Below are 102,553 nucleotides of genomic sequence, written 5' to 3'. Positions count from 1 at the left end.
AACTTTAGCCTTCCAAGCTAATAGCGTGGGTTCGATTCCCATCACCCGCTTCATGTTTCATTGGAAAGTCTCTGTATATACAGGGACTTTTCTTTTATTTATAGAAACAACATCTCATTATAATACCAATCTCCTCTATATTCGTTTGATAAGTGAAAAAATACCTCCGAACTCCTTCATTAAATTCTGCTAAAAGAATCAAAAAATTATAAATACACTCTTTAATTTATTGCGTCACTGTGATAAAGTATACAAAAGCTTGCTTTGCCGGTCATGTTTCTTTATGTTTCGTCTGGTTTGTAACAATGGAAATCATGCAGATACGAATCGATTCAGGTACAACAAACATTCCCAGTCTAACTGTATATTTATGAAAAATTTAGAATAGGTATGAGTTATTCGAGTAATGAAAAGTACGTGAAAAAGGTATCATGCGACAGCATTTGACCATTAATCGAAGCAGAACAAGAAAATGAATAATAAAGCGTGTTTTTGTGCTGTAAATCAGGGTAAATCCCCTTTTTTACTAGTAGAAAAATAAAGATTTTCGTACCATTTTATTGTATGATGTTATGAAGGTGTCAAATTTACGTGTACGAATGGAACGATCAGATGGGAGGATAAGCATGACTGAAACTATGGTAACCGCCAGCAAAAGCCAATCCAACAACCTGCTTCGGCGAGACGTGCGGTTCCTGGGCAATATACTCGGAGAAGTTCTTGTCCATCAAGGAGGCACGGAGCTTCTAGATATCGTTGAGAAGATTCGGGAAACGAGCAAATCGTTGCGTGCAGAGTTCTTGCCAGAACTTTATGCAGAGTTCAAAACGATGATCCAGGAATTAGACTCGGAAAATCGCCATCAGGTGATTCGAGCTTTTGCGATTTATTTTCAATTAGTTAACATTGCTGAACAAAACCATCGGATCCGGCGTAAACGGGATTATGAACGTTCTGCAGGGGACGCTGTGCAGCCAGGATCGATTGAAAAAGCAGTACAAGATCTGAAGGAACGCGGACTGTCTCACACGGAAGTAGAGGATATTCTAGACGAGTTATCGCTGGAATTGGTGATGACAGCTCATCCAACCGAAGCCATGCGTCGGGTTATACTGGACATCCACAAACGGATATCCGAAGATGTCATGTCACTTGATAATCCTACGCTGACGTTGCGTGAACGTGAACAGTTGCGGGAGAAGCTGCTGAACGAAGTCATTACACTATGGCAGACTGATGAGCTTCGTGACCGTAAACCGACTGTGCTTGATGAAGTACGGAACGGAATGTATTACTTTCATGAAACGTTGTTCCATGTACTTCCGGATGTATACCAGGAGCTTGAACGCTGCCTGAATAAATTTTATCCTGACCATGACTGGCATGTGCCGACGTATTTGCGGTTCGGTTCCTGGATCGGTGGAGACCGGGATGGAAATCCTTCGGTAACTTCAGATGTAACATGGCAGACACTGTTGATGCAGCGTAAGCTCGCTTTACGTGAGTATCAACGGATTATGATTGAACTTATGGGACATCTCAGCTTCAGTACGAACATCATCCACGTATCGGATGAGCTGGTACAGTCGATTGAGCAAGACCGTAGTTGTGTAACATTGAAAAAAGTGGATATGTGGCGGAATGAAAAAGAGCCATATCGTATTAAATTGGCATATATGCTTGCCAAGCTGAACAATGTCCTGGATGAGAACAAAGTAGGACAGCCTGATCGCTATGACAGCGCTCAAGGACTGATGGATGATCTGATGATTATCGATCGCAGCCTGCGTCATCACTTTGCAGACTATGTAGCGGATACGACCATTCGCAAAATGATTCGTCAAGTGGAGTTGTTCGGTTTCCATACAGCTGCATTGGATGTGCGTCAGCACAGCAAAGAGCATGAAAATGCGATGTCAGAGATTTTGGCCAAGATGAACATCGTAGAAGATTATGCTCGTTTGACGGAAGATGGCAAAATCGATTTACTGGCTCGTTTGCTGGATGATCCTCGTCCGTTGACTTCCCCTTATCACCAATACACAGAGGGGACCAAAGAGTGTCTGGACGTATTCCGTACGATCAAGCGTGCTCAGAGCGAGTTTGGGGCCGGTTGTATCACAAGCTACCTGATTAGTATGACCCAAGGGGCAAGTGACCTGCTTGAGGTTATGGTATTTGCTAAAGAAGTAGGTTTGTTCCGCAAAGAACATAACGGTGAAGTGGTATCTACGCTTCAAGCGGTTCCATTGTTTGAAACGATTGATGATCTTCATGCCGCTTCGGAAATTATGGAGAAGCTGTTCAACCTTCCGGTATATCGCGCAAGTGTGAGTGGACGGAATGAACTGCATGAAATCATGTTGGGTTACTCGGACAGCAACAAGGATGGCGGAGTGGTTACAGCCAACTGGGAGTTGCGCGTGGCGATGAATGCTATCACTGCTGTTGGTAATAAACACGGCGTTAAGCTGAAGTTCTTCCATGGTAGAGGTGGGGCGCTCGGACGTGGAGGCATGCCTCTCAACCGCAGTATTCTTGCTCAACCACCACACACTATTGGTGGAGGAATCAAGATTACAGAGCAGGGTGAGGTTATCTCTTCCCGTTATTCCCTTCAGGGCATTGCATACCGCAGTCTTGAGCAGGCTACATCGGCTTTGATTACAGCTGCACTAAACGGTCTGGAGCCGCAAGAGTCGGAATCAGAGCGTCAGTGGGACAGCATCATCAAAGATATTTCCGAAGTATCTCTGACGAAATACCAGGATCTCATTTTCCGTGATCCAGACTTCTTTACTTTCTTCAAGGAATCGACACCGCTACCTGAGGTTGGGGAACTGAATATTGGTTCACGTCCATCCAAAAGGAAAAACAGCGACAAGTTCGAGGATCTTAGAGCGATCCCTTGGGTATTTGCCTGGACCCAAAGTCGTTATCTGCTTCCCGCATGGTATGCGGCAGGAACGGGACTTCAAAGTTACTATCAGGATAAAGAAGAAAATCTGGTTGTCCTGAAAGAAATGTATGAAAACTTCCCATTCTTCCGTACACTAATTGATACGGTGCAGATGGCTGTTGCCAAAGCGGATCTAGTCATTGCGAAGGAATACTCGGCTATGACTTCCAATGAGGAAGCACGTGATCGCATCTATGGTCAGATTGAATCGGAATTCAAGCTCACCAAAGAGCTGATTCTGAAAATTACCGGAGAAGCTGAAATTCTGGATGATGTACCGGTGATTCAAGAGTCGATCCGACTTCGTAATCCGTATGTCGATCCTTTGTCCTACATGCAGGTCCAACTACTGAGTGAGCTCAGAGATATGCGTGAGCGTGGCGAGGATGACACAGAGTTACTGCGTGAAGTGTTGCTTACGATTAACGGCATTGCAGCAGGACTTCGGAATACGGGTTGATCGTTAATCTGCTTAACAATATATGAAGTGAATTTTCCAGCCGTATAGATAGTAAAAGCTTAATTCTTTCCTCAGCTTGAGTGAGAGATGAAACGGGACTCCTTCGGGAGTTCCCGTTTTTACTGTTTTTGGCGGATATTTTCCGGCACAGTCTTGATTTTTGACCAAAGTTGATTTACGATTTGATTGGTGAATTACAAGTGTGGACGGGTATCAGAAGGCGGAAGACCCATCAGCATGTCTGGGGGAATAAGGGTGGACAATTTGGAGAACAGGCTTGTTAAGCTGGTACTGAAGGGTGACCAGCGGGCCTTTGCAGAAATCGTTGAATTATACAAGGACAAGCTGTTTCATCTGGCATACCGGATGCTGAACAATCGTCATGAAGCCGAAGACGTTGTACAGGAGACGTTTTTGCGTGTGTTTCGCAATATGGAGAAGTATGATCCGAACCAGAAGTTCTCAACCTGGATATACCGGATTGCAACCAATCTGTGTATTGACCGCTTACGGCGGAAGAAACCTTCTTATTCATTGGATGCAGAACTGAATGATCAGGAAGGGTCTGATGGTTATGCGATGCTTCCAAGCGATGATCGTACACCAGAGAGCGAAGCACTTTTGTCTGAAACACAGACACTAATCCGTGAAGCGATTGACAGTTTGCCGGCCAAGTATAAATCAGTCATGATTTTGAGATATTTACAGGACTTGTCGCTACAGGAAATCAGTGATGTGACAGGTATGCCCGTAACAACGATTAAGACTCGTGTTCATCGTGGGCGTGATTTTTTGCGTAAAAAACTGGAGTATAAGTTGTAAATGTAAAACGTCTTTTATTTGGGCGAATTTATTTGAAACATATCCGAAACGGATACGTATGTAATGTATGCAAGTCTTATGCGTGCTTTTTGGCGATGCAAGGACTAAGTGATCTAAGAAAGGATTGGCTCTCATATGGATTGCAACTCGGCCGTCTCTTTAATGCATGAATGTTTGGATGAGTCGTTGTCCCCGGCCCAGAAGGTTGAACTGAAAAGTCACCTTGTGACCTGTCCGGATTGTCGCATGCGCTTTAAAGAGTTGGAACAGACGGAAATGCTACTCTTTGCCATGAAACACTATTCACCGTCTGCCTCGGATGAGCTGACCAATCGAATTATGAATGCTCTGCCCCAGCCCAAGAGACAGCAAATATGGCTCAAATGGGTCAAAGGACATCCCGCGCTGACGGCGGCAGCCTTCTTTTTGGTCGTGATGCTCTTTAGCGCCTGGAATTTCTGGAATCAGAATAACGAAATGGTCGTTAAGGGAAATAATCTGGACCAGATCGTGATTGAAGGAAACACGGTTATTGTTCCGGAGGGCAAGTCCATTGCTGGCGATCTTACGATAGAGAATGGAACTGCTCAGGTATACGGTGATGTAAATGGCAATCTGACGGTCATCGACGGACAGTTGTATCAGGCCTCAACGGCACATATTTCCGGTCAGGTGAAAAGTATTGATCAAGCGCTGGACTGGTTCTGGTACAAAATAACCAATATGGTAAATGAAGTGGCTTACCGCTAAATCAGGGTAGATTCTTCAATGGTATATACCAAGCAGGGTACCTCCAGATTGCTGGGGTACTCTTTTTTTATCTAATGACTTTGTAATTTATGGGATTTGTGTTGTTTCTGCGCAGTTTGTGACTCCCGTAACTTGCAACCTGAACGTTAACGTTATAACCTAGATACTAAAGAGAACATACTACTACATATAGATAAGCTTTTTGCATAAATCCAAAGAGCGTCTTTCAATCCGCAAAATATAGATCGAAATAATTCTATTCGTCTATACGTTAGTTGGATCAGAGTGCTCCTTCCTAGCCAACTTTTGTACCTGAGAGTGTGCTTGAATGGATTTTGCAAATGCGAGAAAAGGATTAATTAAATCCTAATGGGTTAATATGAGAGCAGGGTTTACTCATCAATGGGGATAGCGGGGGCTGGCTTATGAACTATTTTGCTGACTTAACGTGGAAAGAGTCCATTAAGGACGTTATCGATATATTGATCGTTACCTATATTATGTACAAATTGATTTTGCTTGTGCGGGGTACCCGTGCGGTTCAGCTGCTTAAAGGTATTCTGTTCCTTGTAGTGATCTGGGCACTAAGTACGTGGCTAAACCTCTATACGCTCAAATGGCTAATGAACCAGATGTTTACGTTTGGTGTCGTTGCGGTCTTTATTATCTTCCAACCGGAACTGCGCCGTGGTCTGGAGCAATTGGGTCGAGGCAAACTGTTTGGACGCTCGGCAGCAGCAAGTGATGAAGAATTAACGGTGTTAATTGGTGAGATTATTAAGTCCGTGAATTATTTGTCACGACGTAAAATTGGTGCACTGGTTGTATTCGAACGGGAAACGGGTCTGAACGATTACACAGAGTCCGGGATCCAGATGCAATCTCTGGTCAGCTCAGAGCTGATGATTAACATTTTTATTCCGAATACACCGCTCCATGATGGAGCCGTCATTATACAGGGCAAACAGATTTCGGCGGCAGCCTGTTATTTGCCTTTGTCCGAGAATCCGTTTATTAGCAAAGAGCTAGGAACGCGTCACCGTGCAGCAATCGGGATTACCGAGGTTGCGGATGCGATCTGTTTAGTTGTTTCGGAGGAGACAGGACAAGTGTCGCTTGCGATGAATGGACAGGTTGTTCGTGATATTAAGGAAGAATCGCTGATTGCCAAACTGTACGAAGAACTGCGTCCAACATCCAATCTGACTAAAAAGAATGGTTGGACTACCTTCTGGAAACGGAAGGGGGGACGTAAAAATGGATAAATGGTTCAATAACAACAATTTTGCCAAGATTCTCGCTTTAGCGGTGAGTTTGTTGCTCTGGTTCATGATACATCTGGATGAAGTACCAACTACGCCAACGATCTCGACCGGGACAACGAATAAGGTTGTGGAGCGCACTGTGCCTGTTCAGCCTTATGGACTCGACAGCAACTCCTATGTACTTACTTCATTAAGTACGGATGAGGTCCGTCTGGAGATTAAAGGGCAGCGTTCGATGTTAACTTCGATTTTTACGAATGATGATTATAAAGTGCTAGTGGATCTTAGTCAGGTGAAGGATGGGTCCAATACACTGCCATTGGTGCCTGATCTGCCTTCCGGGGTTGAGGTAGTCAGCATGGAGCCTTCCATGGTTACGGTCAACGTGGAAAAATTGGGCACCAAATCCTTTGATGTGAATATTGTACCCGAAGGAGAACCATCCTCCGGATATAACGCTGGAACGCCCGTTGTTGAACCTTCAGGTCCAGTTAAGGTAACTCTGCCGGAAGGGCAGCTTGACGCCGTAGCGAAGGTTCAGGGCAGTGTGAGCGTGAAGGATGCGAAGGATGACGTGACGCAGAAAAAAGTGAAGCTTCAGGCATATGATGCGGAAGGCAAGGTCATTGAAAACGCGATTGTTACACCAGAAACCGTAGAAGTCCGTATTCCTGTCAGTCAGCCCTATACAACTGTGCCCTTAAGAATCAAATATTCGGGACAGTTGCCTGAGGGAATGGTGCTCTCCACGGTTGAGCCAAGCGTGAAAGAAGTCTCGGTTTACGGAACAGAGGATGCGCTTGCGGGTATACAGTCCTACGACCAAGTAACCCTTGATCTTACACAGTTCGATGAGGCAGGGTCGTCGACAGTTAACGTGGACTTGACGCCGCCGCCCGGTTTTGAGAAAATCGAGCCTAGTTCGATTCAGCTTAAGGTGACGGTATCGCCTTATGATGAGCTTCAGGAGACGACCAAAGTCTTTCCGAACGTACCCATTACGCTTACTGGCGCGGGGAACGGGCTGGAAGGGACACTGGTTACTCCCAAAAGTGGCGGCTTGAATATTACGCTTAGAGGTTCTTCAACGATGCTTGAAGGTCTAAGTAGCGATGATATCAAGTTGACTGCGGATCTTGCTGGACTTGCGGTAGGTACGCATGAAATAAAGCTTGAGGCTGACTTGCCTCGGTTTGCCAAACTGGATGAATCATCAGTTGATCTGAGCGCTACCGTCAAAATTAGCGAAAAGTCTGATGATACGACGGTTGCTCCTGGCGAAGATCCGAATGATGAAGGGACGGTGGGGCCTGATCCTTCACCAGCCGAAGTCGAGAATGGGGATACCGAAACTGCTCCTGGAGAAGAAGAAACAGAATCGAATACGGACAATCAGGAGCAGAGCCAGCAGGGGAATACCAGTCGAGGTAACTCCAATAACAGTGGTAGCAGTAATAGTGGCTCCAATCCGTAAAAGAAAATGTTCAGTACAGAATTTTAAAAATAACGTTTATGCTCTTATATGATGCGAATAGAAGGAGTTAGATCATGGGGAAATATTTTGGTACAGACGGCGTAAGAGGTGTTGCCAATAAAGAGTTAACGGCGGAGCTGGCTTACAGCATCGGACGTTGTGGTGGTTATGTACTTGCTGGTGGTGTGGAAAGACCAAAAGTGGTTATCGGTATGGATACCCGAATCTCGGGGCTTATGCTGGAATCCGCACTGGTTGCAGGTTTGCTGTCCATTGGCGCCGATGTAATTCGTCTGGGCGTTGTATCCACTCCTGGAGTGGCGTATATTGCTCGTCTGCTGAAAGCCGATGCAGGGGTAATGATCTCGGCTTCCCACAATCCGGTTGAGGATAACGGAATCAAATTTTTTGGGGGAGATGGCTTCAAACTGTCGGATGAGACGGAGAACCGGATCGAAGAATTGATGGATGCAGATACGGATCAATTGCCGCGCCCTGTGGGTGGTGGTTTGGGAACCGTAATTGTGGATGAAGAATCCCGTTATCGCTATTTGGACTACCTGAAAACAACGGTAAATGAATCGTTCTCAGGACTCAAAATTGTTCTGGACTGTGCTAATGGAGCAGCTTATGAGCTGGCACCCAAATTATTCAGAGAACTTGGTGCAGAAGTCATTGCCATTGGCGCTGAGCCTAACGGCCTGAATATCAATGAGCAATGCGGATCAACTCACCCGGAGCATTTGAAACAAGAGGTGCTGAAACATAATGCGGATCTGGGCCTTGCTTTTGACGGGGATGCGGATCGACTGATCGCTATTGATGAGACAGGCGCTGAGGTTGATGGTGACTTCATTCTGTGCATCTGTGGTGATGCGATGAATCGTGCAGGCAAGCTGAAAGACAGTACCGTGGTATCTACCGTAATGAGTAACATCGGATTCTACAAAGCAACGGAGAAACTGGCACTGAAAACAGCAAAGACTGCCGTGGGTGACCGTTATGTGATGGAAGAAATGCGCCGTGGGGGTTATAACCTGGGTGGAGAGCAGTCCGGTCATGTTATTTTCCTGGATTACAATACAACAGGCGACGGCATGCTGACAGCGATTCAGCTCGTGGACACGATGAAAGCTTCCGGTAAAAAACTGAGTGAACTTAAGGCGCTGATGACCCAGTATCCACAAGTATTGGTGAACGTTCGCGTTGAAGATAAGAGCAAATACGAGGGCAATTCGGCGATTGAGCAAGCTATTGCTACAGTCGAGCAGCATCTGGGTGATAATGGACGTGTACTCGTTCGTGCGTCCGGGACTGAATCCTTGATCCGCGTTATGGCGGAAGGACCAGATAAGGATGAACTTGAACAATTCGTATCTCAAATTGCAGATGTTGTGCAAAAAGAACTGGTATAGGACCTGATCTATAGGCCTTCCAAACACGGTTGTATCAAGGGAATCACTGTCTCATAAGGTTTAATCTAACAGGGTTTATGCCATACAAACCCATATTCCTACGTCCCGGCCTAGTGAGACCATGGGTCTGTTTAACCGGTCGGGATTGTGGGTAAATATGCCGAAATTGTCACAGGTACTTTGCTCCATTGCAAAATGAACCTGACGTGCATATAATGAGTGGAGTCGTCATTCAGACACAGAAAGTGAGGATCGTAAGGTACTAGTTACACAAGCGCCAGAGCTTGAAGTTGCGCGGGAAGGATTTTGATCGGTATGAATCTTGAAATAATGAAGATGCTACTGAGCAAGATCGACGGCAATCAAGCTGACGAGGTGGAGGTGTTCGGATTGTTCGGCGGGGACCTCCCGGTGATGCACCAGAGCCGTGAACCGGATTGCGGAAAATGGATGGGTGACTGTCCACACAACGTGCCGGTAGGTGCAAGATTCAACTAAAATTCAAATGAATGTGCGCGAAGAGCGTGAACAGTGCGCGGACGGGAAAATGATGTACATTCATGATTGCATCTAATAACAGCTTATGACTGCGGAGCGGCAAGAGGCTGCTCTGATCATTGATAATTGAATAATTGAAAGTTTTCATGATACGTTAGGCAATCATTTTCATTTTTTCGATATGCCGTGCCAGCCTGTTTCTCTTCGTGACACAGTATTCATATACAATCGGAGGAAATAAACTATGTGCGGTATTGTTGGATATATTGGTAATAAGAACACTCAATCGGTATTGGTCGAAGGATTGAAGAAACTCGAGTATCGTGGTTATGATTCTGCAGGTATCGCGGTATTCACACCAGAAGGTCTGCAAATCACGAAAGCTCTTGGTCGTCTTGCGAATCTTGAAGCTAAGCTGGATGGTGCGCCACTGGTAGGTAATGCCGGAATCGGACACACACGTTGGGCAACTCATGGTAAACCATCGGATGAGAACTCTCATCCACACACGGATGGAAGCCAGAAGTTCTCTGTTGTGCATAACGGTATTATTGAGAACTACCTGGATCTGAAGGACGAATTGATGGCTCAAGGTCACACGTTCACTTCCGAGACAGATACTGAGGTTATTTCTCACCTGATTGCGCGTGAATACAATGGTGATATCGTTAAAACAGTGCAAAAAGTGATCACGCTGTTGCGTGGCGCCTTCGCACTGGGTGTATTGACAGAGCATGAGCCTGAGAAACTCGTAGCTGTGCGTCAAGCAAGCCCATTGATTATTGGTATTGGTGAAGGCGAGAACTTCATTGGTTCCGACATCCCGGCAATTCTGGAACATACACGTAACGTGTACATTCTGAATGATGGTGAAATGGCTGTATTGACACATGATGCTGTCGAATTGATGACGATTGAAGGTAACTTTATTTCTCGGGAAATGATTCGTGTCGATTGGGATGCTGTAACTGCAGAAAAAGGCGGATTCGAGCACTTCATGCTGAAAGAAATTCATGAGCAACCAAAAGCATATCGTGATACAATGCTGGGTCGCATCGATAATGAAAGCAAAAAGGTTCAACTTCCTGAGTTGAAAATGACTGAAGAACAAATCAAAAATATCCGTAACGTTCAAATCATCGCTTGTGGTACAGCGTACCATGCAGGTCTGGTTGGACGTACTGTAATCGAGCAACTGGTACGTATTCCGGTAGAAACAGATGTTGCTTCCGAATACCGTTATCGTTCCCCGATCGTAAGCAAAGATACACTTGTGATCGTGGTGAGCCAATCCGGTGAAACGGCTGATACACTTGCTGCACTGCGTGAAGCACAGTCAAATGGTGCACATGTACTCGCCATCACTAACGTTGTAGGTAGCTCCATTGCACGTGATGCGGACGATGTGATTGCAACACTGGCAGGACCGGAAATTGCAGTAGCTTCTACCAAAGCGTATACTTCGCAGTTGATCGCGTTCAACCTGCTGGGTCTGTACCTTGCACAAGTTCGTGGCACGCAAACAGCAGAAGAGATTGCTCACATGCTGGCAGCAATGCAAGCATTGCCTGAGCAAGTTGAATCCATGCTGGAGCAAGCGGAAGCTATTAAAGGATATGCAGAGCAAATCTCCAAACATGAACATCTCTTCTTCATCGGCCGCGGTCTGGATTATGCAGTAGCACAAGAAGGATCGTTGAAACTGAAAGAGATCTCTTATATTCACTCCGAAGCGTATGCTGCGGGTGAGTTGAAACATGGTACGCTCGCATTGATCGAGGACGGTATCCCTGTCATTGCTCTGGCAACGCAGGAGAACGTTTTGGAGAAAACCGTGAGCAACATCAAAGAAGTGAAAGCACGTGGCGCAGACGTACTGGCAATTACGTACGAAGAGCACGTAGCACCATTGCTGAAATCCGTTGACCAAGCGTTTGCAATTCCTAAGACGCTGCCATTGCTTAGCCCGGCTCTGTCCGTTGTAGCATTGCAATTGCTTGCATACTACGCTTCCCTGGCACTGGGTCACGATGTGGATAAACCACGTAACCTGGCGAAAAGCGTAACGGTAGAGTAAGGGATTGTTAAATTCTTATAATATTTAAGTTTAATTAAAAAGGGTCCTGATGACAGTTGTCATTAGGACCCTTTTTGTTATGAACCTTTCCATTATGAATCTAACGTTAAAGTTCCTATGTCGAAATCAGTAGAGGGCACATTTGTGAAATCCTTTGACTGAAGCCAAGTCCATAGGGTAAGCACTCTGGTTATAAGGACCGCACAGAGATTTTATCTATTTTTCGAATGAAAGTAATGACTCTCTACACGATTAATTTCTAACTGGTAATGCCCACGAGCAACAGGATAATTTGAAATGAGTTTAAAAATGATGCTCATAAATAGAGTTCTCCATTGGCATGTTCGTGTTGAAATTTATTGTTGGTTACGCCCAAGTCGTAATCGTTTCAACCGGGAGACGATAGGAAGGATAGCCATCTTTGGCTGCTTTACCTATGGAGATCAACATCACGGGCTGGAAACGCTCTTTATCCAAGCCGAAGGCTTCAGCGATCTTGCCTTTGTCATAACCGGCCATAGGGTTGGTATCATAGCCATGAGCACGGGCAACGAGCATGAGTTGCATGGATATGAGACCTGAGTCAATGAGATTAATATCACGTAGTTCGGATGCGTTTATGTTCGCATAATAAGGTTTTACCTGCTGCATTTGCATATCCATGATGTCTTGTGGCATGTATCCAAGTTCCACTGATTTATTGAAAATCTCTTCCATGTATTCAACGTTATTGGCATCGTAAAACACGGCAATGACAGCCGAGGACGTTAGTGCCTGTGTCTGGTTAAAAGAGGCTAGTGGTGCAAGCTTCTCTTTGCCTTCAGCACTGTCGATGACAAGAAAACGCCACGGTTGCATGTTAATCGCCGAAGGGGCACGTGAAGCTTTCGCCAGTATCTCGGTCATCTCCTGGCGGCTGATTTTGACTTCAGGGTCATAGACTTTAACGGAATGGCGCTCCAAGACGATGGTATCAAAATCATTTGTTTTGTTGAATTGGCCGGTAATTGTATTCATATGGATATCTCTCCTCATATCTAATATTGGTGAGAGTGGGTTATGGGATTACCTCAATTCGTCTCACTATGAGGATTGTAAACTATGAAGTATACTTTATAGCAAGAAAAAGAAACGAGGGCGATCCATATGAAAATTAGTGAAGTAGCCAAGAGTGTAAACCTTCCGATATCCACTATTCGTTATTATGAGAAGATAGGTATTATCACGGATGAACATATGCTTAGAGATCAAAATAACTATCGGATATATGCCGAGAGCGTTATTCAGCATCTGGATGTAGTTTAACAATGTTTAGCTGTTGGTTTTACGATCCATGAGATCCAATCTATGATCTCTAAACAGGGATTTTCAAGTAATGAACAAGCGAGCATTATCCAAGCGAAAATAACAGAAATTGAAGATGCTCAGAAAAAATTAGAGAATTCCAAACAAAATCTGTACGATATTCTTAAGGCGGATATCACTTGTGAGGATGGTTTTGGTAAGTATTGAGTCGCACGTCCCTCTTGAGCTTTTCATTCAGTACACTCTAACATCAAATCGAAACAATGGAATACAGACCATCCTGTATACGTAGACTACCGGGTTGCCCCGTTGCAACCTTCACCTCAGTGGCAAAAACGCCGGGTATACGTCCGTCTGGGAACCAGGGCATCTCTTTATCGATTACAATAAACATGCCTTCTGCGTCACCGATGGGGGCAAATTGCTTTCCGTCTCCGGCAAAGGGTTCAAGGTGATACTGTCCATTCATTTTGCTTATGGTACCGGGTACATCTTCGACAGGCAGGCCGATCTCGCTAATGCACAGCAGCTGCCTAGAATCAAAGGTTTCTTCGACTGCATTATCCAACGAATGGTGAGCGATGAACTCCATCAAATTACCACTCGGGTCATAGAAATAGAAAGCAGTTGCGTCCCAGTAGGGAAAATAGAACTCGTCTTTATCGTCCTTGGAAAGCAAAGAGATGTTTCGATCTTGAGCCCACTTCTTGGCTTCAGCAAGTTGGTTTGTCGGAATCGTAAATGCGACATGATAGAAGGGCTTTTCCTGAGCAGGAGTTTGCTGAAATGAAAGGACCGAATTTCCTGTGCGAAGCGATACGGATGATGTACTCTCCTCCAGTAGCTCCAACTCCAATAACGTACCGTAAAACTGCTTCATTGCCTCGATTTGACCTGTGAACAAGTTAACCTCTTTTATTTGCATTCAAGTCACTCTCCCTCTGAACTTATCCTTGATTAAAATAATCAATGGTTTTCTCAATAAATGCTTTGGCAGATTGGGTCAGGTAACGGTCGGACCGATGAATGATCTCAAAGTGACGGTAAGGGGCATCGTCCGTGATTCGGATGATGCGTAGTGTCGGTTCATTCATTGCCTTGATCAGTGGATAGGGCAGTATCGTACCGCCAACGTTAGCTTTGACCAGACTAATAATGGAGGTTGCCGAACTTGTCTCCATAATTGTATTCAAGGTGAAACCATATTTCCGGCAATAGCCATCAACCAGTTCTCTGCCTGTGAATCCTTCTGGGAACATTACGGTCTGAATATCGCGCAGTTCTTTAATTCCAATCTCATTTCGTTCAGCCCAAGCGTGGTTCTCGGAAACGACGAGTACGTATTCTTCGCTGCACAAAGGAATGCGGACAAGACGGTCATCAGAAATCGAAGTAAGCTCGATGCCGATATCGACTTCGTTATCCAGCACTTGATTCAATACATAAATCGAAGAAACAACCTTTAATTTCACCTTGGGAAAATGGGCATGAAAATTAACGAGCAATGGAGTAAGACGGTAGTCCAAATCGGAGGGTAGGACACCAATCACCAGCTTGCCTCGCTGATCATTACGGAATTCTGCCAGCGCATCCTGGGTATTCTGTAAATGGCGAACCATTTGTACACAATGCTCCAGAAACAAAGTTCCCGCCTGGGTCATCACAATCTTTTTGCCTACCCGGTCGAACAAGGGAACACCCAACTCATCCTCCAGCGCTCGAATCTGCTGGCTCAAGGTAGGTTGAGAAATGCCAATTTTATCTGCTGCACGTGTGAAATGGAGTTCCTCACAAACGACGATAAAGTTCTCCATTTGACGGATTTCCATATGCTTCCCCTCTAATCATTGGTTTTTGTAATCATTTTAATATAAACTATTGTATTGTTCAATCATTATAATACATCTATACTAGTCTTGCACCACAAAAAGATCTACAGCCTGGATCATTAGTGAATGCAACTAAATAACAATACATGAGGTGAGCCATAGTGAAACTATTTTATATCGTCCTGGCGCTTATTCTGGCTTCATTGAATTTGCGACCACCCATTACATCCATTTCTCCCTTAATGAGTACCATACAAAGTGATCTGGGTATTAGCGGAATTGCAGCAAGTCTGTTAACTACGCTTCCCGTATTATGTATGGGTATATTCGCTCCATTTTCCGTAAAGCTAAGCAGGAGGTGGGGGAATGAGGGCGCGATCGTTTTGGCTTTAACCCTCATTGGAGTAGGTACGGCATTGCGGTTGTTCGTGGGTGCAGCACCTCTGATGATGTTTACTTCATTTCTATCCGGTGTAGGTATTGCATTGGCTGGTCCGCTCTTGTCCAGCTTTATCAAACAGTACTTCCCTACGCGAGTTGCTGCCATGGTGGGGGTCTACTCTACAGCAATGGTCGTGGGGGCCAGCATTAGTGTTGGACTATCGGTTCCCCTTCAAAATCTCCTGGGGGGTTCGTGGAAGGGATCGTTAGCGATGTGGGCATTGCTCGCGGTCATTGCTTTGCCGATCTGGATGAAATTAGCCTTGTCAGCACGAAAGGATCGAAAATCGGGGCAGATTTCGGCTGTGAATGTTGAAGCTCTTCCAGTGAAAAATAGTCGAGCATGGGTGCTGACGTTGTTCTTCGGACTGATGGCAGCGATCTTCTATTCATTGACTGCATGGCTTGCGCCTGCGATCCAGAGCCAAGGATATACAAAAGAGACTGCCGGAAGCATCCAAACGTTATTTACGTTAATTTCATTGCCGTCTACGTTATTCATTCCAATGCTCGTTCATCGTTACCAAAGACGTGTATTCTGGCTTGTTGGATGTGCGTTAATGGAGTTGGTCGGAGTTTTAATGCTGAACCTGTCTGTCAGTCCTTGGCTGGCCGCAATCCCACTCGGCATTGGTGCCGGGGGACTGTTTCCAATCGCTCTGATGCTGCCCATTGATGAGACGAATAACGCTCAGGAAGCCAGCGCTTGGTCAGCCATGACTCAATCGGGCGGTTACATTCTGGGGGCTCTCGGTCCACTGGCGATCGGTTGGCTCCATGATACCACGGGCAGTTTTGTCCAAGCGTTCTATGGTCTGGCTATAATCATCGTGCTGCAAATCATAGTTCAGTTGGCGATAGGCAATAAAAAAAGTTCTCCAGCGGTTCATAATAAATCAGAGTCCAGAGTTTGACGGAAAAAGATTGATATCGATGTTCGATGAGGTCGTAAAAATCAAGTGGTTAGTTGGTGGTGATAGTTAAATGTGGTCGAGCAAGTCCAGATAGTGCTGTCGTAAGGATTCCTTTAAGGTATCGGGCTCCATGATCTTGATGGACTTGCCAAAGTTTGCGAGATAGCGAATGATGAACTCAATCTCATGGAATTCATACGACCCGACTAAATAGGCGTATCCATTTTGTCCAGTATCAGCTCCAGATTCGTTAATGATTCGCATGGATGGAAACTGTTCTTGCTGGAACAGCTCAACCCCGGCTTCATTGATCAGACATTTGAATGGGATAGCGTTCTCTGATGGTTTCCATAACGAGTGGGCATCCTGTAGATTGAGTTCATTAATATGTGGTATAGGTTCGATATCTTTCGCCTCGGATGAGGTGATCCGGTCACATCGGAACACACGGTACGCCTGTTTATCGAGATCATACGCCTGACAATACCAGTAGCCTTTCATGGCATAGAGGGCGATTGGCTGAATGGTGCGTATGCTGGGCTTAGTTTTATCGGGATTTGAGCTGGTATCTGGGTTACTGCTACTACTGCGAATATATTGATACGTAATCTGTATCACTATATTCTGTACAGCGGCCATTAATAGAAACTCCAAATGCTCACTATCCCGGATTTGCTCGGTGTGTCGAAAAGAGACCCGATGCTGGATTTGCTCAATATCCTGTCTCTGGTTTTCGGATAAGGCACTTAGAAACTTCTCGTGAATGGAACGAAAAGAGATCTGAAAGGGCAGGTTGGTAAAGCTGCGCAATGCCTGCATGGCAAAGTAGAGGGCATGAAGCTCACTTGTATTAAATGAAATGGGTGGCAGCTGCATTTGCTGAAGCAAACGATATCCCCCATAACGTCCATACTCGGCATAAATGGGAGCACCGATTTCCTCCAATGACGCGATGTCTCGTAATGCGGTTCTCTTGGATATCTGAAACTCCTGCATGAGATCTTGCAGGGTGAAGTGTTGTTTTTGATTGATAAAGCGCAGCATCTGGTTCATGCGTTCTGATTTTTTCATAAAAAAACCTCTCAATGGTGCCATGGATTGGCACCTTTTGTCGTTATAGTAAACAGTGTAATCCAATCACACGAAGGAGGCAATACAGATGAATTTTGAAGTGATCCCGTTTCTGTCGATGAATGGAGACGCTGCGGCAGCCATTGCTTTTTATGAGAAGTACCTGGGGGCCAATGTGTTGTTCAAGAAAAATTATAAAGAGATGAAGGAAATGAATCCGGGGTTTGAGTATCCTGAAGGGCAGGATGAATATATAACACATTCGGTACTCCAGATCGGGGTAAATAAATTGATGATTGCTGAGGAAGAAATGGATACGGGTCGACCGTGGCAGCAGGGAAACAGCACGTCATTATGCATTCAATCGAAAGATAAAAGTACGATGACGGAGCTGTATAATTCGCTGGTACAACATGAGCAGGTTAGGGTGTTGGTGCCTTATGAGCAAAACGAGTTTAGTCCGGGGTATGGAATCGTCCGTGATCCGTTCGGAATCGTGATTCAGCTTTGTGTGACGGTGCATGATTTTTAATTAGGTAAAAGTGAATCCGTAATGAGCCTGGAGGATGTATATCCTTTGGGCTCATTTTGAATTCTTTAGAAGTTGTGGTCTTCTTTTCCCTATACTTTTTGCAAACGGGTAGCGTCCAGCTTGGCAAGACGTTTCATCACTTTCTTCAGCATAACGGAAGCTTTGACACGGAGAGGAAGATCGTTGGATATTTCGATGCTGTACGTACCAGCGAGAATTTGCTCTTTGAGCTCGGCAACTGATGCACATGGACGATCCAGCACATTGAACACACTACCGTATTGCAGGCACTGGTGGGTATCGCTTCCGGCAGTGACGGGTTTACCGAGGGACTGGGCGAATGGTTCAACCTGACCGCGGCACGCCTCGATGCCGTATTGATACATATCCTTGGCGTTCAGATCAAAAGCGTCCAGACGTCCCAATAAATCACGGTCGAGTTGATACAGCGGGGTGGACTCGCGGAAAGGGTGTGCGCCAATTTTGAGCAAAGGCCATGCTTCGGCCATATCCAACAGATCGGCAAAAGGAATGAATGAACCTTTGGCTGTATATTGCTCCAGGCCGTTGCGGACGGCAAGGATATGTTCTTTTTGACCCACCAGCAAAATATGTCCTGTCTCCTGAATATCCACTTCCATGCCGGGAAAAATGCGCAGTCCATCTGCATCGTAGTACTCCCCGTTGTATGGATAGAGACGATCCAGCGTCTCATAGACCTCGTAGAAGTTGCGGGTGTTAAAATGTTCGGTGAGCGCGAGGGCCTCGAGCCCGCTGGCTTTGGCTTCGTTGACCATTTCGGTGAAGTAATCGATCGAGAAATCAGAGTTTTTGGATAATTTGCCGTGAGTATGAAGATCAATGCGCATAGAAGACACTCCTTTATTCCATGAATGGTTAATGGTATGAATAGTTACAGCATTTTATTTTGAATTACAGAATCTCGTAATGCCCGCCGAGCCAGAACAGCAGTGCAACATAGATTGCCGATCCGGCGAGAAATCCGAGGTCACGTGAGGTGATTTTCAGATGGGCCAGCTTCAGGAGTTTGGACTCAGGATGTTTCATGCCGTACGAGAAACCACGTGTCTCCAGCGCTTCCACCGTTGTGCGAGAACGTTTGGCGGTAGCCAGCATTAGCGGGAAGAAGGACACAACGAACAGCTTCATATAGTAGACAACGAGCCGCCAATAGAGCCATCCGTGCCGGGAGGGAACCTGACCTCGCAGTCTGTAGGACAGCATGATGTTGCGGAATTCACCGAACAGCACCGGCAATATGCGGTAAGCATAAGAGAGGCTGAAAGAAAACGTCGCAGGCATGCCGAGCGCAAGTAACCCATCGCCGATCCGTTCCGGGTCCATGCCCGAAAAGACGGTGATACTCGCCAGCGAGACGATGGACAGCTTCAAAGTAAGCAGCAGCAGGGGGAATGCAGATTCCAGATTGCCACCGAAGAACAGCGAGATGATAAACATCCAACCGACCTGGCCGATTAATCCTAAGCAGAGAATGATAATGATAAAAGGAGCGGCTCTGGACAATATGGTGGTAGTCACCATCAACAGAAACATGCCGAGCAGCACAGTTCCGTTATGAACAAACCAGGGAACGATGGCAAAAAAGAGATACCAGATCAGCATGGCACGGGGATCAATCCGCGACAGGCTGGCATGTCCGCTGCCATATACGGTATTCATCAGCTCAAGCTGAATGCGTTCAATGGATATTTTGTCAAACCAGTTGCGGACAAGCTGCATGATGCATATCCTCCTTGGTGAGTGATTGATTCAAGAGAGTATCAACAAAAGCCTCGGTTGTCGGTGAAAGTGTCGGTAGACCCATCCGGTGAGAGAGCTCCATGATCTGTGTAAGCGCAAGTCCGGAGCGGCGCAGAAGGGACTCATCCGCAAACACGTCGGCAGGTGTGCTGTCTGCTTCCACCTGACCATTGTGAAGCACGATAACGCGACTAGCCCACTGGGTAACCAGCTGCATATCATGCGTGGCAATGACGGTTGTTCGCACATGCTGATCCAGCTCATCCAGTACACCTATCAGTTCCTCGCGGGTGGCAAGGTCCAGATTGGCGGTGGGCTCATCCAGCAGCATAAGTGAAGGCTTCATGGCTGCACCGATGGCAAGTGTGACACGCCGCTGTTGTCCGCCACTGAGAAGCCGGGCATCCCGCTCTTGCAGCGGAGTAAGCCGAAAACGCTCCAGTACATGTGCAATTTGCTGGTCAGCTTCCGGGATGCGACGGTTCTTCAGGAAATACGCGACTTCTTTACGAACACTGTCTTCGATAAACATTTCGGAAGAGTTCTGAAAAATATAGGCGACCTTCCCCGCCAGCTGCTCCAAAGAGGAACGGTGCGTAACTTCACCCAGAACACTGACACTGCCTTCTTGAGGTAGGCTAATGCCAGCCATCATCTTCAGTAAGGAGGATTTACCCGCACCATTGTTGCCAATCAAGGCAATCCGTTCTCCTTCATGGAGTGAAATATTAACTCCACGAATGACTTCATGTTCTTTTTTGCCCAGTCCTCTGTAACGCAGCCGGGTTTGATGAAACTGTACAATAGGCATCAACGGTTCAGCAGCCGAGGCAGGCGTTGAACGCTTGGTATTTGCAATTTGGCTAGAAACGTCGCGTGCCAAGTTCGAATAGGATGAAGGTTCATTTTGCAAAGAAGCGGATGGAATGGATGGGTAATGCTCGGCAAAATAAACGTTTGCTTCTTCCACAGTAATCGGGAAGCGTTGTTCTGAACCTGAGAGGCCCGCATTTGCTCTTTCTCCCTGCGATAACTCTGCAGCCTGAATAGCTGCCCGTGTAACCTCAGGAGGTTGAATGCCCAGCCGTTCCAGATCCGCAATTCGATTCAAACCTTCCTTAACAGGAAGGTTCCACAAGACCCGGCCTTTGTCCATCAATACCACATCTGCGCAGAAGTCGGCGATAAATTCAGTATGGTGCTCGATGACGATAATCGTCTTGCCATATTCCGTATTCAATTTCGAAAGACACTCATAGATGAGTCTTGCATGCTGCGGGTCAAGCTGTGAGACAGGTTCATCCACGATCAGGATATCGGGGTCGAGCGACAGAGCTCCGGCCAGAGCGAGCAGATGTTTCTGCCCACCACTCAATTCCCAGATGTATCGGTTATGAATGGTATCCAGACCACACATGGCAAGTGCGCGTTCTCCGAGCTCCCGATAGTTGGGCAGTCCGTAGTTGAGTGGTGCAAAGCAAGCCTCGTCCAAGACGGTGGGACGCACGAGCTGGTTATCGAAATCCTGATAGACGTAACCGATCTTTCTGGACAGATCTGCAACACTTCGCCCTTCGGCAGGCATGCCAAGTACATGAACTTCACCGGAGAAGTCTCCTGTGTAGAATTGAGGAATAAGGCCATTGAACAACTTGCACAGGGTGGATTTGCCGCAGCCGTTGCCCCCGATAATGGCTGTAAAACTGCCTCGTGGGAGTTCGAGTGAAGCTCCGTTCAGGACGGGCTCTTCGGAGCCAGGATACGTAAAGATGACATTTTGAATGGAAATGGCAGAATCCGATGCGGAAACAGAAGCTGATGTGGACATTTCATTATGCATAAGGGCGATTCTCCGTACCGGGTACCGTTTTGTTTTTGCTTCGTTTAGCGCGCATGATCAGTAATGTCACCACAGCAACCAATGCGGCAGCTCCGATACTAATCCATATTGAAGCCGAACCATATTGATCTGCATAGTTCGTCTCCCAAACAGCGAAGTTGATATCCATTTCGGACAGGGATTCCGCACCAAAGGCCAGCCCAAGCAGCAGCACACCGATCAGGATCAGTTTCGGACGGAAGAAGCCGATTCCTTCATACTTCATCCCTGGATTACGAGGTTTGATGCCGAGCAGTGGTTCAATTTTGCCATAGAGTAGGGGTACGAGATACAGCGTAGGCAGCAGAGCGAACAGGATGCCTGAGAACAGTACGTCATTCAGAAAGCCAACCCCTTCAATCAGCACAACACTTTCCGCAAGTCCAGGGACGGCTTCCAGCTGCTCCACACCAATCCACACTTTACCGATATCCACCAGTGAACTAAGGAACTGATGAATGATGACGCCTGTCATAGCTGCGATTCCGACCTGTCTGCGATTGCGAGGATCACTGACCATACGTCCTGCGACATACATGGCAAAGGAAAAGGTAAGGAATTTCTCCAGCTCGCCCAGTCCGCCAAATTGCCCCAGCATCAGCTCACCGAAGATCACTTCGCCAAGAGCCGCACCAAGGGCAGCAATCATGGGGTGGAACAAAATGCAAAGTGTCAGCGGAATGAAGGCAAAGTACTCAATAGACAATTCAATCGGTCCAAGCTGGAGCTTGGGAATAAGCTCTGTGAACATGTTGGACAAGCCGTACAGTGACATGGAAAGCACAAACACCATCATTTTCTGTGAAGACGTCAGCGTATAACGCTCAGTCATCTTCTTCATCGTTACATACCTCCCTGAAAGTTGGTGATCATCATAGCCACAGTCTAGGGGCAGAGTATTAACGGGAAAGAAGACATTTGTAAATCAAATGTAATTTTTATTACACATTAAGATTTTAATGAAAAAAATATTACATACATAGCCCACTTCTTACGCACTCAACTGATATACTGAGTGCAGAGCGAGAAAAGGAGTGCATACGGAATGAATTTGTTTACTCATAAAGAACAGCTGTCGCCAGGTCATCTGAAAATTGCTGATTTTGTAGAACGCAATCCGGAAGAGATTCTGTTCATGACGGAACAGGAGATTGCCGACAGGCTGGGGGTCAGTATTGCGACCGTATCCCGTTTCTGGCGGGCGGTTGGATATGACAATGCCAAAGCATTCAAAATCCGGCTTCGTACATCCGAAGACACTACACCTGCCCTTAAATTAAATAAAACCATATCCCGCATGGATACGGACAGCCTTCCCGTTCAGTTACTGGAGGCCTCTGTCAGCCATTTGCAGGAGACGTTATCCCATATGAAGCAGGGGGATCTGGAGCATTCAGCAGCCATCCTTGCTGAAGCACGAAGAGTATATGTGTATGCTCCAGGGCCTTCCGCTGGTTTGGCGGAATTATTGTCCTTTCGGCTATCCCGATTCGGATTGACGGTCATCCACCTCGCCGGAGGTGGCCATGAATTATTGGAATCACTGATGCATATGCAACGGGAGGATGTTGTGCTGCTGATGTGTTTTACAAGACTCTTGCCTGAAGCAGAGGTCATTCTGGATTATGCCAGAGATACAGGCAGTAAAGCCGTACTTGTAACAGATCGGGAAGACCTCTTATATGGATTGGGGACGGAGTTATCTTTTTACGTTAGTAGAGGGGAGCTTGGCGAATTTCATTCCATGGTTACTCCACTACTGTTAATGGAACAACTGGTGCTGGCGGTGGGATTGATGCAGAAGGACCATGCGCTGTCTAAGCTGGAGCGGCTCGCTGACTTGCGCAATCGGTACGCAGATAAATTGCCGCGAGACTGATGGATGAAATAGGTAGCGTAATATACAGAGACGACTACTGATAACATCAAAGCTATGGAAGGTTATACCATAATTAGGGGCGGTTAATCCGCTCCTTTTTGTGTTAGAATTTGCTCATGAAAAATAATGTTTAGACAGTTAGTTTATTGGGTATAAAAAGTCAAGCCGTAACGAATTGTTAGAAATTGATTTGGGAGTGATCCAATTGACTGCAATTGGAGTATACAATAATAGAGGCGTCTCTATTCAGTTGAATACATAATTGCACTACAACAGGAACTGCCAGAATGAGAACGGTTTAATCATGGGAAGAAGTCAGGGAGTGGGGATCGCTTTGCCTATAGTAGATGTGGAAAAAAAAGATGTTGTTACCGATGCGCTGGTCATTAAGGCCATGGAGAAAAGTCTGGCTATCATTCGATTCGATATGGATCGACGGGTTACGTATGTAAATGAAGTTTTTGCCCAGACGATGGGCTATTCCGTAGCTGAGATGTATGGCATGCAGCATGAGCAATTTTGTTTCGACGAATTCGTGAAAAGCCCTGACTATAATGCGTTTTGGAGTAGTATTTTTAACGGTACTAGCTTCCAGGATAAGGTTGAACGCAAGGATGCAAAGGGAAATCCCGTATGGCTTGAAGCGACATATATGCCCGTCTATGATGAATTGAATCAGAATATATTGGGTGTGTCCAAAATAGCTACAAACATCACGACCCGTCAGAATAATATTTCAGCTGTAGTTAATGAACTGAAGACGATGTCACATGATCTGAACGAACATGCTGATATCGGCATTGAGCGAAGCCGTGAGCTGATGTCCAGTATCACGTATATATCTGAAGTTTCCGCCCACAACCGAGCGACACTGAATCATTTGCAAGAACAGGCACGTTCTATCCAGGGAGTTGTTAAAACGATTCGCGAAATTGCGTCGCAGACCCAGCTTCTGGCCCTGAACGCTGCGATTGAAGCGGCACATGCAGGCGAATATGGGCGCGGGTTCGATGTTGTAGCCAAGGAAGTACGCAAACTATCGGCCATGGTCGAAAATTCCATTAATGAGATTCGGGATAGTGTGAATGGGATAACCAAAGAGATTACGAACATTTCTGGCGGAACACAGAAGGTTGAAGGCTACGTGGAGCGAAGTCAGCAGCAGATCGAGGTGGCGTTGAATGATTTTACAACCATTGCGGCGTCTGCACATCTACTTGATGAGAAGGCGCAACACGTAACCAAAATCGTATAGATAAGGTAAACTCCAATAACCCTAGGGAAGCGGGTGCCAATAGAGGCATCTGCTTTTTGTTGTTCAAAAAAACGGGAATTATTGTGAGCAATCGGGGAAACAATACTCTGGAATACCTGCAAGTTCATAGCGCAGAGAAATGTTGGGGTGAGGGTGATGTGGTCAACGATTTGGTCGTACGTGCCGGAGTGGCCCATATGGTTACAGGCTTTTTTGTTATGTGTCATTCCGCTATCGATTCTGAAAATAACCCGTTGGATTCGTTCTTCCGTGGATCAGGGAAGCTTCGCAATTTCTACAGATCAAAACCAAGGCAATAACGACGAGCAATCTGTATCATCAGGATCTGATGAGAACCAGAGTTTAGAAACAGGGCGTTATGCCAATATCAAGCTTACCGGGAATTATGTTACCGATTTAATTAGTTCAAAGGAGACCTTTGCTCAGAATGCTGATGTACATATTCGAGAGTTTACAATACGAGGCACGAATACAAGGGCAGCGGTCATGTATATTGATGGTCTTGTGGACCAGCAATTGATTGATGAGCATCTGATTACACCTCTGATGATCAGGGGTGTACCGGAACTGCAACAGGAGAGCTTCCTTCATCCAGCCGATATACATCAGATTAAGAACTATCTAAGTAATCAACTTCTGCCTGTCAGCCAGATACAGGAGACCAAATCGTTACAGGAGCTGGCCTTGGGAGTACTTGGGGGTAAAAATGCACTCCTTGTGGATGGCATGCAAGGTGCACTGATGATTGGCACACCCAAAGGAATAAGCCGCAACATTGAAGAGCCCTTGTCCGAAGCATTGCTTCGCGGGCCAAGAATTGGATTTACGGAGCATCTCAGTGACAATACAGGTATACTGCGACGCTTCGGAAGCAATCAGAGTTTGTTTATTCAGAAATTTGAAGTGGGTACCCGGATCAAGAAGGATCTTGCTATCGCGTATATAGAGGATATTGCCGATCCTGAGCTTGTGGCAGAGGTCCAGAGGCGCATAGAAGGATTGGATATGGATGTCATGCTGGAATCCGGTTATGTGGAGCAGCTAATTGAAGACGATGAGCTGAGTCCGTTTCAACAGATCCAAAACACGGAAAGGCCAGACCGCGTAATCAGCGGAATGTTAGAGGGACGTGTTGCCATACTGCTTGATGGTACACCGTTTGCCTTAATTGTGCCCGCAACCTTCAGCATGCTGCTGCAATCTCCTGAGGATTATTATGAGCGCTGGATACCAGGCACATTTCTGCGCATGCTTCGTTTTCTGGCAGCCATGATTGCGCTATTTGCTCCTGCCTTGTACATCTCCTTTATTTCATTTCATCCTGGTCTGATTCCCACGAAGTTGGCATTGACCATTATTGAGACGCGAAATGGTGTACCGTTTCCTTCCATTATTGAAGCACTCATTATGGAGACAGCCATTGAAATATTGCGTGAGGCTGGTATCCGTCTGCCCAAACCGATCGGTCCGGCGATGGGCATCGTCGGTGGTCTCATTATCGGGGATGCAGCCGTACAGGCCGGTATTGTCAGTCCATTTCTCGTCATCGTAGTTGCGGTAACGGCGATCTCCTCATTTTCCATCCCTACCTATAGTGCTGGAATTACACTGCGAATTTTGCGTTTTACAGGCATGTTCAGTGCAGCGGCGCTTGGATTATTCGGGGTGATTATGTTCTTCCTGCTTATTTGCAGCCATCTCGTGCGCCTGAAAAGCTTTGGGGTTCCCTATGTCAGCCCAGTGGTTCCGTATAGCTTGAGCGAATGGAAGGACTTGCTGATCCGTGCACCATTAAAAATGATGAGGCGGCGTCCGCGCATGATGAACCCTACCGATCCGGATCGCAAGAAATAGATGAATAGCAAGATTAACATAAACATTTTAAACCAGAGCAAAGAGGTGATAACGTGAATCGTCCCACGGATAAGCTGACGACAACCCAGACCGGAGTCATGATTATCAATTACATGCTGGGCGCTGGGATTTTGACACTTCCGCGTACTACGGTTGAGGCAGTAGACACACCGGATGTCTGGATCTCCATCATCATATCCGGGCTAATCGCCACGTTTATCGGCATTATGCTCGTCATCCTGTGCCGACGATTTCCTGGCAAAACGGGTTTTCAGTTTGTTCAGGAAATAACAGGTTCATGGATTGCTTTTATACTGGGAGCGGTTGCGATTATCTATTTTCTGGTCATTTCGGCATTTGAAATTCGGGTTATGGCAGAAGTAACCGGACTTTATCTGCTGGAAGGAACACCGGTCTGGGCTATTGTTATGGTCTTCATGTGGGTGGGCATCTATTTGAACTCAGGTGGCCTGGGTGCAGTAGCACGTCTATTCGAGATTATTTTGCCCATCACACTTATCATTTTTGTCATTGCCATTTTGCTTAGCAGCAAACTGTTTGAAATTAATAACCTGAGGCCCGTATTGGGAGAAGGGATTATGCCGGTATTCAAGGGACTTAAGTCAACTTTGCTTGCGTATACAGGCTATGAAGTGATGTTTGTCATCATGGCTTATATGCAGCACCCGCAAAAAGGGATCAAAGCGGTAATGTGGGGTACGCTCGTTCCGACAGGCATCTACTTAATTACGGTAGTTATGGTAATCGGAAGTCTTTCCATTGAAGGCATGAAAACTCGAACGTGGCCTACCCTGGATCTGATGAGAAGCTTTGAGCTACAGGGATTGATCTTTGAGCGTTTTGAATCGCTGCTGCTCGTGATCTGGATCATGCAAATCTTCTCGACCTTTTCGATCACACACTATGCAGCTACCGTTGGCTGTGCCCAGTTGTTCAAAAGCAAGAAAATTTTACCCGCCATGTTTATCCTGCTGCCTGTAATTTATATCATCGCCTTAATTCCCAAGGATGTGAACGAAACATTTCAACTGGGGGATGCAGTGGGTAATTTATCCATTTACCTATTTGGAATTCTGCCTACAGTCCTACTGTTGATTAGCATCCTCCGCAAAAAAGGAGGGAAGTATGCATGAGTCGCAAGGTCAGATTAGCGCTATTGCTGCCTGGATTAATGCTGCTGTTGTTTACCTCTGGATGCTGGAGCAGCAAAGAGATTGAGGATCTTAGTGTGTACGTGGGACTGGGTATTGATGTTGCCAAAGAGACAGAATTTGAGAAGAGTGTGAATGAACAGGGTGGACACTATCCGAAAAGGAATAATATCACAGCTACGGTTCAGATTGTTCCTAAGGGATCATCCAAGGAAGAGAGCCAGCAAGGATCCCCTGGAGCAGGGAAGTCCTATTTTAACGAACAATTAACAGGCGATTCAGTTATACAGATATTTCGTCAGTTCTCTCTGAGAAGAGACCGGCCGCTGATTGGACATCATCTGAAAGTCATCGTGGTGTCCTCCGAGGTGACCCGGAAATTCAGACTGGATCAACTGCTTGATTTTGTGTTGCGTGATAATGATATTCGGCCAAGCTGTCTGGTTGTTGTCAGTGATCGCAGGGCACTGGATGCATTGACGTCCAACGATCCCAGTGAGATTCCTTCATTCTACCTTACCGGACTTGTGGACAATGTGTATCGTACCAATAAAATTCTGCCACCAGTCTCACTCGCCAAATTGGATGCAACCATGCAATCGGGGTCGAGCTATTTGCTGCAAAATGTCATCTCCTATGAGGGGGAACACAAGTTTTCGGGAGCGGCCATTTTTAGCGGGAAAACGAACCGATGGATCGGAAGTCTGAATCAGACGGACATGGAGGGACTATCCTGGGTACAAGGAAAAGCGAAAGGTGGAGTCGTTAAGACGTATACACACAAAGACGGCAGCACTATAACCTACGAGATTAAACACATAAAATCGAAAATTATTCCCACAGTTAAGGGCGACGATATTTCATTTCATGTTCAAATTGAATCAGACGGCTGGTTTATGGAAAATTGGACAGCTCCGGAAGCGCATGGTTCTGAGCATTATCTGGATGGTCTGGAGAAGGACTTCGGTCATATGGCTGAACAACAGGTAGATCAATTGCTTCACAAAATGCAGGATGTCTACAAGGTGGATGCAGCAGGGTTTGGCGATAAGCTGCGAATCAAATATCCACGGGTATGGAAGAAAATTAAAAATAACTGGGACGAAACGTTTAGTGAAATTCCGATCACGTATGATATTAAAGTTAAAATCACAAATCAGGGATCATCGACGGAATAAGAGAGACGTTTCTTTTTAATAGTTGACACAAACATGATAGATCGCTTTTTTTATAAAAAATCATTTTCTTATCCAGAGAGGTGGAGGGACTGGCCCTTAGAAACCTCAGCAACAGATCTGAAGGATACTGTGCTAATTCCAGCGGGTGAACAGCCTGATAGATAGGAGCGTTTGTTTTTATTTGTCAGTAACGGCGCACTCTTTAGGAAGAGTGTGTCTTTTTGTTTTGTTGTTTTCTGGATGAAGAAGTAGGGGAGCAGACATGAATAACAACAAAGGTACAGGGCATTTTCAGCGCAAAATGCAGGCACGTCATGTAATCATGCTCTCACTGGGTGGTGTCATTGGTACAGGTCTTTTTCTTAGTTCGGGTTATACCATCCAGCAGGCAGGACCGATCGGTACCATTCTGTCTTATCTGATCGGAGCGATTGTCGTCTATCTGGTCATGCTCTGTCTAGGTGAACTTTCTGTTCATATGCCAGAGACAGGGGCGTTTCATAGCTATGCGGCAAAATATATTGGACCAGCAACAGGATACACTGTAGCCTGGTTGTATTGGCTCACTTGGACGGTTGCCCTCGGTTCCGAGTTTACAGCGGCCGGGCTGTTGATGCAGCGCTGGTTTCCTTCAGTGAATGTTTGGATCTGGAGCGCATTGTTTGCGCTTATGATCTTCCTGTTCAACGCGCTGACCGTCAAATTTTTTGCGGAATCGGAGTTCTGGTTTTCCGCAGTTAAAGTCCTTACAATTGTAGTCTTCATTATTCTCGGAGGCGCAGCCGTGTTTGGTATTATTCCAATGGCAAATTCGGAACCTGCACCGTTTCTATCCAATATTACAGCATCTGGTTGGTTCCCCAATGGGGCTACTGCGATACTAATGACGATGCTTGCTGTAAACTTTGCGTTCTCGGGTACCGAACTGATTGGGATTGCTGCCGGGGAAACAGAGAATCCGGAGAAGACGATTCCAAAAGCGATCCATACCACGCTCTGGCGTTTAATTATCTTTTTTATCGGAACGATTGTTATCCTCTCGGCACTGCTGCCGATGTCGGATGCAAGCGTACTCGAAAGTCCGTTTGTGGCGGTCATGGAGCGAATCGGTGTTCCGTATGCAGCGGACATCATGAATTTTGTTATTTTGACGGCGATTTTGTCTGCGGCCAATTCGGGATTGTATGCATCTTCGCGAATGCTCTGGTCACTGGCCGATAAAAAGACAATCTCTCCATGGTTTGCCAAATTGACCAAACGTGGTGTGCCGCTGAATGCGCTCTTGATCAGTATGGTTGGGGGCGGTCTGGCTTTGCTGTCCAGCATCATTGCGCCAGGTACCGTGTATATTACATTGGTCTCCATTTCAGGTCTGGCTGTTGTTGCGGTCTGGATGAGCATCAGTGCTTCACAGTACATGTTCCGCAGACAGTATATCCGGGAAGGACATGCGGTCAAGGATCTGGTCTACCGCACACCACTTTACCCGGCGGTACCGATCATCTCGTTTATATTGTGCCTGGCTTCATGTATAGGCATTGCTTTTGACCCGACACAGCGAATAGCGCTGTATTGCGGAGTTCCATTCATCGCGGTGTGTTACGCAGCGTATTATTTGACAGAACGTGTGAATAAGAAAAGAGGACAAGTACATGACGCAAGTACAACAGACTAATCCCATAGAACAGATCCTGCGTGAGTATCCAGTCATGATTCTGGATGGGGCGCTGGCAACCGAACTGGAGCAGCATGGCTGTGATCTGGATGATCCACTATGGTCGGCTCGTGTATTGCTCGAGAATCCAGATGTTATCGTTCAGGTCCATGCAGATTATTTCCGCGCAGGAGCCGACTGTGCAATTACATCCAGTTATCAGGCGACGGTGGAAGGCTTCGGCAAGAGAGGAATCGGCGAGCAAGCAGCGTTGGACCTGATTCGCAAGACGGTGGAACTGGCTGCACAGGCGAGAGATGACGTATGGGCAGAAGTGCAGGACGGGGGATTTGAAAACACGGCAGTCAAACCGGAGGGCAATCTGGTATTCGGAACGGCACAACAAACGTCTGATGTCTTGGAGACAGGGGTCTTGGCTCGGCCACGACCGATGGTTGCTGCATCCGTTGGGCCCTACGGCGCTTATCTAGCTGATGGATCGGAGTATGTCGGTCACTACGGCGTGTCGGATGAGACGTTGGCTGCATTCCATCGTCCGCGTATGGCGGCGCTGATTGAAGCGGGTGCTGATATTCTGGCGTTTGAGACGATTCCTTCGTTGCAGGAAGCACAGGTGCTGGTTGATTTACTGAAGGAGTTTCCTCATGCGTATGCCTGGTTATCTTTTTCTTTAAAAGACGGGACGGCAATCAGCGAAGGTACGCCGATTGAGACATGTGCACGATTGTTTGGTTCCGAGCCGCAGATTGCTGCGATTGGCCTGAACTGTGCTCCCATGGAAGTGGTGACAGAAGCCGTAAGTATTCTCAGCCGTGCCAGCGACAAACCTGTTATTGTGTATCCGAACTCGGGAGAAGTATACGATGCAGCTACGAAGACGTGGAGCGGACAGGGAACGTGTGGCAGTATGAGTGATGCTTCGGAACAGTGGGTGGCCGCGGGTGCTAAGCTGATTGGTGGGTGCTGCCGAACTACACCGCAGCAGATTGGTGAGCTGGCGAAGAAGTGGCGGAAATAGCTCCTTCGTATGTGCTTGGGATTCACCCTGCCTGTGAAGGAGTCATACGAGCAGCCCTTTCGTTCCTATTGGGATACGGAAGGGCTGTTTATGTGTTTTTGATTATCGCAAGTAATCAGTCAGTGTAGAAATAAGATGTTTACTTGGAATGCTATTCTTTTGCCTAAGTTATTCAATGACCAATATACGTGGGGATGCTTCACGAATAACTCTCGAAGAGAACCACGAGCCAAGAGCTGCTGCACCAATACTTAGGCAAGCAAACAGAATAATGCCTCCCCAATTTAAAATAAGTGGAAGATGTACGATGCCATATCCCGAAAGGACTAACTCAAGTAGCATGGGTAGCACATACACACCTACTACGATACCTATTACTGCTCCAATGGCAGACAGAAGTGTAATTCCCATGGCAACTGACAATCGAATTTGATGAGATGTCATGCCAATGGATTTGTAGATTCCGTACGTTCTGCTTTCTTTGCGGATACTGATCCGGCAGGTACTGAAAATAATGATAAATGTAGCGAGGATAAACAATAATCCAATCAAGCTCATGGGATAGATGAGGATATCAGCGGCTTCTGCATAGACCGAATCGAGCAGTGTTTTTTGGGTTACGACTGAAGCGGAAGCTTTGAATTGCTCATTTAATTCCCCTGCAACCGTATCTGCTTGCGCTGGATCTTTTAAGTTGATGAAAATGGTATCGAAATCACCGTAAGACGGGTTCACCGTTCTCATGGCATCAATGGTAATCCGCCCTGATACGGACATGTTGGCGATCGCCTGATAGATTCCGGTGATGATGAATGTGCGTTTTTCTCCCTCAATGTAAAGATCTATGGGGTCACCGAGTTCCTTATTTAATGTCTTAGATACACTTACACCAATGGCAATTTCATTCGCTTGACGAGGATTATCTCCTTTTAGCGTCTCAAACCCAAGCTCCTGATAACTTCCGTCGAGTACACTCAGATATAGGCTGGTGGATTGACCCTGCATTTTTGAGAAAGACTCCGGACTAACTACTCCGGTTATGTTTCCTTGCCAACCCATAGTTCTAATCCTAAAATCCTTTCCTAACACTTGCTTCAGCTCAGCCTGGGGGAATGTATTTTTGTTAACAACGACAGCTGCGATATTGGCATTGTCATAACCCCATTGGGCGGCAGTCTGATAAATTCCGGTGATGCTGTTTAATAGAACATACCCCAGCACCAGTACGGAGGAAGCCATTGTGGTCAGCAGCAGCATTAAAACAGAACTTTTGGTGTTCTTGATCAGATTGCGGCTTCCGATGACCACAGCTACAGGCAATCGCGCAAAAACGACCCAGTTACCGAATGGCGAATTTATTCGGTTTGCGATGCGAGCATGATCCGCTTCTGACATGCCATAGCGTATGGCCTGCACCGGCTGGATGCTGCGTGTTGTTTTGGCATACAGAATGACGAATAATAGTACTAGTGCAAACAGGGACACACCTACTAGCATGGCTTGACTAACTCCGTTGATCGTAATATGACGATCGCCTACCTGAAGAGAAGACACGGAGATATTGATAATAAATTTGGATACCACCACGCTCAATGCGAGTCCTGGGAGAATGGCAACAACGGATAGTAAGGAGTACTGAATAACATATGTACCTATAGTTCTGCTTGAAGTGAGGCCGAGTGATTTGAGAATGCCGACCGTTTTATAGTTGGCCAGAATAGCATCCGAAATCGTGATTCCGATAGTAATAAGGGCGATTACAAGCATAACAGTACCTAGGAATATCATGATGAATCCAATCATCTGATTGATGATCAGATAGAAAGAGGAGATGCTTTCAAATTCCATCTTGGTTTCCAGGAAAGGAGTACCCATCTCGCTCGTATAACGTTCCCAATAGCTTGAATTGGTGCTGTAATCGTCGAAGTGGATGCCCATCATATAATTGTCTTTACCCGCGACTGAATCGAAATCCGCTTGATAATCTGTGGGATTCATCCATACGCGTGCTGTGTTGGTGAGGGGGGCTCCATATGGCACATCGACCACAATGCCGGATACCTTCAGATCAAGTGTACAGAAACCTGTCTTGAAGCCTATCGTATCTCCTGCCGAGATATTGTAGGCATTTGCCAATGAAGTCGGAATCCAGACCGTACCTTGCTCGGGAACTTTACTTGCATTTCCGTTTGAAAAAATGAGTTCATCCACACCCCATGGGGGTGGAGGGGTGTTAAGCATGTAAAGATAAACGTTGGTTATATCCATACCCTTAAAGGCGATGCCTGACAATGTGCGATAGGTCAGCAATGGAGATACTTCGATTCCTTCCTGAGCAGCCCACCATTGATGTACATCGTTGGGATCATTCAACCCTTTCTCAAACGTCAGAATCTGATGAGATCCATTGGTTTGATCATGCATATCTTTAAATTGATTGCCTGTGTTGGTCAGGATGATGACCGCCGTAGATACAAGGAGTGTAGAAAGCAGAATCAGCAGAGCGATAAATAGGTTTTGAATTTTACTTCTGCGCAGGTAGGAGATGCTCAGTTTCAACATGGCAGCCATAGATTACTCCTTCCCCGACACAAAAGCGAAAACCATCGATTCCCGATTCTGGATCTGGTGTTCGTCATATTTGTCAAACTCGAGAATACCTCCAACCTTGCCATCCCGGATAAAGATCAGACGATCCGCCCGGCAGGCTGCCTTGATATCATGCGTAACCATCACAACAGACTGTCCCTTACGGTTGATATCGGTCAGGATATCCAGCACGGCTTTCCCGTGCTCATAGTTGAGGCTTCCCGTGGGTTCATCTGCAAAGATGATGTCTGGTGAATTGATCAGCGCACGTGCAATAGCTGCTCGTTGCTGCTGGCCACCCGAGGTTTGGGAGGGGAGACGGCTATTCTGTCCGTCGATATCCATTGCCTTCATGAGGTGGGTGGCACGTGCCTTGACCTCACTTTTTTTGCTTCCGGCAATGTAACCTGGCAAGGCGATGTTATCCTGGATGGAAAGATCGGGCACCAGATTGATACTTTGGTAGATGTAGCCGATTCTACGGGTACGGAATTCGGACATTTCCCGCTCACTATAGGCGTCAATACGCTGATCCTGAAAATAAACCTCGCCGGCTGTTACTTGGTCTAGTCCGCTTAACAGATAGAGCAGCGTTGATTTGCCTGAGCCGGAATTACCCATGATGACGGTGAAATCCCCTTCATAAATATCAAGATCAACATTGCGTATGGCATGATATTGTTCGCTTCCAGTATTATATGTCTTGCATAAGTTTTGAGCGCGGATAATGGATGTTTTGGTCAAGCAGATCACTCCCCATGACAGTATACGATTCATTCTAATAGGGGAATGTTGAGAAAGACTTATCAAATTATGAATAAAGTATTACAGCCCTATTGGTAAATGGATTGAGATGAAGAAAAGAAGGTTGGAAATGAACTTCTATGCTCAGCAGATTGGAAGAGTAAACTGAAACAGGGTGCCCTGACCCTCTTTGCTGGAAAAGGAAATATGTCCTCCGTGGGCTTCAATGATACTTTTGCAGATGGACAAACCGAGACCGGTTCCCTCATGAACATTCCTTGCGGAAGGTGAGGAATTCCCCCTAAAATATCGTTCAAACACAAAAGGCATATCCTGAGCTCGAATTCCCTGCCCTGAATCGGCGATACTAATCCTCAATTTACCTAAATCAAGTTCCGCGTTAATCCGAATAGAATCTCCCGGGACGGTATGTTTGAGCGCATTGGAAACCAGATTGGACAGGACCTGTTCAATTCGTATGGGGTCCATTCGGATAAGAACATTGGGAATATGCTCCGGCTCCTCATAAATCAGACCGTTCATTCGTACGATATGTCCAATAGGGTTCAACATCGTTTCAAATGCGGATCGACTGTAAACCTCACGCGGCTCCACAGAAATCTGCCCCAGCTCCTGCAATGCATGAACAAGCAGGTCCTCGACAAGACGGGCTGTTTTGTCCGTATTGGTCTGCATGACTTTCATATACTCCATCAGAGTTTCTTTATCGGAGCATATTCCTTCCAGAATAGCTTCTATGTAGGCTTTTACTGTTGTAATCGGTGTTTTGATATCATGAGAAATATTGGTAATGAGTTCTTTTTGCGCAGTTTCCTGCCGGATACGAAGTTCGCTTAAATGCATAATTTCTGTACGCATCAGATCAAACATGGCGTATAGTTCGCTCATCTCATCCATGCGGTTATACTGTACCGGTTCATTATATTGTCCTTTGAGAATGGATTCGGCATGTTTCTTCAACTGATGAATGGGGGAGAGCAGCTGTGTCTTAAATTTTCTCTTCATCAACACTAGATAAATGCCAAGAACCATAGAGTTGATCAAAAGCGTACCCAAAATAAAGAAAGGGAATATCACCGTTTCTTTCACCATAACCATTGCCTTAGGAATCGTGAAGAGGGCATTGCCAATCTGGCTTCCTTCGGGACCAGCCATAACAGGGAAAGCGATGTTAAGCGAATCGTTTCCGTTCGTGGCCTGTACGGCATGATTCAGATCATAATGCAGGGCTGATCGCAGATTGACTTGTTTTCCTTCGGAGGTGGGAGAAGAGGACAGCAATATAGTCCCATCCAATCCAACATAAGAAAGCTCTACCCCGTTTTCCTTGACGATAGAAAGAAGATTTTCTCGTACTCTTGTTTCCTGCAGGAGATGAATATTCTGTTCCAGGTTAAGCAGGATGGGGTTAACCCGGAGACGGACTTGCTGGATGGACACAGTAGACTCAGTCGAATTTCGGTTTTCTAGCAGATTAAGAAATAAAACCAGACTACATCCGATCAGAATAAACAGGAGGAAGAACGATGCTTTGAGCCATCGTGCCGACCAGGTGTTCAGTGACATGTTGTCTCCTCCAATCTTTGCCTATTCATGATTGAATTTGTATCCGACGCCCCAAACGGTCTTTAGAACAGACGGATGGGAGGGATCTGCCTCAATTTTTTCTCTCAGCCTGCGAATATACACAGTTACCGTATTTTCATCCCCGTATGCAGCATATCCCCAGATTGCATCGAGCAACTGAGACTTGGAAAAGACCTGATTTTTATTGCTCGCCAGATAATGCAGCAGCTCAAATTCCTTGGCGGAAAGAGAAACCTCGTTACCGTCTAAAGTGACCTTATAGGCTTTCTTATCAATTTCCAGGTTAGCCAAACGTAGTAGATTTGTTCCGTCTTGTTCGGTCGCTAAAGCTAAACTGTCATATCGTCTAAAGTGGGCATTAATCCGTGCGAGTAATTCGCTCAGGGAGAAGGGTTTGGTCATATAGTCATCCGCCCCGAATCCCAGGCCGAGCACCTTGTCGGTATCACTGCCTCGTGCACTCAATATGAGAATTGGAATGTTGTTTCTCCGCCGAATTTCCCGGCATACATCGATCCCGTCCATATCCGGAAGCATGATATCTAGAATAATGTAATCCGGCCGGAGCATATCCATCATCTGCAACCCGTCTTGTCCATTGCTGGCCACTGCGGCTTCATACTGATTTTTGGTCAAATAATCTCGCAAAATGCGCGAAATATCATGTTCGTCTTCGATAATTAAAATTTTACGTTTGGTTTCCATTGAAATCTCTCCAAATAGTAGAGTGGTAGTGTATAAGACTATCCTATGTATGAATCTGTAAGAATACTATATTTTAACTATACAGGTTTGTTTTCGTGAAGTCATGGGAACTACAAGAGGTTTTTTTGAAAGAAAGCAGCCGATTGAAATCAGCTGCTTTCATTATAAAGAAGGAAGAGGATCGAGCCACAACTACACTTATAAATGCTCCAAATCGATGGATTGATGGGCCTGGGATTTGAGATATTCAGCTGGGGACATTCCAAAGTGGGATCGGAATACCCGGTGAAAATAGGAATAGCTTGCAAAGCCGCATGTTTCGGCAATATGCTCTAGGGTCATATCGCTGTACTTCATACGCTCCAAGGCAGCGTTCAGCCGAATCTCAATCGCATACTGGATCATCGTTTGGCCGTAGTGCTCCTTGAACAATCGCACCGCACGAGACAGGCTTAGTCCTGCGTAGCGGGCGGCTTCTTCGAGTTTGAAGGTCACAGTGGCATGTTCTTCAATGAATCGTTTCAGCTTCAGTGTCGAAGAAACAGAACGATCCGTCTGGATATTCTCCTTGATGGCCCGATCGATATAGAGGCACAAACCGCGCAGCAGCACGTCATTCAGTTCTATATTTTCCTCCAGCGGTCCACGGCGTTTCTCCAGGAGCATACTGCGCCAGAGACTGACCAATTTATCATCCAGCCCGATGTGGCTCACTGTGGAACGGTGGTAACGCTTCCACCAGCTATCAATCCAATCCCCTTCACAGAACAAATAATAGTCTCCGCTGGACAACCTGCCCTCCTTATGAGGTTCTTCTACCACGAGATAGTAATCGTCTCCGGGTTTAAGCAGTAGTAAATCGCCGCCAGTCATCTTAAATTCTTCATCCTGCACATATACCTTGCAAGAGCCTTCGGTTTGCAGACGGAACAGATAAGTCTGCAACTCGCCCTTCATATTATGGTTAAACGCCTTATAGTGATAGGAATAGTCACAGATCAGTACTGAGGTTTCCAAAAGATGTAATCCTCCAAATTTAAAAATTTGATCAGATAGTTCATGTTCTGACGATATTGTATATGTTCATTCTAGCCTGTTTTGCGTTAGGATGATACCAGATAGAGCAATGAAAGCAAATTTGAGAGCAGAGGTGCATCTATTATGAAAAAACTTAATATTGGTTTGCAATTGTTTACACTCCGTGATGAAACTGCAGCAGATTTCCGTGGAACTTTGCGCAAAGTAGCAGAGCTTGGTTATGAAGGTGTCGAATTCGCCGGATATGGTGACATTCCTGCCGAAGAAATGAAAGCGCTATTGGATGAGCTTGGACTAAAAGGTTTTAGCAGCCACGTTTCATTACATGCTATGCGTGAAGATCTGCAACAACAAATCGACTACCTCAAAACTATTGGGGCTCAATATATGATCTGCCCTTACCTGATGCCTGAAGATCGTCCAGAGAATGCAGAAGGCTGGACAAAACTGTTCAACGAATTGCAACAATATGGTGCAGAAGCGACTAAACAAGGTCTGATCTTCGGTTATCATAACCATGATTTTGAATTCCACGGTCAGGTTGGCGACGAAAATGCCTTTGATGCAATGTTTGTTCAAACGACACCTGAAGCGGTTCAAGTGGAAATGGACGTATGTTGGGTACAATTTGCCGGACAAAATCCGATTGAGTATATCAACAAATATGCAGGTCGTCTGCCGTTGCTTCACTTGAAAGACTTCAGTAAAGACGAACAGGGCCAAATGAAGACATTGGAACTGGGACAAGGTTCGGTTGATCTGCCAGCTGTTATTGAAGCGGCTACAAGTGCAGGTGTAGAATGGCTGATCGTGGAACAGGACGTTTGCCAGAATCCACCGCTTGAAAGCGTAGCCAACAGCCATAACTGGCTGAAACAGAATTACTTGAACCAATTCTAATTTATTTGTCAAAGGAGACATTTGTACATGAGTAAAATTAAAGTTGCTGTATTCGGCTGTGGAGCCATTGCCGAGCGCAGACATATTCCAGAGTACGCTGCCAATGAGAACGTAGAACTTGTCGCTTTTGCCGATCCGATCGTGGAGCGTGCGGAGAAGATGGCCGAAACTTACGGCGGTAAAGCTTACTCTAGCTACGAAGAATTGCTTGCAAGCGAAGAAGTGGATGCGGTCAGCGTTTGTACGCCGAACTACCTGCATGCTTCGATGGCCATTGCTGCTGCGAATGCCGGTAAACATGTACTGGTGGAAAAACCGATGGCGGTTACTACCGAAGAAGGCGAGCAAATGATTGAAGCTGCCAAGAAAAACGGTGTGTATCTGATGGTTGGACACAACCAACGTTTGATGCCTCCACACGTAAAAGCCAAAGAAATTCTGGACTCCGGCAAACTCGGTAAAGTCCTGAATTTCCGTACTTCCTTTGGTCATCCAGGTCCGGAAGGCTGGAGCGTAGACGGTGCAGAAAGCTGGTTCTTCCGCAAAGAAGAAGCGATTATGGGAGCCATGGGTGACCTGGGCGTGCACAAATCGGACTTTATCCGCTATTTGCTGGATGATGAAGTATCCGAGGTTGCTGGTTTCATCAGCACACTGCACAAGGAAAACACCAAAGTGGACGATAACGCAACATGCCTGCTTCGCATGAAGAGCGGTGCAATCGGTACGCTGGTAGCGAGCTGGACACAATACAGAGCAGGAGATAACAGTACGGTTCTGTGGTGTGAAAATGGTGTGATGAAGATCGGAACGGTAGATGGTGACGAGGTTATCGTTGAGCTGACTAACGGTACGGTTGAAACATACAAAGTAGGCGCAATGTCTACCAACGAGAAACAAGTACCAAGCGGCGTTATTGACGCTTTTGTCGAGTCGATTGTAACGCAAACACCTCCAAGCATTTCCGGTGAAGAAGGTCTGCGTTCCCTGCAAGTGATTCTGGCAGCATTTGAATCCGAGAAGACTGGTCAAATCGTGAAGCTGTAATCGTAACGATATCATCGTCATTACTTTAAAAATTTGACTATCTCATATTAAAAAGGGGCTTACCTCCAGAGAAATATTTCTGGCGGGTAGTCTCTTTTTATTACTTTTTCATGACAGCCAGATGGGTAGAATCCGTAATAGAGGACAAGTCTGGACCCGAAGTTTGGCGATATGCTGATCCTAGCGAAAAGCGATTATTGATCCTGCCTGCGGCATGGCTACAATGGTTGAAAATGGTTAGCTGGCATTCCAAAAAGGACTGACCACTCCGCTACATCGCGGAAGAGTCAGTCCTTTCATCATCAAGATTGAATTAAAAGTGTATGCCAGTTTTACACGCTTGGTTTCACATTACTGCCCAAATCCAGCCAATCGAGTTCTTCACGAGTTAGTGTGATACGAGAACCTTCGTCACAGGAGAGCAATTCTGCCTGATTCTGGGCACCTATCAACGCACAGGTTGGAAACGGCTGATTCAATACATAAGCGAGAGCAATCTGGATGGGGGAAGTCTTTTTCGACTCGGCCAATTGTTCAGCACGGTGCAAACGTTCCCAGTTACCGTCACTGTAAAACACACGAACCAGATCTTCATTGTCCCGAACTTCAGGTGTGAATCGTCCGGTAAAGAAGCCACGAGCCTGGGATGACCAGGACAGCAAAGGAAGCTTGGTGCGTTCATGCCATGCCAGTGTTTCATCGTCTGCCGATACACAGCCGGCCCAGAACGGTTCATTCGCTTTGGCGAGACTGAGATTCGGACTGCTGAATGTAAAACCTTTCAGACCGTTAGCAGCTGCATATGCATTAGCTTCTTCTAGCCGCTGCCAGGTCCAGTTGGAGGCGCCGATCGCGCCGATTTTGCCGGATTCAATATGTTCGTTCAATGCTTCGAGAATCACTCCAACGGGTGTGTTGGGATCGTCCCGATGCAGGGCATATAGCTCCACATGTTCCGTTTGCAGCCGTTCCAGACTGGTTAGAAGGTCACTGCGGATAGCATCAGCGTTAACGCGTGGGCCATTCTGGTCATGATGCGCACCTTTGGTCAAAATAACGATCTCGTTACGGTTACCCCGTTCCTGCATATAACGTCCGAGCACTTCTTCACTCTGCCCGCCACAATAAATATGCGCGGAGTCAACAGTATTACCGCCAATCGCCAAGAATGCATCCATGTTCGTAGCTGCTTTCTCATAGGAATCATGGTAAAAATAATCGGTTCCTTTAATCAGTCGGGAGATAGGTTTACCTGCACCAGCAATTTCAATGTATTCCATAATTCAGTTCATCCTCTCTACTTATAGTGTAATGCGTGTACGTTCTTCCGCTGAACGAAGACAAGCTTCGAGTACTTTCATATTGGCTATAGCATCGGATGGATCGAAGCGCAGAGCTTTACCTTGAAGCACAGCTCGTGCCATATCGTCGCCCTGGAGGGAGTAGTGATTGACCTGTGGGACTTCAATCTCCTTACGCTCACCGTCAACAGTTACGAAGAAGTTGGAGCTGCGATCCCTATTGCTGATAAAGGCAGAAGGAACCTCAATGATGCCATCTGTTCCAAGTACCTCCAGTGTGTTGCGGAAGGCTGCCCACATGCTGCTGTCAAAGGTGACGCCAATATGATTGTCGAACTCAAGCAAGCCGGAAGCCATCATATCCACATGATCATGTTCAGGGGAGAACATGCCAATGACGGTTGCCGCCGAAGGCTCTTGGCCAAGTATCAAGCGTGCTGCACTGATGGAATAACAGCCGATATCATACAGCGCACCGCCGCCCCAATCACGCCGAAAGCGAACATTACCTGTAGAACCTGAACTGTTGAACGAAAATGTACTATGAATGCCGCGGATTTCACCAATTTCTCCGCTGGCGATAATATCCTTAATCTGATCATAACGTGGATGGTGTCGGTACATGAGGGCTTCAGCTAGATGCACACCAGCGTCTTCGCAGGCTTGCACCATTTCCTGAGCTTCCTGCTCCGTCAGTGCCAGTGGCTTCTCACACAAAATATGTTTACCAGCTTCTGCGGCACGGAGTGTCCACTCCCGGTGCAGATGGTTCGGAAGCGGGATGTAGACCGCATCAATGGAATCGTCAGCAAGCAAAGCTTCATAGCTGCCATAAGCTTGAGGAATGCCGAGTTTGTCAGCAGTTTGTTTTGCTTTTTCTTCATCTCGACTAGCAATGGCAGTCACTTCATTCAACTCGGATTGCTGCAAACCTGGAATAACGGATCCTACGGCAATGCTAGCGCTACCAAGAATTCCCCAGCGCAGTTTTCGATCTGAATTCATTTGTTGTTTCCTCCTATGAATGAATGTATATTGTGATTATAAGTAATAGATGAATGAATTAAAATGATAATATATTGAAATGAGTTAACACAATATTGTTTAGAAAAGAGAATGGGACATGATGAGACAGACTGTATTGTTAACCCTACAGGATATTCCGTATTTTTGTTATCCAGAATCCGTTGGACTTTATGTCGACCACCCTGAGCACACCGTATTACGAGAGGCTGGCGCACTTAACAACTTCAATATTCACTACGTTGCTGCGGGCAAGGGCTACGTGGAAGTGGAGGGGGTAGTGCATGAGCTTCGTGCGGGTCAGGCTGTACTGTATTTCCCGTTGCAGCGGCAGCATTACTACAGCAGCGAAGATGACCCATGGGATGTGCGGTGGGTTCATTTTTACGGTGAACGGCTGCATGATTATATGATAGAGCGGGGGTTGCATCGCAACCTGTTGTGGACGCTGCGGCAGCAGGCTCCATGGGAAGAAGCACATATGGCCCTACTAAATGAAGCCGAGCAGAACCGGATGCTACGTCCTGCCCAACTATCTACCCTGACCTACGCTGTGCTGGCCGAATTCGTGCAGCATGCTGTTCCGCTGAAAAGCACACGCACAAGCAAGGCTGAGAGCCGTATCCTTGGACTTCTTCCACAGATGCAGCAGGAGGCATGCCAACCGTTTTTGTTACAGGATTGGGCAGATATGGCGGGTGTGAGTTCGTATTACTTTTGCAAAATGTTCAAGAGTGCCGTGGAAATGACCCCGATGGAATTTATAACCCGTTCGCGGTTGCAGATGGCGAAGCAGTGGCTGCTGGAACGGCCAACGGCCAACATTGGACAGATCGCAGAAGAGGCGGGGTATCCCAATGCCAGTTATTTTAACCGCCAGTTCTTAGCCCATGAGGGAATGACTCCAACGGATTATCGCGGGCTTTACCATAGTTAAATGTAATGATGTCCGTTTGTTTGATTCTGTGGAAATCTTCGACGTTTGACAGAGCGTTCAATCAAGCCTATTATAGATAAATTAAATCCGTATATAATGAGGTGCCCTCATGAAATATTCGAAAGCTACAAACTATGCCCTGCACACCATGCTTTTTCTGGTTGCGACCGAACCGGAACAACTGGTCAGTGTACATCAATTAGCTGAGATGCAGAAAGTATCTCCAACCTACTTATCTAAAATATTGACCAAGCTGGTTAAAGCCGGCATGATCGAATCGACTTCGGGTGCCAATGGTGGTTATCGGCTTAGTCGGAAGAATCCGGACCCTTCATTTCTGGAGATTATCCATGCCATTGAGGGGCAGGCTTCCTTGTTCGAATGCTCGCAGGATCATAACGAAGGCTGCCTGATTCAGCAGGTGATGGTCCGTGCGGAAGAAGAGATGGAGAGTTATTTGCACAATAAAAAAATGTCTGAGCTGGCTGCCCAGATGAAAGCTGCACATTCCGTATAATATATTTGCTTACATCTTAGATTTCTGGAGGGACAACACATGAGCCAAACAACCATCACAGGACTGGAACAACTGCTTGCACTGGAAAACATTCGGAACACCAAAGCTCGCTATTGCCGTTATATTGATACGAAGCAGTGGGATACATTAGGTGAAGTGTTCGCTCCGGATGCCGTAGCTGATTTCAGTACAGAAGGCAATCCCATCCCGGTATTAACAGGTCGCGACACCATTGTTCAAGTATTCCGAGATTTGGTGCATGTTGCCGTAACTGTGCATCATGTACATAGCGCGGAAGTTGAATTTGTATCCGAGAATGAAGCCAAAGTCATCTCTCCAATGGAAGATTGGGTGACGTTTCCTGAAGGCAATGACAATAAATCCTTTCACGGCTTTGGACACTACCATGAAACGTTTGTCAAAATTGATGGTCAATGGCTCATCCAGCATACTAGCCTGAAGCGTCTTCGTCTGGATCTGTTTGAATAATGTTTGTATTCATATAAGAATATTTAAACGATAATAACGAAAGCCCCAAGAGCGCTATAGCTGCGTCCTTGGGGCTTTGTTTTGTTCAAGCTTTTTCGTTCACTCAGGCTTGCATCCGAGGATCTACTTAGAGTGAAAGGGTCTGACGTTTCTCTTTTGATAATTGTTGTGTGACAACAAGCATGCCTAATGAAATCAGAACGAGCAGTAGACATACCCAATAGGAATTTCGATATCCCCACGCTCCGGCTGTCCATCCCCCGACCAGACTACCAAATAATCTTCCCAACGTGGAGGCATTGGAATAGAGTGTTGACGCATAGCCGGGCATGGACGGAAGCAGATCCTGCATGTAACTGATACCGATAGCAGAGATGACGGCGACAAAGAATGCGAGCAATAGTTGTCCGGCCAGCAAGTGCCACAGTTCCGTGGAGAACAAAACAATGACATAATAAGCGGCACCCATCAAGGAGCCCCATAACATGAGTGAGCGGTTGGGATATTTAGAGGCGAGCAGACCCAAGCCTAACATAATCGGAATCTCGAGCCCCGCGCAAAGACTGGAGATCCACCCAACTTCCCGGGTTCCCCCGCCCAGATGGTGAATAATGAACAGTGAAGCATTCAGATTATTCATCCAATGTGCCATATACAGGAGTGTAGTAATGAGAAAAGGCATATAGATTCTTGCATCCTGATGCAATTTCATTTGTATTCCGCCTGTAGATGCACGGAGGGTAGAAGGCTCGGGAGCCTTTTTTAAGAGAAAGAAAAATAATAACGCATTGATCAAAAAAATAAAACACGTTGAACTAAAAATACCGGTGTATCCAATATACGCAATCAGTAAAGTTCCGAGTAAAGGTCCTGTAATAAATCCCAGTGAAAACGCGGAGCGCAGGGTTGAATTGGCCACAGCATGATCGACGTCCGTTGCGGTATTGACCGCTTCTCTTGCAGCTGCGAACAATTGTGGCATGGCGGGAGATCCGAGCGCAGTCAGCACCGTCATATAGATAAATAATAAAGTGAAGTCGTGAATCCACAGATATCCGGCAAAAGCCAGAGCATTGCAAATCATGGCAGTTACCAGAATTATTTTACGAGCTCCGGGTTGATCTGATCGTCTGGCGATCCAGGAACTGAACAACACACCCGCCATAAGAGTTACGGCAGTGAATAATCCGAATGTTGCGATGGATACTTCAAGGCGGGTTGTAAAGTAGACCGCAAGAAAGGGCGCGCTGATTGAAATAGCCATACCTTGCAACAACATACAAACGAGAAACAGCCGGTATGTAGGGATACGAAATAGTGAATTAAACTGTTGAAGCTTCATGTGCGAAAGACATCCCCTTGGTTTTATCATTTTCAAAATATTTATACGATCTGGTTATAATATAAGAATAACAGAGATCAAGTAATACGTATTGATATCTTATAGTCTAATAACAAACAAAAAGCCAGAGATCAGACCCTATCGGTCCAATCCCTGGCTTTCTTATATGAAGAATCTATTATAAGTAAGATCCTATAAAACCTGCTTAGTGTGAAACGACGGTTTTCTTCCGTGACTGCATTCTCAGATACACCTGTGAGAAAACAATGGATGCCAGAGCTACTGCGGTCATGCCCCAAAAAATGTTGTTGTACGCCGAGGCTAATGGCAATTGCTGCATGGCTGTCAATGCCACGCCAGTTACGGCAACACTAAATGCTCCGCTGAAGAACTGGCTAAGCTGGAACAGTCCCATGCCTGCACCTACTTGATCCATCGTCAGATTGCCCGACAATTCATTAGATACGCTTGTTGTCAGTGCAGAGAATCCTACGCTAAGCAGAATGTATACGGCCATAATGGCATAGATGCTGTCGTCTGCAAAAAGAGCAAACAATCCGGCAGCAGCTAGCAGCAACCATGGTGCGAACTTGAGCAGTTGTGTATTGCCGTGTCGGTCAATCATGCGGCCAATCCGATTGGATAACAGCATGGACACGATTGCACCCGGGAAGATGACAAGCCCAGACTGGGCCGGAGTCAGGCCATACAGATGTGCTAGAATTTGCGGTAGCAGGAACAGCGTTGAGAAGTTGTTAATATACGAGACAATCCCTAGTGAGCTGAGCATCATATATTTTTTGTTTTTGAACAGAGCCGGTTGCACAAAGGGATCAGCCGCACGGCGAATTCGTAGCCAGAACAGGACCAGTGCAGCCGCACCAATAACGAGGGTTACCCATTCACGTGAAGTCAGGAATAGCAGGACACCGGTTGTTCCAATCGCCAGTAACAGCGCGCCGAGTAAGTCGAATGAACCCTTTTGTGGCATCTCACTTGGAAGCAGTTTGAAAAATACAGGGATCAGAAACAAGGTTAGTCCGGTAACGATAAACAGATCATGCCATCCGAGAAACTGTGTAATACTGCCGCCGATCACAGGTCCAAGTCCAAGACCCAGTGAGCTGGCAGACATAACAACAGCCATGGATTTACCCCGGCGGTCACTTGGAATGTAACGAGTAATAAGAACGATAGCTAGCCCTGGTACAGAAGCTGCACCCGCAGCCTGAATCAGACGTGCAATGAGCAGAAGGATAAAATGGTTACTGAAGAAACCAAGAACGGATGCCGCACCAAGCAGTGTAAGACCGGTCGTAAACAGGGTGCGAATCGGAATGAAATCCGATAGACGTGAGAACGTGATCGAGGAAATAGCAAAAACGATGGAATAACCGGTGACAATCCAGGAAGAAGAGACAGATGAGAGCATAAATTCAGCTGCAATTTTGGGTAGGGCCAGATTGAACATCATCGTATTCATAACGACAAGCACAACCGTGAAGCCAAGTAGACTTACGATTAACCCTTCCTGTATTGCTGCTGTCCGTTCCCCAGATGATGCAGTTGCGGTGTTGTTCATAAAAACCTCCTAGATTGATGTGTATTTCGCAACATTTCAGAAACGGTGTGTAACATTTGCAAAATGTGGTATAGAGTGAATCCCATGCCTGACAGCAGGGATACATAAACGAAATATGTTTGTAAGTTCGATTGGTATCGAACATTAGAAATATATCATGGAACTATGCTAAAATACAATGGATAGTCTGAAAAAAAAGGAGACTACAACGATGAAAATTTTGCACCATCCTCAAGTGGAGGATATCGAACTTTCTTCCGTATTGTACGCATTAAGTGATCCGATCCGTCTTGGGATAGTAACCGAAGCAGCCAGAAATGGTGAGCAGCCATGCAGTCATTTTCGTGTACCTGTTGTAAAATCTACGATGTCACACCATGTTCGGACCCTGCGGGAAGCCGGAGTCATTCGAGTGAGAGTACAAGGTACACAGCATTTCCTGACACTAAGATCCGAAGATCTGGAAGTGCGTTTTCCTGGTCTGTTGCAGCCTTTGTTACAAGCGGCAGCTCAGTCCGAAATACATGATTCCTAGATAATGTCCTTTCTTCAAGTTGAAGAGGGGACATTTTTTTATGTTTGGTATATTCCATACTGCTGCGACATTCTATGTCGTACCACGTCCTCTATAATAACGGTGAACACACAAACCATATCGAAAAGAGGTTCACAAACGTTGGCAAAAACAAAAAGAGGACGCGTCCTGTGGAATCTACCATCCCGAGGAAGAGGAACATGCCCGGTGTGCAGCAGCACCCGGATTAAATTGTTGTATTCGCAAACGAAAACAGATGGTACGAGTTTGAAAGTATGCAAAAAGTGTTCCAAAGCTGTGCAGTCCAGAGTGGATAAGGCAACCGTATAACATAACAGGCCTGTTCTTCGGAACGGGCCATGTCTTTTGGTATAATATAATTACGAAATACGGAATGAGACAGGGGGGCGGGGAAATGAGCAATATGCATCGTATTCACTGGTTTGACGAGCAGATTCGGAGTGGACGTTTTCCGAACAGCAGCTGGCTTGCACGTGAATTTGAAATATCCCGGCGCCAGGCCCAGCGTGATATCGAATATATGGCGATTTCTCTACGTGCCCCCCTGGTGTATATAGCAAAATATCGGGGGTATTGTTACGAGGATCAGACCTACCGGCTGCCCCATTTATATATGACGGAAGAAGAACAGCGGGTGCTTAAGTATCTGGCGCATCGTTATCGGCATTACAATTATGATCAATCAGATGCGGTGAAGCGTGTGGCGCATTTGCTGGAGCGTTTTACGCTCGAGGAACAGCAGACGGGAAGCAGTCAGTTTCCTGTGTTTAAAGCAGATCCGCAGCAGCTTCAGTTTTTTGAAATTTTGTCCAATGCGATTGCCGAATCCCGCAAAGTACATATCCATTACAGAGATCATGCCGGAGAACGGCAATTTACCTGGTGTCCATTGAAAATGCTGTCTCAGTTCAACGCCGATTATGTGGTTGGTTATGAAATGGACCCTTTACAGCAAACGGCCATCCGGCTGGAGGGCATGATTCATGTGCAGATGACGAACGAGACGTTTCAGTGTCAGACAGATAGGTTGCTGGGTGCATGGGAAGAGGCGCTGCCTGTCCGTAAACCGTTTGTCGCTGAGATAAGGCTGAAAGAAGTGCAGCAAACAGAACTGTGGCAAGGATATCGGATTAAGGAGAAGCAAGATCAGATTCATTGGATTGAATTTTACGATACGGATGCTTTCCTACAGCATTTGTTTATTAGTGAGTGGGAGGAATTGTTGTCTCCATCGTGGCTTAGACGAAAGCTGCAGCAAAGTGCTGAAAGCATAATCGATAGGCTCGCCGTACAGCACAAGGCAAATGTGAATTAGAGCAACCACGGAGAGGAGATTTTTTTTGACTGAAGTTGTGTTAGAAAACCTGATGATGAAGCGGGAGTCCAAATCGTATGTGGATAGCCTACACGCCATATTGACCCATGCGGGTCTGTTTCAGGGTTCCAAGTATCTGCTAGCTGGATATACGGGTATGGCATTCAAACTATCGGTGCATCGCAGACTACTGCCCATGTCGGTTACAGCCTATGGTCAATGGGGAGAATCCCATCGCCCTGGAATCGATAACATGGGGATATTCACGATCTGGGATGGGGGACGGACACGTCATCCCACATTCGGGTATTACCAGCGGGATGCGGTAAATTGGGTGAAGCGCAGTCTGGATGAAGGCATCGGGGTGATCTACTGGATTCCGGAATTTGGTGTCATTCATGGGTATGATGACAGTGATCGCATCTTTTACGTGCAAGATGGCTGGGGCAAGGAACCACAGATTATGCTGTATGACAATTTCGGATTAAACTTCACCGGGTTTTGGTATTGTCAGGTCTTTGGTGACCAGGTACATATCCCTGAACAAGAGATGCTGTTGGAATCATTGAGATTGGCAATTGAGGATTGGGATATCCCATATCGTCTACTGCCTGATCGGAATATCGTTTCGGGCAGAATGGCTTATGATGTGTGGGTGCAAGCCCTTCGGGGTGGAGATTACGATGCATCGGGTGCTGCGTATATTTTGGAATCCTATTGCCAGTCCCGAACTGAAATTCAGATGTACTTGCAGGATGCGCGGGGGATATGGACCGAACTGGACCAAGCCTATGCATGTTATGAACAGCTTGGAGCATTGATTATACAGATGAAGGCATGCATGATTCAGGAACATAACAGAAGGATTATGCAGGCAGACGCCACAGAGAAGCTGGCACAGGTTTTATTGGAAGCGAAAGCATTGGAAGAGCAGGCTGTTGATTATTTTCGTTTGATCTCCTCGAAGTATCCTGATCGTAAACGGTCCACCGTGCCACGTTGGGGAGCGCACTCGGCGAGATAGAGAGGAGTAGAGGATGGGAAGCAAAATACTGCCGGATTGGATTGATTCTACACAAAGCAGGAATTCTTCACGTGAACACATATCATGGAACGGAGCGGGCTCTTATATAGATGCGATGTACAGAATTCTGGTGCATAAACAGTGGACGGATTTACCGCGTCACATGATTGCGGGAATGACCGCAAGTGTGTTTCGATTAGTAGTGGATCGGCGTCTAACGACAGAATCAATCTCAGCGTACAACTGGATGGCCGAGAACTTTGTAGCTGCTGATTTCATAGGCGTCACGACCGGACAACACGGGGGATTTTCGTTCGAGCCGACCTTTCCGCTCTATCAGAAGCAGGCCCTGTTGGATATTAAAGCTTCCATTGACCGGGGTGTAGGGGCCATTCTATGGCATGACCAGTTTGTCATTTGCACTGGATATGATGATGGGGAGCAGATGCTGTTCATTTGTGAGAGTCAAGAAAATGAAGTCATTTGTCTGCCCTATGATTCTTTTGGTCGGAACAGTACACCATACTGGTACTATCAGGTGCTTGAATCCCATTCAACTGTAGACATATGGGAAGTATGTAAGGAATCATTAATTCAGGCCGTATACAAATGGGAGACCCATGATTACATGCTACCACCTCAGGATTACGCATGTGGACCTGCTGCTTATGCAGCCATTGCTGATGCCCTACAATCTGGTGTATATGAAACCGATCAAGCTGCCATTGTTTTGCGCTATTATGCTGATTCAAGAAAGGATATGGCCTCCTATGTTGCAGAGCTTGAGCATTTATCCAATCAGATGAATCATGTTGTGCAGGCGTACGCGTTACTCGCAGACCTATATGCTCAGATGATGGAGAAGGTTGAGGATTCAACAGCGTGGGATGCGAAGGAACCAGGGCATGTGCTAAGGGTGATCCATCTGATTGAGCAAGCAGGGGAAACGGAACAGCGTGCCATTGATGCCATTAAGCAGGCCTTCCCAGAGACGATTGGCAATCGTTTTGAGGATATTGGATTAAGATGAATGGAACAGTGCACATACTTCAAAATGGAAAGATTATTGACAAATAGACCGGAAATGACCGCTGAGTGCGGTCGTTTTCGGTCTTATTTGAGTTTAAGTAAGCCACATATATGGGCGGGTTGAAAGACGACCCTCATACATTAACTGCACTAGCATTCATAGTCTCGCATGAGCTTCAATTCGAGTTGGATCCGATGGAACATGGCGGGGCCAACATTCTGGCTACATTGTCGAAGGTTGCCTGCCAGTCGGTCGTAATGATGTTCGCGATATAACCATCTGGCCGTATCATGACCAGCGTGTCGCTGGTGATGCCATAGATACGAGTCAATTTGCCGCTGGAGTCATGGAGGACGTTTTGTTCTGAATCGTGTGCGGTATCAACGACGTAGCAGTGTAATTCGGCACCGCTGGTCGGCCAGTTCAACTTGGGAAGTATCTTGGCAGCGTTAGGACCAAAGGCAAGCAAAGTGAAGTGAGGCCCTTGATAGATGTCGAACAAACGCCGTTCCCCACCAGGTCCGTTGCAGGGAGCATCTGGCGCCCGGTCACCGACATGAAGGGTCCTTGTGGCCGATTCTTCGCTAGACGCGAGCGGCCCACCATGGTACGAAAGTCTAAGCTGTCGCTCCTCATCTCCGCGCTTCAGGCTAGCCAGGCGATTTTTGTCTAGATTGGCGTACAGCTCGCTGGATTTGCTGAGGACTCGAGCGGCAATGGGTTGACGCTCGGCCTCGTAGCTGTGAAGCAGACTATCGGGTGCCCCAGCAGTGACCTGCCCTATTTTCCAGCCGAGGTTATAGGCGTCCTGTATACCCGTGTTGAGACCCTGTGCACCGGCCGGGGTATGGACATGAGCAGCATCGCCTGCAATGAAGACACGTCCCGACCGATAGTGTTCAGCCAGTCGAACGTTGGGGCGAAACACCGAACTCCAGGTAATGTCGTAGAGACGCAAACCTGTGAGTTTGTGGAATTGAGTGGCCAGTGCGGCTTCGTCAAGGATAGGCTTTTCATCTGGTGCCAGCCTGATCATGACTTGGAACTGATCGGAGTGTGGCAGCGGGCAGGCTCCGACAAACGTGCCACGTGTGCGTGGCCACATATGCCACCTATTACGAGACAGTTTGTCGATCGAGCCGTCAATAATGAGCGTACGGTCAGAGTCGGTAGTCTCTCCGATAAATCGGATACCTGCCCCTTTGCGAACGCTGCTCGAACCTCCATCTGCTCCGACGAGATATCTGCTGCGAACCTTCTCCCCGGAAGAGAGAGTCGCCGTTACTCCATCGGCATCCTGTTCGAATTGCTCCAACCCGTTGTTAAATTCAATGGTTAAGCCGAGACGTTTCAGTAGGCGGTGTAAGATGGCATCCGTTCGGTGTTGCGCCAACAGGAGAATGTTTGGATACGGATCGCTCGGTGTTGGTTTATTTTGCTGCTGCATGCGCCAAGGCACAGTTAGCGGTCCAATATGAAAACCGGCAAGCGGGTAAGAACTTCCCTCTGACTGAGCCTCTTCCAGCACGCCGAAGTCCTCCAAAACCTCCTGGGTTCTTGGTTGAACTCCCTTGGCACGGGAACCTTGAAAGGCGGAGGGGCTTTGTCAACGAGTCGGACACGAAGGCCGCGTCGAAGCAGGTCGACTGCAAGAGCGGAGCCAGTCGGTCCAGCTCCAGCGATGAGTACGTCAATATCGTAATGTTGGGTCAGTTGAATCTCCTCCTGATCACCCATATCGCAATGGATGAGATATCATGCTTTGTTTATTGTTTCTGAGAAACTTTTTAATTTCCGATGAAACAATCATAGTTTAATCCTTTACTGCTGTCAATATTGTTTCCAGGAAACTTTAATTGTCGAACATACCCTGATATACTGGTATGAAGCTAACAATCGTTGGAGGAAAATTGAATGATCAACCCATCGGAAAATCAAAATAGAGATCACTTAATTCAAGAAGTATTGGAAGCAGTGAAAGATATACAGATCAGATTCCAATCAGAAGATGACGAAGAAAAACAGTGGTTGCTCCAAAATAGTCCTAATCCGGCTGTTGAAGAGCTAATCAAAGAAATGACGGTGACGATGCTGCATGTGCTGGATGCTATTGGTACACTCGAGCCAGTAAACGGCATAACCATTTCAAAGCAATTCGGCTTCTCCAAAGGGACGGTCTCCAAAATCACGAGAAGACTCGTGTCTCAAAACATCATCGTAACCGAGTCACTTCCGGATAACAAAAAAGAAGTTCTATTCCGTACCACATCGCTCGGAAAAGAGATTTATCGTTTGCATCAGGGCCTGCATCATCAGATTGATCTTGGGGTTCATCATTTCTTGCAACGGTATAACGAGGATGAGTTACAGTTTCTCGTCAACACTCTCCAAAAGACGCTGCATACATCATGGATTCATACGGAAGCAGAGGAGGAGGCTATTGAACCCGCCCTAAGAAAGGCGCATACTACTGAGGATTCAGAAGCTCATAGGGCCAATAGTTCTACATCATCGACCGATGAAATGAATGAAATCATGTCTATGCTCAACAAGTTGGATTCCCGTAATTTGAAGAAAGCAAAAACCATATTAAATGATGTTTTTTTTGCAGACTATGAGGACTAGCCACATAATATTTCATAAGGAAATGGTGTGCAGGTTTCTGCGAACAATAAATGTAGCTATAGCAAAATACCGGATAAGGCTGATAGGCCTATCCGGTATTTTTTCGTATTTTGCCACATCTGAGTCCATTGCTCATCCTTATTTCAACCTGTACAAGAAAAAATAACCATAAATTCGATTTTGGGGTAATGTGAAGCTCCCTTTGTTCCGAATATTATAATAGATGGTCTTTTTTGGATGGAGGATATTGAAGGACAACAGGGGGCGGGAGTATGGTGCATAATCCGGAAACCATTCAGGAATGTATCGAAAAGGCACGACAGAGGCTTTACCAGATTGCAAACGCTCATAAAGAACTGTGGCATCCGGAGGTCATTCGTCAATCGATGGTTCTGGATGAACTCATTAATCAATATAACAATGCCATTCGCGGAAAGACATCCCGAAGTAAATAACGGCGCGTTATAAACCTCGGGATGAAATGATGCGAATGCATTCAGTTTTAGTATACGAACCCTATTCTTTTACGGCCCCAAGCACAATTCCTTTTACAAAGAAACGCTGCAAGAATGGATACACGAGGAGGATTGGCAGTGCCCCAATAAAGATCTGGGCTGCGTTAACGGTACGCTGCGACATGTTCTGAAGCTGCGTCGCATCGACATTCATATTGGAGAAATCCTGTTGCACGATAATGGTTTGCATTAACGTAGCGAGCGGATATTTGGCTGCGTCATTCATATAGATCAACCCGTCGAACCAGGAATTCCACTGCCCCACCATGGTGAATAGGGAGATCGTTGCAATGGCCGGCATGGACACAGGCAGATAGATGCGGAACAATGTGGTGATATGGTTGGCACCATCGATGAACGCCGCTTCTTCTAGCTCTTTGGGCACGTTACGGAAGAAGTTCATCATGAGAATTAGGTTCCAGACCGCCACAGCGCCCGGCAAAATCAGAGCCCACATGGTGTTGATCAGTCCCAGCTTTTGAATCAGGATATAGGAAGGGATCAGTCCGCCACTGAACAGCATCGTGAAGATGAAAAACCACGCGTACAGTGAACGTCCCTTAAAGTTCAGACTTTCCTTGGATAAAGGATATGCCGTCAGGGTGACCAGCACCATACTGAGCAGCGTACCGAACACGGTACGTTGCACTGAGATCCAGAGGGCGCTAAGAAAGTTACTGTTACCAAACGTTTTGGTATAAGCGTCGACTGTAAAATCAATCGGCCAGAGCGTTACCAGATTGGCGGAAGCTGCCGCTTTACCGCTGAAGGAAACCGCCAGAATGTGGACAAGCGGCAGCACACACAGCAGCGAGACGGCCGCGATGAAGAACAGGTTGAAGCCGTTAAATATACGGTATCCGGTCGTTTTGTGATACACCTTAATTCCTCCTTAGAAAATGCGGTAATTAGCGATTTTGTAAGCCATCCGGTAGGCAGTAATAACGAGGAACATGGCGACAAAGGATTTAAACAAACCAACCGCAGTCGCAAAGCTCATTTTGCCATTCAAAATACCCATCCGATAAACAAACGTGTCAATAATATCGCCTTTATCATATACAAGTGGATTGTACAGGTTGAAAATCTGGTCAAATCCAGCATTAAGAATATTCCCCAGTGATAGCGTTCCCACCACAATGATCATCGGCACGAGTGCAGGCAGCGTAATGTGTAGGGTCTGCTTAAGCCGTGTTGCCCCGTCAACTTCGGAAGCTTCGTACAGAGCAGGGTTAATGCCCGCAAGGGCTGCAAGAAAGACAATGGTACCAAATCCGAATTCCTTCCATACATCACTGATGACCACGGTTACACGGAACCAGTCGCCATCTCCCAGAAAGAAGATCGGTTCAACGCCAACAGCCGCCAGCACCTGGTTAATCAGACCGCCTTCGGGGGAAAGCATGTCCAGCAGTATGCCGCCCAGTACAACCCAAGACAAGAAATGGGGTAGGTATACCAGCGTCTGTGAGAACCGTTTGAACGTGGAATTACGTACTTCATTCAGCAAAATGGCAAACACGACCGGGGCCACGAGTCCGGCCACAATCTTCATGGCGGCAATCAGTACGGTGTTCCAGATGACCTGAACACTATCCGGATATTCGAACATGAATCGGAAGTTATCCCATCCTACCCATTTGGAGCCGGTGAATCCCAGCCATGGTTTGAAATCCTGAAACGCAATAATAATGCCGCCCATAGGCACATAGGCGAACAGCAATGTGAGCAATACCGAAGGCAGCAGCATCAGATGCAGCGGCCAATTGCGTTTGAAATTCCAGCGGGTACGTTTGCGTGGATTGTGTGTTGCCTGCCGCACCGGCGTATTGGTCGTTAGTGGTTGTTCCATAGCCATCAGGTCCCTCCTTTATATCGTCCAGCCTCTGCATAATGAGGCTAGTAAGCCTCTGCAAATAGTGGAGCAACTGAATTATAGCAATGGAAACGGGCGGGCTATAGAACAACATTTCAAGGCGGATGTTGATTTATTAACTTGTTAAAAACGTATACCGAATAGTGACTCATTTGAAATTCAGTATAGATATGTAAGGGGTTTCAATATAAAATAGGACTTCGATGTGTATCTTTACTTTAATCCGGGACAGGGTGAAGCAATGAAATTTACAGTATTCTCAAAAACAGTCATGCTGCTGGTCTGCTTGCTGGTACCCATCTTGCTGCTCTATACCTACGCGAATCAGGCGAACGTGGACATGATCGTCGAGGAGAAGCAACAGTCCAGCTTGAACCAGTTCAACTATTTTAGCTCTCAGGTGGATAAAAATATTGAACAGCTCTCGCTTTATGGGCTGACTTTACTGCGTGATCCAAGCATTCTACACTATCGTTACATGACAGAATCGACCAGCCAATATGAGAAAAACAGCATCTATCTCGATATTCTCGACAAATTGTCACTATACCAGTCCACCAGCCGCTGGAAGAACGATATTACCATTGTTCTGCCTCAGGCAGAGCTGGTCCTATCCACCATGTCCAACCGGACGGTATTCAATGAGAAGATGTTAAACTTTCCACAGCCAGGCCGATGGCAGTTGAACGAAGGCAGCTTCACTTATTTCTTTACGGATAACTACGAGTGGAATGAAAAACCTGTGACCACGGATGTACGAACGGTGATGGAGATTGATTTTGACCCGATGAACATTGTTGCCATGCTGGATGATTTCAAGGAGGCCCAGGGAGGAGATCCCTTTCTTCTCGTCCCTGGCAACGAGCCTCTGTTAAATCGGAGTGCGGACCCCGAGCTCGTGGAAGCGGTGATGCGGGACATGCCATTAACCGAATTGGATAGTGAAGGCAACCATCAGCTGGAGGTGGGGGGCAAGCAGTACTTGGTCAGTTATGTGCTCTCCAAACAACTAAACGGAATCTATGTTAACCCGGTTGTACTGGATGATTTGCTTACGCCGATGGACAAGAGCCGAAATATGTTTATAACCTCGATTTTGCTGCTGCTCGTGCTCAGTATTGGCGCTGCCCTGTTGTTATACCGAAAGGTACAGGTGCCGATACAACGTCTGATGAGAGGATTGCAGCAGATTCGCAAAGGACAGCTGTCCACACGAATTCCGGTCGATCACTCCCGGGATGAATTCGCTTATCTGACGCAGAGCTTCAATCACATGGCCGAGCAGATTCAGGAGCTGATCGAAAAGGTATACGAGGAACGCATTCGCTCGCGGGAAGCGACGTTGAAGCATCTGCAATCACAGATCAATCCTCATTTCCTGTATAATTGTCTGTTTTATATTAAAAATATGACGCAGCTCGGCAACCGCGAAGCGGTTATTGCCATGTCGCTCAGCCTGGGAGATTACTATCGCTACATCACACGTGATGAGAACGATATGACGACCGTGGAAGAGGAAATCCGGTTGTTGGACAATTATTTGTCCATCCAACAGATGCGCACCAACCGTTTGTCGTATGAGATCGCTGTACCGCAAGAACTGATGCAGCAGCACATTCCGAGGCTGCTGATCCAGCCTATTGTGGAGAATGCAGTCATTCACGGCATTGAACCGATGGAGGGTAGCGGTCACATCGTGGTTACTGGCATGGCAGCACATGAGCAAATCGATGGAAGGGAATACACACGATACAGTCTGTTTGTCGATAACGATGGTGTTACTTTGACGCCGGAAGAGATTGTTAGTCTTGAGCGAGAAATCAATGAACCGATGGGTGAAGAAATAGGCACGGGTACCTGGAATGTACACCAGCGGCTCGTTACACGATATGGTCATTCTTCAGGACTTCATTTTGGAGTGATCCCTTATGGGGGTCTCAGTGTGGAAATACGATGGTTTGAGGAGGAATATCCTAATGATGAATCTAATGGTCGTGGATGATGAACATTCAGCGGTGGAATCGATTGCAGCCTCCATACCGTGGAGAGAACATGGGATTGGGCACGTATATAAGGCGTACTCGGTGAAAGAGGCATTGCAGCAAATGGCCGCACATCAGGTCCATATTATCATCACCGATATTCGTATGCCGGGCTTGTCTGGTCTGGATTTGGTGAGTCATATTCGTCAAAAGTGGGAGCGGACCAAATGTATCATTTTATCTGGACATGCATCCTTTGATTATGCGAAGCAGGCACTCCGTCATGGAACAGTGAGTTATCTGCTGAAACCAGTGCGGGATGAGGAGTTGATTGAAGCCGTGCAGCAGGCCTCCGTCCAGATTCGGCTGGAGGGAGAGAAACAGTTGATGCACCAGCGCGCCATGTATTCGGTGAGAGAACATTTACCGGAGAAGCGGGCGGGATTAATGAAGGATGTGCTGCTTGGACATAAATTTGTAGAGAGCGAACTTGTGGAGAAGCTGGAGCAATTCGAGATTGGATTCCGTCCCCAGGACAAAATGCAGCTGCTGCTTATCCGCTATGATGACCCACAGCCAACAAACAAGGCATTCCGTCTAATGAAATACGCCATCTCTAACGTCGTGGAAGAAATCTTTAGCAGCAGCTATAATCTCTGCCATACGGACGATGCGTATGATGATCTCGTTTTCATGGCAAGTCCGAAACAGGCACAGTCTGAACCGGAACTGCTGATGGGGCGGCTCGGAGAACGGCTGCTTCACAGTGTGAAGCAGTATTTAAACGCGACGATTTCACTATCAGTCAGCCGGATAGGCCGTTTTCCAGAGCAAGTTCCGCAGCTTTACCATCAAGCTGTAAGTGCACTGCGCAAGCAGGCGGAAGCAGGCAAAGGTCTGCATCTCAATGCGGCTGCCGGCTCCCATGGATCAACATTGAAATCACTTGCGGCACTTTATGAGCCACCCGGACTGACCGCACTGCTGGAAGCAGGACGGATGGAGGACGCCAATCGCAAGATTGATGCGATTTTTGCCGAGTTATCGGATAGTGTGTTCCCGGAGCATGTCTATGTTGCTTTTCACTATCTCGCTGCCGCGTTCTCCTACATGGCTCATCGGGAGGGCAGACAGTTGTCTGATGTCCTTGGTGAGCAGTATCAGCAACTGTTGAAGGACGGCTACGGCGTGTCACTTCGTAGTCTGGAAGCATGGACCCGGAGCGTGATGGAACAATGGGCTCTAAGCACAACCGATACGGGCCAGGAAAGTGGATCGAACATGATCAGACAGGTCCAGCAATGGATTGACAACCATCTGGGCGAAGATCTTTCCTTGCAGGTTATTGCAGGGGAGGTACATTTGCATCCGGTGTATTTGTCCAAAATGTATAAACAATCAACGGGTGAAGGCATTAGTGACTACATTATCCGTTCCCGGATGGAACGTGCTGTTCACTTGCTGAAACACACGGCAATGAAGATTTATGAAGTCGGTCAGGAAGTGGGATATAACAATACCCCTTATTTCATTCAAGTATTCCGTAAACATTATGGCCTGACCCCGCAGGATTTTCGGAACGGTTAACAAATCAATATGAACATTGAAATTGTGATATATGTTTGCTTCCCCGGCTGCACTATCCTTTTCATGTAAGGGTATTCAAAGTGATTGAGGAGGGGTTTCATGTATAGAAAAATGATGACTGCATTGCTTGCACTGACGATGGTTGCCGTAACGGCATGCAGTTCGGGGGCAAAGGAAGAACCATCCAAGGAAGCGGCTGCACCACTTGCGCTGCAAGATGGTAAGTATGAACCTGCGGTTCAGATGAGCTATTTGCGAGCCTGGAATGATGATACAAAGTTTAAGAACGGAGAAACTGCACAGAACAACGTGCACACCAAATGGGCCAAAGAACGTTTGGGCATCGATCTGACCACACCTTGGGCTGTATCCGTGACCAATGATGCTTTTTACACGAAGCTTCGTCTCTCCCTGTCGGCTAATGAAGAGCTGCCGGATATCGTCTCCATCCGTGGTGACTACAATCTGGTGCGTGAGTTGATTGAGTCGGGTAAATTCGCCGATGCAGGTGAACTGTTCGATAAGTATGCATCTGACACATGGAAAGGGGCTGCTGAATCCGCACCGGAAGAGTGGTACCCGTACATGTATGAAGGTAAACGGTATGGCGTTCCGATCTTTGACTATGCTTACAACGGAGACCCGGTAATGTTTATCCGTGAAGACTGGCTGAAGAAGCTTGGACTGGAAGAACCAAAAACGATCGATGAGCTCGTTACGGTGATGGATGCATTTACGAATCAGGATCCGGATGGTAACGGTAAGAAAGATACGTACGGTCTGACGGTCGGCATGAAAAATGCCCTCAATACCTGGATGACTGAATCTGGCTGGATCTTCGGAATGTATAACACGATGCCAGGACAGTGGAATCTGAATGCAGAAGGAACACTGGAATACGGCTCGGTTCAACCGGGTGTGAAAGAAGGACTTGCAACGATGAAAGACTGGTTGTCCAAAGGCTATCTGCCGAAGGAAGCCGGCGTATATGATGAGATTAAGGCGGCTGAATTGTTTACAGCAGGCAAAGCGGGAATCATTGTGGGACCGCACTGGATGCCGAACTGGCCGATCGATGATGTGAAGAAAAATGTGGACGGCGCTACCTACAAAGCAATTGCCCTTCCAACCGGACCGACTGGCGAGAGCCATCACCACGGTTCAGGTGCTAGCAACGGGGTCGTGTTGATCAACAAGGATATGGCAAACCCAGAAATATTCTTCACGTATCAAAATTATTTGTTTGATAACTTCGCTAATCCAGAAGTGGGTGGGGAGTTCGAACATGGCTTTGCCCAAGGATATGACTTTGATATTGTAGATGGCAAAGTGCTTGGTGAAGCTGATTTGAAAGACGGCGTATCCCCGCTGAAGTATACACTTACTTATGATGGTGCCCGTATTCCTAACCTGATGATGGATACGTTGGCAGAACTCGCTACAGGTAAGGAAGCAGAAACACCTTTCGAGAAAAATACGAAAATTGCCAACAAACCTGAAGTATTTGCTGCGGCTCAAGTCGTGGTAGCTCATAAGGATGATGCAATCAAGAACAAATTTACGGGTGCACCTACGGATACGATGAAGATGAAGAAAGATGCGCTCGACAAGCTGGAGAAAGATACGTTCAGCAAAATCATTTACGGTCAGGTTGGCATCGATGAATTCGACGCGTTCGTAACGAAGTGGAAATCCATGGGCGGCGATCAAATCACAACGGAAGTCAATGAATGGTTCAAAACAGTTAATTAATACCTTGAATGATTTACGAGATGAATCATACTAAAGTAATACAAGAAGGAAGAGGTATTTCGTGAATACACCGGATTTGGGCGGAAAGTCGCCTGAATCCGGTGTTTTTGTTTTGTATGCGGAAGGCTTAGACATGTACGAAAGAGCTTATCCATTAATTTCTCTGCGTACAACCGTGCGTAAGACTTATTGTTTCGAAGATGCGTGAGAGAGTAAGATAATAGGTAATATACGAACATCAATACGTAATTTTTAGCATAGATGGTTTGAGGAATGATCTGATAAATGGGAAGGCGGTTGAAGCATGAGTACACTCTATGATCAGGCAATGGAAGAGATGATTGAGGTCATTGAAGAATGGTTTAGTGAACAGTTGAAGCGGGATGACCTGGAAAAGGCTGTGAAGCGAACTACGCTGCAAATGGGGATTTTTAATGATATTTTGCTGGATTACAGACCTGGACGGACTACAGTAGACAGTGTGGATCTTGGATTGGATGAGGGATTGAAATCGAAGAATCCCGGTCCCTTTACCGAGGAACAGGTACGAAATGAGATCCAGCCCAAGCTTGTAGAAGTGGTTCAAGAGAAATTGGATAAGCTGGCGGATACACCGTTGATCGACTATCGGTTTACCTTTCGCGGGAAATTTCCAACGACAGAAGGAAAGCTGCAAGTGACCATGCTCGAATATATCAACGAAGGGAAAAGGCAGCAGTTGCTTGAGCGCATTCATACATACGTAGACCATAAGCTGCTAAAAGGTTCATATCCAACAAAGCCGTTGGAATCCTTTTTTTTGACGCGTCACCTGCTTGATCCGAAATTGTTCCCTGAACCGGACGTTGCGTGGACTATAGCACAATATGATCGCATACAGGAGTTAAATAAAGGGCGTCAGGAAGCTCTGGCGGAGCATCGTGGTGATATTATTCGTGCGATAACGTCTTGGGCGGAGAATCATTTTTTGCCACGCTACTTTGATGTACAGCCTTCTGCGTACAGCGCCAATGTATATACACTTAAGCCAGGTGCTTCTTTGGAGGAGGACCAGCCAAAGAGCGAGCATGGGCAGCAGGTGGCACAGCCTATCGATCTGCTGCTATATGCAGCTGTGATGATTCTTCGTTATGAGCCTAGTTACAGTAAACCGAAAGGCCTTACTTTCTTGGAACTGGCCAAACAATTGGGCAGTAGCCGTGCGGTTCGCATGATGACCGAAGGTAGCGGAACCTATGCCAAGGAAGATATTCGTTTGAAAAATGAGCAGGTGGAGTGCACCGCGAACGATGTGTTCTCGATCATTACGATCATCATTCGCAAGGAAGAAGCAGCTGCCTACGAACAGGCCATTGCTTTTATCACCCGTTTGCTGAAGCAGGGCTTCCCCAAAAGTTACAAGATCAAGCTCAAATCCAGCGTGAAGCAGTATCTGCCGATTAAAGGGCTTGCGAAGTCGGATACGCATCGATTTTTCGCAAACCCACTTGAGTACCCGGAGCTGCATCCGCTGCTGGAAGAATATGCACGTGAGGCTATCGCAGAGTTCGAATTTTATGCGGATACAGAGGGTGAAAAGAACTGTATGCCAGGCAGTTATGCAACCTTCGGACTTGGATTGGCAGATGAGCGGTATTTCCCGTTGGTTGAATATTATATGGGTGAAGTGGATGATGAGCACCAGTTGGTACAGGATAAATTCACCGCTGCCTTTGCTGAGACACAGGGTGTAACGGACGGTTCCATACCTGCATTAGTTGCCTGCCTGCGTCGTTCTACGGATTCCCTGAAGCTGAAGATCCAACCAGAGCTGGAGAATGAGGAGAAGCTTCAACTTCTGGTCCAATCGTTGCAAGGAATGGAAACCTATGAAGTGGAGCGTGCGCTGTATCCGATCTGGGGCAAGATGGAGAAACTTGCAACGCTGGCACGCAAGGCCGAGGGAAGACGGAAAGAATTACTGTTAGAGCTGTTAAAGGCTGCAGGGAAATAAGGATATGCCCGTTAGGGCTTTTCAAGGTTAATGTGATGTATGAGGATACAGGTAAAGGTGGGTGAGTATATGGGGCCATTGAATCGAGATGCATGGAAAGGGCTGTCTGCTCAGGAAAAAGAGGAACTGTTGCGAGGGATGGTCAGTCATTTTCCAACAGGTATGAAGTATGAAGGCTTGGAGACATTTGAACGATTCGGTCAGCGAATCGAGACTGGTGTATTTTCGTATGATGAGCAGCGATTTGTGTTTGTGCCTGGCGATCGGGTGACACTCGGCTGGGATCGCTGGAAGGATGGAATGAACGAGCAGACTTCCTCAGATTTGCTGGAGACGGTCAGTGAGTATGGCGTGGAGGATGTGGATTTTTTCTTAAGCAGCCAGATGTCTCCGGTTAGGGACGTGCACATTGCTCCCATGCTGGTGGAGTGCAGCAGCCATTCCCTTGGTTGGATTGAAGTGACGGAAGCTGAAGCGATGGCGCAGGAGAATGCCTATTTTGCAGAAGAGTTGGAGAAGTTTAAGTTGTCCGATCTGAACCAGTATGAACTGCATCAAGAGTTCCGTCTGGTTCGTCAAAATGAGGCAGTACAGATATTTTGGTTCAATGAAGATTTGACGCTGGAGTACTTCATCGAAGAACAAGCTAAGGCGGGTTTTGGTCTGCTTACTGAAGATGAGTGGGAGTATCTGTATGGTGGGGGCTGCCGTACATTCTTTCCATGGGGGGACAGCTTCGACTACACGTTGAAATTGAAGCATTTTGGAAGCCTCGAAGAGGTGGAGGGAATTGTGGATGAATCGATAGAGCCGGACCCTTCCCTATTCGTCGAGAATGACCGTCCGTATGATTTGGAGCTGCCCAACTTTTTTGGTGTCCAGTTTGCTGGAGATCCCTATAATTATGAGCTTACGCTTGATGGATCTGGAAACATGATGCTCAAAGGTGGCGACGGTGGCGCGATGATCTGTGGTGGCATGGGACCGTTGGTCGGCTTTCTGCCCGCTGCGGCCGTATACTATCGTGATGGTAATGCAGGGGAGTTGGACTGGGAAGATATGATCGATTATATGAACTATCGGAGAGTGATTCGTTTAAACGATTTGGAGGTGTAAACGTTATTAAAAAATAGATCTTTGACTGCAAACTGGAAGTAAATGTAATGAACATTTAGGTCGGAAGTTCTATACTTAACAGGTCATAAAAAAAACATTACATAGAGAAGGAGTTAAGTATGTCCAGAATATCTATTTGTTTAGTTACTGTGTTGGCATGCATTATGCTTTTTTCCTTACCCGGACTAACAGTTGCAGCTTCTAACCCTGGAACCAATAAGCAAAGCACGCAATCCGCAAGCACTTCTTTAAAGGAACGTGTGAGGCACAGCATTAATTTTGCGATCAGGGAACATGAGGTTGTTGTAGAAACCATCCGAACGAGTTTTGATACAGGTGAAAGAAAGGTGAATGAATATCACTTTACCGAGAATGCAGTTCTCCCCCAAATTTATACTGGCTCAACAATAACTTCAGGATATTCTGATACTATTGTTTCTGATACACCACTAGGCTTAAAGGGTTACATAACTTACTACGCTACTGATAAAAATCAATATTATTACGTCTTATATGAATATGATTACAATAGCAACTCTCTACGCAAGGTACATGAAGGTGAAAATAGAATTTACTTGGAGCCACAATTAGGGCTATTTTATATGCTTTATGTAAAAGAAGAATATAAACCAATATACTATTCCATGACTACAGGCAAGAAGGTGTATACTGGTGGGAAAATTTTGCTTGAGAAGGATTTTACCGATACGGATTATGCCATTTCACCACTCCCGCAAACCCGTAACGTCGGTGTATACTGCACTGATAAGTACCAATGTAACTATATTGAATATGGTGGTGCCAAAGGAAAGACAGCCAAGGTGAAACAGCTTTGGATGAAGCCTGACATAAAGACAGGGCTGTCTACCAAAGCTTTTCAGGCAAGTACAAATGTTAATCTGAATATCTCACAAACCAACACAAGAGACCGCAAATCCGATTGGACTGTTGTTGCGACCAAGAATGGAAAGAAAAAAACACTTCTGAAGGATCGTATTGGCTATGTTCATACGTCTGTCTCACCAGGAAGAAAAACGCTGATTCTGGTTACTGAGAATGGTTTGGATAGTAAGATGGAATCGTCCACGGTTCATTTATATGATCTAGAGACCCTCAAGCTAATTGGAACTTATGATTCTCCCTATCGTGCTCGCACAGAGGGTGTTCAGTGGGTAACAGAGGATGAATACATTATAGAACAGTATTTTTCAGCTCCAGGTTCATTTCCTCCCTCTCTATATATCATTTCAGAGAATAAACATCTGAAGTTGCAATATGATACATATCGAGAATGGAAGGGGTACTGGGATTCATTTCAATTTTCAGGCATATTCTTTCCGTTACAGCCAGTAGGAATCAAGTCAGGGGATGGAGTATTGAATTATAAGGGACAACCTTCATTTTATCTGGAGGGGCAACATTATGTTCCTTTAGAGGAATTTACCAAGGCTTTTCATATTCAATATGTATTGGGTAAGGAACAAGTCACATTGAGTCGTGGACAGCGTTCATCCAGTGTGGATCGAAGTAAATTGCTAACACTCTATAACCAGACCTTTATTCCTTTGGGACAATGGAACAAGGATTTGGGGCTCAAAGTGTCTGAAACGAAGGCTTACTGGGGCAATAAAGAAATAATAATTAGTGATGATGAGCGTAATACGAGTGCAGCCATGACACCAGAAAACCTTGCTTTTCATGCAAGTGCCCGGCGAATTGAAAGAGTAGGGGATATCTACAAGTTGGATCAGAACAATACAAAGTCATTGGAATCATTTTATCCGGATCGTATTGACGGTGTGGTTCTGAATTTTGACCGTACTTTGACTTTATCAACTTCTACTCTCCATTACATGGATCTAACTAGAGTGTTGTTTACCAATCAGGACTATACCAAGGTGCTTGGGACGTTGTCCATAACGGACATGCCAGAAGCGAGGTGGGGAATCAGTACGGCAAAGATTCCAGAGCAGGCGTTACAAGATGGTGTTCTGACCATGATTATACCAACAAAGGAAGATGAATCTACACTTGTCTACACTTTGAAACTTCCAGGCCCTTTTGACAAAAATAATTTCTAATCCTAGATGCTCAGAAGTACAGCTAAAATTTTATATAGCTGTGCTTCTGGGCATTTATTGGTTCAATATAATGAAATTTGTTGTCTGAGCATCTTGAGAAGGTGGATTTTACAGTACAGATGATTTTTACATCAGAAAAAAACACATCGAAGTCTCACTTGTTTATAGAGAACTTCAATGTGTCTTGATATAAATATTTATTTTTATGTTAGTTGATTTTCTAATAATTAGCCTTTATTTCACTTTTTGCACAGATACAGCCATTTGCTCCAGCTGTGTATGAGTCAATGCATTATTTGCCGAGCTAAGGGTTACATAGCGATCATCCAGTTTGAATGTCAGCATGTCGGTTTGATCCGGTGTGTACCATTTGGCGGTAACACCGTTTGGCAGTTTAACATTTTTGCCGTCATAGCTGAAGGAATAGTCTTTAGGCGACACAGTGACATTCATGTGATTGAAGACAAAGTTTACACCATCGCCGCCAGCAGCTACGTTTTTGAATGAATCTCCGGCAATCATGTGTTGTGGTGCGTAAGCAGTCTCGAATCCTTGGAATTTCGCAAAGGCTTTGCGGATGGCGGCTGACTGTTCTTGGGTATATTTCACATCAGCGAAGCCCGTAATGCCCTGATCATTGCCTTGAACCTTTTGCACAGATACAGCCACTTGCTGCAACTGAGCCTGAGACAGCTTATGGTCAGGTGAGCTTATTGTGACATAACGATCATCCAGTTTGAACGTGAGCATACCCGTTTGATCGGGTGTGTACCATTTGGCTGTGACACCATTGGACAGTTTTACGTCTTTACTATTGTAACCGTCCGAATAGTCTCTTGGAGACACATCCACTTTCATATGATTAAAAGTAAAGCTTACTCCATCGCCGCCAGCACCTACACTTTTGAACGTATCACCTGCAATCATCTGTTGAGGAGCGTATGCTGTCTCGAAGCCGTCGAACTGTGCAAACGCCTTTTGAATGGCTTCTTTTTGCGCTGCGCTATAGCTCACATTGCTCAATGTAGAAGGATTGCTTGTAGCTTCGCCGATGATCACCTGTCCTTTTTTACCGTCATACGATACAGGTACATGCAGCGCATCAGCAATGGCACGTACAGGCAGATAAGTTGAATTGTTGTAAGTGATTGGAGCGAGTTTCTTGCCATTGCCATCCGTTGGTGAGTATGCCGCACCGTCTACATTGAAGCTGATCCCATGATTGAGATATGCCGAGATTTTCTCCAGTTGTGTTCCTGCGAATACGCCCGTTGCTCCTGTTAATGTCATGCCCAGTACCATCATCGTTGCTGCGGATTTCTTGAAGTTTTTCTTCATGTGTATAACTCTCCTTTAGTTTATATAAGTTGAATTGGGGGATTTACACCTTACCACTCCTAGTGCAGTACCAACTTCCGATCGCTCTTACCCCCAGATTTTCTTGAATCCTTTTATAAGGGGAAATCCGGGGATAAAGGCGAAGCCTATGCTTCCGAAGAAGCTTTCTTACAGAAAGCTTTTAGCTACGCTTCTTCAGATTGGTTCTGCCCTCTCCGTTATGGTGTGAAAGTCAGATTCAACTTATATATTGTGTTTTTTATAAATATGGCTTGCTGTCCTTATGGCCTTATATTACCCGCTGAACATATCCAGAATAATTCTGAATTATCTCCAACTTGTAAACATGTGTAAGGATCTTGGCATTTGGAATTTGTTATTTACAGAGGAGAGCATTCACATTATAGATGTTGGAGAAGCAAGGAGAGAGAAGTGGGAGAGAATGTAGATGATTTTGAGCAGGGATACACGCAGGAAGGTAAGTTTTTCAGCAGGAAAAGTCTTTATGAACAAAAGCATTTGTGGGTGATACGTGGACTCTTGGCCATCATAAGAGAGAGGGGAATGGTTCGCCAAACCATCCCATATGTACACCGAAATTTTAAAATTACTCGAAAAGTTCAGACATGTACTTTGCTGAGAGTAAGCGCTATTCAGTTCACTAAATACAGGACGAAACCGCCTATGCCGAGAACGATGGCACCAACGTATACATAAGTAAGTTTGCTCAGATTTTGCTTGGTCCTGCGATCATATTCGGGGTTGCTGGTCTGATTCGCTTTCGAATTCCCGATGATCATGGTAGCAATTCCACCGAACAGGGCAATGCCAATAATTAAAATATAGGGCAGCAATGTCATGCGATGAACCTCCTTCATTGAAATCAATCGTTCTTTTCATTGTACTTCAAGTTTACCTTGGATGTAAGTTTTTATTGATAAATTAAGGAAAATAAAGTCCTTCTCTTACAGTATGTATGCAGTGCTAAATGGAGCGAATCACTGTAATTTTAAAATTTTAAATTTGAGATAAACCTTGTTGTGGCGCGCATTTGCGGCTTTCCTAAGCGGAGGCTGCAATTTTTTTTGCCCAGAGAGGTGATCCAGATTGAAGAACCCTGCGTTACACCCTATGAAGACGACGACGAGGAAACAAAGGATAAACAAAACTAACCGAGGAGTGAACACGTAATGAAAATGAAAATGAAGAAATTTATCGCACCGATGCTGAGCTTGACGTTATTGATGCCAGGAATCGCCGGGGCTGCTGCAGCACCACAGACACCGATGACTACAATGAAGGCAAGTGTCAATACACCTGCTGCTGACCTGAGAGCGAGCCTGGATCACCTGTTATCCGAACACTTTGCACTCGCAGTAACCGCAATGGCGAAGGCATATGACGGAACAAAAGATGCAGACGCAGCTTATAAAGCACTCGACCAAAATGCATTGGATATGCAGCCGGCAATCGCTTCCCTTTACGGTGATGCAGGAGCCAAAGAATTCGAACGTATCTTCCGCGCTCATAACAAATATACAGATGATCTTGTGAAAGCAACTAAGATGGGTAACCAGGCTGGAATCAAACAGGCACAGAATAATATTAACGGTTTTGTAGAAGAATTCTCTACATTCCTCAGCACCGCAACGGAAGGCAAATTGCCAAAAGCGGCAGCTAAAAATGCTTTGAAAGTACATGAAGATCTCGTGCAAAAAGTATTTGATGAATATGTAGCAGGTGACTATACAGATGCATACAAAGCTTACCGTGAAGGTTTCAAAGAAATGTTCGACGTGAGTAAAGCACTTTCCACAGCAATCACAACACAAATGCCTGAGAAATTCGAGAATAGCAAAGCGGACACACCAGCAGCTGATCTGAGATCTGCACTGAACCACTTGGCTTCCGAGCACTTCGCTCTGTCGGCTCTGCAGATGCAAGAACAATATGATGGCCGCACAGCAGCATCCAATGCACTGGTTACAGCTGAAGCTGGAAACACAGCGGATTTCAAAGCAGCGATCGCTTCCATTTACGGTAATGACGGTGCCAATGCGTTCGAGAAAATTTGGGTAACCAACCACGTGAATGCACAAAGCGACTATGTAACAGCCGTTAAAAACAATGATGCAACCGCTCGTGCAGCTGTCGAGAAACGTATTGACGGATTCACAACGGAGTTCGCGACATTCCTGGATTCCGCAACAGCGGGTAACTTGCCAAAAGCTGCCGGACAGCAAGCATTGACTACACATGAGAAGCAAGTACAACAAGTATTGGATCAATACGCTGCGGCTAACTACGGAGGTTCGTACACGACCAACCGTGAAGGATTCAAAGTTATGTTTGGTGTAGGTCAAGCCTTGGGTAATGCAATTGTCACGCAATTCAATGATAAATTCCAAGAGCAACCCACTACACCGACAATGCCTGAAACAGAGACAACAACTGTATGGATGCAGCTGAACAGCAAAACGCTGAAAATCAATGACAAAACAACCAACATGGACACCACGCCAATGCTCTGGAAAAACACAACCTACATTCCATTGCGCTTCTTGAGCGAAGGAATTGGTGCAACCGTGAAATGGGATAAAAAAGCACAACAAGTAACTGTAATGGCTGGCAATGATACACTGAAGTTCTGGGTGAACAACAATGTTATGGAAGTGAACGGCATGAAGAAAAATGTGGGCGCAACAGTCTTTGTTAACAAAGATGGACGTACACAAGTGCCACTGCGTTTCATCGCTGAGCTTCTTGGCTGGGATGTAAAATGGGCGCAAAAAGATGGCTCCATCACACTGACTAAATCCATGTAATCACTATTTATAAAAAGAAGAACGAAAAAAGCTGCCCCATACGGCAGCTTTTTTCGTTTTCATTTCAGCGCCTTTACCTTCATCTTACTTGGTGAACCTGCAATCCAATCTGCATCACATGGACGCAAAAAGGCCACATCAAAATATTCAAAAATTTGGTATAATCGAGGGAGTCAGCAACCTCGCCGTAACGTATAATTGATCACGGTACGGTGGTGGACTGTACATAATCGGATTCACTAGCCCGTTGGAGTCATGTATGTTGTATTATTTTTCGGTATGATCAAACAAGAAAAGGGGGTTCAAGCGGATGGACACAGCTTCAAAGCCTGAGCGACGGGCAAAACATATTGATACCCGTCTGTTTATTGCCTGGGCCGTATCAGTCATTGCGACTGGAGGCAGCCTTTATTTTAGTGAGATTAAGGGATACATCCCCTGTGATCTGTGCTGGTTCCAACGGATCTTCATGTATCCGTTAACGATTTTACTTGGCATTGCCTACTTCAAGGATGACGCGGGAATTACCAAGTATGTTCTTCCCCTTAGTTTCATTGGAGGCGGAATCTCGTTATACCATGTAACGATTCAGCGTATTTACTCGGCTACGGGCAGTTCAGTGGCATGCGGACAAATTCCGTGTTATACCGATTACTTGAACTGGTTTGGTTTTATCACAATTCCGTTACTTGCACTGATCGCATTTATCATCATTATTGTTATGCTGTGGGGAATTGGCAAAACATCAAAATCTTCTTCATAAGAAAGGACAGATGATTGATGAGCGGACAAGTCCGTTGGTTCATGCCCTTCATCATTCTGATCCTCCTGACTGCGGGATGCTCCTATGAGGAGCAGTCCCAGTCTGGTGAGATGCCGGAGATGATCAAAGTACAGCTTGTGGTCCCTGACGATGCTCCTCTCGATAAGCCCGTTACCTTGCAGGTGAAGCTCACTCAGGGTGATGTACCGGTAAGCAATGCAGATCAAATTCAATTCCAGATCTGGAATGAGCTTGAGGATGCCCCAGCAGTCTCGCCTGAACTAGGAATGATGACAGAGGATAAGCTGGAGAAACAAGGCGCCTTGAAGGCAAGCGAGGTTGAGGATGGTCTGTATGAGGTGCAGTATACATTTGAGCAGGCAGGTACGTATGTGGTTCAGGTCCATGTGACACATGGGGCCATGCACAGTATGCCCAGAGCGAAGATCCAGGCGGAGTAAAGAGTAGGCGGTCGGGGGGATTGGTTCCGAACTGGAAATACGTATATAATCATTAAGATATGAAGAATGTTGTAGGAAAAGAGGTTGTTATGGCAACAATTCATGATGTTGCACTCAAAGCAGGCGTTTCCGTAACTACCGTCTCGCGTGTATTGAACAATCGGGGTTACATCAGTCAGAAGACCCGGGATAAAGTGTATCAGACCATGAACGAACTGAATTATCGTCCCAATGAAATTGCCCGTTCTCTGCTGCGCAAGCAGTCCAACGTCATCGGCTTGATTATTCCTGATGTGTCACATCCGTTTTTTGGTGAACTGGCAAATTATATCGAGTATCATGCATACCGGAACGGGTTGAAAATGATGCTGTGCAACTCACACATGGACCCTTCCAAAGAGCGAGAGTATGTGGAAATGCTCAAGGGTAACCGGGTCGACGGAATTATTATGGGGAGTCATACGCTCGAAGTGGATGAGTATATGAATCTGCATTCTCCCATCGTTACATTGGACCGGCAGATTGGTGCCGATATCCCATTTATTTCATCCGATAATTATCAGGGCGGAGTTATGGCGGCCGAATTGCTGCTCGCGAAGGGCAGACGGCACGTGGCGCATATCTGCGGCAATCTGGAACTGCAGATGCTGTCTAATCGCAGAACGACAGGCTTTACGGATACATTGGAGGCACATGGAATCAAGCCGGTCATAATCCATGAAACCGATTTGAATGTGTTCAGTCAGCATCAGTACACCGAGTTGGTCGGAAAACTGCTTGCTCAGCATCCCGAAGTGGATGGACTGTTCGTAACCAGTGATTTGATGGCCATTCATGCCTTGAAACAGATCGTGCTTCATGGCCGCAAAGTGCCCGAGGATATCGCAATTGTCGGTTATGACGACATCCAGGCGGCGGGGTATGCGATGCCAGGCATTACAACCATAAGACAGCCAATGGAGGCCATGGCTGAGCTTGCCGTCGAATTGATCCGAAGCCAGATCGCTGAGGAGGAAATCGGGATGGAGCATATTTTACCAGTCACACTGGTGGAGAGAGAGACGACCTGAACAAGGTCGTTTTTTGCATGCTTCTATTTTTCTATACACTGTAATGATCATTGTGCTTCTTCCAAAATACGTAATATAAGATGGTATAAATAGGGGGAGAAAAACTAGTTTATTTTTTATGTCAAACGATTGACATGTCAAACCTTTGACATTATAATCTGATTTGTAAGCGTTTCCTTTTATATTAATGAACGGGGGCCATGACAGATGAAAAGAGAGCAGAAATGGATGAAATTATCGGTATTATCTTTAATTATGGTTGTTATGTTATCCGCATGTGGCGGTGCGAAGACAGAAACAGGCTCGGGATCATCCTCATCGGACGGTGACGTCAAAATCACGCTTCTGAATTCCAAAGCGGAGATTAACACTCAGCTGGAACAGGCAGCCAAGGATTTTCAGGCCGAGAATCCCGGTATTACGCTGGAGATTGTGCCTGTAGGCAACGGTCAATCCCCATTTGAGAAAGCGTCTGCGCTGTATGCATCCGGTAACCCGACAACGATGATGATGCTGGATACAGGGGATGTTGAGAAATTCAAGGATCGCGTTCTGGACCTCACTTCAGAGAAGTGGATGAAGGATGCCGTCGAGAATAGCACATCGGCTACCACATTTGATGGCAAAAATTATGCATTTCCTTTCTCCATTGAGGGATACGGTTTCATCTACAATCAGCAGGTGCTGGATCAGGCTGTAGGTGGCATATTTGATCCTGAATCCGTACAGACTACTGCTCAGCTTGAAGAACTATTCCAGAAGGTTGCAGCCACAGGAAAATCGCCTTTGATTGTCTCTCCGATGGACTGGTCGCTCGGCGCCCACTACCTTGGGCTTGCCTATGGTGGACAGTCTCCGGATCGTACGAAGGTCGATCAATTTATTAGTGATCTCAAGGAAGGCAAGGTTGATTTGGCTTCCAACACCGTCTTCAATGGTCTGATGGATACGTTTGATCTGATGAAGACCTATAACATCGACAAAGCGTCCCCTTTGTCCGGGACGTATGAGCGTGGACCCGAAGTGCTGGGAAAAGGGGAGGTGGGCATCTGGTTCCAGGGGAACTGGGCTTGGCCGCAAATTCACAGCTTTGATACAGCGGATGGAAAATACGGCTTCCTGCCGGTTCCTGTGAGCGACAATCCGGATGATTTTGGCAACACCCAAATTTCCGCTGCCGTATCCAAACGTATTCTGATCGACAAGGAAAAGAGCACACCAGCGCAGCAGGAAGCAGCGAAGAAATTTCTGGACTGGATTGTCTATGAGGCCAAAGGACAGGATTTCCTGGTGAATCAGGCGACCATCATTCCGGCATTCAGCAATATCACTCTTGAACCGGCTGATCCGCTCGGCAAGTCGATTGGGGATTACATTAAGGCAGGTAAAATCGAGGAATCGATGAGCACACTTCCAGCCGACCATTGGTCCAAACTGGGTGCTTCCATGCAGAAATATTTGGCTGATGTAATTGACCGCAAAGGACTTGCCAAGGAAGTTCAAGACTATTGGACCAAGGTGAAATAAATCCAACGTCAAAATAAACCAGAGTAGCTCAGGGCACAGGCGAGGAACATTCCTTGCCTGCTGCCCTCCGCGCTTCTGGTGTTGCATACAGACAATGGACGGTATGCCGGGGACAAGAGGGTGGGGCGATGAGGATTTTCGAACTGCCATTCCCGTCTCCGGCCAACCGGCAGTCAATACAGTTGGACAGAGTGGAGGATGACAATGCTGACCGAAAAAGGATTATGGACCCGTCTGCGTACCCGACTGATTTTTACCGGACCGACGCTTTTTGCGTTCGCTACCGTCATGATTATTCCGTTTTTATACGGCATCTATTTGACGTTTACAAACTGGGATGGCATTGCTGTGGAGCAAAGTCTTGTGGGTTGGGACAACTATATCGGCGTGTTCAAGGACACCGTGTTCTGGACATCATTCGGGATGACGCTGGAATACGTATTTATTACGGTAGTACTAACGAATGCGGTTGCATTCCTGCTTGCCTACGCGGTAACACGGGGCATAAAGGCGCAGGGCTGGTTCCGGGCGGGCTTCTTTCTGCCTAATCTCGTCGGTGGAATTGTGCTCGGCTTTATATGGCAGTTTATTTTTAATCAGGTGCTAGTATTTGCCGGACAGAAAATGAACATCCCGTTGTTCGCAGCCTCCTGGCTGTCGGACCCCGACAAGGCCTTCTGGGCCCTGATCGTCGTTACCGTTTGGCAATATGCCGGGTATATGATGGTCATCTATATTGCAGGGCTGATGAATGTGCCCAAGGATGTGATGGAGGCGGCCAGTATTGATGGGGCAAGCAACCGCAAGATGCTCGCACGGATCGTATTGCCGCTGATGGTGCCTTCGTTTATCGTGTGCGTGTTCCTGTCACTCCAGCGGGGCTTTATGGTCTATGACCTCAACGTCTCCCTAACCAGCGGCGGACCGTTCAAAAGCACGGAGATGGTTTCGATGCATGTGTATGAACAGGCCTTTCTGGCTCGTGATTACGGGCTTGGCCAAGCAGAGGCGTTTGTCCTGTTCATCCTGGTTGCCACCATTACACTGCTCCAGGTTTATTTCAGCAAAAAACTGGAGGTGGAGGCATAATGGCTGGACAATCTCGTATTTTTGGCTGGGCTAAGCTGCTTTCATTAATGGTAGCGCTGGTGTTGTTCATTTTTCCGTTTCTGCTGCTAATCACGAATTCATTCAAGGCCAATCAAGCCATTACATCGGACCCACTGGGTCTTCCAGCGTCCTTTCAATGGGATAACTACGTTAGCGCCTTTGATAAAATGGGATATATGTCAGCATTCGGGAATTCGTTGCTGATTACAGTGGCAGGTGTACTGCTGATCGCCCTGCTCGCAGCGATGACGGCTCATTATTTTGTACGGCATAACAGCAAGCTGAACCAATATCTTTTTTTCCTGATGGTAGCGGCCATGATTATTCCTTTTCAAGCCATTATGATTCCATTGGTGAAAATATACGGTTCACTCGGTCTGCTGGATAACAAATGGTCGCTCATATATATGTACATCGGCTTTGGCAGTCCACTCGCTGTTTTCATCTATCATGGCTTTATCAAGAGCATCCCGCTGGAGTTGGAAGAAGCAGCATTAATGGACGGCTGCGGCAGAGTGCAGACCTTCTTTCGCATCGTATTGCCGGTGCTGCTGCCCACAAGTGTTACGATTGCCGTGTTGAACGTCCTGTGGATCTGGAACGATTTCTTGCTTCCTTCTCTGGTACTGACTTCTTCCGAGCAGCGTACGCTCCCGTTATCCACCTTTTATTTCTATGGGACCTATACGGTCGATTACGGCCCATTGATGGCTGGTCTCGTGCTGACGCTGCTGCCTGTGCTGGTGGTGTATCTGTTCGCGCAAAAGTATATCATTCAGGGTGTGATGCAAGGGTCCATCAAATAATCGGCTTGAGGAAAATTGCAGTAGAGAGACAGGAGTGATAGACATATGAATCAGGAACTGGACGTAAAACAGGAACCAGAAACAGACCTCAAACACAAGTCAGATAACCCACTGCCGGATACACAGCATCAGACGCAGGAAAGCTATACACTTGACCGGGCTGATGCTTACATCAGGGAAAATCGGCAACAGGTGAATCCAACCTATCGCCTAGCGTATCATTTGATGCCTGAAGTAGGCTGGATGAACGATCCGAACGGTTTTGTATACTACAACGGAATGTACCATATGTTCTATCAGCATTATCCCTATGCCCCGGTATGGGGACCTATGCACTGGGGTCATGCCGTCAGTCATGATCTGATCAAATGGTCGTATCTTCCGGTTGCGCTCGCACCGGATCAAAGCTATGACAGCGGAGGATGTTTCTCTGGCAGTGCCATCGTTCAGGATGGCAAGCTGCTGCTCATGTACACGGGACATGTCGTGACGGGACCGGACAAGGATAATGATTACCGACAGACGCAGAATATTGCTGTATCGGGCAATGGGGTGGAGTTTGTCAAAAGCGCCTTGAATCCGGTCATCCGTCTGGATCAGATTCCGGAACACACGAGTCCGAAGGACTTCCGTGATCCAAAGGTGTTTGAACGAAATGGGACATTCTATTGTGTATTGGGTTCCAATGATACGGAAGGCGGTGGCTTAATCCTTCTGTATCGTTCGACCAATCTGCAGCAGTGGAGCTATGTCAATATACTTGCTCAAAGTGATGGCACACTCGGGGACAACTGGGAATGTCCGGATTTGTTTTCTCTCGGCGGCCGGGATATTCTGATCATGTCTCCGCAGCGAATGCCAGCCCAGATGGACAACTATCGTAATTTGCACTCTACCGTTTACATGATTGGCGCACTGGATGAATCGCGGGGCGTACTGGAATATGAGCAATATCATCCGCTGGATTATGGGTTTGATTTTTATGCGCCGCAGACAACGGATGATGAGCAAGGACGTCGCATCATGGTAGCATGGATGGAGACATGGGAGACGGATATCCCAACCCAACAGGGTCACCACTGGGCAGGGGCGATGACGTTGCCGCGCCAGATCGTTCTAAAGGGGGAGCGATTGTTCTTCCTGCCAGTCCCGGAGCTGGAGCAATATCGTTCGGATGAGGTTGAACAACATGACATCCGCTTGGACGGCACACGGGACTTGGGGATGGAAGGAGATCGATACGAACTGTTTGCCGTCTTTGAAGCAGGTCAGGCAGAGCAATTCGGACTGAAGCTGCGTACCGGCGAGGGAGAGGAGACGGTCATCGCCTATGAGGTGCAGCAGGGCAGACTCCGTCTTAATCGGGATCATGCAGGAGCCGGGCCCGGAGGTGAACGTGCTGCTGAAGTGCAGCTGCATAACGGTAGACTGGAACTGCGAATTTTTGTGGACGTCTCGTCGGTTGAAGTATTTATTCAAGGTGGAGAGAAGGTTATGACAGCTCGTATTTATCCTGGGCCGGAATCCACCGGGATCACAGCGTTTTCCTCAGGAGAGTGTACCTTGACTGAAGTTCGCAAGTGGGATCTGAAGGTATAGCATTTTTCGACCTCTGTAGAGATGCTTGCTTAAATTGTGTTAAAAAGAACTGTTAAAGTGGACGTATTCGATCCCAAACAGTTCTTTTTGATTTGAACGAAAATGTTTAACTTATCGAAATTCAGATCAAAATATACCTTGACCTTGAAGTATACTTCAAGGTTTATCCTTGTTGTATTACAACATGTTGGAGGTAAGATCGATGAGAATTTTGGAATGGATTTTGGTCATTGTGACGGTTATTAGCGCAGTAGTCATATTGATGGCTCCCAAACGTCGGGCAGTGAAAGTGGGTACGTTGTCGGCATTGGCACTGGTTATTCTATTGCATGGGGTAATCGATCGTTTTCGTGTGCAGCTGTTGCCCACCTATATCGTAGCCCTTGTTTTACTGATTGTATTGGCGATTCAACTGTGGAAGTCCGGACGCAATATGCAGAACATACAAAAACCGAAACGTCGTTCGTGGTTCAAAACCATTTTGGCATCTATTCTGGTGCTGGCTCTCAGTGCAGGTTCAATGGTGCTAACGTCGCTTTTCCCTGCATTCACGATGCCTGAACCGACAGGTTCATTCGCCATAGGCACCTATTCGCAGCAGTTAACGGATGAATCTCGGGAAGAGACCAAGACGGCTGAAGCGGGTGATAAGCGAGAACTTATGATTAATGTCTGGTATCCTGTAGATCAGGAAACAGCCAAAGGATTACCGCTAGAGCATTATCCTGCCGAGTTGGGAGAGGCGATCAGTCTCGTATTTGGCATTCCACCGGTGGTGTTCAGTTATCTTGATACGATTCCCACGCATGTGGTCAAAGGCGCTGAGGTGTCTGCCGCACAGAGCAAGTATCCAGTATTGCTGTTTTCACCTGGAATACGCTCTGCACGCTTTCAAAGTATGACCGCGATTGAGGAACTGGTAAGCCACGGCTACATTGTTGTTGGGATCGACCATCCGTATACCTCAGCTCAAGTGACATTCCCGGATGGACATGTTGCTTCTTATGAGCCGGATCCTGAAGATCTAACGTCAGAGGAAGTGTATCAACATAATATAGAAGGTGTTGGCATTCGTGCAGCTGACGCAAGCTTTGTACTGGATACGCTCACCCAGTGGAATAAACATGATCCGAATCAACTGCTCGAAGGCAAGCTTGATCTGGATCATGTCGGTATCTTTGGTCACTCTTATGGTGGTGCGACAACAGCGGAAGCACTAGCGCAGGATAGCCGTTTCAAAGCAGGACTCAGTTTGGAAGGCGGATTCTGGGGGAGCGTATCCACTACAGCCTTGAAACAGCCGTTTATGTATATCATGTCAGGTGGAACAGCCAAAAGTTTTGACCCGAACGCCACTGCCAAGGATAAAGTGTTTTATCCCGAGTTTGAAACGGATTTGGATCGGGTGATGACAAGCAGTCTCAATGACACGTATTACTTGACCGTGGATCATTTCTTCCATCAGAGTTTCACGGATATTCCGTTAATTTCACCTAAACTGTTTGCCAAAGGCATAACACCAGAGCATAATGTGGACATTACAAGATCATATACATTGGCCTTCTTTGACCGTTACTTGAAGGGAGAAGAGCAGCAGCCTTTGCTGGAAGGGTCGTCAGACCGTTTTCCCGAGGCTACTTATGATAACAAGTATACCAAGTTGCGGAGCAACCAGGCGGAATAACGCGGAGATGGATGGAGGAGTAGCATGAAAACCATGACAAGAGGAGAGTTAGCCAAACGTACGGGTGTGAGCATGGCAACGCTCCGGTATTACGAGGACAGTGGAATTCTGCCTGCTCCCCGTCGTTCGTCCAACGGATATCGTGTGTATACCGAGGATTATCTGGTTAAGGTCAAATTCATTAAGGATGCTCAATCGCTGGGTTATTCTTTAAAAGAAATACAGGATACGTTACAGCTGCTTAGTCAAGAGGACATGGAGAGTGAAGCACTTAAAACACTTGTACGTGACCGAATTGAAGAGATTCAGTCGCATATCGATAACCTGCAGCAGATGCAGACACTTCTTGCCGGGTTGCTCCTGACGCCAGAGCATGATATTCACAATTACATTGAATCTTTCCGGATCAACAAGGAAGATGGCAATTCATAAGATAACCCTTTAATCAATAAACACCTTCATAGATCATCCCTGACGCGTTTGGCGTGAGAGATATCTTTGAAGGTGTCTTTTATGTTTCCGGCTCTGCATAACGATTCAAGCAATTTAAAACAGGCCTGCTTCGCGCAGGAAATGGTCCACAATTTCTGTCTGATACTTGATCCGGTCTGATCGGTTCAGACTCCAGCAGGTCTCCACGGTAACCGAGCGGGCTTGAAGCAGGCGAGCTGCGGCTGTTCGTGCTGAACCGGGCAACTCGTGTTGCTTCAGATTGAAGTGCCTGTCACGAATGGGAATCGACCGATTCATTCGCCCTATAATTCGTTTGCATAACGGAACAGCCTTGCTGCCCGGATTGGTAATCAGAGTTTGTCCTAGTACCCGTGAGCTGCGTTGGGATAATCCATTGGCTTCATGCAGGTCCAGCCACCAGGTAGGTCCATATTGACGAGCAAGCCGAAAGACAGCGGAAGCAAGCGGATGTTTGGCTTTGCCAGAAATATGCCGCGGGAAGGTGCGATTTAAATCAGGTTTTCCTCGGCTTTTGTTTCGATAAGCCTTCTGATTCACTCGTGGAATAATAATGAGGAGTCCACGAGCCACGTGTCGACGCCCTGCCATGCAGTCATTAGCCAGCTTCTGCGCAGCGGCCATGCTCGCGGTTTCATTTCCGTGAACTCCCGATGTAATCATGATAACGGGTCCTGGCTTCGTGCCTCGAACGAGGTAATAGGGAGTGGCGTGTGCACAGGATGCAGCAAGTGTGTGTTTGGTAACAAGCATGACACATCACCTCCGCTATTACAGTACGTTATGTCCTTCCCGTATGTAACGGCATTTGAACAGGCCTTCATCCAGTTCTGAATAAAATAGGCCAGTCAGTACACTCGATGAATAATATCCTCGAAATCCGGTTCTTTCATCTCGACATCCTCAATCTCGCCCCATTGTTCGAGCTGTTTCAGAATGTCCATTGTGCTCCACTCTTTTCGATTTACCTCGACATTGACGATCTGGCCCTCTGCCCCTGTGATCTGAATCCCGGATGATATAACATCCGGGATATGATACGAACCGCGATACGTAACTCGAATAATCGTTGGCAGACCGATGGTGTCCCGCAGAGAGGGGATGGAACCGTCATACGTAAGTTGACCGTGATTGATCACCATCACCCGACTGCATAGCTGCTCAATGTCGTCCATGTCATGGGTGGTCAGCAAAATCGTTTTGCCAAACTCTTCATTTAATGTACGAAGAAATTGACGAATGTTCCGCTTTGCGTTCACATCCAATCCAATCGTCGGTTCATCGAGAAAAAGCAGTTCCGGGTCATGCAGCATGGAAGCTGCCAGATCGGCACGCATCCGCTGTCCAAGCGAGAGCTTGCGGACAGGCGTAGCCCAGAACGATTCCAGATCCAGCAGCTCGGCGAACTGGGCTAATCGTTTCGTTTTGTCCTCCGCACGAACTCCGTACATCTCGGCCAGAATATCATACGAATCCTTCACGGGCAGGTCCCACCAGAGCTGGCTGCGCTGTCCGAACACAACACCGAGACGTCCAACCGTGCGGCGTCTTTCCTGGTGTGGATTCATACCACCGAGCAACACCTCACCCGAGGTCGGATGAAGGATGCCCGTCAGCATTTTGATCGTGGTGGATTTGCCAGCCCCATTGGGGCCGATATATCCAACAAATTCTCCTTTGCCAATATCAAAGCTAATGTCTCGAACCGCTTCCTTGGACAGATACTCACGTGAAAACAAGGTGCGAAGCCCGGAGAACCGGCCCTCGCGAACCACAGGGGTTTTGAATTCCTTTTGCAGATGCCGCGCTGTAATCATAGTCATGACGATATTCTCCTCCTTAGCTACCTGTACTTTGATATTTGGTTAAACCGAATTTCCAGAAACGCAGACTTGCGGCCAGACTCAGGAAGGCTACAACAATAATGGCACCAAGAACCCACGCACCTAGTTCGCCGCGAAGCAAATAAAGTGACGGAACATAGTTAACGAAACCCACCGGGATTACGGTCAGCAGAATGCCAGACATCCATTTGGGATACAACGTCAGCGGATATTGGGCAGCCGTACGCGCCGCATCCTCGGTGATCGTCTGCAATTCCTCAATGCGTGTGGTCCAGAATCCAAGCGTTGCCGTGGCAAGCCCAATCGAAAAAAGAATGATGGCACCGGTCAAGATGACGAGCAGTGAGAAGGGGATGACAGTCCAGCTGATCTGTCCGCTATGCATCATGCCTGCCAGAGACCAACAGAGAATAAAACCGCCTTGTAACACTTCACCAGCCATGATCCGGAAATTTTGTGGCAGTAAGGCCAGCAACACGGGCATCGGACGGGTTAACAGTTGATCGAGTTCGCCGCCGACCAGATACTTTTCCAGATGATGCACTTCGTTGCCAAACGTTCGATACAGTGTCTTGGATAGGGTCATGATCGCGAAGAGGTAACCAATTTCATGAAGGGACCAGCCTTTAATGGCTCCGAATTTGTGCAGCACCAGAGCAACCATCAGAAACTCGGAGATTTGAATCAATGCGGCCAGAACGGAGGCCATGACAAAATTGAACTTGTATTGCATCCGACTGCGGATGCTTGTTCGAATGAGCATTTTATATAAAGTGAGCCAGGAAGTTGTTTTCATCCGCCCTGCACCTCCACTTTACGGCGCAATACCTGGGTGATCGCCAGACAGACGAATGTCATGAGGACGCACCAAATCAAGGTTCCCCATAACAAGGAGCCATTTTCATAACCCAGATAGATTCGGGTCGGGACATAGAGCAGGAAAGGATAGGGAGATAACCAGGCAATTCGTTCAAGCCAGTCTGGCAGCCATTCCAGCGGAATGAAGAAACCAGCAAGCAGATTCATCATGGCGTGATTGCCCCAATGCAGCCAGGAGGACTCCGTAGTCCACATCGCGGTGGCGCCAATAATGTAATTCATACAGATGGATAAATAGGATGCGCCGGCAAGACCAATTGCGGCAAATAGCAGGGTTGAAGCTTCTGAGGGCCATTGCAGAGAAAATACGATGGAGAAGAGCAAGTAAATCGGAATGCTTTTGTACACGAACTGGTAGGCAATCTGCCCCCATTCACGTGCCATCAGGTGGGTGAACAGATGAACCGGCCTCATGAGATCAAGCGCGATCTGCCCTGTCCTGACCGTGAGTGGAATACCAAGTCCATTGGTGAGAAAACCCGAGATCCAGAGAGAGGATTGCGTAAACGCAATGTAACTGATCATCCCCTGTGTCCCGTATTCTCCGAGAGAATGATCGGCCCCGATGCCAATCCAGAGACAGGCATACATGTAACCGAACATGGCGCTTGCCAGGTTATGTACCATGTGGGCCCCGCGGTATTGCAGGTTCCGGGAGTAGGCTTTGGAAGCCAGAGTGAAATAAAGCATGTGACACCTCCGATAAGTTGGTTGAACGGCGGTTCCGTTCACTTCAGTCAAGGCGAAAAAGAGAGAAGGACAACAGCATACCAATATATTCCTTCACAGGCAAGACATTTTTTTGGCATATACCGGAAGAAATGAGGCTGTTCAACAATGCGCCACAAGACAGTGGTTTGTCCGTTCCTTTATAATTGGGGGGCAAAGACGCAAACGTTTACAATATGAACTATTCAAATTTTAAATAATCCGCCGGGCATGTGCCTGACGATTGAGGATACAGCTTCAACAATCCGGCAAGAGAGAAGGTTGGAATGAGTAAAATTGCATGGGTCACGGACAGTACGAGCACACTCGATCCGCTATTTGCTGAGCAGAATCATGTGTACATCGTACCTCTTCGGATCGTTTTTGGAGAGGAATGTTATCGGGAGACAGAAGACATCTCGTCGGAATTATTCTATGAGAAACTTGATGGGGCTTCACGCGCAAGCAGCTCACAGCCGCCGATTGGTGAATTTATAGAACTGTATGAGTCGTTGAAAGGTAAGTACGATGAGATCATTACCATTCATTGCTCCACTGCGCTTAGCGGTACGCTGCACACATCGATGCAGGCTGCCGAAATCGCAGGTGTGACGGTTACCGCCATTGATTCCAGAGCAGGGGCTTATCCGCTGCGGGAGATGATTTTGCAAGGATTGGAATGGCAGAAGCAAGGCCAGACAGCATCCGAAATCAAACTTCACATCGAACAGATGATTAATAACATGTCCTTTTACCTCATTCCGGCCAGTCTTCAGCATCTACACCGCAGTGGGCGTGTGTCGGGGACCCAGCTTATTCTTAGCCAATTGTTGAAAATTCATCTGCTGCTTCGATTCGAAGAGGGCAAAGTGGTTGTGAATGAGAAAATTCGTACGTTCAAACGGGCCAAACAGCGCATGCTGGATGTGCTCAAGGTGGATATGGGGAAAGTGAAGCATGTATGTATCATGCATGCGAACAATCAGGAAGAAGCCGTTACAATCAAACAGCAGATTGCAGATTTGCTTCCCCGCTTGAAGACGGAAATTATGCCTTTTATCCCTGTGGTCGGAATTCATGCAGGTGCGGGCACGATTGGACTGTGCTGGATACGAAGCGAGACGGTATAAGGTTGTAAATGAGACCTGGCAGGAGGTTCACTTTGAAACATGAAGTGGCGAATCTGCCGGGTTTTTCGTATTTCATTGCCAATTGATGCAAACTGTGAGGTAATAAAGGAAAACGTTCAAGTTGGAGGGAATCTCGTGTCAAGTTATCGCTTGCTGCTTGTTGAAGATGATCGCTCAATTAGTGAAATGGTCGGTCCTTATTTGGAAAAAGAGGGCTATGACGTCTCTTATGCATATGACGGACTGGAGGCGGAACGTCAATTCAGCCAATCACCGTCAGGCTATGACTTGGTCATTCTCGATCTGATGCTGCCACACAAAAATGGGATGGAAGTGCTCCAGACCATCCGTGCCACCAGTCTGGTGCCAGTGCTCATCCTGTCTGCTAAGGACGGAGAGGTGGACAAAGCCCTCGGCCTGGGATTCGGCGCTGATGATTACTTGAGCAAACCATTCTCGCTGATCGAGCTGACAGCTCGGATCAAGGCGGCTATTCGTCGTGCCAACTATACCGCACAGCCTGCAACGGAAACTACTCCAAAGGCAATGCGCATTCACATTGGCGGACTTGTGGTTGATACGGAAACGTATGAGGTTGAGCGTGATGGCATACCTGTAAAGCTTACTTCCAAGGAATTTGGCATTCTCAAAATGTTTATCACTCACCCTGGCAAAGTATTTACCAAGGCTCAAATCTACGCTTCTGTCTGGAATGATCATTATTATGGCGACGAAAATATCATTAATGTTCATATGCGTCGTCTGCGCGAGAAGCTGGAAGTTGACCCCTCCAACCCCCGGTATATTAAAACATTGTGGGGTATCGGCTATAAGCTGGAGGTGGACCCGGCGTGACGTTGATCTTGGCCTTTTCTACCGGGATATTGGCTCTTATCGTCATTCTATTAAGCGTAAGGCTGCATAAACGTAGTACCCATCTAACTTACATACATGAGAAATTGACCTCTATTATAGATAAGAACACATTTGAACGCCTGCTCGTCTTTAACAGTGACCCCCAGATAAGCCAGCTCCTTAAGGACATGAATCAGCTGCTGGATCATGCACATCGGGCTGAGGCGGGTTATGCCAATCAGGAGAAGGAGATGCGCAACATGCTCTCCAATATCTCACATGATCTGAAGACGCCGCTTACGGTTGTGCTTGGTTATAGTGAAACGCTGCTGCATAGCACTTCCCTAACCGATCAGGAACGCGTAATCATGACTGGCAAAATCCAGGATAAAGCGCAGGAGGTGCTGCGTCTGATTCATTCCTTTTTTGACCTGGCAAAGCTGGAGTCGGGGGATAACGAGCTTGCTCTGACCAGGGTCAATATAAGCGAATTGTGTCGCTTGAAGATGATCTCTTTTTATGACATGTTAACGAATCTAGGTCTGCAAGTGGAGCTGTCCATTCCGGAAAGCGATGTCTTTGTGAAAGGCAATGAGGAAGCACTGGACCGTGTGCTGGATAATTTGATCACCAATGCCATGAAATATGGAGCAGATGGCAAGGTGCTTGGCCTTTCACTGGAGTATTCAATAGGCGAACAAGTAACACTTAGCATCTGGGATCGAGGCAAGGGCATTCCTGAACAGGAGCACAGCCGTGTATTTGAACGTATGTATACGCTGGAGGATTCCCGTAATCGTCTCTATCAGGGAAGTGGTCTGGGTCTGACCATTACGAAGCGGCTAGTGGAGCGGATGGGTGGAAGTATTGAGTTGCATAGCGTACCTTTTGTACGAACTGTATTTTCGGTTTCTTTGAAACCTTGTTAGGCGCAATTTATACCTTTCACGATAAGCTTAAGGTTTTTGTAAGATTTGATTAATAAAAAAGAAGACTTTTCTCTTTACAATACAGATATAAGAACTCGTCAGGGACGAACGTAAAGGAGAATAAAGAACATGACCTATATTGCGCGGACCATAGGTGTGACTAAGACGTATGCAGGGGCAGAGGTTGTATCGAACGTCAATATGAGTATCAAGCAAGGGGAGATTTACGGGTTTCTTGGTCCGAATGGTGCGGGGAAAACGACGATGATGAAGATGCTCACCAACCTCGTGAAGCCGACTGTAGGCGAGATTGAATTGTTTGGAGAAAAGCTCACGCCTACTTCTTATGAATTGCTGAAACGAATGGGCAGCATCATTGAATATCCTTTTTTCTACGATAATCTGTCCGCCAAGGAAAATCTGGATCTCCATTGTGAATACATGGGGTTTCATAACAAAAAGGTCATTAACGACATGATTGAAAATGTAGGTCTCAAGGATACTGGCAAGAAGCCTGTTCGTGACTTTTCTCTGGGGATGAAACAGCGTCTAGGCATCGCTCGTGCGCTGATCACAACACCGGAACTGCTCATTCTGGATGAACCGATTAACGGGCTCGATCCCGTAGGCATCAAGGAGATGCGCGATTTGTTCAAACGTCTCAGCTCCCAGTATCGCATTACCTTGTTGATCTCCAGCCATATCCTCGGGGAAATTGAGCAGGTTGCAGACACCGTTGGGGTCATTCGAAATGGGCGTCTGGTTGAAGAAGTATCCATGGACAGCATTCGTGGGAGCCACAGCGAGTACATTGAGCTGCAAACATTGGACCCACGTAAAGCGACCTATGTGATGGAACATCAGCTAGGGTTGAAAAATTATAAAATGATCGATGACCATACCGTACGTATCTATGATCCAGGCATTGCTCCATCGGAATTGACAGGCAAGCTGATCGGGCATGGCGTTGAGATTGAATCCATTTTCAAACGTGCTCATTCATTGGAAGAACACTTCATGAGCTTAATGAAAGGGGATGGGGACGTTGCTTAAACTGATCCAGCTGGAACTGCGCAAACATCGGTTTGCTCGAAATTTCAGAACGGCAGGAATCGCCAATCTCGTCCTTATCCTGTTTCTCATCATGATAGGATTCACCGACCAAGGGGCAGAAGATTATACTTTTGCTGATTACCATGTCTCCTTCATGTTAATAGATACGTTCGCCAGAGCCGTATTTATCATCTTGGGCGGTGCGCTGATAGCGAAACTGATTATTAGTGAGTATCGAAATAAAACGATGAACGTCATGTTTACCTATCCGATCAAGCGCCAGAAAATCATTGCTGCCAAGTTGATTATCATCTTTATTTTTACCTTTATGATGATTTTGTTTACCGATCTGCTGATGGGAGCCTTGCTGGTTATCACAAACCAATTCTACTCCTTCATTCCCGACACGTTGACGATGAGTGATGCACTGGTACTGCTGCTGAAGTACACGATTAGTTCCTTGTCCGCTGCGGCCATGGCTCTGATCCCTCTATTCTTCGGAATGCGCAAACATTCGGTCACGACCACACTGGTATCATCCATTCTGCTTGTACTTGTGGTGTGTTCCGGATTTAATGGACCTTCTGTGTCAATTAACTCTATCGTCTTCATTCCATTAACACTGGGGGCGATCGGACTGTGGATTGCTTCGCTGTCCATGATTCGTCTGGAGACAAAAGATGTGAACTGATTCCTTTGGAAACCATACTCCGTATGGCTTCACATGCCATTGACATCTGCTCGTACAAGGGATAGGATAATGTCAACTGAAGGACGAAGGAGAATGCAACTACCATGACGATTCCAAAAACATTAACAATCGCTGGTTCGGATACGAGCGGCGGTGCTGGGATTCAAGCAGATTTGAAAACTTTCCAGGAGCTTGGTGTGTATGGCATGACTGTGCTGACTACTGTTGTGGCTATGGAGCCTGATACGTGGGATCACCAGGTCTTTCCTGTAGAATTAAATGTAGTCGAAGCTCAACTGCGCACCGTTTTGGATGGTATCGGCTTTGATGCAATGAAGACGGGCATGCTGGGTTCTGTAGACATCATTGAATTGGTTGCGAAGCACATCCGCCGGAGCGGACTGCCACAGATCGTTATCGATCCGGTAATGGTCTGCAAAGGTACGGACGAAGTGCTGCAACCTGAGAATACAGAAGCAATGATCGAATTCCTGTTGCCGGGTGCTGATCTGGTTACCCCGAATCTGTTTGAAGCATCGCAGCTCGCGAAAAGTGGACTGATCCGCTCCAAGGAGCAGATGGAAGCTGCAGCAGCTGTCATTCACGATCATGGGGCGAAACATGTCCTGATCAAGGACAGAGGCGTTATTAACCCGGGTAAAGCAATGGATCTTCTCTATGACGGAACGAACTACGAATGGTTTGAAGCCGATGTTGTTGGCTCCGGATATACACATGGTGCAGGCTGCACCACATCTGCGGCAATTACCGCAGGTTTGGCGCGCGGTCTTACTGTGAAAGAGGCTGTTCGTGAAGGTAAAGCCTTCGTGACCAAAGCGATTGCTGGCGGATTCCCGCTAAACCGCTTTGTTGGCCCAACGTTACATGTAGCACACCGACTGGAGAATCAACGCTAAGCGGTGCGCACATGTAGTGTGTAATCGCGGAGAAAAAACGTGGTTTCAGCCGGAAGTAGCTGTCAATGAGCAGGGGTTTGCTCGTTGACGGCTTCTTTTTTGTGCAAAAACGTATGGGATTTAGTAACTTTTGGTATATATTAATCGTATATAAGATGGAGTTCATTCCAGAACATGGCTGGACACACGGACGACACACGGAATCGTTATGTTAACAACAGAATGCTAAAAGGAGAGTCGGCCATGGTCAGAACAGTGCTTCTGGTGGAAGACGAAAGCCGCATTCGTGAGATTGTGGCCGATTATTTCATAAAAGAACAATGGAACGTTATTGAAGCAGAACATGGGGTAGAGGCGCTGGAATTGCTGGCACTGCATGAAGTAGATCTAGTCATTCTGGATGTGCTTATGCCGGAAATGGATGGATGGACCCTATGTGGGCATATTCGTTCCCAGTCGACCGTACCTATTATAATGCTGACTGCCCGATCGGAAGATGATGACAAGATTCATGGCTTCCAGCTCGGCGTGGATGATTATGTTACGAAGCCATTCAGTCCTCGTGTACTGGTGGCACGTGCAGAGACATTAATGAAGCGAGTAGAGGGTGCCGTTAGCAAGGAGCAGAGTGTGATCCGGTTTGGATGTGCCACAATTGATCCCTGGGCGCGGCGGCTTGAGAAGGATGGAATCGAAGTGGAGCTTGCTCCCAAAGAATATGACCTGCTGCTGTATTTAACTCGCAATCAGGGAATTGTACTGTCCCGTGATGCCATACTTAATCGGGTATGGGGATATGATTTTGAGGGCGATTCGCGTGTGGTGGATACCCATATCAAAAAGCTTCGCAGCAAACTTGGGGATGAAGCCAAGTGTATCCGAACCGTTATCGGTACGGGTTATCGATTCGAGGCCGAGGCATGAGACGTAACGGTGTAACGATGAAACTGTTTCTGGTCATGGCCGGGTTTCTGCTTCTTCTATATGGAACAACGGTGATCGCCCAACTCGTCTGGTTCCCGGACTTTTACCAGCATCAGAAGATCAGCAGCATTAAGAAAAAATTGACGAAATTCGAACAACAATATTCCACTGGACATTGGAACGATGTGCAGCTGGCCAAGGAAACCGGGAAATTCATGCGGCAGAATCAGTCGCATCTAGTCATCCTGACGAATACAGGTAAGCTGGTCAATGACCCATTCCACATCGTGCTTCTGCAAGAGGATGGCAAGCAGGTAAATATATCGCTGTCGTTGTTTATCAACAGCGAGAACGCAGGATGGCTTGCTTCACACTTGAAGTATGGTCAGCAATTGACCGTTACAGGCTCAGCAAGTGGAATGAATGATCCTATGGTTTATCCACTCAGGATAAAGGATCAGAGCTCCGTGGTCAGTGGAACGGAAGATTTTCAGGAGTTAACAGAGCCGGTAGAAGAATGGTCAGGAACATTGAAGGACGTTGTTCTTCCCAACCTGGGGACGTGGAGCCAGAGACAGGGTCTGCTCGTGCAGGCGCTGGATAGCCGCTTCCCACTATCTACGGAAGACCAGCTCAGTCTCGCCAACGGAAAAATGATTAATGAGGAATGGACCGATAGCTGGAGTGGTGTACGAAATGTGCTTACGATTGCTCCGGTGCACAGCTCGGGACCCCAGCAACAGCTCATTTTTTCCCTGACGTCCCTGCAGGAGATGAGGGAGGCGAGTGAAGCTACACAACTATTTTATGCGTATTTTGGTATTGCTGCATTTGTGCTGATTGTGTTCCTTTCACTGCTTCTGTCCCGAATTGTCACCAAGCCATTACTTGCCCTGAACCATGTTGCCAAAAAGATGTCCACCCTTGATTTCACAGTGAAATCGCCCATCCGCCGCAATGACGAGATTGGCAGTCTGTCCAACAGTCTCAACGCGCTGTCGACGACATTGGGTCAGACTTTGGAAGAACTAAGGCAGGCGAACAGTCAGATGCGTACCGATATGGAGATGAAGCAGCGGATTGAACAGCGTCAACGAGAGTTTTTTGCCGATGCATCCCATGAGCTCAAAACGCCTATCAGCATTATCAAAGGGTACTCCGAAGGGTTGAAAGATGGAGTCAGTGAGAGCAAACGTGAGCGTTACATCGAGATCATTGCCGATGAAGCGGTCAAAATGGAAACGATGGTCGAAGAGATGCTGGATCTGGTACGGTTGGAATCCCAAGCGATTAAGCTGAACACCGATGCAGTGGCTCTTGGAGATATGATTGAAGATATTGCCGGACGTCTGGGTCCACAACTGAAGGAAAAGGAACTGGAGGTTGTACTGGTCTCCACCACAGAGCAGACCGTTGAGGGAGACCGCAGCAAGTTGGAGCAAGTCTTCTACAATATGATGATGAATGCTATACGTCATGCAGTTCCTAAGACCGATATTATGATTGAGATCAGCAGGCCGGAAGGGCAGGTTCGAATCTCCATCGAGAATCAGGGTGAGCAGATTTCGGAAGCGGAGCGGCAGTACATCTGGGAAAGATTCTACCGCGTGGAACGCTCGCGTAATCGCAAAATGGGGGGGACCGGGCTTGGCCTGGCCATCGCGAAGCAAATTCTCGATTTGCATGGATGCAGTTATGACGTGGAAAACACGCCGGACGGAGTCCGTTTTTATATTATTTTTCCTAATGCTTAGTACGAAGGGGAGTCAAGTCTATGAAATCTTTACCGTCCATTCTAACGTTGGGCAACTTAACTTCAGGCATGCTAGCTGTCATTATGGCTATTCATGGTGAGTTTGCGCTGGCCGTGACGATGATCTGGGTAGCCATGTTCTTTGATCTGTTCGACGGGTTTGCAGCCCGCAAGCTGCATTGCGAGGGGGAATTCGGCAAAGCGCTGGATTCATTGGCTGATGTTGTTTCGTTCGGGACCGCACCCGTGTTGATCCTATATTTGAACTCCATGAATGAGGTAAGTGCACTGGGTATGGCGCTGACAGCATTATTCCCGGTTTGTGGTGCATTGCGTCTTGCCCGTTACAATTGCCAGAAGACAGCAAGCCATGGTTTTGTGGGTATGCCGATTACGTTTGCAGGCGGTCTTATGTCCTTTTTCGCGCTCTGGAGTCCTTATTTTACTCATGGTGTAGCCTATCTTGTCATTATCGTATTATCCGGTCTAATGGTTAGCCAAATCCGATTCCCGTCTCTAAAACAAGTGCTAGCCCCCCATGAGAAGGATATTGTGGAACCGAAATAAGGAGCGAGTCAGTATGGAATTTGCAAGAGAATTTATTGGTCAATATGGTTATTTCGCAATTTACGGACTGCTGGCTCTTGGCGTGATTGGCATGCCTATTCCGGATGAGGTGATGATGACCTTTGTCGGTTATCTCGCCTCCATCTCGGTGCTGAATTATTCGGTGTCCATCGTTGTCAGTTTTGGTGGAGCGTTTACTGGAGGTCTTCTGAGTTACACGATTGGCAAGAAGGCTGGCCGGCCACTGGTTGAGAAGTATGGTAAATGGGTCGGGGTCAACGCCAAACGGCTGGGCAGGGTGGAGTCCTGGTTTTTGAAATACGGGTACTGGTCCATCATACTGGGCTACTTCATTCCAGGCATTCGTCATCTGATGTGCTGCTTCTCCGGGATCAGCCGTATGGCTATCGGACGATACGTCCTTTTCTCCAGCATTGGGGCATTTATATGGTGTGTTGTGTTTATATCGATCGGCTTTTATGTAGGTGTGTTAACTTAAAATGGGACAGCCTGTTATGAACTGGCGAGGATAAAGACCTCTTGTTAATGGAGTGGTCTTTTTTTGTTTGTGTTTAATAAACTCCCTTGAAAAATGAAAAGCCCACCGCAATATGCACGGTGAGCTGATAATAAATTTGGCTTCACCCATTCAAATGGGATTCCTCAATGCCTTTTTCAACCTGTGGCTCCCCTTTTTTGCGTGCAAAGGTGATTTTGAGTAAAGGTGGCGTAACCAGGGTTGTAACGATAACCATGATGACCACACTGGTGAAGTACTCAGGGTCGAGTAATCCGGAAGCAAGTCCAGTGGAAGCAATAATGAGAGCAACTTCCCCTCGGGAAATCATGCCTGCACCGATGGCGAGGGAGGATGAGCGATCAAATCCGGTCAAACGCGCACCTGCTCCTCCGCCCAGAAGCTTGGTTACAATGGCGATGAGACTGATGACGATAATGAACCAGATCTGTGAGCCCACGCCGTCAAAAGTCACGTTCAAACCGATGCTTACAAAGAATACCGGAACAAAAATCCCGTACGCGATCGGTTCAAGTTTCGTTTCGACCTCATGTTTGAAGTTCGTTTGAGAGATGGCGATACCTGCCGCAAAAGCTCCTATAATGCCTGCAACACCCATCCATTCTGCAAAGTACGAAAAGCCAAAACAGATGATTAATCCGGCTGTAATAACGGTCTCCGTGACCTTCAGCGGTGCCATCCACTTCATAATGCGTGGAACAAGGAACCAGCTGGCAGCGATAATAACAACAAAGAATAACAGCTTCTTGCCAATGAGCAGAGGGATTGAAGTATCGGTTGCCCCTGTTCCGAGCAAACTCATCATGACAGCGAGGATGACAACAACCAGTACATCATCGACGACAGCGGCTCCAAGAATTGTTGTACCCTCACGAGAGCTGAGCTGATTCATGTCTTTTAACGTTTGAACTGAGATGCTGACCGAAGTGGCACAGAACAGAAGTCCAAAGAACAAAGCGTGTGTCTGCGACATGCCGAACGCAGCGGCAGCTCCATAACCTCCGATGAATGGTAAAATGATACCACCCACGGCAACTGCAAAGGCTGCCTTCCAATTTTTCTTCAATTGCTCCAGATCCGTTTCGAGTCCAGCAATGAACATGAGCAGTAATACCCCAATTTCGGACATATAGTGGATGAAATCATCCGGTTGTACCCAGCCGAGCAGGGCAGGTCCAAGAATAACACCGACGATCAATTTGCCCAATACCGATGGTTGACCGAGTCTTACCGATAAATCTCCAGCCAACTTGGTGAAAATAAGAATGAGTGCGAGTACCAAAATAAATTCCATAGTTGTTCTCCCTTCCAGTAATAGCGTTTATAGGGTAACCAGCCCAAGGGAAGATCATTCCAGCCTTAAAAACAGAAAAAGGCATAAAACGGCGTATGTCAAGCGTGCCGCTTTATGCCTTAAAAAAGACAAGGAGGGCCCTTGGTGACAGGCTCCTCCAGTTCAACGCGTATGTGATTAATTACATTAATTATACCATGAATACAGGGTGGGGTAAACCAGTGATGGTGGGCTTTTAATGAAAATGGCCTGAAGGGGGCACTTTAAAGGTATCTGACGAGGCTTTTTGTTCAGAGTGTTGTCACTTAACAGTCGAGAAATGGCAAGATATAATGAGATAGAACATAGAAGTTAGGATATGAGGAGGATTTTTCATTGGGCAAACAGGACAAAGGGGACCCGAACATTCAATCCAATCAGATTGCCCCGACCAGTAATAAAAATTTTGCAGGTCTCATTATTACCATTTCCATTATCGCCAATGTCATTATTTTATTGTTGTTCTTTGCACCGTCGATCGGATACAAAGGCGATGTAGCCTTTGACATTACAGTGTTGCCGCGGTTTAACGCCGTGTTCAACAGCTTCACCTTTATCTTCCTGCTTGCGGCCCTGATTGCCATTATCAAGCGGAATGTGAAATTGCACAAACGTTTCATCCTTGCTGCATTTTCAACGACCCTTTTATTTCTCGTTACGTATCTGTCGTTCCACTATTTGTCTCCGGAAACGTCCAAATACGGCGGGGAAGGCATCATTCGTTCCATCTATTTCTTCATTCTGATCACACACAGCATCCTGGCAGCCATTATTGTGCCGCTGGCTCTGTTCACTCTGGTATGGGGCTGGACGAATCAGTTGAAGAAACACCGTAAAATTGCTCGCTGGACGATGCCAATCTGGCTCTACGTGAGTTCAACGGGTGTAGTTGTATATCTGATGATGGCACCGTACTATTAATAATTTCACATATCATGGGCATATCCGGCTCGCCTTGCGGGTAATGGTTTCATGGAAGGAGGATTCACGCTTATGTACAGAGTCGTATTAATTCGCCATGGACAGAGTATGTGGAACGTGGAGAACCGTTTTACCGGTTGGACGGATGTGGATCTGACGACCGATGGATACGGAGAAGCGCGCAAAGCGGGAAAGATCCTGAAAGAACAGGGTTTTGATTTTGACTACGCTTATGCTTCAGTCCTCAAACGCTCCATTCGAACACTGGATATTGCACTTGATGAAATGGACCGGATGTGGATTCCGATCACGAAGACGTGGAAACTGAACGAACGTCACTATGGTGCACTGCAGGGATTGAATAAACAGCAGACTGCGCTGAAGTACGGTGAGGATCAGGTGAAGGAGTGGAGACGCTCCGTTAGCGTATCTCCCCCAGCACTGGACGAAACTGATGATCGTTATGTTCAGGATCAGGACAAGTATCAACGGCTGGGCTGCACCATCCCGCGTACCGAGAACTTGATGGATACATCGAAGCGGGTGCTGGAGTATTGGAATGCGGAGATCAAACCGGTAGTGTCAGCGGGCAAAAGGGTACTCATCTCCGCGCACGGCAATACGCTCCGTTCACTCGTCATGCATCTGGACCAAATGTCCGAAGCGGACGTAATGGCGCTTAATATCCCGACAGGCATTCCACTGGTCTATGAACTGGATGAAGATCTTCATCCGATCGGGCATTTCTACTTGACTGCGGATGGCTCCACGTACAAACATGAGGAAATGACTCATGTCGCACCGCCGTCCGATTGATCGGACGATTGTTATGACCAAGCAGATTATGCAGTAGTAACAATGATCTCGACTTATACATCACGTTTGAAGATGGCTCCTGAATTTTCATTTTCAGGGGCCATCTCTTTTACGCTGTAATAAGCCATTCTCTAATTTAAGGCATCGCATCTGACGTTTCGTTTTTCTCCCACAGGGTAATCTCAAGCAAGAGACGATGTACATTAATCCTGAAGGAGGAACAACATATGTCTAAAAAAAGTGGAATTATTGTAACAGCCATTGGAGCAGGCGTGACTTACTTGATGAGGAATAAAGAAGCAAGGGATAAGCTGTTCAGTACGGTATCAGGACTGATGAAAAACTCTAGTCCATCTTCAAAACCGTCTTATGGAAGCAAAAAAGGTTCACGTGTGATTTAAAATAGATTTTGGCATAGAGTCAATTAGCATGAGAAGCCCGGAGCTGGTATGGTCCCGGGTTTTTGTGTGCGCTCATATGTCATATGCGATTTTTGCCAGCAAGAATGGTACAATGGAAACTTGCAGAACGTATGGAAGGGGATGTACAACATATGAAGAAAAATCGTCTGGGTTCATCCGAACTCTTGGTTGGTGAAATTGGGCTAGGCTGTATGTCGCTTGGAACCGAAGTGAAACCTGCCGTAGCCTTGATTCATGAAGCATTGGATCGTGGCGCTAATCTTCTGGATACCGCTGACCTGTATGATGCAGGATTAAACGAAGAAATCGTGGGCCAGGCTATCCAGGGACGCCGGGAGAAGGTCATTGTGGCAACCAAGGTTGGTAATCGTCGCATACCGGGAAAAGAAGGCTGGTCATGGGACCCGTCTAAAGCTTATATCAAACAGGCTGTACGAGACAGCCTGAAACGGCTGCAGACAGATTATATCGATCTGTATCAACTGCATGGTGGCACTCTGGATGATCCAATTGAAGAGACGATCGAAGCCTTTGAGGAACTGAAGCAGGAAGGTCTTATCCGGTATTACGGCATATCCTCCATCCGGCCTAATGTGATTCGTGAATATGTGCAGAGAGCTTCCATTGTCAGCGTGATGAATCAATACAGCGTTGCGGATCGCCGAGCCGAAGAGGAAGTATTGCCTTTATTGGAGCATAAGGGCATTAGCGTTATCGCTCGTGGACCTGTGGCAAGTGGGGTTCTCGCCGATTCTGGTGCTGCCAAGGCAGATAAGGGTTATTTGGATTATACTCCTGAGGAGTTGCACATCATACGAGAAGGCCTGAGCCGTTTGGTTACAGACAATCGCAGCATGGCTCAAACGGCCATTCGTTATGCTTTGGCGCATCCGGCTGTTGCCGCTGTCGTGCCAGGTGCCAGTTCGAGAGAGCAGTTGTTGCATAATATCGCTGCTTCGGAATCTGCACCACTTACGGCTGCGGAGATTAACGAAATACGGGAGCTGAGTCCCGTTAATCTCTACAAGCAGCACCGTTAAACGTTGGCAGCCTATTTTCAATTGTAACTATACGAGGTACAATGAAGGTCAACCATAAAGAATCAAATAAGGGAGAGAAGACATATGGAAAGAATTCAAAGTGAACAACAATATCGCGATACAATTAATTCTGACGGAATGACCGTCATTAAATTTGATACAACCTGGTGTCCGGATTGCAAAAACCTGGATCGCTTTATCGGGGACGTTATCGACCAGCATGCGGATAAAACCTTCTATGCCCTCGATGCAGAAGAGTTCCTGCCGTTTGCTGAAGAGAACGGTGTACGCGGCATTCCAAGCCTGCTCGTATTCCAGAACGGCAAGAAAATTGCACATCTGCACAGCAAATGGGCAAAAACGCCTGCTCAAATCTCGGAGTACCTGCAAACTTTGGAGTCCAAGGTATAACCATAATCAGTTCGTTTAGTTCGCAGTAGTTATATGAAACGCCTCCTATCGCTGATAGGGGGTGTTTTTGCTGTGGGGAAGGGGTGTAAAGGCCGAAATGAAAATCCGCTTGTTGAAAAGGTTGTGTGAAATTAAAAATGGCAACCTGGTTCCGAAAGGAACAGGTCGCCAATGGCTTTTTTGTTACATGACTTGAAGATAGGGTTACATCATTAAAATGATAAAGAATACGGCTGCCAGCACGAAGCGATACACTGCAAAGACGGTCAGACTCAGTTTTTTCAAAATAGACAGGAACGTCTTAATGGCAAGCATGGCTACGATAAATGCGGCAATGAATCCAATCGCGAAGATCGGGAAATCGCTGGTATTCAGATGATCGATACTTTTGTATAGATCATATCCTGTGGCTCCAATCATAATCGGCACAGAGACCAGGAATGTAAATTCTGCTGCGGCAACTCGGCTTACCCCTGCGAACAGTCCACCGGAGATCGTCGAACCGGAACGGGAGAAGCCTGGCCATAATGCGAGAATTTGAAAAAGACCCACTACAAATGCCTGTTTATACGTAATATCGTCTACATCATGGGTTGTAATGCGCTCGCTGCGGTGGCTCCAACGTTCAGCGATAATCATCAGAATACCACCAATAACAAGACTGTACAGCACCGTTTGTGCTCCAAACAGATGCGCCTTGATCCAGTCCCGGAATACAAGTCCAATGACTACGGCAGGAACCATCGCCAAAAAGATATGTATGAGGTTCAGGCGGGAGGTGTAGCTCCTTTTGCCTCCGGTGAAGCGGAACATATCAATGAATTTGTTCCAGTACAGCACAACGACAGCTAGTACAGCTCCGAGTTGCACAACCACCTCAAACGTTTTGACTGACTCGTTGTCCTCCGATAATCCCAGCAAGTGGGCAGTCAGAATCATGTGTCCGGTTGAGGACACGGGCAAAAACTCAGTCAAACCTTCGATGATGCCCATAATAATCGATGATATAAAGTCCAATTCTCTTCCTCCTTGAAATGCAGATGACAGCTTATAGGCTGTCCTGCGTGACAATGCCTGCTCATTAGAACAAGGCTATCATCTATTATGATCACAAATGCGCCCAACTTCAACTTATGCTCTAAATGAATTGTTTAAAACCATATTGACAAAAACCTAGTTATCCAATAGGATATACATTAACTGACTGACTGATCAATCGGGAGGATAGGCAAATGTCTAAAAAAAATCATTTGGAACCCGGAGAAGAACGCCGGGACCAAATTATACGCATAGCGATGGAGCGTTTTGCGACCCAGGGCTACCATCAGACGAAAATTTCCGATATTGTCCGGGAAGCCGGCGTCGCGCAAGGCACTTTTTACTGGCACTTTAAAAGTAAGGAGGCCATTGCGTCGGAAATTGTACTGACCGGCAGGGAGAAGCTGCTTGAAGCGATCGGACAAGGCTACCGCAAGGATGCCGGATCGGTTGAGGATATGGTGAGAGCTTCGGAACGGCTGTTTACCGACTTATTCTCCTTTGCAGCGGACAATCGTTATTTTATGGAGTTGTTGCTTAAAGGCATCGTGTCCGAGGATTCAGTACGGCGTCTGGTCGAGGAGACACGTAATGCAGTGGAACAAGCATTTCGCCACAACATGCAACGGGCCATTGAGCTGGGCATGCTGCCGGAATCCATGGATGTACCGCTTCGCGCTGCGCTGCTGGTTAGCATGATTGAAGGCATGATTACGCGCTGGCTGTTTGGCTCGGAGGAGTTGCACAGCAAGTTTTCATCAATGACAGCAACAAAGCTCGCAGCTGAGGCGGCAAGCTTTGAATTTTATGGACTGCTCGGCACATAAAAGTGTGCTGGCCCTGGAGCTTTATTTTCAACAACTGGATTAAATATTCACATGATTAAGCCAGCAGCAGGGAATAATGGGTACAACTGCAGTTTAGGAAGACAGGAAACAGAAAAATTTCAACAAGACATGACTACATGGATGAGAGGAAGTTAATGACATGAATAAAACATATGGAATGAAATCTCGCAAAGGCTGGACTTTAACAGCCCTGCTGCTAATGACCGTGCTGGTACTCAGCGCTTGTGGCAGTAAAACTACGGACAATGGAAGCAGCAATGGAGCACAGGCGAACAATGAACTGGAGCAGATCAAGTCTGCTGGCGTCATCAAAGTGGGCATGATGGGCACGTACGCTCCATACAACTTCCTGAACGATAAGAAAGAAATGGACGGCTACGATGCAGATATCGCACGTGAGGTTGCGAAGCGTCTTGGAGTTAAGGTGGAATTTGTATCCCAGGAGTTCTCCGGCCTGACACCAAGTCTGCAAGCCAAAAAGCTGGATGCCATTATCAGCCAGATGACCATTACTGATGATCGTAAGAAAGTACTGGATTTCAGTGATCCGTATATCACGAACCAAGTTAAAATCATTGTCAAAGAAGACAATAACGATATTACCAAGCTGGAAGATTTCAAAGGTAAAACGATTGGCGTAGGTCTGGGTACGAATGATGAAACGTATCTGCGTAATGAAGTGCTGCCGAAAGTGGGCGACTTCACGATTAAAACCTATGACGATGTTATCTCTTCACTTAAAGACCTGAATGCTGGACGGATTGATGCCACAATCAACAACATGTATGCGCTGAAACCCATTGTGGATGCCAACGGACTGAAAATCAAAGCCGTAGGTGAACCGATTAAGAGTGACCAGGCAGGTATTGCTGTGCGCAAAGACAATCCGGAACTCGTAGCAGCACTGAATGATGCACTGAAAGGCATGAAGGATGACGGTACGTACAATACCATCTTCAAAAAATGGTTCGGTGAAGAGCCTGCGCAATAATGAACCGGCAGGGCGAAGGGAAGTTTGATCCATGGAATTGGTATTTGAGAATATCCCCTTCTTTCTGAAGGGGGCATATTACACGCTGTATGTAACTGTGATTTCAATGTTTTTTGCTTTTATCATCGGGTTGCTCGTCGCTATCGCGCGTCTGAAAGGACCGATGTGGCTTAGAATGATCGCCCGTTTCTACGTATCCATCATGCGGGGAACCCCGCTGTTGGTGCAATTATTCGTTATTTATTATGGGCTGGTCGATTATGGCGTAACCTTGGGCTCGCTCACCGCAGCCTGTCTCGGGCTTAGTCTGAATGCGGGTGCATTTCTGTCGGAGACGTTTCGCGGAGCCATTCAGGCGGTACCGAAAGGGCAGACGGAAGCTGCATACGCAACGGGGATGACCCCGGCTCAAGCGATGAGACGGATTATCTTCCCGCAGGCTGTGCGCATTGCCATCCCGCCGATGGGTAACACCTTTATTGGCATGCTGAAGGAAACATCACTTGTGGCGGCGATCGGTGTTACCGAGTTATTGCGGTCAGCACAATTGCTTGTATCACAATATGCGGTGAATATGCCGTTTTATCTGGCGATTGGCGTAATCTATTGGATTATGAGTATCGGCTTCTCGGCCATTCTGGAACAAGTGGAGCGCCGGCTTGCCCGGGCTTACTGATAGGAGGGGAGAACCGGTGATTACAACAACAGGATTGACCAAACGTTTTGGAAAAAATGAAGTTCTCACAAATATAGATCTGCATGTCGATGCAAAAGATATTGTTGTTCTGCTGGGGCCCAGTGGATCAGGCAAAAGTACCTTACTACGCTGCCTAAACGGACTGGAAGAGTTATCTGGAGGACAGATTGAAGTGAACGGTGTTGTGGTTAACAGCGCAGATCCGCTGCGAGTCCAGCGTGCCCGGGTACTGGAGATTCGTCGCCAGACCGGCATGGTCTTCCAGCAGTTCAATCTGTATCCGCACAAGACAGTGCTTGGCAATGTGATGGAAGGTCTCGTGACTGTGAAAAAAATCAAGCGGGACGAAGCGGCCGAACGCGGCCGGATTCTGCTGGATCGGGTCGGTCTGTCGGACAAGCAGGATGCATATCCATCCCGTTTGTCTGGTGGACAGCAGCAGCGCGTAGCGATTGCCCGCGCACTTGCCATGGAGCCTGAGGTGATGCTGTTTGACGAGCCTACCTCAGCCCTTGATCCCGAACTGGTGGGAGAAGTGCTCTCCGTTATGAAGGAGTTGGCACAGGAAGGCATGACGATGCTGGTCGTTACGCATGAGTTGAAGTTCGCCCGGAATGTGGCTAACAAAATCGTCTTTATGGCGGATGGATCAATTGTGGAAGAAGCGAGTCCACAGGCCTTTTTTGAACACCCAACTCAAGAGCGGACACGCAGATTTTTGCAGCAAATTACTGAATTCTAAGAAAGAAGGATAAACATCATGAATGTAACAACGGTATGGAAAGGCAAACGCGC

95 protein-coding genes, 1 pseudogene and 1 riboswitch (1 of these 97 running past the window's edge) are annotated in these 102,553 nt (G+C 46.7%); of the genes and pseudogenes, 68 read left to right on the top strand and 28 right to left on the bottom strand.

All coding sequences use genetic code 11. The features are described 5' to 3' along the window. Positions 1-626: 626 nt before the first annotated feature. From ppc to glmS, 8 genes are all read left to right on the top strand, one after another. A complete protein-coding gene (ppc, locus tag AC4PM4_RS25890; RefSeq protein WP_491614846.1) occupies positions 627-3,419 on the top strand; it encodes a phosphoenolpyruvate carboxylase in 2,793 nt (930 codons plus the stop codon). Between the two features lie 255 nt (positions 3,420-3,674). Then, positions 3,675-4,241 (top strand): RNA polymerase sigma factor SigW, encoded by a 567-nt coding sequence (gene sigW, locus AC4PM4_RS25885; protein WP_017692117.1) that lies wholly within the window; start codon positions 3,675-3,677, stop codon positions 4,239-4,241. Between the two features lie 135 nt (positions 4,242-4,376). Further along, positions 4,377-4,991: a zf-HC2 domain-containing protein gene (locus tag AC4PM4_RS25880; protein WP_063567043.1), complete on the top strand. Its 615-nt coding sequence runs from the start codon at positions 4,377-4,379 to the stop codon at positions 4,989-4,991. Between the two features lie 425 nt (positions 4,992-5,416). Then, positions 5,417-6,256 carry a diadenylate cyclase CdaA gene (gene cdaA, locus AC4PM4_RS25875; RefSeq protein ID WP_063567044.1) on the top strand — a complete coding sequence of 280 codons (840 nt, stop codon included), beginning with the start codon at positions 5,417-5,419 and terminating at the stop codon, positions 6,254-6,256. Then, positions 6,249-7,730 (top strand): CdaR family protein, encoded by a 1,482-nt coding sequence (locus AC4PM4_RS25870; RefSeq protein ID WP_269054243.1) that lies wholly within the window; start codon positions 6,249-6,251, stop codon positions 7,728-7,730. The genes cdaA and AC4PM4_RS25870 overlap by 8 nt, the downstream gene beginning before the upstream one ends. 74 nt (positions 7,731-7,804) lie before the next feature. Further along, entirely contained in the window at positions 7,805-9,145 is a 1,341-nt protein-coding gene (glmM, locus tag AC4PM4_RS25865; RefSeq protein WP_063567046.1) for a phosphoglucosamine mutase, read from the top strand. A gap of 330 nt (positions 9,146-9,475) precedes the next feature. Continuing rightward, positions 9,476-9,643: a hypothetical protein gene (locus AC4PM4_RS25860; RefSeq protein ID WP_218135446.1), complete on the top strand. Its 168-nt coding sequence runs from the start codon at positions 9,476-9,478 to the stop codon at positions 9,641-9,643. 244 nt (positions 9,644-9,887) lie between these two features. Beyond that, positions 9,888-11,720 (top strand): glutamine--fructose-6-phosphate transaminase (isomerizing), encoded by a 1,833-nt coding sequence (gene glmS, locus AC4PM4_RS25855; RefSeq protein WP_063567048.1) that lies wholly within the window; start codon positions 9,888-9,890, stop codon positions 11,718-11,720. Between the two features lie 366 nt (positions 11,721-12,086). Here glmS and AC4PM4_RS25850 read toward each other — a convergent pair whose 3' ends face one another. Beyond that, positions 12,087-12,737, bottom strand: coding sequence for a nitroreductase family protein (locus AC4PM4_RS25850; protein WP_090811292.1), 651 nt, complete (start codon positions 12,735-12,737; stop codon positions 12,087-12,089). A gap of 129 nt (positions 12,738-12,866) precedes the next feature. On the opposite strand from AC4PM4_RS25850, the gene AC4PM4_RS25845 reads away from it, so the two are divergent. Beyond that, positions 12,867-13,025: a MerR family DNA-binding transcriptional regulator gene (locus AC4PM4_RS25845; RefSeq protein WP_491614845.1), complete on the top strand. Its 159-nt coding sequence runs from the start codon at positions 12,867-12,869 to the stop codon at positions 13,023-13,025. A gap of 42 nt (positions 13,026-13,067) precedes the next feature. Then, entirely contained in the window at positions 13,068-13,232 is a 165-nt protein-coding gene (locus tag AC4PM4_RS25840; protein WP_491614844.1) for a hypothetical protein, read from the top strand. A 43-nt stretch (positions 13,233-13,275) separates the two neighbouring features. On the opposite strand, the gene AC4PM4_RS25835 is transcribed toward AC4PM4_RS25840, so the two are convergent. Then, the gene (locus AC4PM4_RS25835; protein WP_491614843.1) at positions 13,276-13,950 is read right to left on the bottom strand and encodes a VOC family protein; all 675 of its coding nucleotides are present in this window, start codon (positions 13,948-13,950) and stop codon (positions 13,276-13,278) included. A gap of 22 nt (positions 13,951-13,972) precedes the next feature. Further along, complete coding sequence (locus AC4PM4_RS25830) at positions 13,973-14,854, bottom strand: LysR family transcriptional regulator (RefSeq protein ID WP_090954850.1); 882 nt, start codon at positions 14,852-14,854, stop codon at positions 13,973-13,975. 161 nt (positions 14,855-15,015) lie between these two features. Between AC4PM4_RS25830 and AC4PM4_RS25825 the strand changes: the two genes are divergently transcribed. Further along, the gene (locus AC4PM4_RS25825) at positions 15,016-16,209 is read left to right on the top strand and encodes an MFS transporter (protein WP_488732293.1); all 1,194 of its coding nucleotides are present in this window, start codon (positions 15,016-15,018) and stop codon (positions 16,207-16,209) included. 66 nt (positions 16,210-16,275) lie between these two features. On the opposite strand, the gene AC4PM4_RS25820 is transcribed toward AC4PM4_RS25825, so the two are convergent. Beyond that, positions 16,276-17,280 (bottom strand): helix-turn-helix transcriptional regulator, encoded by a 1,005-nt coding sequence (locus AC4PM4_RS25820; protein ID WP_491614842.1) that lies wholly within the window; start codon positions 17,278-17,280, stop codon positions 16,276-16,278. 88 nt (positions 17,281-17,368) lie between these two features. Between AC4PM4_RS25820 and AC4PM4_RS25815 the strand changes: the two genes are divergently transcribed. Next, positions 17,369-17,812 carry a VOC family protein gene (locus tag AC4PM4_RS25815; protein WP_063567055.1) on the top strand — a complete coding sequence of 148 codons (444 nt, stop codon included), beginning with the start codon at positions 17,369-17,371 and terminating at the stop codon, positions 17,810-17,812. 89 nt (positions 17,813-17,901) lie between these two features. Here the strand turns inward: AC4PM4_RS25815 and AC4PM4_RS25810 are convergent, their stop codons facing one another. The 4 genes from AC4PM4_RS25810 to AC4PM4_RS25795 form a co-directional block, all read right to left on the bottom strand. Then, entirely contained in the window at positions 17,902-18,681 is a 780-nt protein-coding gene (locus AC4PM4_RS25810; RefSeq protein ID WP_491614841.1) for a PHP domain-containing protein, read from the bottom strand. Between the two features lie 64 nt (positions 18,682-18,745). Next, positions 18,746-19,573, bottom strand: a complete 828-nt coding sequence (locus AC4PM4_RS25805) for an energy-coupling factor transporter transmembrane component T family protein (RefSeq protein WP_274568584.1) — start codon at positions 19,571-19,573, stop codon at positions 18,746-18,748. Continuing rightward, positions 19,548-21,434: an ABC transporter ATP-binding protein gene (locus AC4PM4_RS25800; protein ID WP_274568583.1), complete on the bottom strand. Its 1,887-nt coding sequence runs from the start codon at positions 21,432-21,434 to the stop codon at positions 19,548-19,550. The genes AC4PM4_RS25805 and AC4PM4_RS25800 overlap by 26 nt, the downstream gene beginning before the upstream one ends. Beyond that, positions 21,427-22,314, bottom strand: a complete 888-nt coding sequence (locus AC4PM4_RS25795) for a DUF8171 family membrane protein (protein WP_491614840.1) — start codon at positions 22,312-22,314, stop codon at positions 21,427-21,429. The genes AC4PM4_RS25800 and AC4PM4_RS25795 overlap by 8 nt, the downstream gene beginning before the upstream one ends. A 204-nt stretch (positions 22,315-22,518) precedes the next feature. Here AC4PM4_RS25795 and AC4PM4_RS25790 point away from each other — a divergent pair, with 204 nt between their 5' ends. The 7 genes from AC4PM4_RS25790 (at position 22,519) to mmuM (ending at position 31,525) form a co-directional block, all read left to right on the top strand. Beyond that, entirely contained in the window at positions 22,519-23,352 is an 834-nt protein-coding gene (locus AC4PM4_RS25790) for a MurR/RpiR family transcriptional regulator (RefSeq protein ID WP_491614839.1), read from the top strand. 394 nt (positions 23,353-23,746) lie between these two features. Beyond that, the gene (locus tag AC4PM4_RS25785; RefSeq protein ID WP_491614849.1) at positions 23,747-24,607 is read left to right on the top strand and encodes a methyl-accepting chemotaxis protein; all 861 of its coding nucleotides are present in this window, start codon (positions 23,747-23,749) and stop codon (positions 24,605-24,607) included. A 156-nt stretch (positions 24,608-24,763) separates the two neighbouring features. Then, positions 24,764-26,482: a spore germination protein gene (locus tag AC4PM4_RS25780; RefSeq protein WP_491614838.1), complete on the top strand. Its 1,719-nt coding sequence runs from the start codon at positions 24,764-24,766 to the stop codon at positions 26,480-26,482. Between the two features lie 53 nt (positions 26,483-26,535). Then, a complete protein-coding gene (locus AC4PM4_RS25775) occupies positions 26,536-27,636 on the top strand; it encodes a GerAB/ArcD/ProY family transporter (protein WP_072735605.1) in 1,101 nt (366 codons plus the stop codon). Then, positions 27,633-28,832 (top strand): Ger(x)C family spore germination protein, encoded by a 1,200-nt coding sequence (locus AC4PM4_RS25770; protein ID WP_090811307.1) that lies wholly within the window; start codon positions 27,633-27,635, stop codon positions 28,830-28,832. Before AC4PM4_RS25775 ends, AC4PM4_RS25770 begins: the two co-directional genes overlap by 4 nt. A gap of 65 nt (positions 28,833-28,897) precedes the next feature. Next, a riboswitch (SAM riboswitch) is annotated at positions 28,898-29,000 on the top strand. A gap of 94 nt (positions 29,001-29,094) precedes the next feature. Then, a complete protein-coding gene (gene mmuP, locus AC4PM4_RS25765) occupies positions 29,095-30,507 on the top strand; it encodes an S-methylmethionine permease (RefSeq protein ID WP_491614837.1) in 1,413 nt (470 codons plus the stop codon). Continuing rightward, positions 30,485-31,525 (top strand): homocysteine S-methyltransferase, encoded by a 1,041-nt coding sequence (gene mmuM / locus AC4PM4_RS25760; RefSeq protein WP_491614836.1) that lies wholly within the window; start codon positions 30,485-30,487, stop codon positions 31,523-31,525. The genes mmuP and mmuM overlap by 23 nt, the downstream gene beginning before the upstream one ends. A gap of 168 nt (positions 31,526-31,693) precedes the next feature. Here the strand turns inward: mmuM and AC4PM4_RS25755 are convergent, their stop codons facing one another. From AC4PM4_RS25755 to AC4PM4_RS25735, 5 genes are all read right to left on the bottom strand, one after another. After that, positions 31,694-34,096 (bottom strand): ABC transporter permease, encoded by a 2,403-nt coding sequence (locus AC4PM4_RS25755; RefSeq protein WP_491614835.1) that lies wholly within the window; start codon positions 34,094-34,096, stop codon positions 31,694-31,696. Between the two features lie 3 nt (positions 34,097-34,099). Beyond that, positions 34,100-34,858 (bottom strand): ABC transporter ATP-binding protein, encoded by a 759-nt coding sequence (locus tag AC4PM4_RS25750; RefSeq protein ID WP_491614834.1) that lies wholly within the window; start codon positions 34,856-34,858, stop codon positions 34,100-34,102. Positions 34,859-35,002: 144 nt separating this feature from the next. Further along, the gene (locus tag AC4PM4_RS25745) at positions 35,003-36,445 is read right to left on the bottom strand and encodes a sensor histidine kinase (RefSeq protein ID WP_491614833.1); all 1,443 of its coding nucleotides are present in this window, start codon (positions 36,443-36,445) and stop codon (positions 35,003-35,005) included. 21 nt (positions 36,446-36,466) lie between these two features. Continuing rightward, positions 36,467-37,171 carry a response regulator transcription factor gene (locus tag AC4PM4_RS25740; RefSeq protein ID WP_491614832.1) on the bottom strand — a complete coding sequence of 235 codons (705 nt, stop codon included), beginning with the start codon at positions 37,169-37,171 and terminating at the stop codon, positions 36,467-36,469. A 198-nt stretch (positions 37,172-37,369) separates the two neighbouring features. Beyond that, the gene (locus AC4PM4_RS25735) at positions 37,370-38,188 is read right to left on the bottom strand and encodes a helix-turn-helix domain-containing protein (RefSeq protein ID WP_082935232.1); all 819 of its coding nucleotides are present in this window, start codon (positions 38,186-38,188) and stop codon (positions 37,370-37,372) included. A 144-nt stretch (positions 38,189-38,332) separates the two neighbouring features. On the opposite strand from AC4PM4_RS25735, the gene AC4PM4_RS25730 reads away from it, so the two are divergent. Together AC4PM4_RS25730 and AC4PM4_RS25725 are read left to right on the top strand one after the other, a co-directional pair. Continuing rightward, positions 38,333-39,109: a sugar phosphate isomerase/epimerase family protein gene (locus AC4PM4_RS25730; RefSeq protein WP_376041079.1), complete on the top strand. Its 777-nt coding sequence runs from the start codon at positions 38,333-38,335 to the stop codon at positions 39,107-39,109. Between the two features lie 27 nt (positions 39,110-39,136). Further along, positions 39,137-40,156: a Gfo/Idh/MocA family protein gene (locus AC4PM4_RS25725; protein WP_063567071.1), complete on the top strand. Its 1,020-nt coding sequence runs from the start codon at positions 39,137-39,139 to the stop codon at positions 40,154-40,156. 332 nt (positions 40,157-40,488) lie between these two features. On the opposite strand, the gene AC4PM4_RS25720 is transcribed toward AC4PM4_RS25725, so the two are convergent. Both AC4PM4_RS25720 and AC4PM4_RS25715 read right to left on the bottom strand, forming a co-directional pair. After that, complete coding sequence (locus AC4PM4_RS25720) at positions 40,489-41,436, bottom strand: aldo/keto reductase (RefSeq protein ID WP_063567072.1); 948 nt, start codon at positions 41,434-41,436, stop codon at positions 40,489-40,491. 21 nt (positions 41,437-41,457) lie between these two features. Continuing rightward, positions 41,458-42,462 carry a Gfo/Idh/MocA family protein gene (locus AC4PM4_RS25715; RefSeq protein ID WP_076291178.1) on the bottom strand — a complete coding sequence of 335 codons (1,005 nt, stop codon included), beginning with the start codon at positions 42,460-42,462 and terminating at the stop codon, positions 41,458-41,460. Positions 42,463-42,580: 118 nt separating this feature from the next. Between AC4PM4_RS25715 and AC4PM4_RS25710 the strand changes: the two genes are divergently transcribed. From AC4PM4_RS25710 to AC4PM4_RS25700, 3 genes are all read left to right on the top strand, one after another. Next, positions 42,581-43,417 carry an AraC family transcriptional regulator gene (locus AC4PM4_RS25710; protein ID WP_072735596.1) on the top strand — a complete coding sequence of 279 codons (837 nt, stop codon included), beginning with the start codon at positions 42,581-42,583 and terminating at the stop codon, positions 43,415-43,417. 109 nt (positions 43,418-43,526) lie between these two features. Then, positions 43,527-43,934, top strand: a complete 408-nt coding sequence (locus tag AC4PM4_RS25705; protein WP_076291179.1) for an Rrf2 family transcriptional regulator — start codon at positions 43,527-43,529, stop codon at positions 43,932-43,934. A gap of 39 nt (positions 43,935-43,973) precedes the next feature. After that, the gene (locus AC4PM4_RS25700; RefSeq protein ID WP_064640655.1) at positions 43,974-44,423 is read left to right on the top strand and encodes a nuclear transport factor 2 family protein; all 450 of its coding nucleotides are present in this window, start codon (positions 43,974-43,976) and stop codon (positions 44,421-44,423) included. Between the two features lie 127 nt (positions 44,424-44,550). On the opposite strand, the gene AC4PM4_RS25695 is transcribed toward AC4PM4_RS25700, so the two are convergent. Together AC4PM4_RS25695 and AC4PM4_RS25690 are read right to left on the bottom strand one after the other, a co-directional pair. Then, entirely contained in the window at positions 44,551-45,765 is a 1,215-nt protein-coding gene (locus AC4PM4_RS25695) for a sugar efflux transporter (RefSeq protein ID WP_491614831.1), read from the bottom strand. Between the two features lie 205 nt (positions 45,766-45,970). Continuing rightward, on the bottom strand, positions 45,971-47,347 hold the full coding sequence (locus AC4PM4_RS25690) for an MFS transporter (RefSeq protein ID WP_491614830.1): 1,377 nt from the start codon (positions 47,345-47,347) through the stop codon (positions 45,971-45,973). Between the two features lie 211 nt (positions 47,348-47,558). On the opposite strand from AC4PM4_RS25690, the gene AC4PM4_RS25685 reads away from it, so the two are divergent. From AC4PM4_RS25685 to AC4PM4_RS25665, 5 genes are all read left to right on the top strand, one after another. Further along, positions 47,559-47,882 (top strand): ArsR/SmtB family transcription factor, encoded by a 324-nt coding sequence (locus AC4PM4_RS25685; protein WP_072735591.1) that lies wholly within the window; start codon positions 47,559-47,561, stop codon positions 47,880-47,882. 141 nt (positions 47,883-48,023) lie between these two features. Beyond that, positions 48,024-48,212: a hypothetical protein gene (locus AC4PM4_RS25680; RefSeq protein ID WP_076291183.1), complete on the top strand. Its 189-nt coding sequence runs from the start codon at positions 48,024-48,026 to the stop codon at positions 48,210-48,212. 85 nt (positions 48,213-48,297) lie between these two features. After that, positions 48,298-49,218, top strand: a complete 921-nt coding sequence (locus AC4PM4_RS25675) for a helix-turn-helix transcriptional regulator (RefSeq protein WP_072735589.1) — start codon at positions 48,298-48,300, stop codon at positions 49,216-49,218. Between the two features lie 25 nt (positions 49,219-49,243). Further along, positions 49,244-50,242, top strand: a complete 999-nt coding sequence (locus tag AC4PM4_RS25670) for a hypothetical protein (protein WP_491614829.1) — start codon at positions 49,244-49,246, stop codon at positions 50,240-50,242. 13 nt (positions 50,243-50,255) lie between these two features. After that, entirely contained in the window at positions 50,256-51,272 is a 1,017-nt protein-coding gene (locus AC4PM4_RS25665) for a hypothetical protein (RefSeq protein WP_079697138.1), read from the top strand. A gap of 175 nt (positions 51,273-51,447) precedes the next feature. Here the strand turns inward: AC4PM4_RS25665 and AC4PM4_RS25660 are convergent. Continuing rightward, a pseudogene (locus AC4PM4_RS25660) lies at positions 51,448-53,009 on the bottom strand (FAD-dependent monooxygenase). A gap of 177 nt (positions 53,010-53,186) precedes the next feature. Here AC4PM4_RS25660 and AC4PM4_RS25655 point away from each other — a divergent pair. Then, positions 53,187-53,897, top strand: a complete 711-nt coding sequence (locus AC4PM4_RS25655; RefSeq protein WP_491614828.1) for a MarR family transcriptional regulator — start codon at positions 53,187-53,189, stop codon at positions 53,895-53,897. 272 nt (positions 53,898-54,169) lie between these two features. Then, positions 54,170-54,352, top strand: coding sequence for an aspartyl-phosphate phosphatase Spo0E family protein (locus AC4PM4_RS25650; protein WP_063567084.1), 183 nt, complete (start codon positions 54,170-54,172; stop codon positions 54,350-54,352). Positions 54,353-54,413: 61 nt separating this feature from the next. Here the strand turns inward: AC4PM4_RS25650 and AC4PM4_RS25645 are convergent, their stop codons facing one another. Next, a complete protein-coding gene (locus AC4PM4_RS25645; RefSeq protein WP_063567085.1) occupies positions 54,414-55,292 on the bottom strand; it encodes a carbohydrate ABC transporter permease in 879 nt (292 codons plus the stop codon). A 12-nt stretch (positions 55,293-55,304) separates the two neighbouring features. Beyond that, positions 55,305-56,264 carry an ABC transporter permease gene (locus AC4PM4_RS25640; protein WP_371129284.1) on the bottom strand — a complete coding sequence of 320 codons (960 nt, stop codon included), beginning with the start codon at positions 56,262-56,264 and terminating at the stop codon, positions 55,305-55,307. Between the two features lie 265 nt (positions 56,265-56,529). Here AC4PM4_RS25640 and AC4PM4_RS25635 point away from each other — a divergent pair, with 265 nt between their 5' ends. From AC4PM4_RS25635 to AC4PM4_RS25605, 7 genes are all read left to right on the top strand, one after another. Next, positions 56,530-58,290 (top strand): sensor histidine kinase, encoded by a 1,761-nt coding sequence (locus AC4PM4_RS25635; protein ID WP_090954828.1) that lies wholly within the window; start codon positions 56,530-56,532, stop codon positions 58,288-58,290. Continuing rightward, a complete protein-coding gene (locus AC4PM4_RS25630) occupies positions 58,265-59,857 on the top strand; it encodes a response regulator transcription factor (protein WP_176854790.1) in 1,593 nt (530 codons plus the stop codon). The genes AC4PM4_RS25635 and AC4PM4_RS25630 overlap by 26 nt, the downstream gene beginning before the upstream one ends. A gap of 99 nt (positions 59,858-59,956) precedes the next feature. Continuing rightward, the gene (locus tag AC4PM4_RS25625) at positions 59,957-61,609 is read left to right on the top strand and encodes an extracellular solute-binding protein (RefSeq protein WP_063567088.1); all 1,653 of its coding nucleotides are present in this window, start codon (positions 59,957-59,959) and stop codon (positions 61,607-61,609) included. 61 nt (positions 61,610-61,670) lie between these two features. Beyond that, positions 61,671-61,817: a hypothetical protein gene (locus tag AC4PM4_RS25620; protein WP_491614827.1), complete on the top strand. Its 147-nt coding sequence runs from the start codon at positions 61,671-61,673 to the stop codon at positions 61,815-61,817. A gap of 96 nt (positions 61,818-61,913) precedes the next feature. Next, the gene (locus tag AC4PM4_RS25615) at positions 61,914-63,602 is read left to right on the top strand and encodes a DUF6138 family protein (RefSeq protein WP_491614826.1); all 1,689 of its coding nucleotides are present in this window, start codon (positions 61,914-61,916) and stop codon (positions 63,600-63,602) included. A 69-nt stretch (positions 63,603-63,671) separates the two neighbouring features. Further along, positions 63,672-64,718, top strand: a complete 1,047-nt coding sequence (locus tag AC4PM4_RS25610; protein WP_491614825.1) for a hypothetical protein — start codon at positions 63,672-63,674, stop codon at positions 64,716-64,718. Positions 64,719-64,837: 119 nt separating this feature from the next. Then, a complete protein-coding gene (locus AC4PM4_RS25605) occupies positions 64,838-66,799 on the top strand; it encodes a hypothetical protein (protein ID WP_491614824.1) in 1,962 nt (653 codons plus the stop codon). Positions 66,800-67,033: 234 nt separating this feature from the next. On the opposite strand, the gene AC4PM4_RS25600 is transcribed toward AC4PM4_RS25605, so the two are convergent. Next, positions 67,034-68,137, bottom strand: a complete 1,104-nt coding sequence (locus AC4PM4_RS25600; RefSeq protein WP_491614823.1) for a stalk domain-containing protein — start codon at positions 68,135-68,137, stop codon at positions 67,034-67,036. A gap of 653 nt (positions 68,138-68,790) precedes the next feature. Continuing rightward, the gene (locus AC4PM4_RS25595) at positions 68,791-68,997 is read right to left on the bottom strand and encodes a hypothetical protein (protein WP_063567093.1); all 207 of its coding nucleotides are present in this window, start codon (positions 68,995-68,997) and stop codon (positions 68,791-68,793) included. Between the two features lie 336 nt (positions 68,998-69,333). On the opposite strand from AC4PM4_RS25595, the gene AC4PM4_RS25590 reads away from it, so the two are divergent. The 10 genes from AC4PM4_RS25590 to AC4PM4_RS25545 all read left to right on the top strand — a co-directional run bounded on the left by AC4PM4_RS25590 (position 69,334) and on the right by AC4PM4_RS25545 (position 80,414). Then, entirely contained in the window at positions 69,334-70,962 is a 1,629-nt protein-coding gene (locus tag AC4PM4_RS25590; protein ID WP_472977867.1) for a copper amine oxidase N-terminal domain-containing protein, read from the top strand. Between the two features lie 310 nt (positions 70,963-71,272). Then, positions 71,273-71,725, top strand: a complete 453-nt coding sequence (locus tag AC4PM4_RS25585) for a disulfide oxidoreductase (RefSeq protein WP_269054181.1) — start codon at positions 71,273-71,275, stop codon at positions 71,723-71,725. Between the two features lie 17 nt (positions 71,726-71,742). Beyond that, entirely contained in the window at positions 71,743-72,186 is a 444-nt protein-coding gene (locus AC4PM4_RS25580) for a FixH family protein (protein ID WP_400348949.1), read from the top strand. An 89-nt stretch (positions 72,187-72,275) separates the two neighbouring features. Next, complete coding sequence (locus tag AC4PM4_RS25575; protein ID WP_079697129.1) at positions 72,276-73,256, top strand: LacI family DNA-binding transcriptional regulator; 981 nt, start codon at positions 72,276-72,278, stop codon at positions 73,254-73,256. Between the two features lie 207 nt (positions 73,257-73,463). Then, positions 73,464-74,783 carry an ABC transporter substrate-binding protein gene (locus AC4PM4_RS25570; RefSeq protein ID WP_491614822.1) on the top strand — a complete coding sequence of 440 codons (1,320 nt, stop codon included), beginning with the start codon at positions 73,464-73,466 and terminating at the stop codon, positions 74,781-74,783. 204 nt (positions 74,784-74,987) lie between these two features. Then, positions 74,988-75,872: a carbohydrate ABC transporter permease gene (locus AC4PM4_RS25565; RefSeq protein ID WP_079697128.1), complete on the top strand. Its 885-nt coding sequence runs from the start codon at positions 74,988-74,990 to the stop codon at positions 75,870-75,872. Further along, positions 75,872-76,699 carry a carbohydrate ABC transporter permease gene (locus AC4PM4_RS25560; protein ID WP_079697127.1) on the top strand — a complete coding sequence of 276 codons (828 nt, stop codon included), beginning with the start codon at positions 75,872-75,874 and terminating at the stop codon, positions 76,697-76,699. The genes AC4PM4_RS25565 and AC4PM4_RS25560 overlap by 1 nt, the downstream gene beginning before the upstream one ends. 45 nt (positions 76,700-76,744) lie before the next feature. Beyond that, positions 76,745-78,298 carry a glycoside hydrolase family 32 protein gene (locus AC4PM4_RS25555; RefSeq protein ID WP_491614821.1) on the top strand — a complete coding sequence of 518 codons (1,554 nt, stop codon included), beginning with the start codon at positions 76,745-76,747 and terminating at the stop codon, positions 78,296-78,298. Positions 78,299-78,500: 202 nt separating this feature from the next. After that, the gene (locus tag AC4PM4_RS25550; RefSeq protein ID WP_491614820.1) at positions 78,501-79,982 is read left to right on the top strand and encodes an alpha/beta hydrolase family protein; all 1,482 of its coding nucleotides are present in this window, start codon (positions 78,501-78,503) and stop codon (positions 79,980-79,982) included. A gap of 24 nt (positions 79,983-80,006) precedes the next feature. Then, positions 80,007-80,414 carry a MerR family transcriptional regulator gene (locus AC4PM4_RS25545; protein WP_063567097.1) on the top strand — a complete coding sequence of 136 codons (408 nt, stop codon included), beginning with the start codon at positions 80,007-80,009 and terminating at the stop codon, positions 80,412-80,414. Between the two features lie 114 nt (positions 80,415-80,528). Here the strand turns inward: AC4PM4_RS25545 and AC4PM4_RS25540 are convergent, their stop codons facing one another. The 4 genes from AC4PM4_RS25540 to AC4PM4_RS25525 form a co-directional block, all read right to left on the bottom strand. Next, the gene (locus AC4PM4_RS25540) at positions 80,529-81,206 is read right to left on the bottom strand and encodes a M14 family metallopeptidase (protein ID WP_491614819.1); all 678 of its coding nucleotides are present in this window, start codon (positions 81,204-81,206) and stop codon (positions 80,529-80,531) included. Positions 81,207-81,301: 95 nt separating this feature from the next. Beyond that, positions 81,302-82,270 (bottom strand): ABC transporter ATP-binding protein, encoded by a 969-nt coding sequence (locus AC4PM4_RS25535; RefSeq protein ID WP_491614848.1) that lies wholly within the window; start codon positions 82,268-82,270, stop codon positions 81,302-81,304. Positions 82,271-82,292: 22 nt separating this feature from the next. Beyond that, positions 82,293-83,093: an ABC transporter permease gene (locus tag AC4PM4_RS25530; RefSeq protein WP_079697123.1), complete on the bottom strand. Its 801-nt coding sequence runs from the start codon at positions 83,091-83,093 to the stop codon at positions 82,293-82,295. Next, positions 83,090-83,866 carry an ABC transporter permease gene (locus AC4PM4_RS25525; protein ID WP_024631448.1) on the bottom strand — a complete coding sequence of 259 codons (777 nt, stop codon included), beginning with the start codon at positions 83,864-83,866 and terminating at the stop codon, positions 83,090-83,092. The genes AC4PM4_RS25530 and AC4PM4_RS25525 overlap by 4 nt, the downstream gene beginning before the upstream one ends. Before the next feature lie 305 nt (positions 83,867-84,171). On the opposite strand from AC4PM4_RS25525, the gene AC4PM4_RS25520 reads away from it, so the two are divergent. The 10 genes from AC4PM4_RS25520 (at position 84,172) to AC4PM4_RS25475 (ending at position 93,202) form a co-directional block, all read left to right on the top strand. Next, positions 84,172-85,014: a DegV family protein gene (locus AC4PM4_RS25520; RefSeq protein ID WP_064640635.1), complete on the top strand. Its 843-nt coding sequence runs from the start codon at positions 84,172-84,174 to the stop codon at positions 85,012-85,014. Positions 85,015-85,200: 186 nt separating this feature from the next. Beyond that, on the top strand, positions 85,201-85,869 hold the full coding sequence (locus AC4PM4_RS25515; protein WP_400349045.1) for a response regulator transcription factor: 669 nt from the start codon (positions 85,201-85,203) through the stop codon (positions 85,867-85,869). Next, positions 85,866-86,798: a sensor histidine kinase gene (locus tag AC4PM4_RS25510; RefSeq protein ID WP_491614818.1), complete on the top strand. Its 933-nt coding sequence runs from the start codon at positions 85,866-85,868 to the stop codon at positions 86,796-86,798. The genes AC4PM4_RS25515 and AC4PM4_RS25510 overlap by 4 nt, the downstream gene beginning before the upstream one ends. A gap of 129 nt (positions 86,799-86,927) precedes the next feature. Further along, the gene (locus AC4PM4_RS25505; RefSeq protein WP_072735576.1) at positions 86,928-87,851 is read left to right on the top strand and encodes an ABC transporter ATP-binding protein; all 924 of its coding nucleotides are present in this window, start codon (positions 86,928-86,930) and stop codon (positions 87,849-87,851) included. Then, positions 87,844-88,542: an ABC transporter permease gene (locus AC4PM4_RS25500; RefSeq protein WP_063567103.1), complete on the top strand. Its 699-nt coding sequence runs from the start codon at positions 87,844-87,846 to the stop codon at positions 88,540-88,542. The genes AC4PM4_RS25505 and AC4PM4_RS25500 overlap by 8 nt, the downstream gene beginning before the upstream one ends. 104 nt (positions 88,543-88,646) lie before the next feature. Then, positions 88,647-89,459 (top strand): bifunctional hydroxymethylpyrimidine kinase/phosphomethylpyrimidine kinase, encoded by an 813-nt coding sequence (gene thiD, locus AC4PM4_RS25495; protein ID WP_063567104.1) that lies wholly within the window; start codon positions 88,647-88,649, stop codon positions 89,457-89,459. Between the two features lie 243 nt (positions 89,460-89,702). Next, the gene (locus AC4PM4_RS25490; RefSeq protein ID WP_064640631.1) at positions 89,703-90,383 is read left to right on the top strand and encodes a response regulator transcription factor; all 681 of its coding nucleotides are present in this window, start codon (positions 89,703-89,705) and stop codon (positions 90,381-90,383) included. Next, positions 90,332-92,137: a sensor histidine kinase gene (locus AC4PM4_RS25485; protein WP_491614817.1), complete on the top strand. Its 1,806-nt coding sequence runs from the start codon at positions 90,332-90,334 to the stop codon at positions 92,135-92,137. Before AC4PM4_RS25490 ends, AC4PM4_RS25485 begins: the two co-directional genes overlap by 52 nt. A 20-nt stretch (positions 92,138-92,157) precedes the next feature. Next, entirely contained in the window at positions 92,158-92,703 is a 546-nt protein-coding gene (gene pssA, locus AC4PM4_RS25480) for a CDP-diacylglycerol--serine O-phosphatidyltransferase (RefSeq protein ID WP_063566539.1), read from the top strand. A 13-nt stretch (positions 92,704-92,716) separates the two neighbouring features. Further along, a complete protein-coding gene (locus AC4PM4_RS25475; protein WP_063566540.1) occupies positions 92,717-93,202 on the top strand; it encodes a DedA family protein in 486 nt (161 codons plus the stop codon). 142 nt (positions 93,203-93,344) lie between these two features. Here the strand turns inward: AC4PM4_RS25475 and AC4PM4_RS25470 are convergent, their stop codons facing one another. Next, the gene (locus AC4PM4_RS25470) at positions 93,345-94,535 is read right to left on the bottom strand and encodes a cation:proton antiporter (RefSeq protein WP_063566541.1); all 1,191 of its coding nucleotides are present in this window, start codon (positions 94,533-94,535) and stop codon (positions 93,345-93,347) included. A gap of 375 nt (positions 94,536-94,910) precedes the next feature. Between AC4PM4_RS25470 and AC4PM4_RS25465 the strand changes: the two genes are divergently transcribed. The 5 genes from AC4PM4_RS25465 (at position 94,911) to AC4PM4_RS25445 (ending at position 98,184) form a co-directional block, all read left to right on the top strand. Further along, the gene (locus AC4PM4_RS25465; protein WP_170867957.1) at positions 94,911-95,495 is read left to right on the top strand and encodes a DUF420 domain-containing protein; all 585 of its coding nucleotides are present in this window, start codon (positions 94,911-94,913) and stop codon (positions 95,493-95,495) included. 72 nt (positions 95,496-95,567) lie between these two features. Next, positions 95,568-96,311 (top strand): 2,3-diphosphoglycerate-dependent phosphoglycerate mutase, encoded by a 744-nt coding sequence (gpmA, locus tag AC4PM4_RS25460; RefSeq protein WP_063566542.1) that lies wholly within the window; start codon positions 95,568-95,570, stop codon positions 96,309-96,311. Positions 96,312-96,538: 227 nt separating this feature from the next. After that, a complete protein-coding gene (locus AC4PM4_RS25455; protein WP_161490622.1) occupies positions 96,539-96,712 on the top strand; it encodes a hypothetical protein in 174 nt (57 codons plus the stop codon). A gap of 152 nt (positions 96,713-96,864) precedes the next feature. Beyond that, the gene (locus AC4PM4_RS25450; protein WP_491614816.1) at positions 96,865-97,773 is read left to right on the top strand and encodes an aldo/keto reductase; all 909 of its coding nucleotides are present in this window, start codon (positions 96,865-96,867) and stop codon (positions 97,771-97,773) included. A gap of 84 nt (positions 97,774-97,857) precedes the next feature. Then, the gene (locus AC4PM4_RS25445) at positions 97,858-98,184 is read left to right on the top strand and encodes a thioredoxin family protein (protein ID WP_063566544.1); all 327 of its coding nucleotides are present in this window, start codon (positions 97,858-97,860) and stop codon (positions 98,182-98,184) included. Between the two features lie 204 nt (positions 98,185-98,388). Here AC4PM4_RS25445 and AC4PM4_RS25440 read toward each other — a convergent pair whose 3' ends face one another. After that, complete coding sequence (locus tag AC4PM4_RS25440; protein WP_063566628.1) at positions 98,389-99,177, bottom strand: undecaprenyl-diphosphate phosphatase; 789 nt, start codon at positions 99,175-99,177, stop codon at positions 98,389-98,391. A 239-nt stretch (positions 99,178-99,416) separates the two neighbouring features. Here AC4PM4_RS25440 and AC4PM4_RS25435 point away from each other — a divergent pair, with 239 nt between their 5' ends. The 5 genes from AC4PM4_RS25435 to AC4PM4_RS25415 all read left to right on the top strand — a co-directional run. Continuing rightward, positions 99,417-100,049: a TetR/AcrR family transcriptional regulator gene (locus AC4PM4_RS25435; RefSeq protein ID WP_269054174.1), complete on the top strand. Its 633-nt coding sequence runs from the start codon at positions 99,417-99,419 to the stop codon at positions 100,047-100,049. 178 nt (positions 100,050-100,227) lie between these two features. Further along, positions 100,228-101,061: a substrate-binding periplasmic protein gene (locus AC4PM4_RS25430; RefSeq protein ID WP_072735636.1), complete on the top strand. Its 834-nt coding sequence runs from the start codon at positions 100,228-100,230 to the stop codon at positions 101,059-101,061. A gap of 31 nt (positions 101,062-101,092) precedes the next feature. After that, the gene (locus tag AC4PM4_RS25425; protein ID WP_064640624.1) at positions 101,093-101,737 is read left to right on the top strand and encodes an amino acid ABC transporter permease; all 645 of its coding nucleotides are present in this window, start codon (positions 101,093-101,095) and stop codon (positions 101,735-101,737) included. Between the two features lie 16 nt (positions 101,738-101,753). Further along, positions 101,754-102,500: an amino acid ABC transporter ATP-binding protein gene (locus AC4PM4_RS25420; protein WP_072735571.1), complete on the top strand. Its 747-nt coding sequence runs from the start codon at positions 101,754-101,756 to the stop codon at positions 102,498-102,500. Between the two features lie 18 nt (positions 102,501-102,518). Next, positions 102,519-102,553: the beginning of an OsmC family protein gene (locus tag AC4PM4_RS25415; protein ID WP_090954798.1), read on the top strand. The gene runs 388 nt beyond the window's last position; 35 of the gene's 423 nt are visible here — the first part of the coding sequence; the start codon lies at positions 102,519-102,521; the stop codon falls past the right edge of the window.

The organism is Paenibacillus sp. MDV22-iso6, assembly GCF_058408365.1.
Note: the sequence above shows the minus strand (reverse complement) of the source record. Positions and strands in the feature narration are given on the sequence as shown.

What these genes read in the sequence shown, in the direction of transcription:
- ppc (WP_491614846.1), top strand. Translation starts at nt 627, where the DNA reads ATGACTGAAACTATGGTAACCGCCAGCAAAAGCCAATCCAACAACCTG.
- AC4PM4_RS25880 (WP_063567043.1), top strand. Translation starts at nt 4,377, where the DNA reads ATGGATTGCAACTCGGCCGTCTCTTTAATGCATGAATGTTTGGATGAG.
- cdaA (WP_063567044.1), top strand. Translation starts at nt 5,417, where the DNA reads ATGAACTATTTTGCTGACTTAACGTGGAAAGAGTCCATTAAGGACGTT.
- AC4PM4_RS25870 (WP_269054243.1), top strand. Translation starts at nt 6,249, where the DNA reads ATGGATAAATGGTTCAATAACAACAATTTTGCCAAGATTCTCGCTTTA.
- glmM (WP_063567046.1), top strand. Translation starts at nt 7,805, where the DNA reads ATGGGGAAATATTTTGGTACAGACGGCGTAAGAGGTGTTGCCAATAAA.
- AC4PM4_RS25860 (WP_218135446.1), top strand. Translation starts at nt 9,476, where the DNA reads ATGAAGATGCTACTGAGCAAGATCGACGGCAATCAAGCTGACGAGGTG.
- glmS (WP_063567048.1), top strand. Translation starts at nt 9,888, where the DNA reads ATGTGCGGTATTGTTGGATATATTGGTAATAAGAACACTCAATCGGTA.
- AC4PM4_RS25850 (WP_090811292.1), bottom strand. Translation starts at nt 12,737, where the DNA reads ATGAATACAATTACCGGCCAATTCAACAAAACAAATGATTTTGATACC.
- AC4PM4_RS25845 (WP_491614845.1), top strand. Translation starts at nt 12,867, where the DNA reads ATGAAAATTAGTGAAGTAGCCAAGAGTGTAAACCTTCCGATATCCACT.
- AC4PM4_RS25840 (WP_491614844.1), top strand. Translation starts at nt 13,068, where the DNA reads ATGATCTCTAAACAGGGATTTTCAAGTAATGAACAAGCGAGCATTATC.
- AC4PM4_RS25835 (WP_491614843.1), bottom strand. Translation starts at nt 13,950, where the DNA reads ATGCAAATAAAAGAGGTTAACTTGTTCACAGGTCAAATCGAGGCAATG.
- AC4PM4_RS25830 (WP_090954850.1), bottom strand. Translation starts at nt 14,854, where the DNA reads ATGGAAATCCGTCAAATGGAGAACTTTATCGTCGTTTGTGAGGAACTC.
- AC4PM4_RS25820 (WP_491614842.1), bottom strand. Translation starts at nt 17,280, where the DNA reads ATGAAAAAATCAGAACGCATGAACCAGATGCTGCGCTTTATCAATCAA.
- AC4PM4_RS25815 (WP_063567055.1), top strand. Translation starts at nt 17,369, where the DNA reads ATGAATTTTGAAGTGATCCCGTTTCTGTCGATGAATGGAGACGCTGCG.
- AC4PM4_RS25810 (WP_491614841.1), bottom strand. Translation starts at nt 18,681, where the DNA reads ATGCGCATTGATCTTCATACTCACGGCAAATTATCCAAAAACTCTGAT.
- AC4PM4_RS25805 (WP_274568584.1), bottom strand. Translation starts at nt 19,573, where the DNA reads ATGCAGCTTGTCCGCAACTGGTTTGACAAAATATCCATTGAACGCATT.
- AC4PM4_RS25800 (WP_274568583.1), bottom strand. Translation starts at nt 21,434, where the DNA reads ATGCATAATGAAATGTCCACATCAGCTTCTGTTTCCGCATCGGATTCT.
- AC4PM4_RS25795 (WP_491614840.1), bottom strand. Translation starts at nt 22,314, where the DNA reads ATGAAGAAGATGACTGAGCGTTATACGCTGACGTCTTCACAGAAAATG.
- AC4PM4_RS25790 (WP_491614839.1), top strand. Translation starts at nt 22,519, where the DNA reads ATGAATTTGTTTACTCATAAAGAACAGCTGTCGCCAGGTCATCTGAAA.
- AC4PM4_RS25785 (WP_491614849.1), top strand. Translation starts at nt 23,747, where the DNA reads ATGGAGAAAAGTCTGGCTATCATTCGATTCGATATGGATCGACGGGTT.
- AC4PM4_RS25780 (WP_491614838.1), top strand. Translation starts at nt 24,764, where the DNA reads ATGTGGTCAACGATTTGGTCGTACGTGCCGGAGTGGCCCATATGGTTA.
- AC4PM4_RS25770 (WP_090811307.1), top strand. Translation starts at nt 27,633, where the DNA reads ATGAGTCGCAAGGTCAGATTAGCGCTATTGCTGCCTGGATTAATGCTG.
- mmuP (WP_491614837.1), top strand. Translation starts at nt 29,095, where the DNA reads ATGAATAACAACAAAGGTACAGGGCATTTTCAGCGCAAAATGCAGGCA.
- mmuM (WP_491614836.1), top strand. Translation starts at nt 30,485, where the DNA reads ATGACGCAAGTACAACAGACTAATCCCATAGAACAGATCCTGCGTGAG.
- AC4PM4_RS25755 (WP_491614835.1), bottom strand. Translation starts at nt 34,096, where the DNA reads ATGGCTGCCATGTTGAAACTGAGCATCTCCTACCTGCGCAGAAGTAAA.
- AC4PM4_RS25745 (WP_491614833.1), bottom strand. Translation starts at nt 36,445, where the DNA reads ATGTCACTGAACACCTGGTCGGCACGATGGCTCAAAGCATCGTTCTTC.
- AC4PM4_RS25740 (WP_491614832.1), bottom strand. Translation starts at nt 37,171, where the DNA reads ATGGAAACCAAACGTAAAATTTTAATTATCGAAGACGAACATGATATT.
- AC4PM4_RS25730 (WP_376041079.1), top strand. Translation starts at nt 38,333, where the DNA reads ATGAAAAAACTTAATATTGGTTTGCAATTGTTTACACTCCGTGATGAA.
- AC4PM4_RS25725 (WP_063567071.1), top strand. Translation starts at nt 39,137, where the DNA reads ATGAGTAAAATTAAAGTTGCTGTATTCGGCTGTGGAGCCATTGCCGAG.
- AC4PM4_RS25720 (WP_063567072.1), bottom strand. Translation starts at nt 41,436, where the DNA reads ATGGAATACATTGAAATTGCTGGTGCAGGTAAACCTATCTCCCGACTG.
- AC4PM4_RS25715 (WP_076291178.1), bottom strand. Translation starts at nt 42,462, where the DNA reads ATGAATTCAGATCGAAAACTGCGCTGGGGAATTCTTGGTAGCGCTAGC.
- AC4PM4_RS25710 (WP_072735596.1), top strand. Translation starts at nt 42,581, where the DNA reads ATGATGAGACAGACTGTATTGTTAACCCTACAGGATATTCCGTATTTT.
- AC4PM4_RS25705 (WP_076291179.1), top strand. Translation starts at nt 43,527, where the DNA reads ATGAAATATTCGAAAGCTACAAACTATGCCCTGCACACCATGCTTTTT.
- AC4PM4_RS25700 (WP_064640655.1), top strand. Translation starts at nt 43,974, where the DNA reads ATGAGCCAAACAACCATCACAGGACTGGAACAACTGCTTGCACTGGAA.
- AC4PM4_RS25695 (WP_491614831.1), bottom strand. Translation starts at nt 45,765, where the DNA reads ATGAAGCTTCAACAGTTTAATTCACTATTTCGTATCCCTACATACCGG.
- AC4PM4_RS25690 (WP_491614830.1), bottom strand. Translation starts at nt 47,347, where the DNA reads ATGAACAACACCGCAACTGCATCATCTGGGGAACGGACAGCAGCAATA.
- AC4PM4_RS25685 (WP_072735591.1), top strand. Translation starts at nt 47,559, where the DNA reads ATGAAAATTTTGCACCATCCTCAAGTGGAGGATATCGAACTTTCTTCC.
- AC4PM4_RS25675 (WP_072735589.1), top strand. Translation starts at nt 48,298, where the DNA reads ATGAGCAATATGCATCGTATTCACTGGTTTGACGAGCAGATTCGGAGT.
- AC4PM4_RS25665 (WP_079697138.1), top strand. Translation starts at nt 50,256, where the DNA reads ATGGGAAGCAAAATACTGCCGGATTGGATTGATTCTACACAAAGCAGG.
- AC4PM4_RS25655 (WP_491614828.1), top strand. Translation starts at nt 53,187, where the DNA reads ATGATCAACCCATCGGAAAATCAAAATAGAGATCACTTAATTCAAGAA.
- AC4PM4_RS25650 (WP_063567084.1), top strand. Translation starts at nt 54,170, where the DNA reads ATGGTGCATAATCCGGAAACCATTCAGGAATGTATCGAAAAGGCACGA.
- AC4PM4_RS25640 (WP_371129284.1), bottom strand. Translation starts at nt 56,264, where the DNA reads ATGGAACAACCACTAACGACCAATACGCCGGTGCGGCAGGCAACACAC.
- AC4PM4_RS25635 (WP_090954828.1), top strand. Translation starts at nt 56,530, where the DNA reads ATGAAATTTACAGTATTCTCAAAAACAGTCATGCTGCTGGTCTGCTTG.
- AC4PM4_RS25630 (WP_176854790.1), top strand. Translation starts at nt 58,265, where the DNA reads ATGATGAATCTAATGGTCGTGGATGATGAACATTCAGCGGTGGAATCG.
- AC4PM4_RS25625 (WP_063567088.1), top strand. Translation starts at nt 59,957, where the DNA reads ATGTATAGAAAAATGATGACTGCATTGCTTGCACTGACGATGGTTGCC.
- AC4PM4_RS25615 (WP_491614826.1), top strand. Translation starts at nt 61,914, where the DNA reads ATGAGTACACTCTATGATCAGGCAATGGAAGAGATGATTGAGGTCATT.
- AC4PM4_RS25610 (WP_491614825.1), top strand. Translation starts at nt 63,672, where the DNA reads ATGGGGCCATTGAATCGAGATGCATGGAAAGGGCTGTCTGCTCAGGAA.
- AC4PM4_RS25605 (WP_491614824.1), top strand. Translation starts at nt 64,838, where the DNA reads ATGTCCAGAATATCTATTTGTTTAGTTACTGTGTTGGCATGCATTATG.
- AC4PM4_RS25600 (WP_491614823.1), bottom strand. Translation starts at nt 68,137, where the DNA reads ATGAAGAAAAACTTCAAGAAATCCGCAGCAACGATGATGGTACTGGGC.
- AC4PM4_RS25595 (WP_063567093.1), bottom strand. Translation starts at nt 68,997, where the DNA reads ATGACATTGCTGCCCTATATTTTAATTATTGGCATTGCCCTGTTCGGT.
- AC4PM4_RS25590 (WP_472977867.1), top strand. Translation starts at nt 69,334, where the DNA reads ATGAAAATGAAGAAATTTATCGCACCGATGCTGAGCTTGACGTTATTG.
- AC4PM4_RS25585 (WP_269054181.1), top strand. Translation starts at nt 71,273, where the DNA reads ATGGACACAGCTTCAAAGCCTGAGCGACGGGCAAAACATATTGATACC.
- AC4PM4_RS25580 (WP_400348949.1), top strand. Translation starts at nt 71,743, where the DNA reads ATGAGCGGACAAGTCCGTTGGTTCATGCCCTTCATCATTCTGATCCTC.
- AC4PM4_RS25575 (WP_079697129.1), top strand. Translation starts at nt 72,276, where the DNA reads ATGGCAACAATTCATGATGTTGCACTCAAAGCAGGCGTTTCCGTAACT.
- AC4PM4_RS25570 (WP_491614822.1), top strand. Translation starts at nt 73,464, where the DNA reads ATGAAAAGAGAGCAGAAATGGATGAAATTATCGGTATTATCTTTAATT.
- AC4PM4_RS25565 (WP_079697128.1), top strand. Translation starts at nt 74,988, where the DNA reads ATGCTGACCGAAAAAGGATTATGGACCCGTCTGCGTACCCGACTGATT.
- AC4PM4_RS25560 (WP_079697127.1), top strand. Translation starts at nt 75,872, where the DNA reads ATGGCTGGACAATCTCGTATTTTTGGCTGGGCTAAGCTGCTTTCATTA.
- AC4PM4_RS25555 (WP_491614821.1), top strand. Translation starts at nt 76,745, where the DNA reads ATGAATCAGGAACTGGACGTAAAACAGGAACCAGAAACAGACCTCAAA.
- AC4PM4_RS25550 (WP_491614820.1), top strand. Translation starts at nt 78,501, where the DNA reads ATGAGAATTTTGGAATGGATTTTGGTCATTGTGACGGTTATTAGCGCA.
- AC4PM4_RS25545 (WP_063567097.1), top strand. Translation starts at nt 80,007, where the DNA reads ATGAAAACCATGACAAGAGGAGAGTTAGCCAAACGTACGGGTGTGAGC.
- AC4PM4_RS25540 (WP_491614819.1), bottom strand. Translation starts at nt 81,206, where the DNA reads ATGCTTGTTACCAAACACACACTTGCTGCATCCTGTGCACACGCCACT.
- AC4PM4_RS25535 (WP_491614848.1), bottom strand. Translation starts at nt 82,270, where the DNA reads ATGATTACAGCGCGGCATCTGCAAAAGGAATTCAAAACCCCTGTGGTT.
- AC4PM4_RS25530 (WP_079697123.1), bottom strand. Translation starts at nt 83,093, where the DNA reads ATGAAAACAACTTCCTGGCTCACTTTATATAAAATGCTCATTCGAACA.
- AC4PM4_RS25525 (WP_024631448.1), bottom strand. Translation starts at nt 83,866, where the DNA reads ATGCTTTATTTCACTCTGGCTTCCAAAGCCTACTCCCGGAACCTGCAA.
- AC4PM4_RS25520 (WP_064640635.1), top strand. Translation starts at nt 84,172, where the DNA reads ATGAGTAAAATTGCATGGGTCACGGACAGTACGAGCACACTCGATCCG.
- AC4PM4_RS25515 (WP_400349045.1), top strand. Translation starts at nt 85,201, where the DNA reads ATGGTCGGTCCTTATTTGGAAAAAGAGGGCTATGACGTCTCTTATGCA.
- AC4PM4_RS25505 (WP_072735576.1), top strand. Translation starts at nt 86,928, where the DNA reads ATGACCTATATTGCGCGGACCATAGGTGTGACTAAGACGTATGCAGGG.
- thiD (WP_063567104.1), top strand. Translation starts at nt 88,647, where the DNA reads ATGACGATTCCAAAAACATTAACAATCGCTGGTTCGGATACGAGCGGC.
- AC4PM4_RS25490 (WP_064640631.1), top strand. Translation starts at nt 89,703, where the DNA reads ATGGTCAGAACAGTGCTTCTGGTGGAAGACGAAAGCCGCATTCGTGAG.
- pssA (WP_063566539.1), top strand. Translation starts at nt 92,158, where the DNA reads ATGAAATCTTTACCGTCCATTCTAACGTTGGGCAACTTAACTTCAGGC.
- AC4PM4_RS25475 (WP_063566540.1), top strand. Translation starts at nt 92,717, where the DNA reads ATGGAATTTGCAAGAGAATTTATTGGTCAATATGGTTATTTCGCAATT.
- AC4PM4_RS25470 (WP_063566541.1), bottom strand. Translation starts at nt 94,535, where the DNA reads ATGGAATTTATTTTGGTACTCGCACTCATTCTTATTTTCACCAAGTTG.
- gpmA (WP_063566542.1), top strand. Translation starts at nt 95,568, where the DNA reads ATGTACAGAGTCGTATTAATTCGCCATGGACAGAGTATGTGGAACGTG.
- AC4PM4_RS25455 (WP_161490622.1), top strand. Translation starts at nt 96,539, where the DNA reads ATGTCTAAAAAAAGTGGAATTATTGTAACAGCCATTGGAGCAGGCGTG.
- AC4PM4_RS25450 (WP_491614816.1), top strand. Translation starts at nt 96,865, where the DNA reads ATGAAGAAAAATCGTCTGGGTTCATCCGAACTCTTGGTTGGTGAAATT.
- AC4PM4_RS25445 (WP_063566544.1), top strand. Translation starts at nt 97,858, where the DNA reads ATGGAAAGAATTCAAAGTGAACAACAATATCGCGATACAATTAATTCT.
- AC4PM4_RS25440 (WP_063566628.1), bottom strand. Translation starts at nt 99,177, where the DNA reads ATGGGCATCATCGAAGGTTTGACTGAGTTTTTGCCCGTGTCCTCAACC.
- AC4PM4_RS25435 (WP_269054174.1), top strand. Translation starts at nt 99,417, where the DNA reads ATGTCTAAAAAAAATCATTTGGAACCCGGAGAAGAACGCCGGGACCAA.
- AC4PM4_RS25430 (WP_072735636.1), top strand. Translation starts at nt 100,228, where the DNA reads ATGAAATCTCGCAAAGGCTGGACTTTAACAGCCCTGCTGCTAATGACC.
- AC4PM4_RS25425 (WP_064640624.1), top strand. Translation starts at nt 101,093, where the DNA reads ATGGAATTGGTATTTGAGAATATCCCCTTCTTTCTGAAGGGGGCATAT.